At 53.1% G+C, this 115343-nt stretch carries 83 protein-coding genes (2 of these 83 running past the window's edge); 40 read left to right on the top strand and 43 right to left on the bottom strand.

Annotated features, from left to right (window positions below; translation table 11 throughout):
- Nucleotides 1-41, top strand: partial view of a 2,6-beta-D-fructofuranosidase gene (locus BMW93_RS29005; RefSeq protein ID WP_229240946.1) — the end only. 1642 nt of this gene lie to the left of the window's left edge; 41 of the gene's 1683 nt are visible here — the last part of the coding sequence; its start codon lies beyond the left edge, outside the window; the stop codon is at nucleotides 39-41.
- Between the two features lie 22 nt (nucleotides 42-63).
- Here BMW93_RS29005 and BMW93_RS29000 read toward each other — a convergent pair whose 3' ends face one another.
- From BMW93_RS29000 to BMW93_RS28985, 4 genes are all read right to left on the bottom strand, one after another.
- On the bottom strand, nucleotides 64-1224 hold the full coding sequence (locus tag BMW93_RS29000) for a dipeptidase (RefSeq protein ID WP_090384779.1): 1161 nt from the start codon (nucleotides 1222-1224) through the stop codon (nucleotides 64-66).
- A gap of 75 nt (nucleotides 1225-1299) precedes the next feature.
- Complete coding sequence (locus tag BMW93_RS28995) at nucleotides 1300-2628, bottom strand: DUF6055 domain-containing protein (protein WP_090384776.1); 1329 nt, start codon at nucleotides 2626-2628, stop codon at nucleotides 1300-1302.
- Nucleotides 2629-2963: 335 nt separating this feature from the next.
- A complete protein-coding gene (locus BMW93_RS28990; protein WP_090384774.1) occupies nucleotides 2964-4301 on the bottom strand; it encodes an amidohydrolase family protein in 1338 nt (445 codons plus the stop codon).
- Between the two features lie 82 nt (nucleotides 4302-4383).
- Nucleotides 4384-5232 carry a helix-turn-helix transcriptional regulator gene (locus BMW93_RS28985; RefSeq protein ID WP_090384772.1) on the bottom strand — a complete coding sequence of 283 codons (849 nt, stop codon included), beginning with the start codon at nucleotides 5230-5232 and terminating at the stop codon, nucleotides 4384-4386.
- A gap of 263 nt (nucleotides 5233-5495) precedes the next feature.
- Between BMW93_RS28985 and BMW93_RS28980 the strand changes: the two genes are divergently transcribed.
- The 11 genes from BMW93_RS28980 to BMW93_RS28930 all read left to right on the top strand — a co-directional run bounded on the left by BMW93_RS28980 (nucleotide 5496) and on the right by BMW93_RS28930 (nucleotide 21072).
- A complete protein-coding gene (locus BMW93_RS28980) occupies nucleotides 5496-6374 on the top strand; it encodes a DUF1684 domain-containing protein (protein ID WP_090384770.1) in 879 nt (292 codons plus the stop codon).
- 156 nt (nucleotides 6375-6530) lie between these two features.
- Complete coding sequence (locus BMW93_RS28975) at nucleotides 6531-9776, top strand: TonB-dependent receptor (RefSeq protein ID WP_090384768.1); 3246 nt, start codon at nucleotides 6531-6533, stop codon at nucleotides 9774-9776.
- 18 nt (nucleotides 9777-9794) lie between these two features.
- Nucleotides 9795-11252, top strand: a complete 1458-nt coding sequence (locus BMW93_RS28970; RefSeq protein WP_090384766.1) for a RagB/SusD family nutrient uptake outer membrane protein — start codon at nucleotides 9795-9797, stop codon at nucleotides 11250-11252.
- Nucleotides 11253-11399: 147 nt separating this feature from the next.
- Nucleotides 11400-11642 carry a hypothetical protein gene (locus tag BMW93_RS28965; RefSeq protein WP_090384765.1) on the top strand — a complete coding sequence of 81 codons (243 nt, stop codon included), beginning with the start codon at nucleotides 11400-11402 and terminating at the stop codon, nucleotides 11640-11642.
- Between the two features lie 113 nt (nucleotides 11643-11755).
- Nucleotides 11756-13153 carry a sulfatase gene (locus tag BMW93_RS28960; RefSeq protein WP_229240944.1) on the top strand — a complete coding sequence of 466 codons (1398 nt, stop codon included), beginning with the start codon at nucleotides 11756-11758 and terminating at the stop codon, nucleotides 13151-13153.
- The gene (locus tag BMW93_RS28955; protein ID WP_090384762.1) at nucleotides 13150-14904 is read left to right on the top strand and encodes an arylsulfatase; all 1755 of its coding nucleotides are present in this window, start codon (nucleotides 13150-13152) and stop codon (nucleotides 14902-14904) included. Before BMW93_RS28960 ends, BMW93_RS28955 begins: the two co-directional genes overlap by 4 nt.
- Nucleotides 14905-14908: 4 nt before the next feature.
- Nucleotides 14909-16330 carry a sulfatase gene (locus BMW93_RS28950; protein ID WP_090384760.1) on the top strand — a complete coding sequence of 474 codons (1422 nt, stop codon included), beginning with the start codon at nucleotides 14909-14911 and terminating at the stop codon, nucleotides 16328-16330.
- Nucleotides 16330-17814 carry a sulfatase gene (locus tag BMW93_RS28945; protein ID WP_090384758.1) on the top strand — a complete coding sequence of 495 codons (1485 nt, stop codon included), beginning with the start codon at nucleotides 16330-16332 and terminating at the stop codon, nucleotides 17812-17814. The genes BMW93_RS28950 and BMW93_RS28945 overlap by 1 nt, the downstream gene beginning before the upstream one ends.
- Nucleotides 17815-17888: 74 nt before the next feature.
- Entirely contained in the window at nucleotides 17889-19118 is a 1230-nt protein-coding gene (locus BMW93_RS28940; RefSeq protein WP_090384755.1) for a mandelate racemase/muconate lactonizing enzyme family protein, read from the top strand.
- 185 nt (nucleotides 19119-19303) lie between these two features.
- Entirely contained in the window at nucleotides 19304-19879 is a 576-nt protein-coding gene (locus BMW93_RS28935) for an RNA polymerase sigma factor (RefSeq protein ID WP_177194235.1), read from the top strand.
- Nucleotides 19880-19992: 113 nt separating this feature from the next.
- Nucleotides 19993-21072, top strand: coding sequence for a FecR family protein (locus BMW93_RS28930; protein WP_177194234.1), 1080 nt, complete (start codon nucleotides 19993-19995; stop codon nucleotides 21070-21072).
- 12 nt (nucleotides 21073-21084) lie between these two features.
- Here the strand turns inward: BMW93_RS28930 and BMW93_RS35600 are convergent, their stop codons facing one another.
- A complete protein-coding gene (locus tag BMW93_RS35600; protein ID WP_177194233.1) occupies nucleotides 21085-21258 on the bottom strand; it encodes a hypothetical protein in 174 nt (57 codons plus the stop codon).
- A gap of 77 nt (nucleotides 21259-21335) precedes the next feature.
- Between BMW93_RS35600 and BMW93_RS28925 the strand changes: the two genes are divergently transcribed.
- The 4 genes from BMW93_RS28925 (at nucleotide 21336) to BMW93_RS28910 (ending at nucleotide 30889) form a co-directional block, all read left to right on the top strand.
- Nucleotides 21336-24584: a TonB-dependent receptor gene (locus tag BMW93_RS28925; protein WP_229240942.1), complete on the top strand. Its 3249-nt coding sequence runs from the start codon at nucleotides 21336-21338 to the stop codon at nucleotides 24582-24584.
- 12 nt (nucleotides 24585-24596) lie between these two features.
- Complete coding sequence (locus BMW93_RS28920; protein ID WP_090384836.1) at nucleotides 24597-26294, top strand: RagB/SusD family nutrient uptake outer membrane protein; 1698 nt, start codon at nucleotides 24597-24599, stop codon at nucleotides 26292-26294.
- Between the two features lie 282 nt (nucleotides 26295-26576).
- Nucleotides 26577-27899: a glycoside hydrolase family 28 protein gene (locus BMW93_RS28915; RefSeq protein ID WP_229240940.1), complete on the top strand. Its 1323-nt coding sequence runs from the start codon at nucleotides 26577-26579 to the stop codon at nucleotides 27897-27899.
- 26 nt (nucleotides 27900-27925) lie between these two features.
- Nucleotides 27926-30889 (top strand): glycosyl hydrolase 115 family protein, encoded by a 2964-nt coding sequence (locus tag BMW93_RS28910; RefSeq protein ID WP_229240938.1) that lies wholly within the window; start codon nucleotides 27926-27928, stop codon nucleotides 30887-30889.
- A 13-nt stretch (nucleotides 30890-30902) separates the two neighbouring features.
- Here BMW93_RS28910 and BMW93_RS28905 read toward each other — a convergent pair whose 3' ends face one another.
- Together BMW93_RS28905 and BMW93_RS28900 are read right to left on the bottom strand one after the other, a co-directional pair.
- Entirely contained in the window at nucleotides 30903-31601 is a 699-nt protein-coding gene (locus tag BMW93_RS28905; protein WP_090384741.1) for a DUF421 domain-containing protein, read from the bottom strand.
- Nucleotides 31602-31647: 46 nt separating this feature from the next.
- Nucleotides 31648-32247 (bottom strand): RNA polymerase sigma-70 factor, encoded by a 600-nt coding sequence (locus BMW93_RS28900; protein ID WP_218147750.1) that lies wholly within the window; start codon nucleotides 32245-32247, stop codon nucleotides 31648-31650.
- Nucleotides 32248-32392: 145 nt separating this feature from the next.
- On the opposite strand from BMW93_RS28900, the gene BMW93_RS28895 reads away from it, so the two are divergent.
- From BMW93_RS28895 to BMW93_RS28875, 5 genes are all read left to right on the top strand, one after another.
- Nucleotides 32393-33421: a FecR family protein gene (locus tag BMW93_RS28895; protein ID WP_090384737.1), complete on the top strand. Its 1029-nt coding sequence runs from the start codon at nucleotides 32393-32395 to the stop codon at nucleotides 33419-33421.
- 202 nt (nucleotides 33422-33623) lie between these two features.
- Entirely contained in the window at nucleotides 33624-37076 is a 3453-nt protein-coding gene (locus tag BMW93_RS28890; protein ID WP_090384832.1) for a TonB-dependent receptor, read from the top strand.
- Between the two features lie 12 nt (nucleotides 37077-37088).
- Complete coding sequence (locus tag BMW93_RS28885) at nucleotides 37089-38747, top strand: RagB/SusD family nutrient uptake outer membrane protein (RefSeq protein WP_090384734.1); 1659 nt, start codon at nucleotides 37089-37091, stop codon at nucleotides 38745-38747.
- Between the two features lie 41 nt (nucleotides 38748-38788).
- Nucleotides 38789-41860: a CBM35 domain-containing protein gene (locus BMW93_RS28880; RefSeq protein ID WP_090384730.1), complete on the top strand. Its 3072-nt coding sequence runs from the start codon at nucleotides 38789-38791 to the stop codon at nucleotides 41858-41860.
- A gap of 223 nt (nucleotides 41861-42083) precedes the next feature.
- On the top strand, nucleotides 42084-45134 hold the full coding sequence (locus BMW93_RS28875) for an ATP-binding protein (protein WP_090384726.1): 3051 nt from the start codon (nucleotides 42084-42086) through the stop codon (nucleotides 45132-45134).
- Here the strand turns inward: BMW93_RS28875 and BMW93_RS28870 are convergent.
- From BMW93_RS28870 to BMW93_RS28850, 5 genes are all read right to left on the bottom strand, one after another.
- Nucleotides 45061-45780, bottom strand: coding sequence for a response regulator transcription factor (locus BMW93_RS28870; protein ID WP_229240935.1), 720 nt, complete (start codon nucleotides 45778-45780; stop codon nucleotides 45061-45063). The genes BMW93_RS28875 and BMW93_RS28870 overlap by 74 nt on opposite strands.
- Before the next feature lie 28 nt (nucleotides 45781-45808).
- Nucleotides 45809-46453: a response regulator transcription factor gene (locus BMW93_RS28865; RefSeq protein WP_090384720.1), complete on the bottom strand. Its 645-nt coding sequence runs from the start codon at nucleotides 46451-46453 to the stop codon at nucleotides 45809-45811.
- A gap of 54 nt (nucleotides 46454-46507) precedes the next feature.
- A complete protein-coding gene (locus tag BMW93_RS28860) occupies nucleotides 46508-47146 on the bottom strand; it encodes a response regulator transcription factor (protein ID WP_090384718.1) in 639 nt (212 codons plus the stop codon).
- A gap of 98 nt (nucleotides 47147-47244) precedes the next feature.
- On the bottom strand, nucleotides 47245-47988 hold the full coding sequence (locus BMW93_RS28855; RefSeq protein WP_090384715.1) for an NrtR DNA-binding winged helix domain-containing protein: 744 nt from the start codon (nucleotides 47986-47988) through the stop codon (nucleotides 47245-47247).
- Between the two features lie 118 nt (nucleotides 47989-48106).
- Complete coding sequence (locus BMW93_RS28850) at nucleotides 48107-50458, bottom strand: ABC transporter permease (protein ID WP_090384712.1); 2352 nt, start codon at nucleotides 50456-50458, stop codon at nucleotides 48107-48109.
- Between the two features lie 174 nt (nucleotides 50459-50632).
- Here BMW93_RS28850 and BMW93_RS28845 point away from each other — a divergent pair, with 174 nt between their 5' ends.
- Nucleotides 50633-52141 (top strand): glycosyltransferase family 39 protein, encoded by a 1509-nt coding sequence (locus BMW93_RS28845; protein ID WP_090384709.1) that lies wholly within the window; start codon nucleotides 50633-50635, stop codon nucleotides 52139-52141.
- 3 nt (nucleotides 52142-52144) lie between these two features.
- Here BMW93_RS28845 and BMW93_RS28840 read toward each other — a convergent pair whose 3' ends face one another.
- Nucleotides 52145-52483, bottom strand: a complete 339-nt coding sequence (locus BMW93_RS28840) for a helix-turn-helix domain-containing protein (RefSeq protein ID WP_090384706.1) — start codon at nucleotides 52481-52483, stop codon at nucleotides 52145-52147.
- Between the two features lie 123 nt (nucleotides 52484-52606).
- Here BMW93_RS28840 and BMW93_RS28835 point away from each other — a divergent pair, with 123 nt between their 5' ends.
- Nucleotides 52607-53005 (top strand): DoxX family protein, encoded by a 399-nt coding sequence (locus BMW93_RS28835; protein ID WP_090384704.1) that lies wholly within the window; start codon nucleotides 52607-52609, stop codon nucleotides 53003-53005.
- Nucleotide 53006: 1 nt separating this feature from the next.
- Here BMW93_RS28835 and hmpA read toward each other — a convergent pair whose 3' ends face one another.
- Nucleotides 53007-54209, bottom strand: a complete 1203-nt coding sequence (hmpA, locus tag BMW93_RS28830) for an NO-inducible flavohemoprotein (RefSeq protein WP_090384702.1) — start codon at nucleotides 54207-54209, stop codon at nucleotides 53007-53009.
- A gap of 55 nt (nucleotides 54210-54264) precedes the next feature.
- Nucleotides 54265-54702, bottom strand: a complete 438-nt coding sequence (locus BMW93_RS28825) for an Rrf2 family transcriptional regulator (RefSeq protein ID WP_090384829.1) — start codon at nucleotides 54700-54702, stop codon at nucleotides 54265-54267.
- Nucleotides 54703-54869: 167 nt separating this feature from the next.
- On the opposite strand from BMW93_RS28825, the gene BMW93_RS28820 reads away from it, so the two are divergent.
- The 8 genes from BMW93_RS28820 to BMW93_RS28785 all read left to right on the top strand — a co-directional run bounded on the left by BMW93_RS28820 (nucleotide 54870) and on the right by BMW93_RS28785 (nucleotide 62792).
- Complete coding sequence (locus BMW93_RS28820) at nucleotides 54870-56573, top strand: T9SS type A sorting domain-containing protein (protein WP_090384699.1); 1704 nt, start codon at nucleotides 54870-54872, stop codon at nucleotides 56571-56573.
- Between the two features lie 76 nt (nucleotides 56574-56649).
- Entirely contained in the window at nucleotides 56650-57102 is a 453-nt protein-coding gene (locus BMW93_RS28815; protein ID WP_090384696.1) for a carboxymuconolactone decarboxylase family protein, read from the top strand.
- A gap of 57 nt (nucleotides 57103-57159) precedes the next feature.
- The gene (locus BMW93_RS28810) at nucleotides 57160-57495 is read left to right on the top strand and encodes a YciI family protein (RefSeq protein WP_090384692.1); all 336 of its coding nucleotides are present in this window, start codon (nucleotides 57160-57162) and stop codon (nucleotides 57493-57495) included.
- A 66-nt stretch (nucleotides 57496-57561) separates the two neighbouring features.
- Nucleotides 57562-58803: an RNA polymerase sigma factor gene (locus tag BMW93_RS28805; protein ID WP_090384689.1), complete on the top strand. Its 1242-nt coding sequence runs from the start codon at nucleotides 57562-57564 to the stop codon at nucleotides 58801-58803.
- 94 nt (nucleotides 58804-58897) lie between these two features.
- A complete protein-coding gene (locus tag BMW93_RS28800) occupies nucleotides 58898-59962 on the top strand; it encodes an NADH:flavin oxidoreductase/NADH oxidase (protein ID WP_090384685.1) in 1065 nt (354 codons plus the stop codon).
- Between the two features lie 147 nt (nucleotides 59963-60109).
- Nucleotides 60110-60442, top strand: a complete 333-nt coding sequence (locus tag BMW93_RS28795; protein WP_090384683.1) for a hypothetical protein — start codon at nucleotides 60110-60112, stop codon at nucleotides 60440-60442.
- Between the two features lie 60 nt (nucleotides 60443-60502).
- Complete coding sequence (rpiA, locus tag BMW93_RS28790) at nucleotides 60503-61183, top strand: ribose-5-phosphate isomerase RpiA (protein WP_090384680.1); 681 nt, start codon at nucleotides 60503-60505, stop codon at nucleotides 61181-61183.
- Between the two features lie 142 nt (nucleotides 61184-61325).
- The gene (locus BMW93_RS28785; RefSeq protein WP_090384679.1) at nucleotides 61326-62792 is read left to right on the top strand and encodes a hypothetical protein; all 1467 of its coding nucleotides are present in this window, start codon (nucleotides 61326-61328) and stop codon (nucleotides 62790-62792) included.
- 114 nt (nucleotides 62793-62906) lie between these two features.
- On the opposite strand, the gene BMW93_RS28780 is transcribed toward BMW93_RS28785, so the two are convergent.
- The 6 genes from BMW93_RS28780 to BMW93_RS28755 all read right to left on the bottom strand — a co-directional run bounded on the left by BMW93_RS28780 (nucleotide 62907) and on the right by BMW93_RS28755 (nucleotide 72271).
- Nucleotides 62907-64328, bottom strand: coding sequence for an efflux transporter outer membrane subunit (locus BMW93_RS28780; protein WP_177194232.1), 1422 nt, complete (start codon nucleotides 64326-64328; stop codon nucleotides 62907-62909).
- 54 nt (nucleotides 64329-64382) lie between these two features.
- Complete coding sequence (locus tag BMW93_RS28775; protein WP_090384674.1) at nucleotides 64383-67541, bottom strand: efflux RND transporter permease subunit; 3159 nt, start codon at nucleotides 67539-67541, stop codon at nucleotides 64383-64385.
- Nucleotides 67542-67678: 137 nt separating this feature from the next.
- Nucleotides 67679-68860, bottom strand: coding sequence for an efflux RND transporter periplasmic adaptor subunit (locus BMW93_RS28770; protein ID WP_090384672.1), 1182 nt, complete (start codon nucleotides 68858-68860; stop codon nucleotides 67679-67681).
- 92 nt (nucleotides 68861-68952) lie between these two features.
- Nucleotides 68953-69552, bottom strand: coding sequence for a TetR/AcrR family transcriptional regulator (locus BMW93_RS28765; protein WP_090384669.1), 600 nt, complete (start codon nucleotides 69550-69552; stop codon nucleotides 68953-68955).
- Nucleotides 69553-69698: 146 nt separating this feature from the next.
- The gene (locus BMW93_RS28760; RefSeq protein WP_090384827.1) at nucleotides 69699-71321 is read right to left on the bottom strand and encodes a murein L,D-transpeptidase; all 1623 of its coding nucleotides are present in this window, start codon (nucleotides 71319-71321) and stop codon (nucleotides 69699-69701) included.
- A gap of 299 nt (nucleotides 71322-71620) precedes the next feature.
- Nucleotides 71621-72271, bottom strand: coding sequence for a response regulator transcription factor (locus BMW93_RS28755; protein ID WP_090384667.1), 651 nt, complete (start codon nucleotides 72269-72271; stop codon nucleotides 71621-71623).
- Between the two features lie 195 nt (nucleotides 72272-72466).
- Between BMW93_RS28755 and BMW93_RS35595 the strand changes: the two genes are divergently transcribed.
- The gene (locus BMW93_RS35595; protein ID WP_176885153.1) at nucleotides 72467-72631 is read left to right on the top strand and encodes a hypothetical protein; all 165 of its coding nucleotides are present in this window, start codon (nucleotides 72467-72469) and stop codon (nucleotides 72629-72631) included.
- 67 nt (nucleotides 72632-72698) lie between these two features.
- Here BMW93_RS35595 and BMW93_RS28750 read toward each other — a convergent pair whose 3' ends face one another.
- A complete protein-coding gene (locus BMW93_RS28750; RefSeq protein WP_090384664.1) occupies nucleotides 72699-73343 on the bottom strand; it encodes a hypothetical protein in 645 nt (214 codons plus the stop codon).
- A gap of 318 nt (nucleotides 73344-73661) precedes the next feature.
- Here BMW93_RS28750 and BMW93_RS28745 point away from each other — a divergent pair, with 318 nt between their 5' ends.
- Nucleotides 73662-74975, top strand: a complete 1314-nt coding sequence (locus BMW93_RS28745) for a Gfo/Idh/MocA family protein (RefSeq protein ID WP_090384662.1) — start codon at nucleotides 73662-73664, stop codon at nucleotides 74973-74975.
- 14 nt (nucleotides 74976-74989) lie between these two features.
- Nucleotides 74990-76108, top strand: coding sequence for a YncE family protein (locus tag BMW93_RS28740; RefSeq protein ID WP_090384659.1), 1119 nt, complete (start codon nucleotides 74990-74992; stop codon nucleotides 76106-76108).
- Here BMW93_RS28740 and BMW93_RS28735 read toward each other — a convergent pair.
- The 3 genes from BMW93_RS28735 to BMW93_RS28725 form a co-directional block, all read right to left on the bottom strand.
- Nucleotides 76036-76893 carry a sensor histidine kinase gene (locus BMW93_RS28735; protein ID WP_229240933.1) on the bottom strand — a complete coding sequence of 286 codons (858 nt, stop codon included), beginning with the start codon at nucleotides 76891-76893 and terminating at the stop codon, nucleotides 76036-76038. The two genes, BMW93_RS28740 and BMW93_RS28735, sit on opposite strands and share 73 nt — an antisense overlap.
- The gene (locus BMW93_RS28730) at nucleotides 76886-77359 is read right to left on the bottom strand and encodes a hypothetical protein (RefSeq protein WP_143061741.1); all 474 of its coding nucleotides are present in this window, start codon (nucleotides 77357-77359) and stop codon (nucleotides 76886-76888) included. Before BMW93_RS28730 ends, BMW93_RS28735 begins: the two co-directional genes overlap by 8 nt.
- Before the next feature lie 179 nt (nucleotides 77360-77538).
- Entirely contained in the window at nucleotides 77539-78075 is a 537-nt protein-coding gene (locus BMW93_RS28725) for a hypothetical protein (RefSeq protein ID WP_090384655.1), read from the bottom strand.
- Between the two features lie 200 nt (nucleotides 78076-78275).
- On the opposite strand from BMW93_RS28725, the gene BMW93_RS28720 reads away from it, so the two are divergent.
- The gene (locus tag BMW93_RS28720; protein WP_090384822.1) at nucleotides 78276-79193 is read left to right on the top strand and encodes a cation diffusion facilitator family transporter; all 918 of its coding nucleotides are present in this window, start codon (nucleotides 78276-78278) and stop codon (nucleotides 79191-79193) included.
- 2 nt (nucleotides 79194-79195) lie between these two features.
- Here BMW93_RS28720 and BMW93_RS28715 read toward each other — a convergent pair whose 3' ends face one another.
- Nucleotides 79196-80173 carry an AraC family transcriptional regulator gene (locus tag BMW93_RS28715; protein ID WP_090384652.1) on the bottom strand — a complete coding sequence of 326 codons (978 nt, stop codon included), beginning with the start codon at nucleotides 80171-80173 and terminating at the stop codon, nucleotides 79196-79198.
- Nucleotides 80174-80262: 89 nt separating this feature from the next.
- Between BMW93_RS28715 and BMW93_RS28710 the strand changes: the two genes are divergently transcribed.
- A complete protein-coding gene (locus BMW93_RS28710; RefSeq protein WP_090384650.1) occupies nucleotides 80263-81246 on the top strand; it encodes an NAD(P)-dependent oxidoreductase in 984 nt (327 codons plus the stop codon).
- A gap of 30 nt (nucleotides 81247-81276) precedes the next feature.
- Here BMW93_RS28710 and lpdA read toward each other — a convergent pair whose 3' ends face one another.
- Together lpdA and BMW93_RS28700 are read right to left on the bottom strand one after the other, a co-directional pair.
- Nucleotides 81277-82686 carry a dihydrolipoyl dehydrogenase gene (gene lpdA / locus BMW93_RS28705; protein WP_090384648.1) on the bottom strand — a complete coding sequence of 470 codons (1410 nt, stop codon included), beginning with the start codon at nucleotides 82684-82686 and terminating at the stop codon, nucleotides 81277-81279.
- 137 nt (nucleotides 82687-82823) lie between these two features.
- Complete coding sequence (locus BMW93_RS28700; RefSeq protein ID WP_090384644.1) at nucleotides 82824-84332, bottom strand: arylsulfatase; 1509 nt, start codon at nucleotides 84330-84332, stop codon at nucleotides 82824-82826.
- Nucleotides 84333-84450: 118 nt separating this feature from the next.
- Between BMW93_RS28700 and BMW93_RS28695 the strand changes: the two genes are divergently transcribed.
- Together BMW93_RS28695 and BMW93_RS28690 are read left to right on the top strand one after the other, a co-directional pair.
- Complete coding sequence (locus tag BMW93_RS28695; protein WP_090384641.1) at nucleotides 84451-86196, top strand: ABC transporter ATP-binding protein; 1746 nt, start codon at nucleotides 84451-84453, stop codon at nucleotides 86194-86196.
- Nucleotides 86180-87937, top strand: a complete 1758-nt coding sequence (locus BMW93_RS28690) for an ABC transporter ATP-binding protein (protein WP_090384639.1) — start codon at nucleotides 86180-86182, stop codon at nucleotides 87935-87937. The genes BMW93_RS28695 and BMW93_RS28690 overlap by 17 nt, the downstream gene beginning before the upstream one ends.
- On the opposite strand, the gene BMW93_RS28685 is transcribed toward BMW93_RS28690, so the two are convergent.
- The 13 genes from BMW93_RS28685 to BMW93_RS28625 all read right to left on the bottom strand — a co-directional run bounded on the left by BMW93_RS28685 (nucleotide 87934) and on the right by BMW93_RS28625 (nucleotide 111115).
- Nucleotides 87934-89205 carry a condensation domain-containing protein gene (locus tag BMW93_RS28685; protein WP_090384636.1) on the bottom strand — a complete coding sequence of 424 codons (1272 nt, stop codon included), beginning with the start codon at nucleotides 89203-89205 and terminating at the stop codon, nucleotides 87934-87936. The two genes, BMW93_RS28690 and BMW93_RS28685, sit on opposite strands and share 4 nt — an antisense overlap.
- The gene (locus BMW93_RS28680) at nucleotides 89202-90488 is read right to left on the bottom strand and encodes a condensation domain-containing protein (RefSeq protein WP_090384633.1); all 1287 of its coding nucleotides are present in this window, start codon (nucleotides 90486-90488) and stop codon (nucleotides 89202-89204) included. The genes BMW93_RS28685 and BMW93_RS28680 overlap by 4 nt, the downstream gene beginning before the upstream one ends.
- Complete coding sequence (locus BMW93_RS28675) at nucleotides 90485-91780, bottom strand: condensation domain-containing protein (RefSeq protein WP_090384630.1); 1296 nt, start codon at nucleotides 91778-91780, stop codon at nucleotides 90485-90487. The genes BMW93_RS28680 and BMW93_RS28675 overlap by 4 nt, the downstream gene beginning before the upstream one ends.
- Before the next feature lie 3 nt (nucleotides 91781-91783).
- A complete protein-coding gene (locus BMW93_RS35755; RefSeq protein ID WP_090384628.1) occupies nucleotides 91784-92986 on the bottom strand; it encodes a glycosyltransferase in 1203 nt (400 codons plus the stop codon).
- Nucleotides 92979-94175, bottom strand: coding sequence for a glycosyltransferase (locus tag BMW93_RS35750; protein WP_090384626.1), 1197 nt, complete (start codon nucleotides 94173-94175; stop codon nucleotides 92979-92981). Before BMW93_RS35750 ends, BMW93_RS35755 begins: the two co-directional genes overlap by 8 nt.
- A 767-nt stretch (nucleotides 94176-94942) precedes the next feature.
- Nucleotides 94943-95722: an alpha/beta fold hydrolase gene (locus BMW93_RS28660; protein ID WP_090384624.1), complete on the bottom strand. Its 780-nt coding sequence runs from the start codon at nucleotides 95720-95722 to the stop codon at nucleotides 94943-94945.
- The gene (locus tag BMW93_RS28655; RefSeq protein ID WP_090384621.1) at nucleotides 95713-96012 is read right to left on the bottom strand and encodes a hypothetical protein; all 300 of its coding nucleotides are present in this window, start codon (nucleotides 96010-96012) and stop codon (nucleotides 95713-95715) included. The genes BMW93_RS28660 and BMW93_RS28655 overlap by 10 nt, the downstream gene beginning before the upstream one ends.
- Entirely contained in the window at nucleotides 96000-100385 is a 4386-nt protein-coding gene (locus BMW93_RS28650; RefSeq protein ID WP_090384619.1) for a type I polyketide synthase, read from the bottom strand. The genes BMW93_RS28655 and BMW93_RS28650 overlap by 13 nt, the downstream gene beginning before the upstream one ends.
- A 25-nt stretch (nucleotides 100386-100410) precedes the next feature.
- Nucleotides 100411-107493, bottom strand: a complete 7083-nt coding sequence (locus BMW93_RS28645; RefSeq protein ID WP_090384617.1) for a type I polyketide synthase — start codon at nucleotides 107491-107493, stop codon at nucleotides 100411-100413.
- A gap of 592 nt (nucleotides 107494-108085) precedes the next feature.
- A complete protein-coding gene (locus BMW93_RS28640) occupies nucleotides 108086-108805 on the bottom strand; it encodes a hypothetical protein (protein ID WP_229240931.1) in 720 nt (239 codons plus the stop codon).
- Between the two features lie 16 nt (nucleotides 108806-108821).
- Nucleotides 108822-109070: a hypothetical protein gene (locus BMW93_RS28635; RefSeq protein ID WP_090384615.1), complete on the bottom strand. Its 249-nt coding sequence runs from the start codon at nucleotides 109068-109070 to the stop codon at nucleotides 108822-108824.
- Between the two features lie 11 nt (nucleotides 109071-109081).
- Nucleotides 109082-109855, bottom strand: a complete 774-nt coding sequence (gene xth, locus BMW93_RS28630; RefSeq protein WP_090384612.1) for an exodeoxyribonuclease III — start codon at nucleotides 109853-109855, stop codon at nucleotides 109082-109084.
- A gap of 15 nt (nucleotides 109856-109870) precedes the next feature.
- Nucleotides 109871-111115, bottom strand: coding sequence for an ATP-binding protein (locus BMW93_RS28625; RefSeq protein ID WP_090384609.1), 1245 nt, complete (start codon nucleotides 111113-111115; stop codon nucleotides 109871-109873).
- Between the two features lie 74 nt (nucleotides 111116-111189).
- On the opposite strand from BMW93_RS28625, the gene BMW93_RS28620 reads away from it, so the two are divergent.
- Nucleotides 111190-111393 carry a hypothetical protein gene (locus tag BMW93_RS28620; protein ID WP_090384607.1) on the top strand — a complete coding sequence of 68 codons (204 nt, stop codon included), beginning with the start codon at nucleotides 111190-111192 and terminating at the stop codon, nucleotides 111391-111393.
- Here the strand turns inward: BMW93_RS28620 and BMW93_RS28615 are convergent.
- Both BMW93_RS28615 and BMW93_RS28610 read right to left on the bottom strand, forming a co-directional pair.
- Nucleotides 111359-112384, bottom strand: coding sequence for an ankyrin repeat domain-containing protein (locus BMW93_RS28615; protein ID WP_090384604.1), 1026 nt, complete (start codon nucleotides 112382-112384; stop codon nucleotides 111359-111361). The two genes, BMW93_RS28620 and BMW93_RS28615, sit on opposite strands and share 35 nt — an antisense overlap.
- A gap of 115 nt (nucleotides 112385-112499) precedes the next feature.
- A complete protein-coding gene (locus BMW93_RS28610) occupies nucleotides 112500-112985 on the bottom strand; it encodes a hypothetical protein (protein ID WP_090384817.1) in 486 nt (161 codons plus the stop codon).
- 463 nt (nucleotides 112986-113448) lie between these two features.
- Here BMW93_RS28610 and BMW93_RS28605 point away from each other — a divergent pair, with 463 nt between their 5' ends.
- A protein-coding gene (locus BMW93_RS28605; RefSeq protein WP_090384602.1) for a SusC/RagA family TonB-linked outer membrane protein crosses the window boundary here: on the top strand, nucleotides 113449-115343 show its 5' portion. The gene runs 1234 nt beyond the window's last position; 1895 of the gene's 3129 nt are visible here — the first part of the coding sequence; it begins with the start codon at nucleotides 113449-113451; its stop codon lies off the right edge, out of view.

Here is a 115343-nt window from a genome sequence, read left to right as displayed (position 1 = left end):
AGAACCTGGAAATTTACACCTCGGAATCCATCTGGAAATAGGGCGCTTTATCACAAAGGGTACTCACGCAGTAGCCGCGTCGAACAGCCGGCAATAATTCCCGCCGCCGATTTTGCCTATTTCCTGTTCATTAAAACCCGCTTTGAGCAAAGCTTCCACAACGGTATAGTAAAAGCCTGTTTTCTGATCGGCCCAGGCGAAGTTCGTGCGCTCGCCCGCGCGGACGCCCTGCTGCGCTTGCCCGCCAGCACCGCGATTGGGTGCATTCGGCGACCGGTATGCCGGGGTCAGCTTGGTATCCGTGCCAATGGCGACGTGGTCCGCGCCGATAATCTCGACGAGCGCCCGCACATTGGCCGCAAATTCGATCGGAGTCTCCGCAAGATGCGTCCATACCCCTATCACTCCGCCTGCGTCGGCAACGATCTTCGACTGTTCTTTGCTGATCAGCCTCGGTTTCATCATTTGGGCCATTCGTTCATTTTGGCCGGGTTGGGTATCGAGGCCGGTGTGGGAAATGAGGACGGGTTTGGTCGCCACTTTGAGCGCCGCATCGATGGTGGCGTTACTTGCATGGGCAAGGTCTACAAGAATACCCTGCCTGTTGCATTCCCGGATCACATCGGCGCCGAAGGCCGTCAGGCCACCCCATTGCGGAGTTTTGGTATAAATATCGCCCAGCGGTACAGAGGCGTCGTTGTCGTGCAACAAACCCAGGTGGCGCAGCCCGCGCTCGTACGCGCCCGCAAGCCTGTCGAGTTTCCCTTCCAGGAAATGCGCTCCTTCTACCGACTGAATGACGGTCGGATGATGTTTTTGGCGTGCAATTTTAAGGTCCGAAAGGTTGAAAGCACGTTTGATTTTATTGTCCTTCAATGCCTTATCCATCGCGTCCAGGCCGCTGACAAACCGGTTGTAGGCATCACCGGGATTGACGAGTTTCTGGTAATCGACGGCAAATGTCATGCAAACGGCAGTCAGTCCCGAGTTCTTCAATTCACCGGCGAGGTCGATGGCCGGTCCCGGTAGCTCCGGGGCGTTAAGCGGTACATCGATGTGGTTATGAGTGTCGATACCGATGGTTTTTGCGACAATGGCCGCAATGCGCGGGTCAATGTCCTCTGTTTGTCTGGCAAAAAGGGGATGTAGCAGGAATGCGCCGCTTGCGCCGGCGGCTGTCGTGAGAAATTGTCTTCTGGAGTAGGACTGGAAAATGCTTTGCATATCGGGTATAGATATTGGCCGCGGCCTGATTATTCAAGGGCAGTACGTTTACCAATATCAATTCGTTGCAGGGCGCTACTTTTCAGCCAGCGTTGCACCCGTCAGCTTGATCCGGTACGGCCACTGCTCTTCCTTCTGCTGGGCCGCCTGCCGCCCGAATGCAACCGGCCAATGCTCGGCAGGCGCACCGCTCACCACGAACCAGAGGTATTGCGTGTCTTTGGGTAACTTGAATGTCGCCTTGCCCTTCGCTTCGCGCGAGACTTTCCCGTAAACGCGCTTACCATCTTTGGTATGCGCTACAAAACCATAACGCCAGCCTGCTTTGTCGGTTTTTACATCGCTGTATCCTTTCGCGCCCGCAATGCCTTCGAAATCGACGGTTACCGTTGCGCCCTTCGCCGGAACGGCGAGCTGAATGCCATTGTACCCGTAGTTTTGCGGCGCATTCGACGAATCGACCTGGTACCAGCCATTTCCAATGGCGGTGAGTTTGGTGGAATGTTTGTCGGCATAAGGCGCCGCCACTTTTTCGACCCTTTTCAGGTCCCAGGTCATAAATCGGCTGGCCGCTTCGAACATCTCGTCGTTGAATGCCTCCTGGCTGAGGTTATTGAGCCTTTTGTAGGTCGTTACGGGGTCTTCGCCTTCCTGTGTGGAGCGGCATAACGTGCCAAAAAACTCCTTGCCGTGTTTCTCCGACCAGTATTCGAGCACATACGGCGAGTGGTACATGTTCTGCGGATGCAGGAATGCAAAATGCGTCTTTTTGAGGTAGCTCACGAAGTGGTAGTTCTCGAAAGTCATCCACTCGGGATACACCTGCCACAGCATATACTGGGCCGACATTTCCATGACCGGCCCACGCGGGCCCGTCTTCGCGTCCGAGCGCGACATGTACTGGAACGCGTGCCCGAGCTCATGCGCGAGGGCCCCGTAAGGCGCTTTCGACATCCGCACCGCCGGCGTCCAAAGTATACCGATCTTGTTCTCGACGCCCCCGCCGAAAGCGGTCTGCTCCTTGCCGCCGATCACGTAGAGGATCATCTTGTATTGGTCGGTAAGCGACTTGCCTTTTTGAACAATTTTCAGATCATTGACATAATAATCATAAAACCGCTCACATTCGCGCAATGCCTTCTGCACGTCGAAACGCCGGGTGGAATCCGGGTTCGTCATCGGGTCTTGACCAAACTCTTTATGCCAAAAGATCGCGATATTGTCCGATTGCACCATCCGTTTGTAGCTGAACTCGCTTTCTTCGCTGTTGTAATCGTTGCCGTCCGGCACCCGCATGGCTTTGGCGGGAATGTAGAGTTCTTTGGTCTGCGCGACGCTGCGTGAATGTGTTAGGAACAGCAGTATTCCAATAAATGCAAATGTCAGGAGAAGGTGGCGTTTCATGACCGGTTTAGCTTGGGATTCAGGATGATATTGCAAAATATATCCTTTGAAATACACTTGCCCGATCTTGCGCCGATCCTGCTAAAAATGGTAACGGAGTGGTTAATATCCAGTAATGTCAGGTATGGTCAGGCGTAGTCAGGTTTGGTCAGGTATGGTCAGGAATAGTCAGGTATGGTCAGGAATAGTCAGATATGGTCAGGAATAGTCAGATATGGTCATTAAACTCCTTCACCACACTTGACAACACCTGACCATACCTGACCACTCTTGACCACTCTTGACCACGCCTGACCATACCTGACCACACTTGACCACACCTGACCACAAATGACCTAATTCCGATAAACGACATTCCCGCGATGCACGAGCGCCTTTACGGGCGAAATACGGGCAACAGCCTCGGCCGAGCAACTCGCCTCTACCAACACAACACTTGCCTCGTCACCGGCCTTGGGCCATTGCTGTTTTCCTTTGTCATCGAGCGGTACAATACCGCAGGTCGCCAGTTTGAGGCAACGCGATAAATCCAGTTCCGTCGACTGGCCGTAAAGCTGTGCCATCAGGTTTGCTTTCTGCAACACGCTTCCCGAGCCGAATGTATTCCAGTGATCCACAATGCTATCGTTCCCCGTCATGACGGTCACGCCGTGGCGGTAGAGGGTAGGAATAGGCATAATGGTACTGCCGAAAGGGACAGTCGAAATTACGCCTACCCGTGCGTGCGCGAGTTTTTCGGCGGTTTCTTCCAGTTTCGGTTTTTCCAGTTTTGCGAGTACGAAGCAATGGCTGAGGAATGTTTTGCCGGCCAGCGCCGGGTTTTCGACTACTTTTTGGGTCAGGTATTCCACCGTTTTCAAACCCGGCTCGCCGCCTTCGTGCAGGTGGATATCGATGCCTTTCCCATGATCGAGCGCGAGTTGGACGATAAAATCGATCTGTTTTTCCACGCTCCCGTCGATTGCATTGGGGTCCAGGCCGCCGATGAAGTCGATATCCATCGCGGCGGCTTCTTTCATCAATTGCTCGGAATGCGAATAGAAAACCCCGTGCTGCGGAAATGCTACCAGCTCCGTTCCGAAGGAATCTTTTTTGTTTTCAATCGCTTTTTGCAGGTTTTTCAGCGAATCCAGCCTCGACGTCGGCTCGATATTGACGTGGCTTCGCGCAAAATTGGTACCCTTCGATTGCAGCAGTTCAATGATCTTCTCAGCGCGGTAAGTCGATGTTTTCAGCAGTTCGGGCAAAGTTTTTTGCTCGAATGCGATCATATCCTTCACCGAACGGTTTTTTGCGAGCCGCGCTTTCCATGGCCCTCCGTAAAATGTTTTATCCAAATGAATGTGCATATCCCTGAACGCCGGGAGCATGAGCTGGCCTTTGGCGTCGGTTGCGTCGGCTTTCGGATCGTTGGGAAGCACGGCCTTGATTTTTCCATCCTCGATCTCCACGTTGAAAAGGCCTGTTTCGGTCGCGATTACCTCGCCGTCCTCATATACAAAACCCGTTTCCAGCCGCACATTTTTCAGTACCCATTTCTTTACCGGCTTGCGGCCTGTTTCAGTCTGTTGCGCCGCGCCGGTGGCGAACGCACCCGGTTTTTTGACCAGTATTTCGCCGGCCAGCAGCAAGCCTGAACTCTGAATGAATGTTTTGCGGGAAATGGATTCCATGTGCCTGGGATTAAGGTTTTTGCAAAATTAACCCCGATAGCCGTCTGAAACGATGCGCTATTTATGCTAAAACTTGCAGGATTTATAACGCATTACGAAATGCACGGGGCGACAGGCCTGTCTGGGCCTTGAAGAAGTTGGAAAAATGAGGAAGATCACTGAACCCGAGTTCGAAAGCGATCTCTTTCGCCGATTGCCCCGAAATCAGCAACAAACGCTTCGATTCCAGGCCGATGCGATTATGGATCAGGAATGTGGCCGGGACGTGCAAATGCCTTTTACAGAGAATATTAAGGTAATTGGGTGAAATGTTGAGCTGGTCGGCGTAGAATGCCACGGTTTTGTGGGATTTGAAATGCGTGTCCACCAGCGCATGGTATTTGAAAAGGATCGGATTGGCGCGATACGCACCGATATCCTCGTAAATGCGTTCGGCCTCGCGGCTCACCAGCTGCAAGGCCACCCGGCTCCGCAGTTGTACCATATCCCAATCCACCACCGCAGTGCCCAGCTCGCCTTCCAAAGCTTCGAGCTCGTAACACAATGCCTCGAAAACCGTATGTGGCAGATCGATCACCGGGTGGTTCCGGTAGGATATAAACGAAAGCCTTAAAAAGTTGGAAGAGGTCTCGAAAGCCCGCCGCCCGACCATCAGCTGAAACCCTGTCGTGCCCTCGTCGAGTTCCCAGCGATGCACCTGTCCGGGAAACAGCAAATGCACCTGACGATCAGCCACTTCGTAATCCACAAAGTCGATCGAATGCGTCCCGCGCCCTTTCCGCACGACAAAAAGCATGAAGAAATCATGCTTGTGCGGCTTCTCGATCCGGGCCTTCCCATCCAGCTCATGGCGCAAAAGCTTGTACCCCGACTCCGCCGAAGAGTCGAATGCATCGATGCCAAGAGTAGGGAACGCCGTTTTCGTATTCATAAGATGAAAGTACAAAAAATGCCGCAAGGGGGTTCCCGGTTCTTATTGTAAGGTCAAAGGCCGGATTTGCAGGCGGTACAGATCAGTGTGTATTTCAAAATAAAATTTTTTAAAATATTAAACTATTAAATTGGTAGACTAAATAGTTTAATTAATTTTGTGCACCAGCCACCACCAAATCGCGATTTCTCATGTACCTGAGCAGCATCAAGCTTGCACAGGGCGCGTGAACGAGCATGTATTCATTTAACTAACACCTGAATATGAAAAGGTACGTTTATCAACTACTGGGGCTGGCGGCGGCGTGGGTGCTGTCCGCATTTGCTGTAACCGACAATACTTACGAAGAGCAGATCCGCGACTGGCACGAGAAACGCGTCGAAAGCCTGAAAGCGGAGTCAGGCTGGCTGAACCTGGCCGGGCTGTTCTGGCTCAAAGAGGGGAGCAACACTTTTGGCAGTGACGAAAAGAATGACATTTTGTTCCCCGAAGGCAAAAGCAACCCGTTTTTAGGCGAGTTTTTGCTTGAAAAGGACAAAGTAACACTGAAAGCCAAGCCTGACGCGCAGATTTTCAATGGAGACGAGCCGGTGACGGAGCTCGCTATTTTTGATGACGGCAAGCCGGTTACCCTCAAACACGGACCATTGCGGTGGTTTGTGATCAAGCGCGGCGAGAAGTATGCGATCCGCCTGCGCGACCTGGAAGGCGAGTACCTGAAAGGTTTTTCAGGAATTGAAAGGTATCCCGTGCAGGAAAAATGGCGGGTAAAAGCACGTTTCGTGCCTACGCAGGGACGCAAAGTATCTATTACCGACATTACCGGCCGCACCGACGACCAGGTATCGCCCGGCAAGCTGGTTTTCACGGTCGATGGCAAGGAATATAACCTCGATGCCGTGGGCAAGCCCGAAAGCCTGTTTATCATCTTCGCCGACCAGACCAACAAGCACGAAACTTACGGCTCCGGCCGCTTCCTGTATTCGTCCGTCGAGGCCGACGGCACCGCATGGCTGGATTTCAACAAAGCCATCAATCCGCCCTGTGCATTCTCCCCTTATGCCACCTGTCCGCTGCCACCAAAGCAGAACAAGCTCACGCTTGCCGTCGTAGCAGGTGAGAAGCGCTACGGCGACCACTAATCCGCGATTCCGCTCCGAATTTTTCAGACTTTCCTGTCCCAATTCCTCTGTACTGACCTTCACCGGGCACCCTGCTTGACGCGGGGTACCCGGGCAGGTCGCTGCTGCCTATTCGTGCCTTTTTTCACTCCCAAACGCATTTAAACCTCATTAAACATGATAAAACCTTACTTTACGAATTTACGTATAGATCAATACGGTACTGCCGGCCGGATCGCATTGGCAGCGCTGATGCTCGGGCTGGCGACGCCGGAGCAGACTTATGCCGCCCGGTCATTGGCGTCGGTGCTGGTGCGTGCGGACAAGCCGGTCTCGGGTGTGATCCGCGACAGGGAATCGGGCCAGCCGTTGCCGGGCGTTTCGGTGATCGTGAAGGGCTCTTCGAATGGTACTATCACCGACCAGGATGGTAAATACCAGCTCATTGCCCCGGAAAATGCCACTTTGGTGATATCTTTCATTGGTTATGCGTCCATTGAAAAACCCGTGGGCGGGCAGACGCAGATCGCCGTGGAACTGAGCGCCGATACACGCCAGCTCAGCGAGCTCGTGGTGGTGGGTTATGGTACGCAGACGAAGTCGGAATTTACGGGTTCGGCGGTCCGTTTGAAGGGCGAGGCCATTAAGGAGCAGCCGATCCAGAGTTTCGACCAGGCGCTCGCGGGGCGTGCGGCGGGGGTGAGTATTTCCCAACCGAACGGCGTGCTCAATAACCCGCCGGTGATCCGTATACGGGGCATCAACTCCATTTCACTGAGTTCCTACCCGTTGGTGGTCGTGGATGGTATTCCGATCAACACAGGTAATGTTTCGACGAGCACGGCGGTACCGAATAATCCGTTGGGCGACATTAACCCGGCGGATATCGAGTCGATCGATGTGCTGAAAGATGCCGCTTCGACGTCCATTTACGGCTCCCGTGCGGCTGCGGGTGTGCTTTTAATTACCACTAAAAGAGGCAAGACCGGCAAGCCGAGGATCAACCTCGAATCCTGGGCGGGGGTGTCGGAAGTGACGCGACTTCCCGAGCTTCTGAATGCCGAGCAGTACATCGCCATCAAGAACGAGGCGGTGCTGAATGCCAAGATTTTAGGAGGAAACGAGCATAATGACAAAGTACCTTCCGCATTGTTTTTCCAAAATACCAACCCAGATGGCACTCCGATCGACACACGCTGGTACGACTACATTTACCGCACCGGCGTTTCACAGAACCATAACCTGAGCGTTTCGGGCGGTACGCAAAGCACTAATTATTATTTTTCAGCCAATTACAGTAAGCAGAACGGTTTCCTGCGTGCGAACGAGTTCGACCGGAAATCGGCGCGTTTTAATATTGATCAGGAGGTAAACCGCTGGTTAAAACTGAACGGAAGTGTTTCGTACAACTCTACCAACAATGCGTCGCCGTACGCCGGGTCGTTGCCGGGCTCGAACTTCTTTCTCGTGGGCCTGGCACGATTAGCCATTGCATTGCCGCCCAATGTGCCTGCCTATAATCCGGATGGTTCGTACAACATCAGTACGGCCAGCCCGAACACGATCGGAATGGGTAACAACCAGGTGGTGAGCAACTGGGGTAATCCGGTGGCGCAGTTGGACAAGAACCATTACACCTCGGCCAACGACCGCATTATCGGTAGCTTCGCCGCGACGGCGCAGCTCCTGAAAAACCTGCAATTCCGCACCAGCTATGCCATCGACAGGCTCCGTACCGAGACCAAAACCTTTGACAGCGCATTGCAAGGCAACGGCTATTCCACCAAAGGCAATGCCGTGAACGTGTCGGCGCTGCGCGACAACTGGAACTGGACCAACACCCTGACCTTCACGCCCACATTCGGCAAGCATTCGGTGTCGGTGCTTGCGGGATATGATGTGCAGAAATTCAATAACTCGGCCTGGGGCGCGTCGCGCTCGCAGGGTGCCGATCCGTTTTTCGAGAATTACCAGGGCAACTGGGGCTCGATTACCAGCTCGGGCAATGAGCTCGACGAGCGCGCTTATCTCTCCTATTTCTCGCGGGTGAGCTACGACCTCGCGAAGAAGTATTTTGTGACGGTCAATTTCCGCCGCGACGGTAACTCTGCATTGGGTTTTGATAAGAAATACGGGAATTTCGGCGGTATTTCCGGGGGCTGGGCGTTGTCGGAAGAAGCGTTTTACAAAAACCTGAAACTGGCCTCAGTACTGAGCTCGGTGAAGCTGCGCGCCAGCTGGGGACGTGTCGGAAATGGTAATATCAGCAATGCATTCGGTTCGCTGGAACTGTACAGCGGCGGATTGTACGGCAGCTCGCCCACCTGGGCGATCTCGCAAGCGGGTAACTCCGACCTGGGTTGGGAAACGAGCCGCCAGACCAACATCGGCGCGGACCTCGGCCTGCTCGACGACCGCATTCAGGTGGATGTGACGTATTTTGACAACAATGTCGACGGCCTTATCCTCAGCGCTCCGCAGGCTATTTCAAAAGGTATCCCGGGTAACTCGATCCTGCGCAATGTAGGTGCAATGTTCAACCGCGGCGTGGAACTGGGCATTTCGGCGAACATCATCCGCTCGGGCGAGTTTTCATGGAATGCGTCGGTCAATTTTACGAAGTTGAAGAACAAGGTAACGGGACTTTCGGACGGCAATACCGACATTGTAGGTACTACGCACGTAGCCTACGAAACCACCAACGTGACGCGCGTCGGGCATTCGGTGGGGAGCTTGTATGGGGCTAAAACAGCCGGTGTGAATCCTGAAAACGGTCGTCGGATATTTATCAATGCCAAAGGAGAGAAGGTACAATACAGCCAGATCGTCGGTCCGGGCGAGAGCAACTGGACGTACCTCGACGGCTCCAAAGCGGCCGCCATTACCGGTGCCGACTATTACCTCATCGGCGACGCGCTACCGAAATGGTACGGGGGATTTTCCAACACATTCAAATATGGCGCATTCGATGCTTCGGTGAACTTAACCTTCGCGGGCGGCAACTACGTCATGAACGGTACCCGCGCCACCTTGCTCGACCAGCGTGCCTACAACAACTCGACCGAAATCCTGAAACGCTGGCAGAAAACGGGCGACATTACCGACATTCCGAGGCTGGTTTACAACGATCAGCTTTCCAGCGGCTCGTCATTCCCGGTATCTACCAATGCCGAAAAAGCCGATTTCCTGCGTCTGCAAAATCTTTCGCTCGGCTACCGCCTGCCCGCGTCGGCATTTGGCAACTCCGGCATCGGGCCGGTGCGCATTTATGCGCAGGGATCGAACCTCTTCCTGCTGACGGGCTACAATGGTACCGACCCGGAATCGTCCGTGAACGGTAATTCCAACACCACGCCGGGTATTGAAAAGAACTCGGTAGGGCAGGCGCGGACTTTCACACTCGGTGTAAATCTTAGTTTCTAATTATCAGGTATTTCAATCATGAAGATATTCAATCAAACAGGCCGTAAATGGATCGGCTGGGGCTTTTCTATGGCATTTGCATGGGTGTTGCCGTCTTGCGATTCCGACACGCTGCTCCATCCCGTTCCCGAAACTTCTATTACCGGGGCGAATGCATTCGAAACGCCGGAACGCGTGCTCGGGTTGGTGAATGGTATTTATAAATCTGCTAAAGGGGGTAACTTCTACGGCGGCAACTATTACACCTACTCCGAAGTGCGGGGCGAGGAGTTCATCAACCGCACAAGCAACACATTTACCGCTTTCGAAGCGTGGAACCATACGCTGAATGCGAGCTCTAACTTCATCGCGGGCTTCTGGGCGTCCGGTTTTGAGACTATCAATAATGCCAATATCCTCACCAAAGGCATTGGCGAGCACCCGGGCGTCGTGAGCGACGCGCTCGCGAAGCAATATGCGGCCGAGGCGAAATTCGTACGGGCATTGAGCTACTTCGCGCTCGTGACCGCCTATGCGAGGCCTTACAACGAGGACCAGGGCGCATCCAAGGGCCTGCCGCTGCGCCTGCAAGCGGAAACGACGACCGACAATAACGACCTGAAACGCAGCACCGTCGCCGAGGTTTACGCACAGATCATCAAAGACCTGGACGAAGCCGAGGCCGACCTGCCTTTGAATTACACGACCGCATTACTCAACACCACCCGCGCGCACCGCAACACCGCCATCGCATTGAAAACGAGGGTGTACCTCAACAGCGGCAAGTATGACAAGGTGATCGAAGAAGCGAAAAAGATCGTTTCCACCGTACCACCGTTTGCGGCGACCGCCGGCGTGAAACATCAGCTAGGCAACATTATTGAAATTTTTACAACCAATTACACCAGCACCGAATCGATCCTCTCCGTCCCGATGACCGAACTCGATAACGTGACCGGGCAGACATCTTTCCCGTACGTGATCAATGCGAACTCGGAATACAACCTCAACCCGACGGGCATCTGGGGCGAACCCGAATGGCGCACAACCGACCTCCGGCGTACGTTCGCGCGCACGGCATCGGGTGTGCAGTTCCTCACCAAATATGCCAAACCATCGCCGTTCCTGGATTACCTGCCCATTCTCCGCTATTCGGAAATATTGCTGAACTACGCCGAAGCCGCAGCCCGTACCGGTGACCTCGCTACGGCCACCGCATTGCTCAAAGCCGTCCGCACCCGCTCGGATGCCAGCTACCAATTCCCGAAAGAAGCAACCGGCACGCAGCAAGCATTGGTAGCAACGATCCTGAAAGAACGCCGGATAGAACTGCTCGGCGAAGGCCTCCGCTCCATCGACATCCTGCGCAACCTGGCCCCATTCCCAGCCAAATCAGGCAACGGGTTAGTGGCGCCCGAAGTGGTTTCATCGCAAACCAACTATGTATTCCCGTTGCCCAACACTGAAATCATCACCAACAAGCTGTTGCTAGACTAAATTGGCTCCGACAGTCCCGCCCGGTGGTATAATTCCGAATCTTTCGGCATTTGTATCCGGGCGGGATTTTTACAGTATTATATTTGTATATCAATTCTATAAAATTAATAGACTAGATACTTTCACAAACGACCAAATACGAGGCGCATGAAAACCTATCAGCTCAAACTCACATACCCCGAAACACTTAGTGTACACCATATTACTTCATTGGTAGAATCGGTCAAAGGCGTAAGGATACAGCGGTTGAATATCATCGGGCGCGGGCGCGATTTTGTGGGCGTGCTGGTAGTGGAAACTGCCGGACTGCTGCATTACGATTCGCTCGTGGAGCGGCTGCGTTCGCGGCAGGAAGTTTTGCTCGACGAGCCGGAAATTGCACCGTTATGATGACGATGGCATTCCAATAGCATTTTCAATTTCGATTTTGCTGCTATAATACTTCTGCCTGACGGGAGTGTTATAGCAGCTTGCGTTTAGTAACAACGACAACCACCAAAAATATGCTTGGAAAACTCAAAATTGGCATTATTCTCAACGCGATCCTGTCGCTAAGCGGCATCACCTTTGATGCGGTCGCCGGTCCCGCAACGCCCAACATCGTCATCATCATGGCCGACGACCTCGATAGCCGGCAGCTGAGCTGCTATGGCGGGCAGAATTTGAAAACGACGCATATCGATGCATTGGCGAAGGACGGGTTGAAATTCCATAACCTTTTTACTTCGGAGGCGATGTGCGTGCCTACACGCGCATCGCTTTTTACCGGTTTGTACCCGGTGCGCCACGGCTCGTTCCAGAACCACAAGCCGGTTTATGATAACCTGAAAAGCGTGGGACATTACCTGGCCGACCTTGGTTACCGTGTTGGGCTTACTGGCAAGGACCATGTTACCAAGCCCAAAAGCGTTTTCCCATTCGACATTGTCAATGGTTTCGAACCCAATTGCGTGGCACCGACGGACGATTACCGGCTGGACGATGTGAAAAAGTACATTACCGCGAGCGACAAGCCCTATTGCCTTTTTGTCATGAGTATCAACCCGCACGCACCGTGGACGGTAGGCGATACCACCGAATTCGACGCCGCGAAATTGAAATTACCCGCCAACTGGGTGGATACGCCGGTTACCCGCAGGCAGTTTGTGAAATATCTCGCCGAAGTACGTCGGCTGGATGATCAGGTGGGGGATATTCAAAAATTACTGAAAGAGACGGGCCAGGACAAGAATACGATCCTGATCTTCCTCGGTGAGCAGGGCGCGCAGTTTCCCGGTGCTAAATGGAATCTGTACGATACTGGCCAGCGCAGCTCGATGCTCGTCAAATGGCCGGGAAAAGTCAAGCCGTCGACCGAGACGAATGCATTGGTACAATACGAAGACATTACCCCGACGCTGATCGACATTGCGGGTGGAAAACCGGTTGCCGGGCTCGACGGGCGAAGCTTTTTGCCGGTGATTACGGGTAAAAACAAAGAGGCGCGCAACTACGCTTACGGCATTCATAACAACATCCCCGAGGGCGATCCATACCCGATCCGCAGCATCCGCGACCACCGTTACAAGCTGATCCTGAACCTCACGCCCGACAAACGGTATTACAACCGCTTCATGATGAACCGTGAATCGACGACCCGTAATGCCGTGTGGTTCTCGTGGGTGGATGATACCAAAGATCCGAAGGCGAAAACGATTACCGACCGTTTCGAAAACAGGCCGGCCGTGGAATTTTATGATACGGAAAAAGATCCGTTCGAGCTGAAAAACCTCGCCGCCGACCCGCAATACGCCCAACGCATCGCAAGCCTGAAAACCGAACTCGAAGGCTGGATGAAACAGCAAGGCGACGAAGGCGCTTCCATCGATAAGGTTTATCCTAAAAAACAGGAAGCAAAATGAAGCAACGGCTCATCACATTCCTGGTACTGATAACCATCTACGGTCCATCGTCGATCGTCCATGGTCAACGCCCCAACATCCTCCTCATCATGACCGACGACCAGGGCTACGGCGATTTTGGCTTCACCGGCAATCCGCACGTGAAAACGCCGAATATCGACCAGCTCGCGGCACGTTCCACGCGGTTGACCAACTTCCATAACTCTCCCGTATGTGCGCCCACGCGTGCGAGCCTGCTCACGGGCCGCTATCACCAGCGCACGGGCGTGCACGACACCTACAACGGCGGTGCGATCATGGCCGCGGAGGAAACGACATTGGCCGAAATCCTTTCGAAAAATGGTTATAAAACGGGCATTGTAGGTAAATGGCATTTAGGCGATAACTATCCGTTCAGGCCTTCCGACCAGGGATTTCAATATAGCCTGATCCATGGCGGTGGCGGGGTAGGGCAGCCGGGGGATTTTTACGAAAACTTCATCCGCACCGACAGCAGCTATTTCAATACAACCCTGGCCGAAAACGACCGGAAAGTGCAGCGACAGGGCTATTGTTCGGACGTTTTTACCGACCAGGCCGTTGAATTCCTGCGCGAAAAGCGCTCTGCACCCTTCTTTTTGTATGTGTCCTACAATGCACCGCATACCCCGCTGCAACTGCCCAAAAAGTATGAGGATATGTACAAAGACCTCGCATTTGACACCGAAACCGACCGGCAGCAGGGCAAAGCCTGGGCGAAAATGACCGATAAGGACAAGGCCGATGCCCGCAAAGTGTACGGAATGGCGACGAACATCGACGACAATGTCGGCCGCATTCTCTCGGAACTCAAAAAGCAGGGTTTGGAAGAAAACACGATCGTTATCTTTCTCACCGACAATGGCAACCAGCAACTGCGCTTCAACGCCGGTTTCCGCGGGTTAAAGGGAAGCGCCTGGGAAGGCGGCACCCGCGTGCCATTTCTGATTTCGGGCGCAGGGCTTTTTGAAGCCAACAAAGAAGTGAATGCATTAACGGCCCACATCGACGTGTTGCCAACCTTGCTGGAAGCGGCGAAAGTCCCTTTGCCAGCAAATCTGAAAACGGATGGCCGGTCCGCATTGAAAACTATCCAGGGCAAGCTGGCACCTACGCCGCGTACTTTTTACAATGCCTGGAACCGCGGCTGGCCGGAACCTTACCGCAATGCGGCCTTTTACAGGAATAATTTCAAACTGGTCGCATTCAATGCCGACGGCGATGACCTGAACACATTCGGTTTGTTCGATGTGGACAAAGACCCTTTTGAACAAAACAACCTTGTGCAATCGCAACCCGCATTGGCCAAGCAATTAAAAAAAGGACTGGACAGCGTCTTTACCGATATTTCAAACAGTCCCAACCTGACACCCAGACACATTATCGTCGGCTCGCCACACGAACCGGTGTCCGTCCTCACGCGTCAGGACGCCAACGGAACCAATATGGGCGCCTGGCTCTCCGACAAAGCGACGGGCTACTGGAATATCACCATTGCGCAGGACGGTTATTACAACCTTCGCTCCATTCACACCGCGCCCATCGCGAAAGGCACAAGAAGCCTCGTGCGGGTAGGCCACGTGCAGCGGAGCGCCGTTGCGAAGGGAGATAGCAATGCTGTCACGATCCATAACGTGTGGTTAAAAAAAGGGGACTACCTCGTGGAGTCGTGGTTTGAAGGGCAGGGAGGGGTGACGGGGCCGTATTATGTGGAAGTTTCGATAAATAAATAGAAATATGATCAAAAAAGTAGTCCTTGCCTCTTTGCTTGTTACCGTGATATTCGGGCCTTCCTATGCTCAGAAAAAGAAGGCCCCCCAGCCCCCCAATATCGTCCTCATCGTCTCCGATGACCACAGCGCCCCGTTTTTGAGCAGTTACGGGTATCCGCAGATCAAGACACCCAATATCGACCGGCTCGCACGGGAGGGTATCCGCTTCACGCGGGCATATACTACCGCGCCGCAATGCGTGCTTTCGCGCGCGGCGATCATGACCGGGCGGAATACGCTCGATGTGCAAATGACCCGCTTCTCGGCCCCGCTGGATGCCTCGGTAACTTCCTATCCGGAATTGCTGCGGAAGGGAGGTTACCACACCGGCATTCTGGGCCGGAACTTTCACCTCGACGGCAACCGCCGCGTGCCCGAAACAGTGACCGTTTTGGAAAAATATGGCTTGGAAACATTCAAAAACCGCGTCGATTACCTGAATGTGACCGGCAACCGCGACAGTATTTTCCAGCAATACACCGAGTTTCTGGATAAGGCTCCCAAAAACAAGCCATTCTTCGTGCAGGTCGGTTACAGCGATCCGCACCGGATTTTTAATGCCAAAAACTTCGAACCCGATCCGCAAACGCTCACATTGCCGGCACATTGGCCAGATACCAAGGGAGTGCGTGCCGATTTTGCTTCTTATCTCGGCGAAATCCAGCGACTCGACAGCGACGTGGGCCGGGTTTTGGAGGATTTGAAAAAGCGCGGTTTGGAAGAGAACACGCTCATTGTGTTTATCGGCGATAATGGAGGCGCATTGCTGCGCGGCAAGGGTACATTATACGATCTGGGCATTCACGTGCCGCTTATTATCCGTCATCCTGGTTTGATCAAAGGCGGGGCGGTTAGTAATGCCCTCGTGTCGGGTATCGACATTGCTCCGACGTTCCTCTCTGTCGCTGGGCTGCCGGTTCCCAAAGATATTACCGGCAAAAGCCTCACGCCCGCATTCGCCGATCCACAGCAAGGTGGCCACGAGTACATTTTTGCCGTCCGCGGGGCACACGGGCAGGGGTTACCCACGAATTCTTCCAATTTCGACCTCGGCAGGACCATTTTCAACAAAAAATACAAGCTGATCTACAATGCGATCTGGCAGATTCCCTACCACCCGGTTGACTTCGCCGGTCAGCCTTTCTGGCTAGAATTGAAACAGCAGCACGCCGAAGGCAAACTCGATGAGAAATACGACAAGCTCCTCTTCGCCGACCGCCGCAAAATGTTCGAAATCTACGACCTCGAAGCCGATCCGGACGAGACCAACAACCTCTCCGGCAAAGCCGAAGTCGCCACCGTCGAGCACGATCTGAAAGCCCGTTTACAGGAATGGATGATAGTGAACCGTGATTATTTACCATTACCGATAGCGCCCGAAAACTAATGAAATCCCTACTGACAAACCTCCTGCTTCTCACCGCCGCCACGTTTGCGCAGCAGCCCAAGCTGACTTCCAAACCCAACATTATCCTCATTTATACTGATGATCAGCGCTTTGATGCATTGAGTGTCGTCCAGCAGGAGCAAGGCGATAAGGCGCGGTTCCCGTGGTTCACGACGCCCAATCTCGACCGCCTTGCCAACGAAGGCGTGCGGTTCCGGAATGCGTTTGTGATCAATTCGCTATGCTCGCCAAGCCGGTCGACAATGCTGAATGGGCGTTATAATCATTTGAATGGCATTGCCAACAACCACACCGGGTTGTCGGATACGACTGTTACGTATGCCACAGAGCTGCACAAGGCGGGCTACACCACGGCGTTCTTCGGCAAATGGCATATGGGTAAGGAAAGCGGCAAACGGCCGGGCTTCGATTACTCGGCGAGTTTCGTCGGTCAGGGGCAGTATTTTGACTGTCCTATTGAAATTAATGGTAAGCCCCAGCCCAGTAAAGGCTGGGTGGACGATGTTTCGACCACGAATGCCATTGAATATATCAAGCAGCACAAAAGCGAGACATTCCTCGTGACGCTGGCATTTAAATCCGGACACGGCCCGTTCCAGCCACCGGTGCGGCATAAGGATACTTTCGCGCATGTAAAACTGACGAAACCAGTCACGGAGAGCCTGACATCTCCTTACAAAGACCAGATCGAAACGCCGCGCAGGCCCAATGCCAATGGAGCGCAAAATGCCAATGCGGGACAGAACGCTGCAAACAGCGCTTCCTGGACAGAAAACAATGACCAGAAAATCCGCAACTATTTCGGGGCGATCAAAGGCGTGGACGAGAATGTCGGCCGTGTCCTGCAAGTACTTGATTCGCTGAAACTGGACCAGAATACGGTCGTCATTTTTTCAAGTGACAACGGCTTTTTCTTTGGCGAGCATGGCCTGGGCGATAAGCGCGCTGCTTACGAGGAATCGATCCGCATTCCGCTGCTGGTACGCTATCCCGCCCGTTTTCCCAAAGGCAAAAAGATAGACCAGATGGTGCTGAACCTGGACAACGCCCCGACGTTGCTCGATCTGGCAGGCGTTCCCGCGCCCGCGTCTTTCCAGGGTAAAAGCTGGGTGCCGCTGATCGAAGACAAAACCAAAGGCTGGCGGACGTCGTTCCTGTACGAATACTTTTACGAAACCCCATACAACACCCCGACAATCAAGGCCATCCGCACGGAAACCGGCAAACTGATCCAATATCCCGGTGAAGAAGGCTGGTCGGAGCTGTACGATCTCTCCAAAGACCCGACAGAAACGACGAACCTGTACCAATCGGCCAACGGCGAAAAGCTAAAAAAACAACTACTCGGCGAGCTGAGCAAGCAGGAAAAAGCCACCGGCTACATCAACCCCGACTACGCCGACGCGAAGCCGGTGGATGAGAAGGGGAGGTACAAGCGGCCGGTGAAGGAGGCGATTCCGTGAGGCGCGCGCCGCGCGCTGACCATTGACCACCGTCAAAATCCCCCAAACCGTTCACCATAACCCCCAATGCCCCCATGTTCCGCAGAAATTTCCTGAAAAACGCCGCCCTACTTCCCGCATTATCGCTTGACATCCCGCTGGCCGAAACCAAGCTCCTCGTTACCGATATTCGTATTCATGAAGTGAAAGTCAATCAGCGGGGCAACTGGCATTTTGTTGAACTTAGAACCAATAAGGGCCTAACCGGGCTCGGGGAGGCGTCGCACGGGTTTTCGGCGGCGGTGAAGGATGGGGGAAGCCAGCTGCGGACGGAGCTCAACAGTTTGTTCCAACTGGTGAAGGGAGAGTCGCCATTTGCGGTGGAACAGTACCGGCAGCGTGGTTTTCAGAAGGCCTTTGCGAGAGGGAAGATCGCCATTACGGCATTCAGCGCCATTGAACATGCACTTTGGGATTTGAAAGGAAAGGCCTTGGGTGTGCCGGTGTACGAGCTGCTGGGCGGAAAGCTGCGCAATGAATTGAAGGTGTATGCCAATATCAACCGCGCCACCAACGAACGCGACGCGAATGGCCGCCGGCTCATCAGCGCATTTCAGGCGAATGCGGAAAATGCATTGAAAAGCGGTTTCAAAGCCGTGAAACTCGCGCCATTTGACGATATGAAACCCTTGAAATCATCGGACGAAAAGCAGATTGCTTCCGATATCGATTATGCGGTGAGCTGCATCGAAGCCGTCAGGCAGACGATCGGACCGGATACCGACCTGCTGATCGACGTGCACAGCCATTTGAACCAGGAACTGGCCATCTCCACGGCGAAACGTTTGGAAAAATCCAACTTATATTGGTTTGAAGAGCCCGTCGACCCGCAGAAATTCCCCGCCGAAACCCGCGCCATTACCGATGCCACCAAACAACCTTCCGCGGCCGGTGAATCGATTTTCGGCCGGCAAGGTTTCGCGGAGCTCATCGCCACCCGGGCCCTCGACGTAATCATGCCCGACGTGAAGCATTGCGGTGGCATTCAGGAACTGCGCTTCATTGCCGCACTCGCAGAAACCGCAGGCAACATCGCCATCGCTCCCCATAACCCGAGCGGCCCCGTCTCCACAGCCGCCAGCGTGCAGGTATGCGCCTCGATCCCCAACTTTTCCATCCTCGAATATGCCTACGGCGAAGTCCCCTGGCGCGCCGAGTTGCTATCGCCCATTGAGCGGTTCGAAAACGGTTTCATCCGCGTGCCGGATGCGCCGGGGCTGGGGCATCGGCTGAATGAGGTGGTGCTGAACAAGTACCGCGTTTGACAGCCGACCACATCGTCGATGTAGCGGTCGACACTTTCGACCAGGTGATTGGCGGCGATAGGGAAATGGCGGGTAGGGAACTGCCTTTGCTGAAATATCGGTTTATAAAAATTGATAGAAAAAATATAGTAGTTAAGGGCTAAACCTCCTTTTGACCGTCAAACTCTCTGCTAGCGGAATTCAATTTGCAACGGGATACTGACATATGGAATGCCTTTCGGTCGGGCGACAAGGAGGCTTTTGCAACCATTTATGCGTTGCATTTCGATGCTTTGTATGCATATGGCAAGCGCTTCATTGCCGATGAAACCCGCGTGGAGGATGCTATTCAGGACCTTTTTATCAATCTCTGGCGGGGCCACGCCAATGTGTCGCCGGTGGATAATATCAAATTTTACCTCTTCCGCAGTCTTCGCCGGGACATTTACCGCATTACCGAAAAAGAGAAGGTTTTTCCAAAGGTAGAGCTGGATGCGTTTCTGCATGATTATGACCAGCCCGAGGATGAGCCAATGCATTATGACGAAAAAGAGCTGACAATAAAGCTTGTAACGGTACTCCAAAGCCTTCCCAAACGCCAGCTCGAAGCGATCACGCTGCGGTATTACGAGAATTTCAGCATCAGCGAGATCGCCGTCATCATGGAGGTTTCGGATAAAACCGTCCGCAATACCCTGCACAATTCCCTCACTTTGCTCCGCAAGCATTCGCGGCTTTTCTACACGGTTTTCAAGCTGGCATTGGCTTTTATCTGGCATTAATCCGTCAATTCGGCCTTTTAAGGCTATTTATCAGCTTTTTTGAAAAAAATATTAAAATTCTTTGGGTCAACCGGGATAAAGCCTCCTTTGTATATATATAATGCAAAATGGAGATGTCGAAAAATTATGGGGACTATAATGCAGAAGACTTTCTTCGGGACGAACGTTTCCGCCGCTGGGTCGCTTCCGACGGGCGGGAGGAGGCGGTTTTCTGGGAAGATTTCAAAATGCGGCATCCTGAAAAGTCGGGTGAACTGACGCTGGCGCGGTCGCTGTGGGCCTCGCTGAACAGCTTGCAGGAAATGCCCGCTCCGAATGTCCGCGAGCGGATTTGGCAGCATGTCGGGGAAGCCACGCAGGATGTTACTGATACCGACGACCAACGCCCGGCAAGGCCATTGTACCGCTGGTGGCTGGCGGCGGCGGCGATACTCATCATAGGCGGGCTGGCCTGGACTTTTTACACGACGTTTAGAGAGGAACCGTTAGTGTACCGTGACCAGGTGGCAGTGGCACCGGTTTCACTGGATGAAAAGATTAATACAACCCAAAAAGAACAGACGATCACCCTCGCAGATGGCTCCACGGTGCTGTTAAAGCCCGGCAGCAAGCTCAGTTATTCCGGCTTTTCCGACAGCGAACGGGTTGTTTACCTCGATGGCGAGGGCTATTTCGATGTAGCGAAAAATCCTTCCAAACCATTCATTGTGTATGCGGGCCGGATTGTGGTGCAAGTGGTAGGTACCAGTTTCCGGGTGTCGTCGAATACGGGGAATGTCAAGAGCCGGGTAGCGGTGAGTTCGGGGAAGGTGAAAGTGTTTGCGGCTGGCAAGAAAGGAAGGGCAGAAGAGCCGGTTTTCCTGACGCCCAACCAGCAGGTGGTGTTCGACGCTCAGGCCCATGTATTTGCGAAAAGCCTTGTAGCCCAGCCGGTCCAGGTGGGCGGTACCGGCGAGCCGAAGGAGTTTGATTTTACCAATACCTCCGTGAATGCGGTGCTCCATACCATTGAAACAGCTTATGGTGTGACCATCCGCCATGATAATGCGGCATTCGCGTCGTGCAACCTGACGGCCCCGCTGGGGGATATGCCGATGTTCCGCAAGCTGGATATTATCTGCCAGACGATCGGAGCTACTTATGAAGTATTCGGTACTGAAATCGTGATCTCGGGAGGCTCGTGTGACCTCTGAAAATTCTCTAACCTAAAATTCAACCAAAGAACCAAAGCACCATGACGAAACATTAACCTCCATTCCCCCAAAAAGAAGAACCGGAAGCGCTGTAACGCTGCCGGTCCTGAATGATTCCCAAAGCATCGCGAAATGACTTTCCTGCCAGGCATTGCCGACGGCAGGGGCGGGGATCCTATGTTCCATTTCAAAAGCATTTAAAACAAAACACGGGTAAAAATATGCAAAAGTTTTTCAAGACGGTTCCGAAACCGCTACTGATAATGAAAATACTAGGTGTTCCCATAATCATTATTCTGTCGCTGGCCACGCTGGGCTTCGCCAGGGACGGAAATGCCCAGGAGTTGATGAAAAGGACGGTAACGGCGCAGTTCAACAACCGGGAGATCACGAAGGTGCTGACGACGATCGGGCATAAGACGAATGTGAAATTCACTTACCTGCCCGGCATTTTCCCGGGCGAGGCCAGGGTTTCGATGAAAGTGAAGAACGAGTCGCTCGAAAACGTGCTCCGCGAACTGCTCGCTCCTTACAATATCGGTTACCAGACGAGCGGCGATTTTATTATCCTCAGAAAAAACAATTCCGGCGCGAAGCCCGATCCGAAGGACGAAGCCCGTGTGGACCAGGATATTACCATCAATGGCAAAGTGGTCGACGAGAAGGGCGAAACCCTGCCGGGCGTGAGCATTATCCTCAAAGGTACCCAGCGCGGGACGGTGACGGATGTGGACGGCAAGTTTTCATTTAATGTCCCGGACCAATCGGCCGTGCTCGTTTTCAGTTATGTAGGGTATTCTCAAAAGGAAATTACGGTAGGCACGCAAACGAACTTCGACGTGCAGCTTTCCAACGACAACAAAGTCCTGGAAGAGGTGGTGGTAGTCGGTTATGGGGCTATTAAGAAATCGGATGTGACGGGTGCGATCGCATCGGTGGACAATACGAAGATTGCGCGTGCAGCCACGCCCGACGCTACCGGCGCGTTGCAGGGCCAGATGCCGGGCGTAGTCGTGGTGAAAAATGTGGGCAAGCCAGGAAGCGGTTATAACATCAATATCCGCGGTACCAGCTCCATCGGCGGCTCCAACTCGCCGCTGTATGTGATCGACGGCATTCCGTCCACAGCGGGTATCAATGAGCTGAACCCGGCCGATATCGAAAAGATCGATATTCTGAAAGACGCTTCCGCTACCGCTATTTATGGTTCGCGCGGGGCGAAAGGGGTGGTGATCGTGACGACCAAGCGTGGGAAATCGGGCAAGACGACCATTTCGTACGACGCCTATGCGGGTGTACGCACGCCTACGCACCTGCCCGAGATGTTCGACGGCCCCGAATATGTAGCTTTCCGTACCGAGATGTTCAAAGCGCAGGGAAAGGACGTTTCCAGGAACAATGCGGCCTTCTTCACCCCCGATCAATGGAAGAATATCGATGAGGGTAAATTCACCGACTGGCCGAAACTGATCCTGAAAAACGGCTTGCAAATGAACCACAACATTACCGCCAGCGGAGGAGACGAGAAAACCCGCTTCGCGATCAGCGCGGGGCTTTTGCAGGAAGACGGTAATGTAAAGCCTGAAAGTTTCAAACGCTATACCCTGCGCGGCAATGTGGACAGGCAGATTACGGCCAAATGGAAGGCAGGTCTGAATATTTACTTTTCTCAAAACCTGCAAAACCTGGGAAGCTCCGAAGCATTGCGCTCGGCTTACCGCCTGCCGCCGATGACTTACCCGTACGACGAAACCGGCGCGCCCGCGTTCCGCGTATACACGACCAATTCCGTGACCAACCCGATGTTCGACCAGGACAACGAGATCCGCCAGGTTCGTAATGCCCGCACTTTCGGGAACATTTTTGTGCAGTTCGAGCCCTGGAAGAATGTGACGCTGAAATCCACGATTTCGCCGAATTACTCGACCGAAAGAAGCGGCTTTTACTTCGGCCCGCTCTCCAAGCAAAGCCTCGGCGGCTCCGTACCAACGCAGGCCAGCAACGCCAGCAAAGAGCAGCTAACCTGGGTTTGGGATAATCAGGCGACTTACGACAGGCAGTTCGGCGAGCATAAACTCACCGCGACCATCGTGCAAAGCATGCAAAAAGACCGCATAGAGACGAGTACCATTACCGTGGACGGCATTCCTTATAAATCGCTCTGGTATAATATCGCGACCGGCGGCCGGGTGCTCGGGTATGGTTCATCCTATGTCAAAACGACGCTGGCTTCGGCCATGGGGCGGGTGAATTATAGTTTCAAAGACAAATACTTGTTGACGGCGACGGGTCGCTGGGATGGCTCTTCCCGTTTGGCGGAAGGTAATCAATGGGGCTTCTTCCCGTCGGCGTCACTGGCCTGGCGATTGTCCGAAGAGCAGTTTATCAAACGGGTACGCCAGATTACCGACCTGAAATTGCGTGTGAGCTATGGTGTTACCGGTAACGACCGTGTGGACGCCTATTCGACACAGGCCGCACTGGGCCAGACATTCTACGACTTTGGAGGCAATTTTGCCCAGGGTTACGCGCCTAACCAGCTCCCCAACAAGAACCTGACCTGGGAAACGACCCGTGAGATCAATGTCGGTCTGGATTTCGGTTTTTTCAACAATCGCATTGTTGGTAGTGTAGATGTGTATAACAGGTTGATCAACAATATCCTGCTGAGCCGCCAATTGCCTGCGCCGTCGGGCTGGGGATCTATTATGGACAATGTAGGCAAGCTGCGCAACAGCGGTATCGAGCTGGGTATCAGTTCGATCAACGTGGTGGCTGGCAAATTCCAGTGGAAGACCGATATCGTGTTCGATTCCAACAAAAACCGTATCCTGGAATTGAATGGCGGAAAGAAAGACGATGTCGGAAACAGCCTCTTCATCGGCCAGCCGGTGCAGGTGAACTACAATTACGTGTTCGACGGCATCTGGCAGACGGCCGAAGCGGAAACCGCGAAAAAGTACAACCAGACACCCGGCCAGATTCGCGTGAAGGACCTGGACGGCAACGGCGTGATCAATGCGGCCGACCGGCAGATCATCGGCAAGCGCGTTCCGAGTTGGACCGGCTCCTTTTCGAACACGTTCCGTTACGGCAACCTCGATTTGTACGTGATGGTATACACCCGCCGCGGCGAGCAGTACCAGAGCTCTTTCGACGCGACGCTGATGAACTACAATTCGGATTACAACCAGGTGAAAGTCGATTACTGGACGCCGGAGAACCCTTCTCAGACCTGGTTCCGGCCCGGCAATCCCGGTCCGTACACCGTGATCCCTACATTCCGCAAGGTCGATTTTACCCGTGTGGGCAACATTACGCTCGGCTATAACGTGCCGAATAGCCTCGTGCAGCGCTGGAAGATCAGCAACCTGCGTATTTACGCGACGGCCACCAACCCGCTGCTTTTCACGAAATACGAAGGTTTCGATCCCGAATGGCCTGCTACCAACACTTACGGCACGGCGGTGAGCACCTCGTCCTACCTTTTCGGCGTCAATCTGGCCTTTTAATTCATGACATTTATGAAAAAGACAATCTATATAGCAATGCTGGCGGCCGGAATGACCCTCACGTCCTGCCAGGACTTCCTCACCGAAGAAAATATCAGTGGCGTCACCAGCGAAAACTTTTATACGGATGCCGCAGGCTTTGAAAAACTAGTCAATTCCTGCTATTCATCGATGCGCGATGTATACGAAACCGATCCGAAACTCTTCTGCTGGGGCACCGACATTATCACCCGGGGCGAGATCGAGCCGGTGAGCGGTACCGTGGGCGACCGTGTCGTACGGGCGACGCAACTGAACGAGTACAAGACGCTTTCTTCGGACAACTCGGCCGTGGAAGAGCTTTTTTCCAACCTTTACGCGGGTATTCAGCGCTGCAATACTGCTATTAACAAAGCGACCGGCATTCCCGATCTCAGCGAGGCTACGCGCAACAAGCGGATCGGCGAAGTGCGGTTTATCCGGGCTTATTACTACTATTTGCTGGTCGAAAATTTTGGAGGCATTCCCATTGTAAAAGAGGAGATTAACACAGCTGTAACGCATTTCGTACCGAACACCGAGCAGGAGGTTTATGATTTTATGCTGGAAGATTTGGGTGCATCTTTGGGCAGTGTAGACGCCACTACGGCGGAGTTCGGCCGGGTGACGCAGGGTGCGGTGAAGCATTTGCTGTCGCTCGTGCATCTTACGCGCGGGTACAAATCGTTTGGCGGGTCGGCCGATTTTACCAAGGCGGCCCAATATGCCGAGGAAGTGATCGCAGCAGGGACTTACAAGCTGGTGCCCTCATTCCCCGATGTTTTCAAATCCACCAATCAGCAGAACAGCGAGATCATCTTCTCGATCCAGTTTGACCCGGCGAGTTTGAAAAACAAAACCATTGGTCATGGTCAGAATATCGTTTTCGGCTGGCGCATTTTCCGCGAACCGGGCTTCTACGACGGCGAATACCAGACTTACAGCCGCCGCACGAGCGATTTCATGCCGACGCAGTTTTTATACACCCTTTACAACACGGCCAAAGACGGCCGTTATGACGGCACGTTCCTGAGCAAATTCTACGCCGTGAAGGATGACAAGATCGGTAATTCGCCTATCAAGAAAGGCGATTTACGGTTTTATTTCCCATATCCCGACCAGCCGTTTACCGCCGCCGACTCAGCCGCATTAAAACAGGCCAACCCGAATGTGGAAATCATCCGTTTCGACAAATGGAAGCAGGATTTTCAGGGAATAGGAGGGGTTTTGAAATTCCCGATGATCAACAAATTCTTCGATCCGCTCGCCAATTTTCCGGGCAACAATGAGAAGGCATATTCCTGCACCCGTGACATTTATTTGTTCCGGTTTGCGGAAACCTATTTGCTTGCTGCGGAAGCTTATTTTAAGTTAGGTCAAAAAGACAAAGCCGCTGAAAAACTGAATGTCGTACGGCAGCGTGCCGCGGTAACCGGCCAAAGCCTGAACATCACCGCCGCGAATGTAGACATCGATTTCATCCTCGACGAGCGCGCCCGCGAGCTCGCAGGCGAGTACAAGCGCTGGCTCGACCTGAAACGCACGCACCGCCTCGACCGGGCATTTGAACACAACCCGCTCACCAAACTGACCAACCCCGGCGGCGTGAGCGAGAAATATTATCTGCGGCCTATTCCGCAATCGGTCATCGACCGGGATACGGAAGGGTACCCGCAGAATTCTGAGTATTGACGATGTCGTGTCAGCCTGAGCGAACCGGGCCGCCGGGCGGTCGAAGGCGTGTCAGCCTGAGCATTGACGATGCCATGTCGGCGAAGTCGATGTCCTGTCAGCCTGAGCATTGACGATGGCATGTCAGCAAACTCGATATCCTGTCAGCCTGAGCGAAGTCGAAGGCCGGTACTGCAACGGCCTTCGACTCCGCTCAGGCTGACAGTGCCGCAGTCTAACATCTAAGCACAAACAATCATGTTGAGAGCATTTACAATTTGTACAATTCTTAACCTTATACCATTGCTGTATGCGGTTGGGAGTCAGACCTCCGATGTTCCTGTGAGGAAGCTGAAAGTGAAGGCCAGGTTTGCGATGCCGGACATTCTAGTGCCGGATTTCAGTAAATCGAAACGTTTCCGGATTACCGATTTTGGTGCGGTTGCCGGCGATAAGGAAAAAGTTTCCGGTGCGATCCGGCAGGCTATCGACGCTGCGAATAAAGCTGGCGGTGGCATTGTGGTGGTGCCTGCGGGCGAGTGGGTCACGGGTAAGGTGCATTTGAAGAGCAATGTGAATTTGCATTTGGAAAAGGGTGCCGTGCTGCTGTTTTCGGAGCGGCCGGAGGATTATTTGCCTGCCGTGCATTCGACCTGGGAGGGCATTGAATGTTACAATTACTCGCCGCTGATTTATGCCTATCGATGCAAAAATGTGGCGATTACCGGCGAGGGCGAGGTGCGGGCGAAAATGGAGGTTTGGAAGGAATGGTTTGCGCGGCCGCGGCCGCATATGGAAAGTATCAAGCGGCTCTACAACCTCGCGCAGGACTATACGCCTGTGCAGGAACGTCAGATGGTGAACGATACCGCCCATTTACGGCCGCAGTTTATCCAGTTCAACCGGTGCGAAAATGTGCTGCTGGAAGGCATCACGATCACCAACAGCCCGTTCTGGACGATCCATCCCTATCTATGCAGGAATGTCGTGATCCGCAAGCTGAAAGTATATGCACACGGGCATAACAACGACGGCGTTGACCCCGAAATGAGCCGGAATGTGCTCATTGAAGACTGCGTTTTCGACCAGGGCGACGATGCGATCGCCATCAAATCGGGACGGAACCCGGAGGGCTGGCGACTGAAAACGCCTTCGAAGAATATCGTGATCCGCAATCTGACGGTGAAAAACGGTCACCAGCTGGTAGCGATCGGCAGCGAGCTTTCGGGCGGGATCGAGAATGTGGATATCGACCATTGTGAGGTGGTCGACGGCGCGAAACTGAACCATCTGCTCTTCATCAAAACCAATGAGAGAATGGGCGGGTATGTCAAAAACATCTACGCCTCGAACCTGACCGCCGGGAAAATCGACCTGGGCGTGCTGGGCATCGAAACCGATGTGCTATACCAATGGCGCACCCTCGTACCGACCAAAATTCGTAAGCTGACGCCCATTTCGGATATTTACCTGAGCAATATTCTGGCGAAGGACGTGAAATTCGAGTCGCGCATTCTCGGACAGAAAGAGTTGCCGGTCAAAAATGTCTCGATGAAGAATATTACGACCGGCAAAGTGCAGGAAAAGAAGGAGATACACGAAAACGTCCTGAATTTTCAGCATTGAAAACAGGGCATACTATTTGAATTTCAATGAAGACTTTTACCTACCAATGGATGAGGACAATCGGTATTGCAGTAATCGCTATCGCGTGGGTAGCCGCAATGCCCATTCCAGGCTTTAATGCAGCATATGCAGCCCAATTCGACCTCGTGACAACCAAAACCAAAGTTTCGATCTACTACCAGAAAGGCGGCCCGAAACTCGATTCGATCGCGGCGCATCTGCTGGCTGCGGACATTGAGCGGGTAAGCGGCTATCTGCCGGAGGTCGGTACCAGTGTCGCCGGTGCGAGCGGGAATGTGATCGTACTCGGGCGGGTCGGTTCCGACATCGTCGGGCGGTTCGGAAAGCAAGCCGCCGACGATGCGCTGAAAGGGGAATGGGAGCGGTATTCGCTACGTGTTTTGGATAAACCGGTTAAAAATGTCAATCAGGCATTGATCATTGCCGGCAGCGACGTGCGCGGAACCGCCTATGGCGCATTTGCGATCTCGGAGAAGATTGGCGTCACGCCCTGGTACTGGTGGGCGGATGCCGTGCCCGCGACGCGTAAAGTGTTGTCCCTGAATATCAGCAACTTTACCTCCGATGTGCCTTCCGTCAAGTTCCGGGGAATATTTATCAATGACGAAGACTGGGGACTGCAACCATGGGCGGCCAGAACGTTCGAACCGGAAACGAAAGACATCGGCCCGAAGACCTATGCGAAGGTATTTGAACTCCTTTTACGACTGAAAGCCAACCTGATATGGCCGGCGATGCACCCGAGTACAAAGGCGTTTTACCATTACCCGGGTAACGTCAAAGCCGCCGGAGATTACCAGATCGTCGTGGGCTCCTCGCATGCGGAACCAATGCTGCGCAACAATGTGAGCGAATGGAACGAGAAGACCATGGGCCATTTCAATTTCGTAACCAACCGGAAGAAAGTGGAGGCTTACTGGGAATCGCGGATCAGGGAAAGCGCCGGTTTCAACGGCATTTACACCACGGGAATGCGCGGCGTGCATGACGGGGAAATCCAGGGTGTGAAAACGTTACCTGAAACCGTGACGTTGCTCGATACGATCATCCGCGTGGAACGTGAAATGCTTCAAAAGTATGTAAACAAGGACATTACCAAAGTACCGCAGGTTTTTACACCCTATAAAGAGGTTTTGGAAATCTACGATGCCGGTTTGAAAGTACCGGAAGACATTACCCTCGTCTGGCCGGATGATAACTATGGTTATATTCAAAGATTGAGCAACGAGGCGGAAAACAAGCGTCCCGGCGGTTCGGGCGTGTATTACCACGCGTCGTACTGGGGGCGCCCGCACGATTACCTGTGGCTCAATACGACGCATCCCGCGCACATACGTGAGGAAATGACCAAAGCATTTGCATTGAATGCGAGGCATTTGTGGGTGTTGAATATCGGCGATATCAAGCCCGGCGAATATGCGATGCAGGTATTTCTGGACATGGCTTACAACGCAAAACCATTTGAAAAGCCGGGCTATTCCAAAATGCATTTGAAGCAATGGCTGGCCGGGATTTTCGGCGATAAAAGCAGTGCTGCTATTTCGGAAGTGCTCTGGAAATACTATAACCTCGCATTCGAAAGAAAACCGGAATACATGGGTTGGAGCCAGACCGAACCGACTACCGGCATTCGCCATACGGCTTATAACCACCATTATTACGGCGACCAGGCGCAGCAGCGGATCGACGATTATAACAAACTGGTTTCCGAAACAGCCGCCATCCGGAAGCAAATAGCGAAAAAGGACGAGGCTGCATTCTACGAGCTGGTGGATTATCCCGTGAAAGGAGCAGCCATGATGAACCGGAAATTCCTGTATCGCGACAAAGCGTATCTGTATGCCCGGCAAGGTCGGGTAAGCGCGGCACATTATGCTTTGCTGTCAAAGCAGGCCTATGCCGAAATCGTCGTGGAAACGGGTATTTTCAATGAAAAACTGCTGAATGGCAAGTGGAAAGGCATGATGGACATGCAACCGCGCGAGCTGCCGGTATTTAAAATGCCGGATTTTAAACTCTCCGTCGCACCGAACCTCCCGGCATTCCGTGCATTGCCTGAGGGCCTGGATACCACCTATGCGGCATCGATCAAAAAGCGCCAATTCAAAATGCCCGCATTCGATCGCTGGAACAAGCAGAAGCGGTTTATAGATGTATTTTTAACCCAAAACACCCCAAAGAGTTTCCGTATCACAGCTTCCGAGCCGTGGATCAAGACAAGCGTTTCGCAAGGCGAGTTAAGCACCGGCGATCTGGCCAAAAGCGAGCAGCGGATCTGGGTGGAAATCGATTGGGCGAATGCGCGAATCGGCGAATTGAGCGGTAACATTAAAATCGAAGCGGGAGACGATAGCTATAATTTCAAAGTAACCGCCAACAATGCCGACGCTAACACGCTGCCCGGTTTCAAGGGCTACGTCGCCAACGACAAGTACATTTCAATCCATGCGGCAGGATATACCGGTTTGAAAAACACAGCCACGCGGAACTGGGGCGTCGTGGATGCATTGGCTGGCAACGGCAATGCATTGCAGGCACTTCCGCTCGCGTTCAAGGGCCAACCAGATACGACAAACGTAACGGGTAACCCGTCGGCCGAATATGATTTTTACACATTCGCCGACACCCCGGCCAGCATTACCGTAAGCACGCTGCCCACTTACCCGCTGAACAAGGATTTCGGAATGCGTTACGCGGTAAAAGTCGACGACGGGCCGGTTAAAATATTCAATTTCAAAACAATAGGCCGCAGCAACGAATGGAAGCAAAATGTGCTCGCCAACTCCGCGAAACGGACGCTGGAACTGCCCTCGCTGAGCGCTGGTATGCACAAGCTAACGATTTACATGATCGATCCGGGTGTGGTATTGCAGCACATTTTCATCGACCTGGGCTCGGAGCAGGCGTTTTATGGGACGCTGCCGCCCACGGTGCGGCTTGCGCCGCGGACGGTGGACGGTGGACGATAGACCATGGTCCACCTCACCCAACCCGCTTCGCATCCGACGCCACCACCCATTCGGAAACCTCGCATTCGGGGCAGGTCGGGAGCTTGGTCGCATCCTTGCCGCTCCGCACGCCGCCGCATTTGACGCAGGCGATGTAGCCGTAGTTTCCGTGGCTGTTCAGCTTTTCTTGCAGTTTGTCCGGGAAAATAGGCAGGCCGTATTTCACCTCTTCATCGGGGTAGAAAAGAATGCTGAATTCGCCGGAGGTTTCGATGAGCACGGTGCGTACCTGGCCCAGGTGTTCGACATGGCTCACTCGCAACGCGGCGAAAAATTCGTCCTGCGACAACCCCGAATCCTTGAAGGCGTCGGTGAGGAGCTTGCCTTCGCGGATCACGTAAAGGGGCTCGCCTTCCAGGACTTTTTCAACCTTCACAAAACGGTCGGAAAGCCGGGTGACGAGCGTGTAGAGGCTGATCACGACCAGAAATACGATAAATGCGGGCAAGATACCCACATCTTCATAAAACATCGGATCGCCCGCCGCGGAGCCTAATCCGATAATAAGTACCAGTTCGAAAATAGAAAGCTGCTTGATCCCCCGCTTCCCGGAAGCCCGGAGGGCAATGAGGATGATCACAAACATAATAATGGTCCTCACTACCACTTCCAGCAGGAAAGTGAAGGGATGGTCGTGCATGAGAATTTTTCTCCAATCGGCAAATTCGGGCATAGCTAAGCATTGTTTGCCCATATACGTGCAAAATGCGTGCCGCGGCCTACATCGCCCCCGCCAGCACCCACACCAGCACATTCACCACATAGCCGAACTTCGCCCGCAGTACCCGCAGGCATTTACTGATGTGGAACTCGACGGTCTTCTCGGAGAGGTCGAGCATTTGCGCGATCTCTTTGTTGGGAACGCCGTTGCGGCTCATTTCGAATACGTGCTTGCTTTTTTCGGGAAGGTTCGCGAGCTCGCGGGCGTATATTTCCTGCACTTCTTTCAGGGAAAGCCATTCCTGTACCAGGTTGGCCGATTGTGACGAAAGCGTTTCCAGGTCGATGTCGTTCAGCGAAACCGTGTGCTGTACGATCTGCTTCCGCAAATAGGAGATAATGCGGTTTTTAAGCGCCGAAAAAAGGTAAAGGTTGAATGCTTTTTCGATGGTAATGCCCGTCCGTTGCAGCCACAAATGCACAAACAGATCCTGAACAAGGTCTTCCGACGCCTCACTGTTGCCGGTCTTCCGCAATGCGAGCGCGTAAAGCCGGGACGAATACCTGCGATGCAGCTCGGCAAAGGCCAGCGAATCGTCCGAAACCTTCGCAAGCTGCCATAATTCGAGGTCGTCGTTGTCGCGGTAATCCTTACTCATTGGGTGCATTCTTCAACTTCGTTCAAAAGTAATAAGGATTCAAATAGTATTTGTTATAAAATTTCTTCAAAAGTCACTAGGGATAAAAGCGTGGCGTGCGTCCTGTTGATAGAGAACCGAAATAACAGGTCATTACAAACGGATTATGAATAAAGGGAATATTTCGCGGGGCGACCTCTCACCGGAGCTGTTGAAGCGCTATGTGGAAGGACAATGCACACCGGAGGAAGCATTTCAGGTAGACGAATGGTACGCGTCGCTATCCGAAGAAACCGGTACCGGTGCCGCATTCGATCAGCCCCGGCATTTGGGCAAGGTGCAGGAAGAGATTGGAAGACTGTCGTCCCGTGAGGATTCGCCGGGCGAGGTACCGACCGTGCCTTTGCGGCGCTCGGCGTTTGGCCAGTACGTGCGTTACGCTGCCGCGGCGGTTATCCTGCTGGTGGCCGGGGTGGGTATCAATTATTTTTTGTCCCGACATCAATCCGGTTTCACGCTCGGGAAGCACACCTATTCGACCATCAACAAGACCCGCCAGGTACGCAAGCACGTTTTTCCCGACGGGAGCGAAGCCTGGCTGAACCCCGGCACGCGCGTTACCTATGCGAAGGAAGACTTCAATGATGATTCCCGTGAGGTTTCCCTCGAAGGCGAGGCGTTTTTTGAGGTAACACACGATCCGTCGCGGCCGTTTTTCGTGCACGGCGAGTCGGTGCAGGTGAAAGTGCTCGGTACCAGTTTCAATGTGCGTGCGAACAAGGGTGAGGCGGAGTATGAAGTCTCCGTCGTAACGGGGAAAGTTTCCGTAACGGCCGACAAAGGCAGGGAAGTAATGCTCCTGCCGCACCAGCAGGCGGTTTTCAAAGTAGCCTCCGGCGAGCTGGTGAGTGAGGAAGTACCCGAAGCCGCCGAAAAAGCACCGTTATGGCAGCCTGTTTCGCTTACGTTCACAGATGCGAAGCTGGGGGAAGTGGTGAAAAGCCTGGAAGAAAAATTCGACGTAAAGATCCGCCTGGAAAACCCTAACCTTGAAAACTGCCGCGTCAAGGCGACGTTCGACCATAACCGGCTTTCGGAAATACTCGAAATGACGATGCAGATCGTGGACGCCCGCTATGTGATGCAAAATGATGAGATCGTGATCCGTGGCGAAGGATGTGCCGTTTCGGAATAGCAGAAAACCCAGTCAAACCAATCAAAACAGACACCTAACAATCCGCCCTATGACTAAATTCAACCAACCGAAATAATACCCGCTTCAAAAAAGAAAATCAGGAGTGTTGGAGCCACCCCTGATCCTGAACGAAGTCCTTGTTGGAACATCACTGGCCGGTGATGCAAGGCTTCCTATTGTTCATATTAACCATTTCAAACTTATGTATTTTTTCCTAAAAAGCAAGACGGCATACCATATTATGCGGTTATCCATTATACAGCTTTTCCTGATCGGAATGATTGCGGCGGGCGGTTATGCGAGGGATATCAATGCCCAGGACCTGCTGGCTAAAAACGTGAGCATCCAGGCGGAAAATATCCCGCTGGGCACCGCTTTGGACCGGTTGGAGAACCTTGCCGGCGTACGTTTCGCGTACAGCCGCAGTATTATCCCCGTCCGTACCCGCGTGAGCCTGAATGCCAGTAACGAGAAACTTTCAACCGTGCTCGACCGTCTGCTGATGCCCTTGCAGATCGAATACCAGCCCGGCGACGGGCAGATCATCCTCAAACGCAGCCGCAAAGTGTCGTTTTCGCAGGAACCGCTGGCCCCCGGCGAGACGCAGACAATCAGCGCAGCGAGTGCGGCCGACATCCGGCTCACCGGTACCGTCATCGACGACAAGGGCGACAAGCTCCCCGGCGTGAGCGTAGTGCTGAAAGGTACCCAGCGTGGCACGGTCACCAATGAGGAAGGTGCTTACGCGCTCGATATTCCGGATGATAAGTCGGCTGGTGGACCGGCAGTATTGATATTTTCTTTCGTTGGTTACCTCTCTCAGGAAGTGCCGGTAGGCGCGCAGGCCGTGGTAGACGTGACTTTGAAAGTGGATTCGAAGTCGCTGGAAGAGGTGGTGGTGGTAGGGTATGGTACGCAGTCCAAAAAGAATATCACGGGCTCGGTAGCGACCGTGCAGGGCTCTGAAATTACCCGCAGCCCGCAGGCGAATATTTCCAACTCGTTTGCAGGCCGCTTGCCGGGTCTGATCGCCAATAACCGCTCCGGGGAGCCGGGTTCGGATGGTTCGAGCATATTGATCCGCGGCCGGGCTACGACCGGCGACAGCAACCCGCTGATCGTGATCGACGGGATCGCGAATGCCATAGGAGGGCTCGACCGCCTGAATCCGAACGATATTGAAAGTATTTCGGTGTTGAAAGACGCCTCGGCCGCCATTTACGGCGCACAGGCTGCCAACGGGGTTATTTTGATTACTACTAAAAAAGGTATTTCAGGAAAGCCGCGCTTCGATTATTCCTTTAACCAGGGCTTCGTGCAGCCTACGCGCCTGCCCAGGTTCGTGGATGCGCCTACGTACGCAGGAATCCTGAATACGATCGACTATTACCGCAATCCATCGGGCGGCATGAACCAGCGGTACAGCGACGCCGAAATCCAGAAATTCCGGGATGGCTCCGATCCGGTTAATTATGCCAATACCAACTGGGTGAAAGAGTTGATGAAGCCGGTGGCGAAGCAGAACCAGCACAACCTCTCCGTTTCCGGCGGTACCGAGAAGATCAACTATTTTGTATCGGCAGGGACATTGTACCAGGACGGCCTTTACCGCGATGGTGTGAACAAATACCGCCAGTACAGCGTGCGTTCCAATGTGAATGTAAATGTGAATGACAAATTGAGCTTCGGCATTCAGCTGGCGACACGGCGTGAGAACCGCAGCTATATTGCCGGTTTCGGTGCGAGTAATGTGTTTGAGTTTTTGTACAGAACCTATCCGACATTACCTGCACGCTATCCCGACGGAAAGCTCGGGGCCGGTGTGGAACAAGGCAAAAACCCGATCGCCATGGCGACGCTGGCCGGTACCAACAACAGTCCCACCACGGTTTCGAACGGTATTCTCAGGGCAAGTTATCAGTTACCGATCGACGGTTTGTCGGTTGACGGCTTCTTCTCCGCCGACCAGAGTTTTGCATTTACCAAAGAAATGAAAACCAACTGGATCGTTTACCAGTATAATAAAACCACCCAGCAATACAGCACCGTGCTCGGCGGCCCCGCGCAGGCGCAGATGTACGAGAGCCAGACCAACCGTGCATTGCTGACAGGAAATATCAAATTAAACTACACCAAAAACTTCGGCGACCACGCATTATCCTCGTTCGTCGCTTACGAGCAGAGCCGCGAAACGCAGGAGTTTTTCAGTGCGTCACGGAACAATTTCATCACGACCCAACTGCCCGATCTGAGCCAGGGCGGTGCGCAGCCGGTGGATTATGGCAACAGCGGAAGCAGTTACCGCAAATCGCGCAGGAATGTGTTCGGGCGGGTGAACTACAACTACATGGGCCGGTACCTGGCTGAAATACAGTTGCGTTACGACGGATCGTCGGTGTTTCCGAAGGGCAATCGCTACGGTTTTTTTCCGGGGATTTCACTCGGTTGGCGGGTGTCGCAGGAGCCGTGGTTCCGGACAGGCGAAGCGGTTAACGACCTTAAGATCAGGGCTTCCTATGGTGAGCTGGGTAACGACCGCGTGAACCCCAACCAGTTCCGCGACAACTTCCAGGTGCGCAACGGCGCATTCTCGACCGGCAACAATGCCAACAATGTGCCGCTCATTCAGTACTCACTGCTTGCCAACCCGAACATTACCTGGGAAGTGGCCAAGAAATACAATGTGGGCCTCAACTCGACGCTCTTCAAAAAGCTGACCTTTGATCTCGACCTTTTCTTCGAGAACCGTACCAATATCCTCGCCAGCCGCAATGTGAGTATTCCTGCGCTGACGGGTATCAGCAGCTCTCAAATCCCGAAAGAGAACATTGCCGAGGTGCATAACCGCGGCCTGGAAACACAGATCCAGTATGCGGGCAGCCACAACAATTTTACTTACAACATCGGCGGTAATTTCGCATTTGCCAAAAGCGAAGTGATTTTCATCGACGAGGCCCCCAACACCCTCGATTACCAGCGTGCCACCGGCATGCCGCTCGGCTCCGACCTTGGTAATCCGAATGCCGACCTCATGTATCGCGCGATCGGTGTGTTCAAAACCCAGCAGGAACTCGACGCTTACCCGCACGTGTCGGGCGCGGGCATGGGCGATCTGAAATACGAGGATTACAATGGTGACGGCAAGATCGACGCTACCGACCGCATTCGCTCGCAGTATAGCAATGTGCCGCAGATTACCTACGGCGTGAATCTGGGCGGTGGTTGGAAAAACCTTACCCTGAATGTCCTTCTGCAAGGCCAGGCGCGTGTGGCGCAGTATGTGGTGGTGGAAGCCGGCGAGTTCAGCAGCGTGATGCAGTCGCGCGCCGAGGACGCGTGGAGCCCAACCAACCCGAACGGCAACTCGCCGCGCATAGACTCGCGCACGGGTACGGGTGTGAATGGCAGCTATAAAAACACGTTCTGGTTCCAGAACACCGCTTTCCTGCGCCTGAAAAACGTGGAGCTGGCTTACAATGTGCCGGCGAAAATTATTTCAAGGATTGGATTGGGCGGTTTGCGGATCTACACCAACGGGTTTAACCTGCTCACATTCACCAAAGTGAAGGATTTCGACCCGGAAGGCGACAATGGCAATGCGTTCTTCTATCCGCAGCAGAAAATCTACAATGTGGGCGTGAACGTGACATTCTAAACTGACAAAGACATGAGATTGAATAAACTGATACTTAGCTTGCTAACCGGCGTGACGGCCTGCCTTACCGCCTGCGACGACGCGTTCCTGGATACCAAACCGACCGACATTATTTCCGACCAGGCCATTTTCGCCGACTCCGCATTAGCCGATGCGTATGTGGTGGGCCGTTACGTGGGCACGCAACTCTCGACCGAGAGCGACAAGCCGGGTTTCGGACGGGGATTTGAAGATGCCTGGATGAGCTCCGTCACCGACGAGTCGATCTGTAATTTTGATAACGACACCTATTTCGTGCAGCAGGGCAATGCAGCGCCCGATCGCACCGGCTGGATTTCCAATACCTGGACCCGCAGCTATCGCAGCATCCGCGAATGCAACTATGGCCTCGCCAATCTCGACAAAGTGCCTATGAGCGAGTCGGGCAAGAAGCGCCTGAAAGCGGAACTGCGCTTCATTCGCGCCTACCGCTACCATGATCTGATCCGCAACTTCGGCGGTATTCCGATTATCGGCGACAAGGTTTATACATTGGAAGACCGCGATTATACCGAACTATACCAGCGTAAAAGCATCGAAGAAAGCCTTGCTTACGCCATTTCCGAGCTGGACGCTGCTGCTGCGGGCCTAGCCGGTTCGACGGTGATCCCTGGCCGTGGTTCGGAAAATGCGGCATTGTCATTGAAAGCGCGGTTGCTGCTTTACGCGGCCAGCCCGTTGTATAATAATGATCAGAGCGACGCGGCGAAATGGCAGAAAGCGGCCGACGCCGCCAAAGTGGTGATGGATAAGAATGCATTCTCGCTCCATAATGACTACCGAAAGCTTTTTATTACCAACAATACTTCGGAAGACATTTTCATCCGCCTGTATTCGCCTACCAACGAGCACACCAACCTCGAACTCGTGAACGGCCCGAACGGCTACGGCGGCTGGGCTGGCAATACGCCTTTGCAGAATCTCGTGGACGATTATGAAATGATGGACGGTACGAAAATCACCGATCCGAAGTCGGGCTATAATCCGAAAGAACCTTACAAAAACCGCGACCCACGTCTGACCATGAGTGTATTGTACAACGGCGCGGCTTACCGCGAGCGTAAAGTGGAGACATTCGTGCCCGGCGGCCAGGATAGCAAGGATGGTAACGAAAACTGGAATACCACCAAGACGGGTTACTATGTTTACAAGTTTATCAATGACCAGAACCCGATCCGCAATGCCAACCAGACGGCGACTCAGCCCTGGAAATACATCCGCTACGGTGAGATCCTCTTAAATTACGCCGAAGCGCGTAACGAAGCTACCGGCCCGGACGCGACCGTTTACAGCGCTCTGAATCAGCTCCGCAAACGTGTCGGAATGCCCGATTTGCCGACCGGCCTCACCCAGGCAGCCATGCGCGAGCGCATCCGCAACGAGCGCCGCGTGGAGCTGGCATTCGAAGAGCACCGGTTCTTCGACGTCCGCCGCTGGAAAATCGCCAATGTGACCGAAAACGTGCCTGCTTACGGCGTAAGGCCCGAAAAGAAAACAGACGGTTCCATCGAGTATGTGAAAATCATCGCATTGGAAGGCCGGAAGTTCCAGGACAAAAACTACTGGCAGCCGATCCCGCAAAGCGAGATCCAGGCATCGGGCGGTGCATTGAAGCAGAATGCCGGGTATTGACCTCCGTTTTTGAAAAATATTTAACCTGAAAATTATTCAGCATGAAAAAGACATTTTCAATGTTGAACGGGACGGCATTATGCCGCCCGTTCAGCAGCGGTGTGACGGTTCGCCGGCCGACGCCTCGCCGCGCGACGCTTCGCCGGGCGGCAAATTTTTGCCTGGGTATGTTAATGCTCGCACAAACAAATGTATTTGCGCAGAGTTTCGAAGCGGAAAGCGGCGTGCTTTCCAACGGCGCCGACATCCAGGGCTGTGGAAGCTGCTCGGGTGGGAGCCAGGTGGGTAACCTTGGCAATGGCGCGGTGGTGCTACCGGTGAATGTGGCTGCGGCAGGTACTTACAACCTGACCGTCACATACAGCACCGGGGACCCGCGCACCATTAATGCGACGGCCAATGGCGGTACGCCCGTCGTTGTTTCGTGCCCCGCATCGGGCGGATGGTCTACGCCAGCGGCCATTACAGTGAGCATGGTATTGAATGCGGGCAACAACAGCATCCGTCTCGATAACCCGGGCGGCTGGGGCCCAAACATCGACAAGATCGCATTCTCGCCGATCAATACGCCTAATATTCAGAGCATTGCATTCGGGACGAACAACCGGATTGATTACGACCTGGCGAACGGGCATTACTCGGTGTATTTCAACAATGTAAAAGTGATCGGAGAGGCTACTGCGAGTGCTAACTCGGACCAGGTGCACCAGAGTACCGGATTTACGGGCCGTACCTATTCGTCGGCACCCATTACCGACGCATTCGGCAGCGGTACGAAGCACGTGATCACGATGACCAAAAGCGGGGCGATCGGTATGCAGCAGGTATTTTACACCTATCCGGGCAAAGAGCATTTCTATACCGAACTGGTACTCACCGGCAATGGCTCGAACTGCTACAAAATGACGCCGCTTGTTTCCAATTACGTGGATATTCAATCGAATACCGACCGCCGCGCATTGTTCGTGCCGTTCGATAACGATGCCTGGGTGCGCTACGATGCCAAGGAAGTGCGGTATGCCAATTTTTTTAGTTCGGAAGCGGGGGCCATTTATGATAATGCCAACCGGAAGGGCCTTGTGATCGGATCGGTGGAGCATTCGGTATGGAAAACGGGGGTGAACCTCGTAGGCGAGGGCAGGGGCGCGACCAATTATGTGGCCGTGGTGGCAGGCTGGACGCAGGAAAGCGTCACCCGCGACAAACGCGGCCACGGATGGGTATCGGTAGGGCAAACCGCCTGCCGCTCGCCGCGCATTCTCGTGAGTTACGGCGCCGACTGGCGTGCAAGTTTTGATATTTTCGGGCAGGCAAATGCGCTGGCCGAGCCCCGGTACATTTTCAACTGGACGGCCGGAACACCTTTCGGATGGAACAGCTGGGGCGCCATTCAGTCGTCAATCAATTTGCCGAAGGCGAAGTCGGTCGTGGATTTCTTTTCAACCGGCGTCCCTGATTTCCGGAATAGCGACAATACGCTTTACATTGACCTGGATTCATATTGGGATAATATGTCGGGCGGCGGGTTGAATGGTAACTTCAATGAACTGACCGAGTTTGCCAACTACTGCAAAATCAAGGGTTTCAAACCGGGCATTTACTGGGCGCCATTTGTGGATTGGGGCAAGTCTGCACGGCAAATGGAAGGCAGTACTTACAACTACCAGGACGCCTGGACAAAAGTAAATGGCAACCCTGTGGAACTGGACGGCGCCTATGCATTGGACCCTACCCACCCGGGCACCAAAGCCCGCCTGCAAATGGTGATCGGGAAGTTCATTGCCTGTGGTTTTGAGATGATTAAAATCGATTTCCTCGGTCACGCATCGCTGGAAGCCGACAGCTATGCCGACAATACCATCCACACCGGCATGGAGGCCTATCGTAAGGGTATGGAGTACCTCATCGACCAGCTCGATGGTAAAATGCTCGTGTATGCCGCCATTTCGCCCAACCTCGCCACCGGGCGCTACGCACACATGCGCAGGATCGCGTGCGATGCTTACAAGGATATCAACGAAACCGCCTACACCCTGAACAGCACGACTTACGGCTGGTGGCAGAAGCATATTTATAATTACCTCGACGCCGACCACCTCGTGTTCGGGACGCAGACCGACGGTGAAAACCGCGCCCGCTTCGCATCGGGCATTGTGACCGGCACGCTCGTGACCGGCGACGATTTTTCCGCCACCGGTGCCTGGACTACCAAGGCGCAGGCGCTCCTGCAAAACGAAGACCTCCTCGGTCTGGCCGCCAGCGGTGCCGTGTTTACCCCCGTGGAGGGCAATACCGGTAACCAGGCCAATGAGGTATTTGTCAAAAATGCAGGCAACAAATCGTACCTCGCCATTTTCAACTATGGCGGTTCGTCCAAAACTTTCAATATCAATCTCGAACGGGCGGGCATGAGCGGCTCCGATAATTATTCGACGCGGGAGCTTTTCAGTGGCGCCCAGAACGTCCGCCAAATGGCAACGCAGGTGCAGGGCTCCTTTTCCATCACACTACCAGCCGCCGACGCCGCTATTGTCGAATTCAGCAATACCACATTGCCGGTGACGCTCATCGGTTTCACGGCGGAAAAGTCGAACACAGGCACATTGCTGCAATGGAAAACGTCCGACGAGACCAACAACAAGGAATTTGTCATCGAACGCAGCACCGATGGCAAGGATTTCAAGGCCATTGGGAAAGTGCCGGGTGCCGGGGATTCTTCCAAAGAGCAATCCTATGCCTACCACGACCTGGTGCCGGTTGCGGGGGCTATCAACTACTATCGTCTGAAACAGGTCGATTTCGACGGGCAAAGCGAGCGGTCGGCGATCAGGGCGGTGAGTTACCGGGATGCGGACGATGCCAAATCGCGCATTAACATTTACCCGAACCCCGGCGCGGACGAGCTGAATATCAAACTCGGCGAGTCGCTGGAAGGAAAGGTGCTGGTGCGGCTCGTGGATATGAATGGCAAATGCATGCTTTCGAGAAGCTATACCAATCCGGCGGAAGTGATTTCCTTGCCGGGTATCAGGCCGCTGCGCGCGGGAATGTATGTGGTGGAAGTGGAGTCGGCCGACGGCGTGGTACAAAACACGCGATTCAATAAGAATTAGTTAGCAGTAGGTTAAAATGGGTATTATAGGAAAGGTCTGCAAGCATTTTTGCAGACCTTTTTGGTTTTGAAACAACCGGGAAGACCTTGGTAAGTCACCAGGCGTGTAGACGAATGTCGGGTTTCGGTGTAGTACTTTTAATGAATTGGGTAGTAATTGTCATGTAAACATATATTTTAGTATTTTCATACGTAAATACCCCCGACCCACAATTATTTGAACTATGAGAATCCTCCTGGTCGCGTTGATTTCTCTTATTCTGCCTGGTTTTTCGGCCAGTGCGCAGCAGGAGCGCTATATTATCTCGCAATACAATACCGACAACGGCCTTCCCCAGAACAGCGTAAAGGACATAGAATTCGATGAATGGGGCTATTGCTGGCTGGCCACGGAAATGGGGATGGTGCGTTACGACGGGCAACGTTTTGTGACCTACGGTACCTCCGAGCTGACGGGTTTGAAATCGTCGCGCGTGGAGGGACTTACCAGGGACGCACGCGGTACGTTGTACGCGCGGGTGTACGGGGGACAGATCATTAAAGTGTCGGCTTCGGCGAAGCACGTGGCGCCCGCACCGGTGCTGTTGCCGGCGTGGTCGGTGCATGTCGGGCTACAAGGCGTGGCGGTGGATGACGAGGACATGCGCCGCAAGCTTGCCCATTTCTACAATAACCTCGGGCAGAAACTCTTTCCCTATTCGTCGAATATTTCAAATAATGAAATTTATCTCCGGAATGACGAAAGCCTGCTCTATTTATCGCCCGACCTGAAAGCCCCGGCAACCTTGCGGGACTATACCGGCCGGAAGCCTGAGTATGCGCTATTTGCCGGGCAGTTTCTGGCCTGCATTCTGCCGGGCAACCGTGTAGAAGCCTGGAAAAACGGTCTTCCGTTGCCCCGTTACACATCCATTGCCGGGCCGCTGGCTTCCAATGCCGGTTTTCTGGCGGGAAACTTTCTTACTTTTCCTTGCCCTGAAGGCTTTTACGCCTATGCGGGCGAAACGCTCTACAAAGTCACGCTCCGCAACGGGCGCCTCGATTCCGGCATCGAACTGGAAGGCATTCATGTGCCGTTTTTGAATTGCGTCCGCTATTTGCCCGAACAGCAGGCATATTACCTCGGTTCTACGACCGACGGGCTGTTTGTCGTGCAGAAAAAGATATTCGTCGCACCGCCATTTCCGGCACCCGTCCTCGATCAGAGCCTTTACGCGCAGGCGAAAGCGGGCGACGACGCCCTGATCGTGAGAAATACGCTGATTTCGATGAATCAGCCACCGCGGCAATTACCCATCGAACCCGGTATTACTGCCTGGCTTTTTGCGCCTGGCAACGGCCAGCTGTATTACGAGCAAAATTACAAGCTCCGCAAGCTGGACATAGCGAGCGGCCGGAGCCAGATCGTAGGGTCCGAAAGCGCGGTAATCCATATGAGTACGGCCGGCGAGGGGCAATATTTCTTCGCGTCGGCCAGGGGATTTGGGAAACTGGTGAATGACAAAGCCGTCGGGTTCAAGGAATTTCCCCAGAAGACCAACATCCTGTTCGCGAAGCAGATCCGGCCGTCCTATTTCCTGGTTTGCACCGAAAAAGGGCTGAAATGGTATGATTATGAACGCAACCGTGTCGACAAATCGGTGCTGGAAGCGATGCCGATACGGACCCTGCACGTGGAAGCAGCCAATAAGATATGGATTTCGACTTACGGGAAGGGGTTTTACCTCATGCATAACAAGAAGCTCTACCGCATGCCGGCCGGGCCGAGACAGGCGCTTACGACCGTCCATTCCTTTATCGAAGATGGGCGCGGGTTTTTCTGGCTACCGAGCAACAATGGGCTGTTCAAAGTGAAGAAATCCGAATTGCAGGCCTATGCGGAAAGGCGGCAGGACAAGGTCAATTTCTTCCGTTTCGACCGCACCGACGGTCTGCCAACCAACGAGTTCAACGGAGGCTGCGACCCTTCTTACCTGTGGTTGAAAGACAGCCTGTTATCACTCCCGTCGATGAAAGGGCTTGTGTGGCTTTACCCGCATAAACTCAAACTCTACTACCCCGATCGGGGTATTTTTGCCGATAGTCTGGCTGTGAAAGGCAGGCCGGTTACGCTTAATGCGAGCGGCATTACCCTTTCGCCCGATTTCAAGCGCTTATCCGTCCAGGTTTCGTCGCCCTATTTCGGCAATCCGGAAAATCTGGACCTCGAATACCAGGTCGCCGGGCTGGATGCCGACTGGCACAAAGTGGAGAAGAACGGGCTGGTAACGATCGCCAGTCTTCCGCCGGGGGATTACAAGCTTCTCGTGCGGCGGAATGGCGCGCATATTCCCGACAGCGCGGGCCAGTTTGTGTTGCCTGTCGAGGTGCGTCCGTGGTTCTATAACACGTGGTGGTTTTACGTGCTATGCATTTGCGTGTCGGTGGGGATTGGTTATTTGTTATTTAAAAGAAGGCTTACCAAGCTGCAAAAAGAGGCACAGGAGCTGGAAAACGTCATTTCGGCACGAACTCGGGAGCTGAAAAGCGCGGTGGACGACCTGGCCAAATCGGAAATGGCATTGCTGGAAAGCAACCGGTTCAAAGACCACGTGATCACGATGGTACTCCACGATATGCGCTCGCCGCTGCGGTTTATTTCGCTCATTAGTGGTAACCTCTTGAAAAACCACACACGTCTCACGCCCTCGGACCTGGATGCCTACCTGGGCGACCTGCATATGGGCACGCAAAACCTGCTGGGCTTTACCGAACAGTTTTTCATGTGGATCAGTACCCAGCAGCGGGGGTTCAAGATCAGCCAAAACCTGTTTCCGCTGAATGCATTGTTCGAAGAAATCGCGTCGCTGTACAAGGAGCTTTTTAAAGTAAACCATAACCGGCTCACGATCGTACACACCGACCTGGAATGTGTTTCGGATTATCAGATCCTTTCGGTCATCATCCGTAACTTGATCGACAATGCCAATAAAAACACGACCGACGGGGAAATCACGCTCTCATGCCGGGAGGAAGGCGGGCAGCTGCTGATCGCAATCACCGACACCGGCCAGGGGCTTACCGATGAGCAGATTGCCCTGTTTATGAGCCGCGACAGGCAGTCCGGCAACCGCGGTACTGGCAGCCTGCTGATCCATACCATGCTCGATTACATTCATGGCAGCATTGCTATTGCCAGCGAACCCGGGCGGGGCAGTACTTTTACGATTCACCTTCAAAATCTGCATCAATTTGATACATCCTGGCAAGATGGTTCAGTTCCAGCAGGTTCTTGATTTCCAGCTTGTCGAAAACCCTACAACGGAAACTGCTGGCCGTGGAGGCACTGATGGACAATGTATTGGCTACTTCCAGGGCTCCGTAACCTTTGAGCAGGAGCAGGGCTACTTCAAACTCCCGTTTCGAAAGCTTGTCGAAAGGCGTGTTGGCGACATTGCCGATCAATGCATTGGAAAAAATCTCGCTCTGCGACCTGGAAATGTACCGCCGACCCTGGCTTACGACCTGTATCGCCTCGGCAAGGACCTCGTCCGGCTCTGTTTTGTTTACGTACCCGAGTGCGCCTTCGCGGAAGAAGCGGGCCGCAAAAACCCTGTCGGGCTTCATGGTCACGACGAGGATTTTCAGCTTGGGACGGATGCGTAAAATATCGGGGATCAATGCGAGCTCGTTGGTTTCCGGCATATTCAGGTCGGTAATGAGCAGGTCGAAATCCTGTCCGGTGACCTTCTCGATCACGTCCCGGCCGGTTTCGGCAAATTCTACGGTCACATTGAATCCCAGGACTTCTTTGACGACCATCTGAAGTCCCTTGCGGACAAGCTGGTGATCGTCGGCTATTAGTATGGAGAGCGGCATATGGGCAACAGATCCTTTCAGGATTACGGTTTGATCGTAACGACTGAAATTAACGCATTTCAACCTGAATTACAAAACAAAAACAGGGCTATTAATTTGACAAAACGGAGGCCAGTTCGACGATGTTGATCACATTTTTCTTCAACATAACCGTCCGCTTGATCGTGCTGACCGTGCTGTGCCGGACATTCAGTGCCATGGCGATCTCCGACGTTTTCATGCCGGTGATCAGCAGGTTGGCCACTTGCTGCTCGCGGGGCGAGAGCTTGTTGGGTTTTCTATGCAGGTTGTATTTGAGGAAGTTACGGATTTGTGCCTGGTTGACAGGGTCGAAAAGGAACTCGTACCCAAACTTTTCCAGCGTGCTTTCGCAGAGGTACCTCCGCGAGGCCAGTACCTCCCGCAGGCATTTTTCTGTTTCCTTGTCGTGGCACCCCTTGGAAATGCACGCGCTCGCCCCGGAAAGTACCAGCGACAATGCTTTTTTGTAAAGATTGTCATTATACATGATCACCCACGGGATGGCACTGTGCTTCTGTATGATCCTGGTATCTATTCCCGTCTTTTCGTTCACACCGGCTACGACCAGGTCGATTTTATGGCTTGCAAGATACTTCGAAACACCGCTCACGGTATGGGTTTCAAAGAATGTAAACTCGTTTCCGAGGTTTTTGAAAAACTCTTTAAGCCCCCTGAGAATGATTGGATGGGAGTCGTACAAAATGACGTGGAGCATGGCTATGGGTAAGGTCTGCGAAATGCGTGCCGGTAATCCGGTATTTGGTATACGTTAGTCCAGGGTCTGAATGGCTTGCACGAGATTGGTCACCGAAAGTTTGCGGAATGCACGTGCTTTCAGCGTGCTCACAGTGCTGTGCTGAATATTGAGACGGTCGGCGATCTCGCCTGTTTTCAGGCCTGTTTTCAGCAATGACGCTACTTCCGACTCGCGGCTGGTGAGTTGGCGTACGCGCGGGCGATAGCTGCCTGCCCCGTTCCGGATCGCCCTGAACCGCCAGTACTCGGCATTGACGTGCGCCTGGGTAGTCGCGCACACGTAACGTCGCTGTTGCAGCACGGCCGAAATGCCTTCCCGTAATGCGGCGTCGGTACATTTCTTCGACATGCATGCGCCGCCGCCGAGGGCCATCAGGTCCATTGCGTTTTCAGCGCCTTCTTCGGTGTAAAGTACGGCCGTCTTTGGAAGGATATTGATAATCAGTTCGTTGTTTAGGCCTTCTACGTCATTCATGCTCAGCAATATGAGGTCGAAGCGCTGGGTAGTGGCCAATTTGTAGAACTGGCGCACGCGCCCGGCCTCGGTCACTTTCATGCGCAGGTCCATGGTGTCCAGCAGCAGCCGGATTCCTTTGCGGGAAATGGGGTGTAAATCGAATACTAATACTTTCAGGGTGCTCTCAGGTTTCATTTTCACGGGGCCATCTGTTATTGATGATGCAAATATCCCCTGCTTACCCGTGATTTACAGTGGCTCTCCGCCGACCTGTTTGTGGCTTTGCAGCCACATTACCCGGCGTCCACACCCTCGTTCCGGAACCGGTAGAGGAACGGCGCCTTGTTGGCGGCCCCGGTAAACTTCTTTTCCAGCCGTTCGAGCACATTCAGGTCGAGGATTTTTTTCTGGAAATTATTTCGCGCAAATGCCCGGTCGAAGATCGATTCGTAAAGCTCCTGCACCTCTCGCATGGTAAAAGTCTCGGGGAGGAGGTTGAATGCGATCAGTTTCTGGTCGAGATTCAGTTGCAGCGTTTCCAAAGCGGATTTCACTATTTCGTGATGATCCATGATCATCTGCGGCAAATCGCGGACCGGGTACCAGGCGATGGACTCGTCGAGCTCGGTCTTTTGCGGAACGACTTTATTAATGTCCACCAATGCGTAATAGCCGATCGAAACGAACCGCCGCGTAATCCAGTCGAACTCCTTGCGGTTGAACCGCTTGTCGCCCAGGGTATCCTCGTTCAGCTCGATGAGCCGTTCGAGAAAGCGTCTATTCGACCGCGACGCGTCACCGAAAACCCTGAACTGTTCGAGGTAAATGTCCTTTATGCCCGTGCGATCTTCCAGAATGCGTCTCGCTGCCTGGTCAATGCCTTCATTCTGATAAATAAAACCACTCGGCAAAGCCCAGAAATCGCCCCGGAAGTTCAGTTTCGGCACTAGCACGCTGAGCTGCGAATCCTGGTAGCCGAAAATGACGCAGTCGATGGAAAGCTGCTGTATGTAATCCTGTTCACTCGGTGAATGCATATCTGGTTTCTTATCCCGGTTTGCCCCAGGTCTCAGGCCCGGGTAAACTGGAAAGTCATTAATTCAAACAACCTAACCAAATGAAGAGAAAATTACAGCATTCCGTTGTTTTGTGCCGCTATTCCGTTTTGAGTGATTTGACCGGATCTGTCAATGCGGCTTTGATACTCTGAAAGCTTACCGTCAGCAATGCAATGCCTGTGGCGATCAGCCCGGCGAGCAGGAATATCTGCCAGGAAAGTTCGGTGTGATACACGAAGTCGCTCAGCCAGCGGTCCATGACATACCAGGCAGGCGGTGTGGCCAGCACGATGGCGAGCAACACCAGTTTGATAAAATCGCGTGATAAAAGCGTTACCACATTGGCGACGTTTGCGCCGAGCACCTTTCTGATACCGATTTCTTTCGTGCGCTGCTCCGCTGTGAACGCAGCCAGCCCGAGCAGCCCTAGGCAGGAAATCACAATGGCCATGATCCCGAAATAACGGATGAGAGTGCTGACGATCAGCTCCGAGCGGTACATTTGCTCAAAAGATTCGTCGAGAAAATGGTAAGTGAACGGGTAGTTCGGATTGAAAGAATGGGTGATCTGTTCGATATGCGCCAATGCCCGGGAGGTCTGGCCGGCCTTGATCCGGATCATCATATGCTCCGTATTGAGCCCTTTGTAGTGGACGAGTATCAGGGGCTTGATCGCACTGTGGAAAGAAGCGATGTGAAAGTCTTTCATCACGCCGACGATAGTACCTTTGCCCATCCAGAACTTCACTTGTTTTCCCACGGGATCTTCCATCTTCATCATCCGTGCGGCAGCCTCGTTGATGATGTAATTGGTGGTATCGGCAGCGAATTCTTTCGAGAAATCGCGGCCGCCGGCCATGCGGATATTCATCGTTTTGGTAAAATCATAGCCTACAAACGTTGCATACACGGTATTGTCCGTACCCGGGTCGCGGCCGGTCCAATCCAGGTCGCCCGAGTTGCCGTAAATATTGGTCGGTATCTCACCGACGGTCGTGGCTGCCGAGATAGTCGGCGATGCGAGGATTTCCTGGCGGAATGGTTCCAGGCGGTTGCCCAGTTCGCCTTCCAGTGGAATGTACACGACATTATCGTGGTCGAGACCAAGCCGTTTGCTCTGAATGTAATCCATCTGGTTGCCGATCACCAGCGTACCGACGATCAGGAAAATGGACAGCCCGAACTGGAACACCACCAGGCCTTTCCGTAAATGGAGGCTGCTGTTCGAAAAAGTAAGCTTGCCTTTCAGTATCCGGACAGGCTGCATGCCCGAGAGGTAAAGCGCCGGGTAGCTGCCTGCGACGATGCCGGTAATGACGGTCAGGGCGGCAATGGAACCCCACAGGTAGGGGTCGGTCCAGTCCAGTTCGATGTTTTTCACAACGATCTCATTAAATACCGGCAGGGCGATCACTACCAGCAATGACGCAAGCACCGAAGCGAGCGCGCTCACGATCAGCGATTCACCAAGGAATTGCATAATCAGGAATTTCTTTTCGGCACCTACTACCTTGCGAACACCCACTTCACGTGCGCGTTTGAGCGAGCGGGCGGTGGCGAGGTTCATAAAGTTCACGCAGGCGATCAGCAGTATGAAGACAGCCACCACGGAAAAGATATGTACATACTCGATCCGGCCGCCGGAAGGTTTCAGATTGGCATATTCGGTGTATAAGTAGGTGTCGGCCATTTTTTGCAGCAGCGGGAAGGACGTGAGCTGTTTCGGCGCCGCTTTTTTGATGACTTGCCGCATTATCTTTTCGGTCTTCACCGGATCAGCGCCGGGGGCCAGCAATGCATAGGTCTTGAAGCTGAAATTACCCCACCATTTCATCCAGTCGGCTTCCTGCGCTTTGAAATTGACGATCCAATTGAAGCGGACGGTCGAGTTATGAGGGATATCTTCGAACACGGCGCTGACGATCATGTTCGAGGCATTGTTCAGTTTCAGTGTTTTGCCGATCGCGCTGCTTTTCCCGAAGAATTTCTCCGCCATCTTGCGGGAGATCGCAATGGAAGTAGGCTGTTCGATTGCCTTACTTGCCGATCCTTCGATGAAGGGGGTTTGAAATACCTTGAAAAAGTCGTTGGTTGCATAAATACCCGTTTCTTTCGTCGATTTTTCCCCAACCTGGACGAGTAGCTCGCGCTCAAATGTAATTTTGGTAATGGCTTTGACGTCGGCGACGTTTTTTTCCAGCGTTTCCTGCCAGGGTCCCGGGGTAACGTCGCCCACGCCGGTCTGTCCGCGTTCGTCATAGGCGCCGCGTATATAGTAAATATCCGAAAGGCCGGGATAGAAGCGGTTGAACGACAATTCATCTTTGACCCAAAGCCAGATCAGCAGGCTGCAGGCCATACCCAGGGCAAGGCCGAAAATATTGATGAATGAGAATAGCTTGTTTTTCAGCAGGCTGCGGATGGCGATGTTGAAGTAGTTTTGAAGCATGTCAGGCCGGGTTATGACGATTAGCGCATTAGAATTGACTAAAAACACGTTCCATTTTGTATTATTAAATTAATTAGTTGTAAATCATCAACTTAACATTTGCCTGAACAAACTGCTATGTTCAATTTCGGACATACGCCGTAAGCGGGCGGACAAAAACCATCACTAGCCCCTATGAATCGGAGAACCGCCCTGCTGCTGACCTTTATCGTCCTGAAATTCCTGCTGCAATACTTCCTCATTATCCCCGGCTACGATCTCCACCGCGACGAATACCTGCATCTCGACCAGGCGAAACACCTGGCCTGGGGCTTCCTGTCGGTGCCGCCGGTAACTTCGTGGATCGCGTGGATTATCAGCTCATTGGGCAATGGAGAATGGGTAGTCCGGTTCTTTCCGGCGCTATTCGGGGCGCTTACGATCCTGGTCGTTTGGAAAAGCGTAGAAAGGTTGGGCGGGAGTCTGTATGCGTGCGTGTTGGCCGCTACGTGTACCTTATTTTCGGTTTTATTAAGGTTAAATCAGCTTTTTCAACCCAATTCGCTCGATGTACTTTGCTGGACGACGCTCTATTTTTTCCTGATCAGCTATATCCATTCCCGGAACCGGCGTTGGCTTTACGGTTTTGCAGCGGTATTGGCCGTTGGGTTTTTAAATAAATACAACATCGCATTCGCCGTGGTGGGCTTGCTGCCCGCTATTTTACTGACGCCGCAGCGCAGCCTGCTGCTGAACAAGCACGTTTATCTGGCCCTCTTGTTCGCATTGTTGCTCGTTTCGCCCAACCTGATCTGGCAGTACCAGAACAACTTCCCGGTTTTCCACCACATGAAACTGCTGGCCGAAACCCAGCTCGTGAACGTGAACCGCGTGGATTTTCTGAAAGAGCAAATCCTCTATTTCATGGGCGCATTGTTCGTGATCGTGGCGGGGCTCTACGGACTGCTCGTTTACAAGCCGTTTTCACCGTACAGGTTATTCTTTTTCTCCATCGTCATTACCCTGGCCGTCTTTACCTACCTGCGCGCGAAGGGCTATTATGCCATTGGCATTTACCCGGTTTACATCGCGTTCGGGGCTGTTTATGTGGGTGAAAAAGTCGGTGCGGCGTGGTTGCGGGCATTGTTTGTGCTAATTCCTGTCGTGTTGTTCATTCCGCTGTTTCAGGTTGCATTCCCCAACAAAACGCCGGAACAGATCATCGCCAACCCGGAGCCTTACCGAAAGCTGGGAATGCTGCGTTGGGAGGATGGCAAAGACCATCAGTTGCCCCAGGATTTCGCCGATATGCTCGGCTGGCGCGAATTGGCGGAAAAAGTGGATGCCGCCTATCTTTCGATGCCGGACAAAGCCGTCACCCTGGTACTTTGCGACAACTACGGCCAGGCCGGGGCCATTAATTATTATACCAAAACGGGCGTCCGCGCCGTGACTTTCAACGCGGATTACATCAACTGGTTTGACCTTTCAAAGCCATATAAGCACCTGATCCGCGTCAAAACGTGGGGCGATGAGGGGGACGAAATGCAGGAAACCGGGCCGCTGTTCTCCACCGGTTTCGCTGCGGATTCGGTAACGAACCGCTACGCGAGAGAATGGGGGACGACGGTTTTTGTGTTTCGAGACGCGCGGGTTGATATTAATGAGCGGATCAGGAAGGAGATTGTGGAGGAGCGGTGGTAGCTTCTACTCCCCAATAATCTTAGCCCGATGCGCCAGTCCCCAGTAATGCAGCTCTTCCAGCACCTTTTCGAGCGACGCACCATGCTCGGTGATGGAATATTCTACGGTCGGCGGAAAGGTATCGAATACCTGCCGGTTGATCAACTGGTTCATTTCCAGTGCTTTCAATTCTTTGGACAAAATTTTGTCGGTAATGCCGGTCACTTCGGCGGAGAGTTGCCTGAACCGCTTCGGGCCGGACGATAGCGCGAAAAGGATCAGCAATTTCCATCGCCCTTCCAGCGCTTCGAGCGCGTCGCGGATCGATAATGCGGTTTTGGGGCAGCCGTTTCCTGTCAGCATTTAAGGTTTGGATGAATGTCGGGTTCCGTTACTACCTATTCGGATAGTACTATCCAAACGGGAAAGTACTATCGGACGGATAGCGAAGGTAAATACTTTTGCTTTCTCACCAAACATCATCTTATGTCGATCAGGAAATCTTCGAAATGGCTGCACACGGCCTTGTGGGGCGTGCAGGCATTGTTGTCGGTCACGCTCGTGTGGGCGGCTTACATGAAATTGTTCCAAACGCCGGAAGCGCTTTCGGCGATGTGGCCCTGGACGGGGCAGGTGCCGCCGCTGCTGGTGAAATGCACCGGTGTTATTGATTTGCTTGCCGGATTAGGGCTCATGCTGCCGGGATTATTGAATATCCGTCCGGCATTAACGTTTTTCGCGGCTGCCGGTGTAGTCTTGCTGATGGTTTGTGCCATGGTTTTTCACCTTTCGAGAGGCGAATCACCTGCGTTCAACATGGTTTTTGCCGCATTGGGCGCATTTGTAGCGTGGGGGAGGCAAGAGGGGGCTGCCTCCCTCTGCTAATTCAATTTACCGACAAAGTCAGCGGCCCGAATTCCTCGAAATGGATATTCGACCGGTCGACACCGCGGTCGACGAGGTAGCGGTAATGCTGACGGATGAATGGCCCCGGGCCGCAAATGTAGTATTTCGCTTCGGGATGCAGGACTGCAGCGGGAAGTTGGGCGAGCGATACCCGGCCGAGGTATTCGTTGGCGGAAAGTTGGTCGGCGGAGTCGTAGAAAAAGTGCTTTTCTAGATGGGCTACCGCTTCGGAAATAGCATTCAAATCGGCCTTGAACGCGTGTACCTGCTCGTTGCGGCACCCGTGTACCCACGTGATAGGCGCGGTCGCGTCTGTGCGTACGAGGGCTTCGAGCATTGATAGGAGGGGCGTCTGGCCCACGCCGCCGCTGATAAACACCTGCGGCTTGCCTTCCTGTGCCTGCAACGTGAAATTACCGGATGGGGCGGAAAGGTCGACGACGTCGCCCGGTTCGACGAAATCGTGGAGACGGTTGCTGATCATCCCGTCGGGGTGCTGGCTGCCGGCTTCACGCTTCACCGAAATGCGGTAGTATTCGCCGTTCGGCGCGCTCGACAGGCTGTATTGCCGCGGCTGTTGCAGGTTGATTTCGGGCAGGAAGAGGCGGATGCTGATGTACTGGCCGGGTTGGAAATCGGCTACCGCACCGCCATCGACGGGGTATAGGTAAAAGGAGGTAATCTCTTCCGACTCTTTCACTTTCTTACGCACCACAAACGGCCGCCAGCCCGACCAGCCGCCGGGCAGGCTCACTTTGTCGTCGTAGAGTTTTTGCTCGTGGCCGCTCATCAATGCGGCGAGTTGGTTGTAAGCGATGGTCCACGCATCGAGGAGCTCGGGAGTGGCCCCTTCGCCGAGCACTTCGGCAATGGAGGCGATGAGGTGCCGGCCGACGATCGCATAATGCTCCGGACGGATATGCAGGCTCGCATGCTTGTGCCCGATGGTATCGACCACCGGCAGCAATACCGACGGGTCTTCGATATGCTCCGCGTATGCCAGCACGGCCATTGCAAGGGCGGTTTGCTGCCGTTGGTTTTGCTGGTTACCCATATTGAAAAGGTGTTTCAACTCGGGGTTATGCGTGAACATGCGGTTGTAAAAGTGGGTCGTCAGCAGCACGCCATGCTCTTTCAGGACTGGTACCGTGGCTTTTACGAGTTCTTTTTGTAGGGGGGACATGATTTGGAAGTTTAAAATAAAAGACATTTTTATCCTTTATTTAGGTAAAAAAATATTATTTGTTCAAAGTAAGCTGCCCGGCGATGAGGCCTTCGTTGAATTTGCCGATCAAAGTGTTTTGCAACATGACGACGATCTGGCCTCTCACCTTTTTGAAATCCTCGTGCAATGGACACGGATTGCTCTCCGAACAATAGCTGAGGCCCATTCCGCAGCCGGTAAAGATGCTGTCACCCTCGATGGCCCGGACAATGTCGGCCAGGGGACGTTGTAACCCGCCCGAATCGACGTAAAAACCTCCGTTAGGGCCTTTCGACGACAGGATGAGCCCGTCTTTGCTCAGCTTTTGCAGGATTTTCGCCAGGAACGGTTCGGGGGAATTGATATGCAAGGCGATTTCCCGGATGCCGACCTTCTGGCCTTCTTCCGACTTTTGAGCAATGTAAAACACCGCCCGCATCGCATATTCACATGTTTTTGAAAAGATTCCCATTGGCTCGTCCAGGTGCATTGCCGCTTACATGGTACAAAGATAAAAGGGTGATTTTAAATAAAAGAGTTTTTTATCTTTTATTTAAATAAAAATAAATGCAAACTAATTTTGGGTGTGTATAAATCGATTATATTCAGCCCATTACTCAACGTTAATCACTACTACTCATGAAAACAGCTCTATGCAGGTTTTTGCAGGCTTGTCTGCTCAATGCTTTCCTTTTTACGGCGCTCCAAGCTCAGACATGTAATTTCACCGACCTACGCCTCAATTCGCAATCCGCGGTCAATTCGTTCAATTCCACTTGCAAAACGGTTAATGGCGATATCACGCTCTCGGGTGCTGATATTACCGACCTCAGCCCCTTGCAGAACATCGAAACGATTAACGGCAAGCTGACGATCCAGAATAACCCGGCGCTTTCGAGCCTAAACGGATTGAAAAACCTGACCACGGCGCAGCATTTATTGATATACACCAATAATTTGCTGAATGACCTCACCGGCCTGGAAAAGCTGAAATATGTTTGGGGTGCCACGCATATCCGCTATAATATGGGACTGGTCAACCTGAAAGGGCTGGACAGCCTGACCAATGCGGGCACATTTTATATTATGAACAATGATTCGCTAACGAGTCTGACGGGCCTGGGGAAGCTGGAATCGGTGAGCGATATTCTGCTGGTAGGTGCGAACAAAAGCCTGGCGAGCCTGAACGGGTTGAGTAGTCTGAGCTCGGTCAGCCGGATCAATATCGGGGAAAACGACGCGTTGACAGACCTTTCGGGTTTGGAGGCACTGACGTCGGTGAGCTATCAGATGAATATCACTTCGAATAAGAACCTGAGGAGCCTGCACGGCCTTACCAGCCTCAATTATTTAAGCGAAGCATATATCAGCAATAACGACCTGATGCCCGACTTGTCCGGATTGGAGAACGTGCGGTCGGTGTATTGGCTGGTTGTGGGCGATAACGACGGTCTCACAAGTCTGACGGGATTGCACAACCTGACTTCGGCATCCAACTTTATCATACGCATTAATGCGCAACTGACCGACTTGTCGGGGTTGGAAAACCTGACCAACGTGGGATGGATACAGATCAGCGACAATGCGGGGCTGAAAAGCCTTTCGGGCCTGGGCACGGGTGCGAATGCCGGGCGCGCGGGCGCGAACGGAAGGGCGGCCGCGCTGACGATCGGCGGATTGGTGATCCGGAATAACGCCCAACTGACCAGCTGCGCGATTGCGGGCGTATGTGATTTTACCAGCACCGGCGAGGCGACCATCAGCGGGAACGGGAGTGGCTGCGAGAGCCAGGCCGCGGTAGAGATTTCCTGTTCGGCGCTGCCGGTGGTCCTTGCTCATTTTACGGCAAATGCGGAGGGTAGCAGTACTCTTTTACAATGGTCGACGGCAGAGGAACGCAACAGCGCTGTTTTTGACATTGAACACAGCCTCGATGCCGTAAACTGGTCCAAAGCGGGCGAAAAGGATGCAAAAGGTGAGAGTAATGCATTGCTGCGTTATCAATGGGTACACCTCGCACCTGCGGTTGGATTGAATTATTACCGTCTCAAAATGAAAGACCTCGACGGTTCCTATACTTACAGCCAGATTGCAAGTGTGAGATTTGAAGGCAAAATGTCCGTCGCTGTTTATCCAAATCCGGCTTCGGACGTGCTCTTCATTGAAAACAGCAAGGACATTGCCCGGCTGCGGGTTATTAATGTGGCTGGAAAAACGGTGTATGAGTCGGGTAAAGTTAACGAAGCGGTTCCTGTAAAGAATTTGGCTGCGGGTATTTATCAGGTTTACATTATCCGGGAAGGCGGTGCGGTGCAGAAAGAGCGCTTCGTGAAAATTTTCTGAAAATTTTTTTCAAGTCTTGTCCAGATCGGTAAAGTCGGTTGTCATTAGGTTTTTTAACTCAAAAAATTCTTAAAAAATGGAAGCCAGACTTAATTTCTTTGAAAAAGGACAAAATGCAGTAAAGCCGCTTTTCGCACTCGGTAGCTATATCAAAAAATCAACACTCGGCCGCCAGTTAGTGGAGCTGGTCGATTTCCGCATATCTCAGATTAACGGGTGCGCGTACTGCCTCGACATGCATTCGAAAGAGCTGCGTGCGATGGGTGAAACCGAGCAGCGCCTGTACGGCCTGAACGCATGGCGCGAGGCACCGTACTATACCGATCGTGAACGTGCTGCTTTGGCATGGGCCGAGGCCGTTAATGCATTGCATGTGACCGACGAGGTGTACAAAGCGGTATCCGCGCAATTGACGGAAGAGGAGATCGTCGACCTGACGATGGCTGTTTCGGCGATCAACGCCTGGAACCGCATCAATATCGCATTCCCGGCCGGCGTAGGAACCTACCGCGTAGGCCAGTTCGGTTGATTTTGACCAAAACTGATTAGCTTTCGCATTCAAAACATTCTAAAAAGTACCGCATTTATGGACGAGTTCTTATTGGTATTCCGGCGCGATTTCAAGGACAGGGAAAATCAGCCGTCGCCCGAGCAATTACAGGAGCATTTCGAGAAATGGCACGCCTGGTACGACAGGATGACCGCGGAAGACCGGATCGTGTTCCGGCGGAGGTGGGATGGGGAAGGCCTGGTCGTGAATGCGCAGAAAACCGTGCTCAATGGTCCTTTTGCTGAAATTAAAGAGACGATCGGCGGAGCGGTGATCATCCGCGCGGCGGATTATGAAGAGGCGGCCGAGTTGGCCAAAGCCGTGCCGATTCTCGAATTCGGCGGCACAGTGGAAATCCGGAAAGCGCTCTGATTGCAGTTTGCTGATCCTTTTTGATATTTTTATGGGGCCCGATCGCGAAAGTCGGGCCCTATTATCATGGAGGAAAAAGAATTGCTGCCCCACCTTTTCAGGACCGAATACCGCAAGCTGGTTGCCGTGCTTTGCTATCTTTTCGGTATCGAGCACGTTGAAACCGCGGAAGATATTGCGAGCGATACATTTTTGGCCGCGGCCGAAACCTGGGCCATCAAGGGCGTGCCCGAAAACCCGGTTGCGTGGCTTTATACCGTCGCCAAAAACCGCACAAAGAACCATTTAAAGCGTAACACGCTATTCGAACAGAAGGTAGCGTCGGAAATCCGCTATTCGTCGGACAAGGAGGAGGAAATAGAGATCGATATGTCGCCCCAAAACATCACAGACAGCCAGTTGGCGATGATTTTCGCGGTTTGCAACCCGCTGGTTCCGGCGGATTCGCAGGTGGCGCTCGCGCTGAACCTCCTTTGTGGTTTTGGTGTGCAGGAAATCGCGGATGCCTTTTTGCTGAACAAGGAGGTCGTGTACAAGCGCATCCAGCGCGCGAAGGAGAAACTGAAAGAGGGGAAGATCAGCATCGCGCAACCAAGCGTGACCGAGATCGGCGAGCGGCTGGAAACGGTGTTGACCACCATTTATTTACTCTATTCCGAAGGTTACTATTCCATTTCGCAGAATACGACTTTGCGCAAGGAGCTCTGCGCGGAGGCGATGCGGCTCAACTTCCTGTTGGTGGAAAGCGACCTGACCGACCGTCCCGAGGCTAGCGCATTGCTTTCGCTGATGTGCTTCCATTCGTCACGGTTCGAGGCGCGTACCAACCAGAACGGTGAGATGGTGCTCTACGAAGACCAGGACGAATCGCTTTGGAACCGGGAGCTCATCGAGCGCGGGACCTACTACCTCAGCCGTGCTTCCACCGGTGAAAAACTGAGCCGGTACCATTTGGAAGCCGGCATCGCTTATTGGCATACCCATAAGGAAGATTCGCGGGACAAGTGGGAAAGCATTCTGGATCTGTACGACCATCTGCTGGCCATCGAATACTCGCCCATTGCCGCATTGAACCGCATTTATGCCCTCGCCAAAGTGCGTGGTAAGGAAGCGGCAATCGCGGAGGCCGGACATCTGAACCTGACTAACAACCATTTTTACTATTCGCTGCTCGGCAATCTCTACACGGGCATCGATGACGCACAGGCCGTTACGCATTACCAGACGGCGATCAAACTCGCGCATTCGGCGTCCGACAAGGCCATCCTGTTCCGGAACATTGCCCGGTTGCAGGGTAATGTGGGTTGATTTATACGAGAATTGAATTGGAAAAGACATTTTGGCCGGGAACGGGCGGGCTGTGGGAATAGTTTCTATATTAGCCAAATCTAATGTTCCCGATATGTCAAAGCTGTTTTCACCGATTACCATCAGAAATATCCAGTTCAAAAACCGGATCGTCGTTTCGCCCATGTGCCAGTATTCGGCCATCGATGGTTTTGCGAACGACTGGCACCTCGTCCACCTCGGCAGTCGCGCCGTGGGCGGAGCGGGCCTGATCATCACGGAAGCGACCGGCGTATCGCCCGAAGGCCGCATTTCGGGCGAAGACCTGGGCATCTGGAAGGACGAACACATTGAAAAACTCTCTCAAATCACCGCGTTCATCAGCGCGCAGGGGTGCGTACCGGGCGTGCAGCTCGCACACGCGGGCAGGAAGGCCAGCACCGCCGTTCCGTGGAAAGGCCGCGCCGAAGTGCCTCAGGACCAGGGTGGCTGGCAAACGTTCTCAGCCTCGGCTATCCCGTTTTCGGATGCATACCCCAAACCGCTCGCGCTGGACGTGGCCGGCATCGATAAAATCGTTTCCGACTTTACCGCCGCTGCGCGTCGCGCATTGCAGGCCGGTTTCAAAGTGATCGAAATCCACGCCGCACACGGCTACCTCGTGCACCAGTTCCTGTCGCCCCTGAGCAACCACCGCACCGACGAATACGGCGGCAGTTTTGAAAATCGCACCCGCCTGTTGCTGCGCATTATCGAAGGCATCCGCACCGTATGGCCGGCCGAATTGCCACTATTCACCCGCATTTCCGCCACCGACTGGGCCGAAGGAGGCTGGACGGCCGACGACGCCGTAAAACTCGCACATCTGCTCAAAGAAAAGGGCATCGACCTGATCGACGTCTCCTCCGGCGGCCTCGCTGCGCACCAGCAGATCACCGTCGGCCCGGCTTACCAGCTCCCCTTCGCCTCGCGCATCAAGCGGGAAACCGGCATTCTGACAGGTACTGTGGGTATGATCACGAATTCCCTGCAAGCCGAGACCATTCTCGTGAATGAAGATGCGGATATGATCATTATGGCACGTGAGATTTTGCGGAATCCATACTTTCCGCTGGAAGCGGCGCATGATTTGAAGGCAAGCGTTGCGTGGCCGGTGCAGTATGAAAGGGCGAAGTGGTGAACTAAACCTGACCATGTAAATCCATCGATCTGTTCCGGGTGTTAGCGGGCATTGGTAGGCCTGTGCGGTTTGTGTTTAACGGGTCGAAAGCGGGGATTTCAACTGCTGTTCGATTTACCGAGGATTGAACTGGAAATCATATAGGCTATGAAAAGTCAATTTGCCAGGAATGTAGTCATTCGCGCGGGGGATTACATTGCTATGCATTTACTCATGCTGGTGGGCAACTTTTATCTCTGCCAGTGGATATATGCAAGATGGGAGTTCGAACATGTGTTAGATGCGATGGAGGCGTTGGTTGATCTTGTAGTATATTCTTATGCGATATGGGCTCTTGCATTCACTATTCCGCCAGCACTGATTTATCTTCGCTTATATAAAAGGCCCGGGAGTGTATTAAAGGCCGCCTCGCTCATATGCGTGATTTGGATGATTTTGTCCGATACAGCGTTGCTGATATTATTTTTTGTGAATCCATAAATAGTTTGAACAGGCCGGATATCGAATAGTCACACTATTTGAATTTATTAACTTGCTTTCATGAAAGACCTCAAACACGAAAAAACACTAGCCGCCAAAGAAGCGGTCAAATACCTTTCAAATGGCCAGATCGTCGGCCTTGGCTCCGGCAGCTCGGCCTATATTGCCATTGCTGAAATTGGTGAACTGGTGAAGAATGGGCTGGATATCAAAGGAGTACCTACTTCCGAAAAAACCCGCGAACTGGCTGAGTCACTGAATATCCCGTTGCTCAAAATCGAAGACGTAGATGCTATCGACATTACGATCGATGGCGCGGACGAGTTTACGACCGATTTGCAGCTTATTAAAGGCGGTGGGAGTTTTCTGTTAAAGGAGAAAGTAGTGGCTTCACTTTCGAAGCAGGAAATCATTATTACAGATTCAACCAAGAAGGTGGAGTTCCTGGGCAAGTTTACGGTGCCGGTTGAAGTGATTCCCTATGCGCAGAACTATGTTTTGGCTGAGATAAAAAAGTTGAATGGAACCGGCAAAATCCGTTTTGTCGAAGGCAAACCATTGATTACCGAGCAAGGGAATGTGCTGATCGACGGGGATTTCGGGTTAATACAAGACCCGGCCACATTAGCAGGGCAATTGACCAAAATTGTCGGCGTCGTTGAGCATGGATTGTTTATCAATATCGCGACGACCGTGATTATGGGTGTAGATGATGCGACGGTTACGTTTGAAAAGCGTTAGATTGATTGGCATTCTTTTTGATTAACATGACTTGAAGTTAGGAATTTTAAAATACCTGGCCTGATATATAAATAAATTATATATAAATATTGATTATATAAAATAAAGCGCTTATTCTTGGTAATACAAACCGGGCATTACCATGAAAACACGCTTTATTTTCGCTCTTCTGCTGGTCTCGCTTACCAGCCTCGCCCAGCGTTCGGAATTCAAACTCTCCGAAAACGGGCTGATCTACTCCAACGCGACGGTGGGTAAGTTGAAGCACATTGTCGATTCGCTCAATTTGAAATTCAAAGTCTGTGACCTGAGTAAGGTGTTTGTTTCGCAACCGCAGGCAAAGGCGCATTATGTCTTGATCGAAGGTCGGCAGGCGAAAGTGGCGCTTGCGGATATGCATGCAGGCTTGTCTTTCGATACGTTTCTGGCAAGGTACCCAACGGCCGTGGTCGACAACGAAATGCTCATTATCAAATATGGCGCTGTGGATTACAAAGATCGGTCGCCGGTCACGGCATTTTCCAATGTGAATGGTAAGGGCTATTATGCCATCACGCTGCCGCGGGATAGCGCCGCCGCGATCGGCAGCGTGCGCGGCAAGTGGGTAGCGCAGTACAACAAGTACGGGGAGGGTATGGTCGAGGCCTTTTACTTTATCGATGATTTTGCTCAAAAACCGATCCCGGAAAAGTACGCCCGCTGGATTCAGTACGTGGATTGCCTGGTGGATACCACGGGCCAGATTTTTACCAAACATGCGGTGCAAACAGGAAATACATTCAAATACAAAGTACATCCCAAAGACAATGCATTACAAAAATACATCTCCAATGTGACCAAAAGGCCGCGATGGAAGCAGGACATGACCGACAAGGAAATAGAAGTCTTTACAAAGGCAGCCGACGCCTGGGAGTCATTGAGAATTGCCCGTGTGGATAGCCTTCGGAAAACATCGGCACAATTCAATCAGTTGCTGGCGGAGGCCATTGAAGAAGCGAAGCAGATGGGTAACGATAACGACGTGCTGGAAGAATATATCGAGCGGTACTATTCGCCGGAACTCGCTTTACAATTGAAACGCGACCGGATCGTGATAGGCGGTTGCAGCATGGACGAAAGCCCGCGGTACCATGCGCTGAACATCGCCCGGTTGTCGGCCCACACGGTGAAATGGGAGGTTTTCCTTCGTGCGCACCTCGACATTATGAATGACAATTTCCAGAGAGTATCGGATGGCAGTTGGGCCTGGGCGGGACGGAAAACCTACATTAAGGAACTGGAAGTACTGGATATCAATGTGCCCGATCTGATGATGGGAACGTTGTTCCGGCTGGGTAATGCGAATGAAAACCATTACCTGGGATCGGTGGGAAGAATGGGGCGGTCGCTTTCCGAAAGCGCGAACAGGGTCGAAATGGAAGTCAGAATGCTGGAAATGATCTCCGACATCAGCCTCGACGACTACAACCGGGCATTGGCGTATTACCTTTTCAAAAGCTACAATTATCACTTGTCCGATAAGTCCGCGCAGGCAAGAAACAGCGTGGCGCTGGGCGCGGCGGTAAAAAACTGGCCGCATTACCTGACCGTGAACATCGATAGGGAATAACAATAATGGGTGCTTGATAATTACAAAAGCCGTCGGATCGTGTCCAACGGCTTTTTGTTCTTACTACACTTAACAAAGACGCTACTTATAGTGCATGCTTGGTCTGATTGGAATCTATTTCCAGCCGCCGCCGAGGCTGCGGTAGAGGTCTACGCGCGCTACGAGCGATTGGCTGCGGATGAATGCGAGGTTGAGCTCGGCCTGCAATGCATTGCCTTGCGCGGTGATCACTTCGAGGTAATTGGCCATGTCGCTTTGGTACAGCAGTTGTGCATTGGAAATCGCCTGTGTCAGGATGTTCACCTGGTTGCTCGCAATGGCTTCCTGCTCTTTCAGTTTCTGGGTCTGAACGAGTGAGTTCGAAACTTCGCCCACTGCATTCAATACCGATTGGCGGAATTCCAGTACGGATTGCTCGCGCTCGATTTTGGCTACTTCCAGATTGGTTTTCAGCTGACGTCTCGCAAAAATCGGACGGGCAATGGTACCGGCCGCAATGCCGAACAATGAACCGGGGATATTAAACCAGTTACTCGATTTGAACGATTCGATACCGCCGCTGGCCGAGATAATAAGCGACGGATACATGCTCGCCTGCGCCACGCCCAACTGCGCGTTTGCAACAAGCACCGACATTTCCGCCGCACGCACATCCGGACGACGGCTCACCAATGCTGCCGGTACGCCGGTAGCGAGGCTGTCGTTCGATTTAAAATCGGCAAGTTTCACTTTTCGATCAATGGCATTTGGCATTTGACCGGTCAGGATTTGTAATGCATTTTCCTGAATGGTAATGTCCTGTTCGAGCTGCGGGATGAGCAATGCAATGGCTTCGCGTTGCGCCTCCGATTGCTGAACCGAGAGCGACGTTACTTCACCGGCATCTTTGAGCAGGTTGGTCAGTTTCAAGGTATTATTGCTCAGTTCGAGGTTGTGTTTAGCCACTTCGAGCTGTTTGTCCAGCATTAATAAATTGAAAAACCCTTTTGCTATATCAGACACGAGACGGGTCTGAACCGCTTTGGTCGCCTCATAGGTTTGCAGATACTGGCCCATGGTCGCTTGCTGCTGGCGGCGGATCTTGCCCCAGATATCCGCTTCCCACGATAAATCCACCGAGGCAATATAATTCTCGATATGGCTCGATTTGAGGAAGCTGCTCGCGCTGAGCCCGTTCAAACTGTTGTTCGAAGGGCGGTTGTACGTGCCGGCCACGCGCAGGTCGAGGCGGGGGAGTTGCAGTAATCTGGCCTGTTTTACCTGCTGTTGCGCGATATCAATGCGTTTCAGCGCGATTTGCAGGTCGTAGTTGTAACTAATACCGCGCTCGATGAGGTGTTGCAGCGTGGTGTCGGGGAAGAACTGCTTCCAGCCCATGTCCGCAATGGTGGCGGTGTCGCCGTAAGGCACATTGCGGTATTCGGTGGGCAGTGCCAGTTCCGGGCGCTGGTAGTCCTTGCTCACCTTGCAAGAGGCGAGCAGGGTTACCAGCAGGATCAGAACGGGTATTTGCGTTAATCTGAATGTATTTTTCATGATGTTAATCTTAAATAAAATAGTCATCGCTTTTGGGTACGGAAGCGGGCGCCACTAATGCACCTCTGCCTCGGCCAATTCCGGTTTAACCGGTCTTTTGACGACTTTTTCCTGCAAATACTGGAAGATCACGTACAGTACCGGGATCACGAACACCCCGAAAATCACACCCGTGAGCATACCGCCAACCGCACCGGTACCGATCGAACGGTTCCCCAGCGCTGATCCACCGGTTGCGCGCATCAGCGGCAGCAGACCGACGATGAATGCAAACGAGGTCATCAGGATCGGACGCAGACGCAGGCGTGAGGCTTCCAGTGCCGATTCGACGATGCTCATACCCGCCTCGCGCCGCTGAACGGCGTATTCGATGATCAGGATCGCGTTTTTCGCGAGCAGACCGACAAGCATGATCAGACCGACCTGAACATAGATATTGTTCTCGATACCCATCCAGTTGATGAACACCATTGACCCGAACACACCGAGCGGGATCGTCAGGATCACGGCCAGCGGCAGGATGTAGCTTTCGTACTGTGCTGCGAGCAGGAAGTACACGAATACGAGACTCAATACGAAGATCAGAATGATCTGCGAGCCCGAGTTGATCTCTTCACGCGTCATACCCGTCCATTCCGTTTTGTAGTTGTTCGGCAGCACCTTTTCGGCAGTTTCCTGCACGGCGCGGATGGCGTCGCCGGTACTGTAACCCGGTTTCGGCGTTCCGTTGATCATCACGGCGTTGTACAGGTTGTTACGGGTCACGGTTTCAGGTCCGAACACACGTTTCAAAGTCACCAGCTGGTTGGCCGGTACCATTTCACCTTCGGTGTTTTTAACATAAATACCATCCAGCGACTGCGGGTTTTTGCGATACAGCGGATCGGCCTGCGCCATCACGCGGTAATATTTTCCAAACCGGTTGAAATCCGACACAAAGCTCGAACCGTAATAGATTTGCAGCGTTTGCAGCAATTCGTTCACCGGTACATTCAACTGTTTCGCTTTGGCATTGTCCACTTCCAGCTGGAATTGCGGGTTACCGGTCGCGAACGTAGTGAATGCATAGGCGATCTCCGGCCGTTGCATCAATGCGCCGATGAATGCATTGGTGGTAGTGCTGAGTTTTTCCAGAGAACCGTTTCCGCGGTCTTGCAACATAAACTCGAAACCACTGACGTTACCGAAACCATCCACGGTAGGGAAGGTGAAGAAGAACGCATTCGCGTCGTTCACCGACCGCACCTGCTGCGACATCATACCGACGATCTGGTTGAAATCCTGCACTTCACCGCGTTCTTCTTTCGGTTTCATACGGATAAATCCTACACCGTAAGGCGACGCGTTGGAGTTTGAAATGATGTTCATCCCTTCCACAATGTAACGGTGGTCGGCGATGGGGGACTTTTTCACAATGCTATCCACCTGTGCCATCGCTTTCGACGTACGGTCGAGCGAACTTCCCGGAGGCGTGTTGAGCGCGTACAGGAGGAAGCCCTGGTCTTCCGTAGGAATAAAGCCGGTTGGGGTAGTTTTAGTTAACCAAAGTGTTGTACCCGAGATTACGACCAATCCGACGATGGTCACCCATTTCTGGCGGATCAGGAATTGCAGGCTCTTCACGTAACGGCCGGTCATTGACTCGAAACCGGCATTGAATGCAGCAAAGAAACGTGCGCCGAAACCTTTGCGTTTACCATCATGGCCTTCTTCCGCATGCGGGTTTTTGAGGAACAAGGCGCAAAGCGCGGGGCTGAGCGTCAAGGCGTTCAATGCGGAAATCAGAATGGCTATGGCTAACGTAAATGCAAACTGCCGGTAGAATACCCCTGCCGGGCCCTGCATGAATCCGACCGGTACAAATACCGCGGCCATCACGAGGGTGATCGAAATGATCGCGCCCGAAATCTCGTTCATGGACTCGATCGTAGCTGGTTTTGCACCCAGGCTCGTTCGTTCCATCTTCGAATGGACGGCCTCGACGACGACAATAGCATCATCGACAACAATACCAATCGCGAGTACCAATGCGAAGAGTGTGAGGAAGTTGATCGTGAAGCCGAAAAGCTGCATGAAGAAGAACGTACCCACAATCGCCACCGGAACCGCAATGGCCGGAATCAATGTCGAGCGGAAATCCTGCAGGAAGATGAACACGACAATAAACACGAGGATGAATGCCTCCAAAAGCGTTGAACGTACCTGGTTGATCGACTCGTCCAGGAAGTCCTTGGAGTTGTACATGATGGTCGTTTTCAGGCCTTTGGGGAGTGTTTTGGAAAAGTCACCCACCAGTTTTTCGGCCTGGATCAGAATGTCGTTCGCATTGGTACCGGCAGTCTGGAACACCGCTACACCGGACGATGCATTGCCATCCAGTTTACCATTGGAAGAATAAGTGTAAGAACCAAACTCAACCCGCGCAACATCTTTGAGGCGGATCACCGAGCCATCACTGTTGGCTTTGATGATAATATCCTCATATTCTTTGTTTTGCGTGAGTTTTCCTTTGTATTTCAAAACATATTCAAAAACCTCTTTACTGGCTTCACCCAAACGGCCGGGAGCCGCTTCAAGGCTTTGCTCGCGAATAGCGCCTGTTACTTCCTGAGGAGAAAGTCCCAATGCTGCCAGACGGTCCGGTTTGAGCCAGATACGCATCGAGTAGTCGCGCGTACCGAACGGCTGAGCCTGACCGACCCCCGGTATACGTTGCAACTGAGGTACCAGGTTAATTTTAATGTAGTTCAAAAGGAACGTCTCGTCGTAAGTGCTGTCCTCGCTGGAAAGCGCCACGAACATGATGATCGAATTCTGTTGCTTTTGCGTGGAAATACCGGCTTGCACAACTTCCTGCGGAATCTGGCTTACTGCCTTTGAAACGCGGTTCTGTACGTTTACGGCGGCGATATCCGGGTCGGTACCCTGTTTGAAATACACGTTCAGGGCCATGGTGCCGTCGTTGTTGGACGATGAGGTCATGTAAGTCATGTTCTCAACCCCGTTCACGGCCTCTTCAATAGGCGTTGCCACTGCGCGGGCAACTACTTCGGCGTTCGCTCCGGGGTATACGGCGGTCACCTGAACCGTCGGCGGCGCGATGTCGGGGAATTTCGTTATCGGCAGGGTAGTGAGCGATATGATCCCCAAGAGTAATATCAGGATGGATATTACCGTCGAAAGGACGGGCCTTTCTATAAATTTCTGAAACATATTATTGGAATTTGTCCCCGTTCACGGGGCTCATGATCGAGTGTTTTGGCAAAGCGGGAGCGGTCCATCGCATTGGTTAATGCGATGGTGCCCTGCTAATTGGTGTGGAATTGGTAAACCTTTTACACCCTGGCCGGTCAGATCGGATTGGCGTGCAGCAGACTGTCCATCGACATTTTCTGCGGAGCAATGGCCATTCCGTCGCGCAACCTGTCAAGTCCGGCGTAAACGATCTTCTCGCCTGGTTTCAATCCTTTGGAGATCAGGTAGTAACGTCCGCTGCGATCGGCAATTGTCACAGGGCGGCCTTCCACCTTGTTGCTGTCGAGCACGGTGTAAACGAACACCTTGTCCTGCAACTCGAATGTGGCTTCCTGCGGGATCAGCACCGATTTCGCGAGCTGGCGTGGAATGCGGATCCTGCCCGTGTTACCCGAGCGCAGCAATCCGTTACCGTTCGGGAACGTCGCGCGGAAGTTGATCGCGCCCATAGTCTTATCGAATTGTCCTTCAACGACTTCCACCTTTCCCTTTTGTGGGAAAATGCTGTTGTCGGCCAATACGAGTTCAACTGCCGGGATATGCTTGATCTTCTGTTCGATGGTATTTCCTTCAAATTCCTGCTTGAAATCGAGGAAATCGAGCTCGCTCATCGAGAAGTATACGTGAATGTCTTTCGTTTCCGAGAGGACAGTCAACGCTTCCACGTTGTTCTTGCCTACGAGGCTACCGGTTTTGAAAGGAATAATACCGATATAACCATCAGCCGGCGCCGTTACCGAGGTGTAGCCTACGTTGATCTTCGCTGCATCCACGGCTGCCTGCGCCTGAGCTACATTGGCCTTGGCGGCGTCGTAACCCGCTTTCGCGGTTTTCAGCTGAACATCGGAGACTACTTTGTTGGCTACCAGCGGCGTAAGCTTCTCTACATTGATCGAAGCGCTTTCCAATGCGGCCTTCGCCGATTGCAGGCTGGCCTTTGCGGTATTGAGCTGCTCGGTATACGGGCGGGCGTCGATGTGGAACAGGACCTGGCCCTTGCGTACGTATGCGCCCTCGTCTACGGAGATGCGGTCGAGGTAACCATCCACTTGCGGACGGATTTCGATATCGCGGCTACCCTGAATGGAGGCGGTGAATTCACGATGGGTGGTCACTTCGTGATCGCTAACGGTGATAACTGGCAGCGCCTGGGCAGGCGCTGCCGAAGCGGGTGCGTTGGCGGTGGATGAACCACAGCTGTATAGGACTGCGGAGCCCGCGGCCAGCAGCAAGACTGCAGCCAGCCCTTTTGCTGTTTTTAGTTGAGCGGTTTTCATGGATGTGGACATTTTTGCGGTGATAATCAGTTGTTTGCGAATAGGTAGTGAAGTTATTAATACTAACGGTGTTAACCAAAAAGGAAAAAAAATTACAGGTTTTTGATGAAGGCGTTTACAGAGTCGTCCATTACTTTTTTGTTCATTTGAGAATCGTCGATATCCGAGCAGCGCATCATTACGATTGAAATCAGGCCGTGCAGTACCGACCAGAACGCATAAATTTTGAAGCAAGTTTCCTCATCTGAAGATTTATTATCCTTAACGATTCCTTCGATAGCCTCGGAAATGTGTTCGCGGAAGCTGTTGAACTCCGGCTTTGCCTTGCCCGGGCTTGAACAGGGCATTCCCAAACCGTACATGAGCTGATAGTATTCGGGATTTTTAAAAGCGAAGTTCCAGTAAGTTTCGGCGTGGGCCCTTAGCCGTTCTTCCGGATCCGCAAATTTGCGCTTGTCTTTTTCCAGCAATCTATCGAGTAACCGGAAACCGTCCATAGAAAGTTCAAAGAGGATCGCTTCTTTATTTTCGAAGTGATCGTAGATCACCGGTACGCTGTATTCGATGGCATCGGCTATCTTCCTGATTGACAGGGATTGCCAGCCTTCATCTTTGACCAATTGCATGGCTACGGCCAGGATATTGGTCCGCATATTTTCTTTCTGCCGTATTTTTCGTTCGAGGATTCCCATGGTAATACTAGATTTACCTAACGCTGTTAGCAAAGGTACGCTGGCTTTTTCAAAATATCAATCGCCGACCGGTAATATACAGGTTACCTTTGCATTGGTGGCGAAAGGACTAAAATCGTGCCCGGGGCGTGTGTCCACACGATGTGTCAGCGAATTACCGCCTGGGCAAGAGGCATTTCGTTGTTGCCGAACAACCTTTCTTCCATCTTGCGATCATGCCCGTACACATCCTTCCGGAATTGCAAATTGCCGTACTGGTCCACCCAGGACGTGAAATAGCCGATGAAAACAGGCACTTCATTCTTGCCTCGTAGCCGTACATATTTCTCTTTTCCTGCATTCATGGCCATGGTAATTTTCTCGCTCGTCCAGGTGCTGTCGCGCCGCAGGAGCCATTCCGCCATTTTCTTTGGTTCGGAAAGCCGGATGCAGCCGTGGCTGAATGCCCGCTGGCTTTCCTTGAAGAGGCTTTTGCTGGGCGTATCGTGGAAATAAATGCTGTAACTGTTTGGAAACAGGAATTTTACGAGCCCGAGCGAGTTGGATTTGCCCGGTTTCTGCCGCACGGAACCGCCATTCCATTCCATATTGTGGCGTGCCAGATAGTTCGCATTTTTCTTAATGCCAGGCAAAACTTCCTTTTTGAGAATGCTCGCAGGCACGTTCCAGTAAGGGCTGAACACGATTTGATTTAAAGTACCTGAAAAAATGACAGTACTATTGGCCTCCGAACCCACTACCACCACCATATCGAATGACAATTTGCCATCTTCATAAGCGTGCAACGTGAATTCCGGGATGTTTACGAGAATGTAATCGGTAGGTGGGGCGGCCGGCATCCAGCGAATGCGTTCCATGTTGATGAGCATCTGCCGGATGCGACTGGCCACGGGAACGTTCAGCTCTTTGAAGAATGCAGGGCCCGTAACGCCCGTCTGTTTTTGCCCCACGCGTTGTTGAAAATGCCTAACAGCGTTAGTCAGCGTCGTGTCGAAAACGGGTGTACTATCCGGCTCCGGCAGGTCGCCGAGCAAATGCAGCCGGGCTTTCAATGCTACGAGCAGCGTGTCTCGATCACCTTCACGGAATTTCTTCGAAGTAGCGACGGTGTCCGGCTCTCCGTTTTTTGTCAATGCGTAATATTGCAGGACTTTCTCTTTCAATTGATTATAATGCCTGTTCACGGGCTCGTAGGCTGCCACGTTCCGGCCCTTGTTTTTCAGAAGCGAATCGAGGAAAACCTCGGGATTCAGCTTTCGGCGGGGAATGAACCAGTTGAGTTCCTGGGTGTTGATTTTATGGTCCCCGGAATAGGCGAGGTCGGTGTAGCGGAAGAACTGCTCCGTCAATGCCAGCTCCGCTTCAACGGCCAGCACATTGTCCGGGCTGATCTTTTTCAGCTGCGAAAGCGAATCGATGGTCTTGTCGAGCGACGGGTTATACAGCGAGCTATCGCCCGAGTAATGGATGTAATCGTTCCGCAAGCTTTGAAAAATCGGAACAAACTCGGCCACGCCATCGGGGAAAAACCAGGCGTACTGGTAATTCCGGTGATTGTAAAAGCTCCGAAGTTTGGCATTCAGGCTGTCGCCCGGCGAATGGGCCGTAATATAGGAAGCCAGGGCCGTCGTATCGATAAATAGCTCTGTAAAAGAGTTTTCGACGGTAATGGTGGTATCGCGGACGGCGATCTCGGTTTTCTTTTCGGTAGTTTGGCGGCAAGCGGCCCAAATTAGGACCAGGCCAATGAACAGTGCGGTTTTCTTCATATGCATAACAAAGTCGCGGATCGCCCCAATATAGCGTCTTTGCCGTTAGAAATCCCATTCCCGCCGAAGGATTATAAAAATGGAATGGGCATTCTATACCTGTTACTTTCGAACAAGAGATTTGATTCTTGTTGTGATTTCTACCCGGATGCCAGGGTGCTGATACCTGGCTCCGGGTTTTTTGTTTTGGTTATTGCCCAAATGGATCGCGCGTCCAAAATTGCGCGGGTAATCAAAGTAGTAAATACTCGAAGGAGCACCTTATTGTTTCAATGGCTGCGCAAACCAGCAAACCGCATTCACCCCAACACCCCCATTCGCAGCGCCGCCTTCGTCAGCCCCACCACATTCTTCACCTGCAATTTTTGAAATAGGTTACGCCGGTGTGTCTCCACGGTTTTAATGCTGATAAAGAGCTCGGAGGCAATGCGCGATGTGGAGTATTCGCGGGCAACGAGCGCGAGAATTTCCTTTTCGCGGATGCTGAGTATGCGTTCGGTTTCGGCGATTTGGATTGAATTATGCCTGATAACAGGTAATCCGGCAAGATTTTGCATGATGTGCTGGTCGAAAAACACCTGCCCTTTTTCAATGGCACGGATGGCGCTGTACCATTCGTCGGTGTCTGAAGTGATGTCCAGTATGGCGTTGACACCCGCGTAAATCAGGTCACGAATGTCGGAAACCGACCGCCCGGCGCGGAAAATGATGAGCCGCAGATCTGGATGTGCTTTTCTGAGACAGGTAATCCTTGCCGGCAGCTTTTCAATCCCATGGTCGAACACAATCACCAGATCTGCTTTTTCGAAGGACGGACAATATCGCTCCGGCAGTTCACGCAGTTCGCCGGTAAGTTCGATCATCGATTGCTGCCTGAACCAGGCGCTCAAAGCTTCACGCTCGATCGGGTACGGGTGGATCAGGCGGGTTTTTAAGGATGTTTTTTGCATTGTCGAAAGCGGCTTTCCATGTTTTTTCAAACATAAACCACATACCCGCGGTGTGGCAAAACCTAATCGACGAGTGGCGTTTTAAATCGATGAAGGCGGATTAGATTTTTATTATAATCGCACTACCCCGTTACACAAGCGCCGGATTCGCATTTACTTTGTCAGCATATTCTGAAACACCAATTCAACGAACTCATGACGCTCCTCAGTTTTGCACTTCGGATCAAGGAAGTCAGGGATTTACAAAATTCCTATGCTGCCACGCGCGATATCGACGTTCTCGCTCGCCTGAAAGATATGGAGAAAGAGCTGGACCGCTTGATTCACAGCATTGTAACAACTCCGCGTAACCCCTTCTAATGCCTCTTGCCGGCGGCGTGAACACATAACGCTTAGCGTCGCCGGCGTTTTTCCCGGGTTGCTTCGTTTACCTGAGCATAAAAGTATAAGTATATTCTTCTACGGCCAGCGTGTCTGCCTGGGTAAGGGAATTGACGTATGTATAATCGAATTCATTGAGAACTTTCCCTGCATACTCGCCGCGGCTTCCAATCGAACCCGCGCCCAGGTTGTCAAAATCGTAGTAGTCGCCGCCGGGCGTTGCTTTGACGAGCTTGTAGTTGTAAACCGACATTTCAAATTTGGCGTAATTGCCATAACCGACCATCAGGTAGTCTGCGGGAAATTGACCATCGTAACGGGGCAGTCCGAGTTCGCTCCTTTGTTTGTTCATCTTGCCAAGAAGCCGGAAACCTCCCGAAGTCGTGTAGATTTTATCGATCGACCGGAAAAGAAACTGGTTACCAGTGCGTGTGACGACAAAGGGCTTCGAGCTGCTACCCTCTATATAAGCCGTGTCGGGGTGTAAAAAAGTGACTTTTTCATTGCTCTCGATATCCTGGCTCTCTATCCCAAAATTCCATGCCCCAGCGACGAACTGGTTGATAACTGCCTTGTTTTTTACCTCTATTTTGTTGATAAACAGCCGTATACCCGCTTTTTTATTGACTTTGACCAAATAAAGATCGCCGGGAAACCGGGGTTCTTTCTCCAATTCGGGTTCCTTGTCCACTCCTTTGTGTTTACAGGCAACTACGAAAACTGTGAACAGGATTACGATCGTACATTTGAGAAGGTTGGAGAATCCTGGTGTTGGGGAGGGTATATGCGTCATTAAATAGAAATTAAAGAAGGAGGTATCTTATGTGCCTTTATGAATACCAAAAATAGACTAAATGAATGGAATGCGCTAGGCTTGCTTCTACGAATTACGGTTCCAGCTGCGATTTATTTGCGGGAAACTGGCCAAACCCGGTTGTCTTCCAGTATAAAATCCATATCCGATTGTTTTTGATGGGTTACTAAGTGTTATCATATCCAGCGATACATTATGACCCATTCACGACGCGATTTCCTCAACACTGCTTCGGCATTAGCAGCCGGGGCCGGGCTTTCGGCCATTGTGCCTTCTTCCGTTTCCGCTTTCGCGCCGGGTTTGCCTGCTGATAAGGTCCGCATTGGCGCCATTGGTGTCAACGGGATGGGCTGGGCCGACCTGAATGCGATCCTCAAAAATCCGGGCACGGAATGCGTGGCGCTTTGCGATGTGGACAAAAATGTGCTGGACAAACGTGCTGCGGAATTGACCAAAGGAGGGGCCAAACTCAAAACTTATGGTGATTACCGGCAGTTGCTGGCCGATAAGGATGTCGACGCGGTGGTGATCGGCTCGCCGGACCATTGGCATTGCCTGATGATGGTCGAGGCTTGCCAGGCGGGGAAGGATATTTATGTAGAAAAACCCATCGGGAACTCCATTGCCGAATGCCGCGCGATGGTCGCTGCACAGCAACGCTATAACCGTGTGGTGCAGGTAGGACAATGGCAGCGCAGCCAGAAGCACTTCCGCGATGCCATCGATTTTGTGCATTCCGGCAAGTTGGGGAAAATAAGGCTGGTGAAAGTGTGGGGTTATTTCGCGTGGGTAAATCCGATCAGTAAACTTCCGGATGGTAACCCGCCTGCCGGGGTGGATTATAAAATGTGGCTTGGCCCGGCTCAAAACAGGCCATTCAATCCGAACCGCTTTCATTTCAATTTCAGGTGGTTCTGGGATTATGCGGGCGGATTGATGACCGACTGGGGCGTGCATTTGCTCGATTATGCATTACTCGGTATGAAATCCGCAACGCCTAACAGCATTATGGCTGCCGGGGGCAAATTTGCCAACCAGGATTCCGGCGCCGAAACCCCCGATACGCTCACGACCGTCTTCGAATTCGACGATTTCAATATTCAATGGGAGCACGCCATGGGCATCGACGGCGGTCCGTATGCGCGCGGGCACGGCATCGCTTTCATTGGCAACAATGGTACCCTCGTATTGAACCGCGACGGTTGGGAGGTCATTCCCGAAGGCAAGCGCATGGAAGCCGTCGCATTTCAGAAATCGGTGGATAACGGCCTCGACCTGCACGCACAGAATTTCATCGAGGTAATCAAATCCAGGAAAATGGCCGATTTGCATGCGCCTATTCAAGTTGGTTCCGACATTGCCGTGTTTTCGCAAATGGGTAATATCGCTTACCGTACGGGCAAGAAGATTTATTGGGATAAAGAAAAAGGGAAATTTACGGATGAGGAGGCCAATAAGCTGATCGCCAAGGAATACCATAATGGCTACAAGCTGCCGTCTGTTTCGTAAACTTTTAATTCAATATGAAAAGGATCTGTTTCTGGTTGATTTTTCTCCAAATCGCTTTCACGCACCCGGGTATCACGCAGCAGGCGCGCAAATCCGCAGGCGCGAAGCGTTACCTGTACGTAGCCACGCCCGGGATCAGGGATTACCTGGGTTATGGCGGGCACGGCTTGCTGGTTTTTGATATGGATAATCATCACAGGTTTGTCAAAAGGATCGCTACCCGAGGATTGCATCCGAACGGAAAGCCTTCGAATGTAAAAGGCATCGCCGTCAGCCTTCCGCTGAACAGCATTTACGTGAGTACCCTCGAAGGGCTTCAACGCATCGATCTCACGACAGAAAAAGTCGTTTGGGAAAAGGCATTCGAAGGGGGCTGCGACCGGATGGCGATCTCGCCCGATGGCCGCACCATGTACCTGCCGTCGCTGGAAAAAGGCTTCTGGAACGTTGTGAGCTGCGAAACGGGCGACATTATTAAAAAGATTAATGTGCACAAAAGGGCGCATAACACGATTTACGGCGCTTCGGGGAATGCCGTGTATATGGGCGACATCGCCAGCCCGTGGCTGCATATCGCCGATCCCAAAACGCATGAGCTGACCCGCAAGGTCGGCCCGTTTGCCAATTACGTACGGCCGTTCACCGTTACGGCCGACGAGTCACTGGCTTACATCACCGTCGACAGCCTGCTCGGTTTCGAGGTAGGCGATATTCAAAAAGGCACGAAAATAGCGCACATCGACGTGGAAGGGTGGGAGCGCGGCCCCGTGCGCAGGCACGGCAACCCGAGTCACGGGATAGGTCTCACGCCCGACGAAACGGAAATATGGCTTTGTGACGGGCACAATATGCGAATGCACGTTTTCAGCGCGAAACCGCCGTATCAGCAGCTGACCACGATTCCCGTGCAGGACATGCCCGGCTGGGTCACATTCAGTATGGATGGGCGGTATGCCTACCCGTCGAGCGGAGAGGTGATCGACGTGAAAAGCCGTAAGGTCGTCGGCACATTGACAGACGAATTTCACAACAACGTGGCCAGCGAGAAAATGGTGGAGGTTCAGTTTACGGGAGACAAACCGGTGCGCGCAGGCGACCAGTTTGGCGTCGGGCGTTCGGCTGGGTCGCGATAAAGCGGAATATCGATTTGAATGCAGGTGCTCGTATCGGGAACACTGGTGATTTTGAACGTTCCGCCGATCATCCCGACGCGGCGTTCCATGTTGCGAAGTCCCGCACCGGCACCCGTTAGCGGGCTGTTTTGGATCTGTTCCATATCGAAACCAATGCCATCGTCGACCAGGCGGAGGCGGAACAGATCCGGCTGATAATTCAGCTCTGCGGTAATGCAGGTCGCCGACGAGTGTTTCAAAATATTGTTCAATGCTTCCTGGCTGACCCTGAAAAGCACAATTTCTTTCTCATAACCCAGCGGGCACTGCTCGCCAACGATCAGCAGGGCTGTCTCGTACAGGCCGGTCTTACGTATACGAAGCAACTCGTACGAAAGGCCCTGTTCCAGTCCGAAATCCTTGACAAAATCGCCATCAAGGCTTTTGGTAAGCCCTCGCAAGTCGGTAATCGATTGATTAACAACCTCATTGGTTTGTTCGATGAATCCCCGCACTGCCTCGGTATGTGGCATTCCTTCAAGTATATTAAGGTTGATCCTCGCCACTGAAAGGAGTTGTCCGATATTATCGTGCAGCTCCTGCCCGATTTGCTGCAACGTAGCATTCTGCACCTCGATTTGCGCTTGCAGTATTTCCTGGGCGTATTGGGCGTGCAGGGCGGCTTTTTCCTGTTTATATCTGGCCTGGCGCTTTTGAAAAAGTAATGCGAACAGAACGAGGAACAACACCAAAAGGAGCATCAGAATAGATGCTCCAACGATGGTGAGTATGATTTCGCTATTCACGTCGGGAAGTTTGTAATGATTTTTGTTTGGTCAAAAATGCGATAATGAACATGGAATACAGCATGTAATTGCTGAGCGTCCGGATTACTTCCAGCATATATGCCAACCTGGAATCTGCCGACAAGTGATTAAATGCGCCAAGGCCTAAGATGTTGATACAATTATAGACCAGATACCCTACTGAAATCCAGAATAGCGGATATTGCGTGAAGGCATTGTCGGTATCTTGATTTAAAAGCCGGTATAAATAATACAAACATAAGCTGCTGACCAGAACGACATTCACATTAAACGAATAGGAGCAATATTCTTCAAAAAACGGTTGCCAGAAGATTGCATTCAAAATTGCGAATGCTACATATCCTATAATGGATAGTCTTATGATTTTTCCCTGTTTAATTTCCTGGTTGTAGGCTATCGCCATCAGCGTGTATTGAACAGGGTTATAGATGTGGAAGACCATCATGTTGTTTCGTAGAGCGACCCGGCATATTTCGCTGGTAATCTCACTCCCCAGCGTGAAAATACCGAGAGCGAGAATGATTTTGCCGGAAGCACTAAGCGCATTTATTCTGACAATGCCAGTCAGGCAAACGAAAATTAACAGGCAGAAATAAATGGTCTCTTTCAGTGGAAACGGAAATGTCACGAGTGAGGGGCGGGGTCTTTGCAGGGAAGCTTTTTGTCAAATGTCCCATAACGGCATGGATTGCATGGACGGTTATTGTCCTGCACAAGCGCTGTCTCCTTGCCATCGACAGTTACTTCTATCAGATCAGACAGATCACTTTTTGTTCCAATGAATATGGGAGTAAATATATCTCCTTTAAGTCCGGGATACATTCGCAGGCCAGCGATTTTACTCTGCTTAAAAATTTTCTTGAAGTCGCCTTTCGCGTTGTCGATGTCAATTGGATGCCTAAGCAACTCCACGAATTTTTCATACTCTGCAAGATCTTTCTTCGCTTTGAGCCAGTCCAGATGTTTCAAAAAAGCACAATGATATCCCCTGGCTATTTCAAGTTCGATAATTTGCTCCCTTCCTGCAAACGACTTATGCGGGTTTTTGCTTAGCACATCTTTTTCACCATCTTTTTCTTTTTTACCAAGAAAATAACCCGCAATTACAGCTGCGACAGTAGTAAAGCCAAATACGGCCTTTGAGATGCCTCTTTGTTTCATTTTGATCGATTTTAGAGTGGTTAAAACGTGGTTTCTTAAATCTACTGATTGAAAGTCAGTTACAAAAGCATTCTACGACAAATAGTTAGCGAGTGGAATCTTCACAAATTGATAACACCCTCCCCGGAACTTGCTTTCCTTCCTAGGTCTTTCTAACTTATTAAGGGTGATTGCGTGTTATCCTGCGGTTGCCTGGTTTTATGAATGAAAGACAAAAACGGCTCAGGGAGCGGCGGTTGATCAAGCTTTCGATCGTTACCGGGTCGGTATTTACGATCTGGGCCATTATCGTCGGGATACTCGGCGATTCCAAATCCATTATTTTCGACGCCCTTTTTTCGATGGTCGGGATCAGCCTGTCGGGCGTGTCGCTGCTGGTGAACAACTTCGTTCGCAAGCCAGATGACGACGACCTGCCGTTCGGGCGCGCGCAATTCGAGCCGTTTTCGATGACGCTGCAGTCGGCGGTGATTATTTTCCTTTGTTTGTACTCGCTCGCTACGTCGGTGATGGATATTATCAGTGGCGGCAAGCTGGTGGAGCTGGACATTGCATTACCTTATCTGATCGCCTCCATTATCGGCTGTTTTTTACTCTGGCTCTATTTCCGGAGAATGGCGCTGCAAATCCGGTCGGAATACGTGCGCATTGAGGCCACCGAATGGCAGCTCGACGCATTGCTGAGTACGGGTGTGCTTGTGGTATTGTCGCTGGGGTACTTTCTGCAAGGAACGTCGCTGGCCTATCTCATTCCGTACCTCGATCCCGGGATGGTCATCATTATTTCCATGCTTTTTCTGCGCATTCCCGTCCGGACGTTCTGGAAAAATATCCGCGAACTGCTCCAATTCGCGCCCGACGACGAGGTGGAGGAAAAGATTCATCAGGAAGCGGAAGCCATTTCAAAGCATTACGGTTTCATCGACGAGTACGTGCGCGTGGCTAAAACCGGTAGCAGCTACACCATCGAAATCGATTTTCTGTTACCCGAAGCGCTCGCGCATACGCAGGTGAAGGAACTCGACGCGATCAGGCAGGAACTGTACGAGCGGATCCGGGGAGATTACAAGATGTGGCTCAACATTTCCTTCACTACCGAGCGCAAATGGATGATTTGAGCCTAGCGCCGTCGGCCTAATTGCATTTGCTTGGGCGTAATGCCGAATTTTCTCTTAAACGCCTGGATAAAATTACTGCCCGTAGAATATCCGACGACCTCCGCCACTTCGTCGGCTGTCAAACCGGAATCGAGCAGCAACTCGCGTGCGTGCAGCATCCGTTTTTCATGGATCAGTTCGTACACGCTGGTATTGTATTTCCATTTAAAACCTTCGCGGATCTGACGTTCCGAAAGGCGCAAATTGGCTGCAACATCTTCCAGGGAATGCGTCGTCAGGAAATGCGTGTTGAGGTATTCATAAATTTCGGCAAGCTGGCGTTCGATGCCGGAATGCGTATTCGCGGCCTGTTGCTCCTGCCGGTATTGCTGCAATTGCAGCGCAAGCAGTTCGAGGATTTTACCATTTAAATACATTTCCGAAAGATCGTCGGCGACCGGTGCATGCAATATCCGGTGGAGTACCGAATGCATTTCGGCATTAACCGGCGCCGCTTTTCCGAAAAGCGCCAGCGGTTGCCCGTTTTCCAAAGCCTTTTCGAGCGACTTAACCGGGCTGCCGTTTTGTTGCAGGAATTGCAGCAGATGCTCTTTTTTGAGGATTAATGCCAGGTATTCAAAGCCTTTCTGGCGGTTGTAGTAAATGTCGGAATCAAAGTTTTCGGAATAATAGATATTGTACTCGGCCGGCCGCAGCGGGTGATCGCCGGGAATATCGCGGAAATGTGCATTGGAATGGCCCGTAAGCTGGAAATGCAGGCTGATATGCGGGTCGCTTTTCATGCCCCGGATTTGCATATCCTGTAAAAAATCGGCCTGGAAACAGATAATCCCGAAATTGCGGGCATAGATATTCTTCACACGGTGATTCACGAAAGGTATTCGCGGCGCGTCGTGCTCGAAGGTATCCACCGAAGGCTCCGAAATGAATTTTCTGCCCGCGATCTCCCTGTATGATTCATTATCAATGATATAGGCCATGCGCAAATTTCAATGTTTTTATCGGCTATCCCAATATTTTTCAAAACCGGCGGCACCTACCTTTGCCGGGAAATGGATTTGAAACAGTTATGAGTATTCTGGTAACAGGCAGTGCGGGGCATTTGGGCGAGGCCCTCATGCGTACGCTCCGCGCGCAGGGAGCACAGGCGACGGGTGTAGACATCAAACATTCGGCGTACACCGATCTGGTGGGTGATATTGCCGACAGGAATTTTGTCAAAACAGCCATACGCGGTATCCGTACCGTCATTCACACGGCTACCCTGCACAAGCCGCATGTGGCGACGCACAGCAAGCAGGATTTCGTCGATACGAATATCACCGGCACGCTCAACCTGCTGGAAGAAGCCGTTCTGAATGGAGTTTCGGCCTTTTTGTTTACCAGTACTACAAGCACTTTCGGCGCGGCGATGAACCCGGCCAAAGGCGAACCGGCCGCGTGGATTACCGAGGAAGTAATGCCGCAGCCCAAAAATATTTACAGCGTCACCAAACTGGCAGCGGAAAGCCTTTGCGAGCTGTTTCACCGGAAAGACAAACTGCCCGTGCTCATTCTCCGCACCTCGCGTTTCTTTCCCGAAGACGACGACAATGCGGAAACGCGACAGCGTTATGAAACGCCCAATGTGCAGGCCCTGGAACTGCTTTACCGCCGCGTGGACATTGCCGACGCCGTTTCGGCGCATTTGTTAGCCATGGAAAAAGCCGGAACGATCGGTTTCGGCAAATACATTATCTCGGCCACCACACCATTCGCCACTTCCCACCTGGGGCAGTTACATACTGATGCATCGGCCGTTATCCGTTCGCTGTACCCGGAAAGTGAGGGGTTATTCGAGGCAAAAGGATGGAAATTTTTCCCGGAATTCGATCGCGTGTATGTGAATGCGCGGGCGCGGCGCGAGCTGGGGTGGGAGCCGGAGTATGATTTCGCGCATGTACTAAGGTGCCTGCGGGAAGGCACAGATTTTCGGAGCCCGCTCGCGCGAGAAGTCGGCAGTAAGGGGTATCATGATGAGGAATTCGGGGAAGGGCCGTTTCCTGTTGAGTGATGGCGCGAAGCAGGGGCTTCGCGCCATTTCTCACATATTCAAAGCACCACGCCCCGAAGCCGCCAGGAACGCTTCTTTCAACGCCTCGGCATAAGTCGGGTGGGCGTAGGAAATGGTTGCTGACGCCAGATCCGTAATTTCATACTCCATGATCGTCACAGCCTGGGCAATAAGGTCTGCGGCGCGGGCGCCGATGATGTGCACGCCCAGTACTTCACCATATTTCGGATCGGAAAGCACTTTGGCAAAGCCGGAAGTGTCGCCCGCCGCGCGTCCGCGACCACTTGCGGAAAACGGGAATTTACCTTTGTTATAAGGAATGCCCTGTTCTTTGAGCTGTTCTTCGGTAAGCCCTACGCTTGCTACCTCCGGCCAGCTGTACACGACACCCGGAATGCGATCGTAATTGATCGTGTGCGGATGCCCATGGATACCTTCCACTGTCGCGATTGCTTCATCTTCGGCTTTGTGGGCGAGCATGGGTCCTTTAATGACGTCCCCGATGGCGTACACGTTCGGTACGGATGTCTGGAAGCCTGCATTGGTTACGATCCGGCCGCGGTCGTCTTTTTGAATCGAGGTGTTTTCAAGGCCCAGGCCTTCGGTATAAGGCTTCCTGCCCACTGCTACCATGCAATAATCGGTCGTGATTTCTTGCTGTTTTTCGTCGGCGCCGGTGTATTTGACGGTCACTTTTTTACCGTCGCTCACGGCCGAGTCGACGCGCTGGCTGAGCAGAATATCAATGCCCGATTTGGCAAGGATCTTTTTCAGTTCGGTGGTCAGTTCCTTGTCCATGGTCGGAACGAGGTTGGCCGCGTACTCGATGATCGTCACTTTGGTACCCAGGCGCGCATACACCGACGCCATTTCCACGCCGATCACCCCGCCGCCGATCACCGACATTGTGGCCGGGATTTCGTTCAGCGACAATGCCTCGGTGGAGGAAATAATGCGCTGCTTGTCGATCGCCGCATTCGGCAGTGAGATAGGTTTCGAGCCCGTCGCGATGATCGTGTATTTGCTTTGATACTCCTGCTCGGAGCCATCTGAGGCTTTCACGGCAATGCGGTCGTCGGATACGAACCGGGCGGTACCGTAAATGACAGCGATCTTGTTTTTCTTCATCAGGAAGTTGATGCCCGCCACATTTTGCGACACGACCTCACTTTTGCGCCCGAAAAACTGCTTTACATCCAGGGAAAGCCCTGTTACCTGGATACCAAAGTTCGCGAAACGCGTTTCGGCGTCGTGGTAATGCTCGGAGCCGTCGAGTAATGCCTTGGCGGGAATGCAGCCCACATTGGTACAGGTGCCGCCGAGGCTGTTGTACTTTTCGATAATGGCCGTTTTGTAGCCCAGTTGGGAGGCCCGGATGGCCGCCGTGTAACCGCCCGGCCCGGAGCCGATAACGATCAGATCATAGTCCTGGTTGATCATGGTAAATGGATATTCTTGGCAGTAATGAGTGATGATGTTTCAATTCGCGCCTAATGTAATGTTTCCGGGCGTTACTTTCAATGGTAGGGTGCGGGTTGATGTTGGACGAAACTCCCGCACAAGCATACTTTCGCCCGTCAGCGGTCGGCGGCCGGGTGTCGACTCGCCGCAATCACCGGCATTACAAACTGCCACGCCGCATTCGCAGGCTCCTGATGCTCCTTCCTCATAATGTCATCCAGCTTTTTCAAAATATCCGGGTGTTTCGCAGCGAGGTCGGTAGTTTCACTGCGGTCTTCTTTCAGGTTGAAGAGCTGCCAGGGGTTGCCGGGATTCTTGCGGAGGTCGGTTTTGACGGCCTTCCAGTCGCCCATGCGGATGGCGATCTGGCCGCCTTTTTCGGGGTATTCGAAATAGAGGTAGGGGTGCTTTTTCTGCCGGTTGGTTTGTCCTGATAGTTCCGGTAAAAAGGAAATGCCGTCGGTAGGAGGAACGGGCTGACCTGTCAGTTCCGCTAATGTGGCTAAAAGGTCATACTGGGCGGAAATGTGGTCGGTGACGCGTCCCGGCTTGATCTTTCCGGGCCAGCGGGCGATGAACGGCTCGCGGATACCTCCTTCGTAAACGTCCATTTTCAAGCCGCGCAAACCCGCCACGCTGTTAAAGAATTGCGCATTTACGCCACCATTGAAAGTGGCGCCATTATCGCTGCTGAACATGACTATGGTGTTTTCGTCCAAGCCCAGCGCACGCAGTTTATCCAAAATAATACCTACCTGATCATCCAGATAGGTGATCATCGCCGCGTAGGTCGACAGCGGATATTTCGTGGACGCGTAACCTTTCTCGCCGTAATAGGGCTTCTCGTCGAACTGCCCGATGTATTTCTTCACGTACGCGTCCGGCGCTTGCAATGACACGTGCGGGATCGTGTAAGGCATATACAGGAAAAACGGCCCGTCTTTGCTCCGTTCGATAAACGCCAGCGCCTTTTCAGTCATTTTTGCGGGGGCATATTCCTTGCCTTTGAATGCATTGAAATCGGCGTCGGTGGCTGTGGCGGGGTCGAGCTTGCGGTGTACGTCCTGCCAGGGCTGGGCCAGCGTATCCCAGCGGTCGTTTTCCCACAAATGCGACGGGTAGAGGTTATGGGCCTGTTTCTGGTCGAGGTAGCCGTAATAGTAATCGAAGCCTTGCTTGGAGGGCGTACCTTCGGTGTTGGCCATGCCCATGCCCCATTTGCCCGTGAGGGCGGTGGCATAACCTTTCCGTTTGAGGAGCTCGGCCACGGTGAGTTCGGAAGCGGGTAATGGCATTTGCCCGCGTTCCTCGTCGTCGCGGAATGTGCCCAGCTCGAAATTCCCGCGGATCGCCGAATGCCCCGCATGCTTGCCCGTCATGAGCATCGCACGTGCGGGCGCACACACGGGCGTACCGGTGTAATGCTGCGTGAAGCGGATACCCTCGCGGGCGAGGCGGTCGAGGTTGGGCGTCTGGATCTTTTGCTGACCGTAACAGCCCAGTTCACCGTAACCGAGGTCGTCGGCGTAGATGTAAATGATATTCGGCAGGGAGGATTTGGCTTTTTGGGCCGTGGCGGCGTGGGTAACCGATAATGCGAGTAAAAAAAGGCTCAGGAGTCTCATTAAGGTGTGGTTTGGGTTCGGATGGGCGGGAATTTAACCAAAATTTAACCATGGTAACGGGGAGTGATTCGAAAATATACCTTGCTATATTTGTCGGCGCATTTAATACTAAACCCATATGTCTGAAAAAGCCAATCCCGGAAAGCCCAAGCAGCCGGGCATATTCAGCTTACTGGCTCCATACAAGGGGTTGATCATCATGCTGTTGCTGTTCGCATTGCTGAGCAACGGCATTAACCTGTGGCTGCCCAAGCTGGTGGCCGACGGGATCGATGATTTCACCCTCAAACGGTTTGACCTGAACGCCATCCTGACCGAGTTCACCGGCGCGGTGATCTTTATATTCGTGTTTGCCTATCTGCAAAGCATTATCCAGACTTATGCGTCCGAAAAAGTAGCCCGCGATTTGCGGACGAGGCTTGCGGACAAGATATCGAAACAAAGTCATGCATTTATAGAGGAAACAACCGCCGCGAAGTTGCTCACCAATCTTACGGCCGACATTGATTCGATCAAAATGTTTGTGTCGCAAGCCATTGTAGCAATCGTTTCTTCCATATTCCTCATTATCGGCGCGAGTGTATTACTATTGACTATCAACTGGAAACTGGCATTGACGGTCCTGGCGATCATTCCCATTATCGGAGGAATGTTTGCCATTACTTTGAAGAAAGTCCGCACATTGTTTGTACAAAGCCGCGAAGTGATTGACTGGCTGAACAAGATTATCAACGAAAGCATCCTGGGCTCCGCATTGATACGCGTCGTCAACTCCCAGCAACTCGAATATGCCAAATTCCTGGAAGCGAATACCAAAGCAAAGGGCTTCGGACTGGCAATCCTGAGCCTGTTCGCCGGGCTTATTCCGGTCATAACGTTTACGGCCAACGTTTCGATGCTCACGATCCTGGTGCTCGGCGGCCATTTTGTGATCGAGGGCGACATGACTTTGGGAAGTTTCGCGGCATTCAACAGCTACCTGGGCATCCTCATTTTCCCGATCCTCGTCATTGGTTTTATGAGCAATGTGATCGTACAGGCCACCGCTTCCTACGAGCGCATTTCGACCGTTCTGAATATTGCCGACCCCGTGGAAGCGGGTGCTTCGACGGAAATTTTGCGTGGGAGTATCGCTTTGGAGCAGGTAACGGTCCGCTACGGCGAAAAACCGGCGTTGAAAGAGGTTAGTTTATCTATCGATGCAGGTTCGCGCATTGCCGTGATCGGCCCGACGGCTGCCGGGAAAACGCAGTTGCTATACCTGCTCACCGGCCTTATCCAGCCGCAGGAGGGCAGCATTACCTTCGACGGCCATCCGATCGATTACTACGATAGCGAGTCGTTCCACCGCCAGGTCGGCTTCGTTTTTCAGGATAGTATCATTTTTAATATGAGTATCCGCGAAAACATCGCATTCAGCACGACGGTGACGAACGAATCTTTACAAAAGGCCATCGACACCTCGGAGCTGGCCGCATTCATCGAAACCCTGCCCGACGGCCTGGATACCATAGTTTCCGAGCGCGGTGCGAGCCTTTCCGGCGGGCAGAAGCAGCGCATTATGCTTGCGCGGGCATTGGCCATGAACCCGAAAATACTCCTGCTCGACGATTTCACGGCGCGGGTGGACAATACGACCGAAAAGAAAATCCTCGCGAATGTAGCGCAGAACTACCCGGACATTACATTGATTTCCGTCACGCAGAAAATCGCGGCTATCGAGCATTATGACCAGATCGCGGTGCTCATGGAAGGGGAGCTGATCGGTTGCGGCACACATGACGAGCTGATGCTGACGAGCCCCGAGTACGTGCAGATTTTCAATTCGCAACAAAGCACCAGCAACTATGAACTACGATCTTAACAAACTTTCGGAGGAGCAGCAGAAAACCTCCACGTGGAAGGCGCTCAGGAAGTTGCTGAAACTGATCGCACACGAACGCGGCAACCTGGCCCTGGCGCTGGGGGCGATTACATTGAACACAGCCGTGAACCTGTTCGGTCCGTACCTGGTCGGGCATGCGATCGACCGGTACGTGGTGACGAAGCAGTTTCACGGGCTGCTCGTTTTCGGCGGTATTTTGCTGGCGATGTATTTGCTCGGCCTCGCTACGGCCTATACCCAGACGAAATTGATGGGTGGCGTAGGTCAGCGGCTGTTGTTTACGCTCAGAAATGCCATTTTCAACAAGTTACAACAGCTTCCGGTCGCGTTTTTTAATCAGAACAAAGCCGGTGACCTCATTTCGCGTGTCAATAATGATACCGACAAGCTGAACCAGTTCTTTTCGCAGTCGCTGATGCAGTTTGTGGGCAGTATTTTTACCATGCTCGGCGCGGGGATTTTTTTAATGGTGATTAACCTGAAACTGGGTTCCGCCGCATTGGCACCTGCCGTGCTGATCCTGATTTTTACGGTCGTACTTTCGCCCTGGGTGAAGGCTACTAATGCCAAAAACCTCAAAACTACCGGTGCGCTGAGCGCGGAAATACAGGAAAGCCTGAATAATTTCAAAGTCGTGATCGCATTCAACCGGCGCGACTATTTCAGGCAGCGTTTTCAGTTGGCTAATCTGGAAAACTACCGCACGGCCATCCGCGCAGGGCTTGCCAACAACATTTTCCTGCCCACCTATTCTTTCTTTTCCAATATCGCGCAGCTGATTGTGCTCACCTACGGCATCCACCTGATCAGCGCCGGCGAGTTCAGCGTGGGGTTACTAGTGAGTTACCTGGCCTATGCCGTCAATTTTTACAACCCTCTGCGGCAGCTGGCGGCATTGTGGACCAGTTTTCAGGTGGCGATGGCCGGCTGGGACCGTATTTCGCAGATCCTTGCATTGGAAACCGACCTTGTACCCGTGACCGAAACCTCCCGTGAGGCGGATGGCGCACTACTGGAATTCCGCGACGTGCGTTTCGGCTACGACAGCCGTGAAATCCTCCACCAGGTCAATTTCAAACTCGAACGCGGCAAGACCTATGCACTGATCGGCCCGACCGGCGGCGGCAAAACCACCACGGCCTCGCTCATCGCACGCCTGTACGACCCGCGCGAGGGTACCGTGCTGCTCGACGGCCGCGACATTCGTACCTACACGCCCGAGGAACGCAGCCGTAAAATCGGATTTATTTTGCAGGAACCATTCCTGTTTTCGGGCACGATCCGCGAAAATATTCTTTACGGCAACGAGCAGTTGAAGGAATACTCCAACGACAAACTGGAACAGGTGATCCGCAGCGCCAATCTTGGAGAAATACTTGCATTGTTTGAAGACCGGCTGGAAACGAAAGTCTCGGCCACCAGCGACAGCACGAGCCTGGGACAGAAACAACTCATCGCATTCATGCGCGCCGTCCTGCGCAGCCCCGAGCTCCTGATCCTCGACGAAGCCACCGCCAACATCGATACCGTCACCGAAAAGCTCCTCGGCGACATCCTGAAACAGCTCCCCGAATCGACCACGCAAGTCATCATCGCCCACCGCCTCAACACCATCGAAAGCGCCGACGAAATCTTCTTCGTCAACTCCGGCGAAGTCAACCGCGCCGGGTCATTAGGCGACGCAATGGGGATGTTGTTGAAGGGGAATAGGGTGAGTTAGGCGGTTACGGGGAATCCTTCCAACAAGACCCACATCGCTTCCCGGCAAATCTTCTCGGCATCGATAATGGATAAAAAGCTTTCATGCGAACAGAAGGAGAAATCCATTCTGCCGGCGAAGGTACTTACTACCAGGGTGTTAGGATTGCGCCAGGGGAACCCCACGGATGGGCTGTGTATGGCCCTGACGGTGAAGTTGTTGTGACTTGCCGGAATATCCAGCACACCCATATTGGAAATGGTAATGTCGTGACTGCCTTTGGTGGAGCGCATATGCCTGAGCAATGCGCCGGTGGAGCTGTGGAAATATTCGGTTATGAACATCATTTCGGCGGCGTTGACGTTTTCGGCCTTTTCGACGAGCGCTTCTTTCATTTTGCGGGTTTCCGGCCAGAAATCGGTTTGCTCGCCTTTCTTGCTCAGCGAGAGCTCCACAATAGGGGCGAATGCAAACAGGTGATCGCGGCCGATGGCAGGCAGGTAACGCCGGATGTCGACGGGGCTGATGACCTTGTTCCGGGACGCTTTTCCCTTTACAGATTGGTGCGCGAGCAACGAAGCCGTGCACAATGCCGCCTGAATGGTCGTTTTTTCAGCCTTGCATTTTTTGACCAGCGCCGTGGTTGATTCCTTGTCGAGCGTGTGCGTGAGCAGGTAGTAGCTGCCTTCGCGCGGAGCCGGTTTCGGGTTCAGAATAGCGAAAAGGCCCTTTGCCAGCGTCGAGAAGAGCTTTCCTTTCCAATGGATCGCGCGGCTGTTTCGGATCGAGGCCGGAACGAGGGAATCTACCGATTGGAAGCCCTCGTACGGTTCCAGTTCCATTTCGGGATCGTCGAGCAGGAGGAGCAACTCACGCATGAGCGTGACGAAACCGGAACCATCACACACGCAATGCGGACATACGAGCATCAGATCGGAAACCGTTTCGGATCTCAGCCATATCAGTCGGGCGGGGGGCTCTTTTTCAAGGTTAAACTGCCGCTCCCATTCCGAAAGACTTACTTCCTCCCAATGAATGTCGGATGTCCGCTCAATAATGTCGATTGGGATAGGGGAAATATCCGGATTGGTCACAAATACAGGGACATTTGTCTCATTTCTATTTACATTCGAGTGTAGTAATGGATGCCGGTTTTGGATTTTTGCAAGCGCATTTCCGATCTGTTGTTCGGAAAAATGTCCTTCAACAGTCGCATTAAAAACGCAATTAACCGGCGCGAGGCCATCGGCGTACATAATGCGCTCGCCGACAATCATAGGTCTGTTCATTTCAAATCCTGAGTAGTAACGGGTTTAGGTTCCATTAAATGCTTTCGGAGCAGTTGCATCGCCGTGCCGATGATGAAATCGGCGTCCTGGCGGGCAATGTATTTTTCTTCGGAGTGAAATGCGAAATCCATGCGGCCGCGAAATGTCGATACCGACACTTTCGAGGGGTTGCCCATCGGGAACCTTGACAGGGGGCAATACACCTCGGCAACCGCGATCGATCCGTAAGTTTCGTTCAGGGGAATGCGGCCGATGTTGGCGAATGCGAAGTCGTGGGCGCCTTTTCCGGCTTTGGCATATCGGATGCTGCGCGGATATAATGGTGTCAGGTATTCGCTGAAAAGCAGGAGCCTGGCGGCGTCGGTCCGGGCGATTTGTTTGTGCAAACGTTCCTTCAACGCATTGGCCTGCTCGCGGAAACCGGTCTTGTCCTTCGGCGTGTCAAGGCCTACCATCGACGGAAACGGGAACATTTGGTCTTTGTGTATTTCGGGCAAAAACCGGCGCATATCCACGGACGCAAACATTTTGCCGCTAGTGCGCACATTAGCTGCGCGCTCGAACGCACGCATGAAGACCAGGATCAGTGCGGTGTTGAGGTGAATGTCTTCTTGTTTGCAAACCGATAGCAAGGTAGCCGTTTCTTCCTCGCTCAGCTTCCAGCGAATGGTGTAAAAGCGATCCTTCACTACCTCTTTCATGCCGGAAACCGCCAACAGGAACAGCCGGGTAATGCCGGCGATCGACCGGGCGGCCAATCGGTTGAGGATATTTCGCCTGACGGCCGCGGGTACCAGGTTTTCGGGTGAATAGGACGGATAGGGCTGCAACTCGATGGCGGGATCGGCCAGGCATTCGAGCAATTCGCGCATAATGGCCATGCTGGACGTGGCGTCGCCGATGCAATGGTGGCATACCACGAGGAGTTCCGAAACGGTTTCGGAACGTACCCAGGTCAGGCGAGCCAGGGGAGCATTCGGTTGGTTAAATGGCGTGCCCCATTCGGTTTCCGCTTCATCGAGCCAGGTTTCTTCCGAGTGCCGGTCGGCGATCCGTAGCGGAATGGGCAAAATCGGGTCAGGTGTTACGTACCAGGGGATTCCGGCTCCATCGGTTTCCATGGTAACGTTCAGGAATGGGTGTTTTTGCTGGATTTTCTGCAATGCGTTGATCAAAGCAGTTTCCTCCAATTCTCCCTCGATTTTAACCGGAAACAAAACATTCACCGGCGTGTCCCTGCCCGCGTACATCGATGCTTCCAGAAAACCCGTCCTTCTTTTCATAAACGCACAGAATCTGGTATGGCCACGGTTTCAAAGAGGATTTCCATGGCTTTTTCGCGGATTTGCACAGCCGTTTCGCGGGGCATGAAATCCTCGTTGGAAACAAATGAAAAATCCATTTGGCCATTAAAAGTGGTGGTAATGATCGTATTAGGGTTCGCAAACGGGCCGATGACCGTCGGGCTGTAAATCGTTTCGACTGTGAAATTCCGGTAATGGGCAGGAATATCGAGTTTACCCATGTTCGAAAACATAAAATCGTTGCCCACTTTGGCATAGGTCAGGAACCGGCGCAACTTGTGTACCGAACCGTGCGAAGCCTCCATGATCATGGTAAATTCATAGGGGTCCAGCTTCGCCATTTGCTTGGAAACGTGCGTTTGCAGCGCTTTGGCTTTTTCCCAAAAACCGCTTCCGATCGATTGTGCCAGACTGATATTCAAAGCTAATCCATACGAAAAGAGCATATCGCGCTTCACCTCGGGCATATAGCGGCGGATATCCACCGGGCAAGTAGCTTTGCCGTGTGCCGCGCCGCTATTTACATACTTGAAAGCCTCCATTAATGCGAGCCCGATGGCCGTGTTGACCGTCACACCTTCCGTTTTACAATGGGCAAACAACGCCCTGGATGGTTCTGTGCCCAGTTTCCAGTTAATCAGGTAGTCGTTCGAACGAGGTGCCGGTTTCCTTTTTGTTGATATAAACAATGAACCTAATGCCAGTCCTGCATGCACCAGCGAGGCTGCAAACTTTGCCTTGAAGCGATTTCGGCCATTGTTCAATATTCCCGCCGGTATCAGCTCCCGAATGCTTTGAAATGCCGGAGCCTTACCGATTTCAGCCTGTGGATCATCGAGCAATGTCAGCAGGTCGGAAAGGAGCGCTACGCCCGATCCGCCGTCGCACATGCAGTGGTGAAATGCCATGATCATATCCGAAACGTCTGCCGAGCGTATCCAGGTAATGCGGAATAGCGGGCCGTTGGCGATGTTGAACGAGGTACCCAGCTCGTGCACGGTCTCGCGGTTCCAGTCGTCGTCGCCCGTTCGTTCCACGAGCCTGAGCGGAATTTGAGGTGTCGAGGGCGGCGTATGGAAATAGGGGCGTCCAAGCGTATCGGTAGCGATAGCCGTACGCAGCATCGCATACTTTTCCTGCAAGCGGGCGAGCGCGCGGACGAGCATGGCGTGGTCGATCGCACCGTTGATTTTCAGTGCGTAAACCCCGTGAAACGGTTCGGTACCGTCGCCGAAGAGCACCCTTTCGAGGAAAAGCAGGTTTCGTTTCATCGGTCAGGCGTTTTCGGTGATACGGTTGGCTACCGCAAAATCTTCGAGCAATGAAACGGCTTTCGCATTGCCGCCGGCTGCACTGAAGGTGTCGCGGATGTGCTGTGCTGCCGTCCGGTACTGCGGATTTTCCAGTAATTCCCGCATGGCGTTTTTTACATCGGCCACACGCAGCCTTTTATACCTTACTTTAATGCCGCAACCTGCATTTTCGATCAATGCGGCGGTATGGAAATGGTCGTAGGCAATAGGGGTAATAAGCATCGGCAGGCCGTTCATGAACGTGTCGTTCACGGTATTGAACCCGCCGTGGCAAATCACCGCATCCATTTTTGGAATAATATCTGCCTGAGGTACAAAGTCTTGTACGATAAAATTCTCCGGCCATTCGTCGATCACCGACGGGTCGGTTGCTGCTACGATCGTAATCGGCTCGTTACCGAATGCTTCGATCAGTTTCAAAAAGAATTCCTTACGTATATCGACCAGCAATGTGCCCAGCGACACAAATACTTTGGGTGTAGTGGCTTTGTCGAGACGCTCCCAATCGAACGGGGTGTCATTGGGACGACCCTTAACCGGCCCCACAAACTTCATATGCGGTTCCGGCTCCGGGAACCCGGCAAACTCTTTGGAAGTGAACACGATGTTCATCTGGTGCGAGTGGATCACAAACTCGTCGGCGTAAATGCCCAGCTCGCGTTGCAGCCCTTTGATCAGGTTCTGCTGCCATTCGAAAATCCTGGGCGCGGAGTTGGCCGTATCGCCCATCACATCGGGCGGTACGGGCGTCGTGGTTACGCAGGGGATGCCTTTGAGATGCGCCACCAATGCACCCGCAAAGGTAATGCAGTCGTTCACGATCACGTCGGGCTGGAAATCGTCTGCCACGCGCGATACGCCCGGCACCATGATGCGCGCGAAAGGGATATAGGTCTCTTCCAAAGCGAGTTTCATCACTTCGGGACCGGAGAGCGAAGGGCCGTCGTCCTGGCGTTTCAGGATGCGGGCGATCTCGTCCTGATGCGGCGCGAGTTCCGCTTCGGGCAGGATGTAGCGCCCGCCTTCGGGAATGTGCTTGTCGGCAAGGGGGATCAGGCCCGTCCACGCCACTTCATGACCATTGGCGATGAGGCTCGCGCCGACGCTGAGCGTAGGACTGATGTGTCCGAAAAAAGGGGGTACTACAAAAAGGAATTTAGCCATTCTGGAAGACATTAACGGGTATCTGGCCGAGCCACTGAGCCGCAGTTCGGGTGCCGCCAGCCTGCTCGAAAGAGGCCTGGATGCGTCGCGCCGCGAGCCGGTAACCCGGATCATTTAATATATCATTGACCGCATTTTTGAGGTGCGGCGCTTTGAAACGGTTGAAATTGAGCCGCACTCCGCACCCGTTAGCGACCACGCGCCCGGCTACGTGCGACTGGTCGTAGGCGATCGGGATCACCACGAGTGGTAACCCGTTCGATAATGCCTCGGAAATGGTATTATGGCCGGCATGGCACACTACGCCGTCGAGGTAGGGCAGGAGTTCGAGCTGCGGTACGCGTGGTTGTACCAAAAAATTCGCAGGCCAGGAATCGAATAACGTTTCGTCCGAAACCACTACTACAAACACCTCCTCGTCACCGAATGCCTCGATCACCTTGGCAAAGAAGTCCTTTTTGAACTGGTGATCGAATGTGGTGCCAATGGAAATCAGGATTCTGGGAACGGTTTGGGCCTTTAATTTTGCCCAATCGAAAGGAATATCGGCAATGCGGTTGCTGATCACCGGTCCCGGGAAGCGGTAATAAGCCGGCAACTCCATCTCCCCAAAAAATTCCCTGGAAGTGAAAACGAGTGTCAGCAATTCGGAAGTCGCGAGCGATTTTTCGCCTTCGATACCGAGTTCCTTTTGCAAGCCGATGATCTGTTTCAACTCCCATTCATGGATTTTGGGCAGATCTTCCATCATCTTCACGGCTGCCGGGGCGGTTACCGAAGTAGCGTAAGGAATATCGAGCAAATGCGCGGCCATACCGCCCGCAAAAACCTGGTGGTCGTTAATCACAACGTCGGGCTGCCAGCCTTGCAGGAGCTGCATCATGCCGTCGAACATGTAGCGGTTCAGCGGCACGAGCACTTCTTCGTACAGGAACTTGATGCTCTCGATGCCGTACACATTCTTTTTGGTAATGATATCGAGGTATTCGGCGTTGGCCTGCTTTTCGGAATCGTCCTGGTCGTAGCGGATCACCAGCAACTGGCCGCCGGTGGGCAGTTTGGACTGTAACTGTTCGTCCAGGCTGATCCACGCCACCTCGTGCCCCAATGCCAGTAACTCCGCGCCTACGCTGAGCGTCGGGTTGATATGGCCGGTGAGTGGCGGGACGATGAAGGCGTATTTGGGCATGTTGTCTGTCTTGTATGTTATGTGTCGTCGTGCTGTCTTGCATCGGCCCCCAGGCTGAAGCCTGGGGTTAGTGTATCGATCGGGACGAGTGTGCGTAGCGTCCTGGTGCTGTGCATCGTCGCCTCTGCCCACCCCCAGGCTGAAGCCTGGGGTTAAGTGTATCGATCGGGCTGAAGGTGCGTAGCGTCCTGGCGCTGTGCATCGTCGCTTCTGCCCAACCCCCAGGCTGAAGACTGGGTTAAGTGTATCGATCTGGACGAGTGTGCGTAGCGTCCTGGTGCTGTGCATCGTCGCCTCTGCCCGCCCCCAGGCTGAAGCCTGGGGTTAGTGTATCGATCTGGACGAGTGTGCGTAGCGTCCTGGTGCTATGCATCGTCGCATCTGCCCACCCCCAGGCTGAAGCTTGGGGTAGTGTATCGATCTGGCTGAGTGTGCGTAGCGTCCTGGTGCTATACATCGTCGCCTCTGCCCATCCCCAGGCTGAAGCCTTGGGTTAGTGTATCGATCGGGATGAGACTGCGTAGGATACTGGCACTGTGCACCGTCGCCTCTGCCCAACCCAGGCTGAAGCCTTGGGTTAGTGTATCGATCGGGATGAGACTGCGTAGCATACTGGCACTGTGCACCGTCGCCTCGACCCAACCCCAGGCTTCAGCCTGGGGCCACTCGTGCACCCCACACGCATGGCTTTAGCCAAAGCAGGCCAGCGCGTCAGCCACAATCACCTCCTCATAAACTCCCATCTCGCCTATCTATTACCGTCGGCTTCAGCCGACGGGTAAAGAAGCCGCTTCGAGAAACTTTTCGAGCTCCTTTCCAATTACCTCCGGTTGCTGTACCGGTATGTTGTGATCGCCCGGCGCCAGCACGAGCGTTGCATTCGGGATTCTCGAAGCCAGCGTGCGGCCCGAGGGCACGCAGTTGGATTCTTCTCCGTAGATCAGTAGCGTCTCGTGCGCAATAGCGGCCACCGCCGGATCATTGAAAAAGGCCTTTTCCGCCTCCATATCCGATCGGATGGAAGTTTCATTGAACAGAAACTCATACATCCGGTGGTTTTTCTCCAACTGCCGCTTGCCCGCGAGCAGGCGCGTCGTGTCCGCGAAGTTTTCGATGTAATGGATCAGAAACTCCCTGCTGTACGTGTCGATGATCGTGAGCGTTTCCTGCTCGCTGGGGTCGGGGCCTTCGATGATGGCCAGCTTGCCGACGCGATCCGGGAAACGGGTTGCCATTTTCAGCGCCACGAGACCGCCGTAGCTGTAACCCGCCAGGTGTGCCTGTCCGATGCCCAGCGCGTCCATCAGGTCGCGGAGGTCGTTGGTCATCGAAGTGAGGTCGTAGCCGGTGGGTACTTTTTCGCTCATGCCATGGCCCTTCATATCGAACAGCACTACGCGGAAATGCTTCGCGAGCAGGGGGGCGATATTAAAATAGTACACAGCCAGGTTGCTGAACATCCCGTGGACCATGATGATCGTTTCCTGGCCTTCGGGATTCAGTTCCTGTACGTGCAGGCGGACATTCGGCAGGTTGATTATTGGCATTCCTGAATGTAATTGATGATGTTTTCGAGTTTCAGCTGAATGATTTCGTCCAAATCCATATTCGACAGCCAGCCCGTGAAATCGATGTTGGAGCCGAAATGGTTTTTGACTTTTTCCGAGAATGCGACGATCTCAATGCTGTCCATTTCAAGGTCTTTGGTAAAAGAGCTGGCAGGGGTAATATCCATTTCCTCCACAAATTCCTCGCCGATCACCTCGGTGATGAATTGGTTCAGGGTTTCAAAAATCTCCTCTTTGCCCAGCTTGTAGTCCTGTATCAGTTGGTCCATCCGATGATGTAATTAAAATGTTTGATAGTATTGATCCATGTATCCTGAATGCGTAATGCATTCTCTTTAATCTCCTCAATTTGATAGACTTTCGGGTTGCCCATCAGTCCTTTTCCGAGCATTTTGCCGAATGCCTCCTTCGCCACCCAGCACCGCGTCATCCATTCGTCCTGGTCGCGGCCTGCCAGCAGCGCCAGTTCGGCAGGTGTGAACACGATCTCCGTAAAGCCCGCGCTCCGAGGCTGTATTTCTTCGATGTCGATCCCTACCGGGCCCTTTTCACTGGCAATCGCGACTGCTTCCAGGTTTTTGTGCGCAAGCGAAATATGGATGCCGCCCGTCATAGATCCGTCGAGGAACGGCTTGCCCACCTCATCCGACCGTATTTCAAATTCGATCGGGAAGTATGCCTCCTTACGTTCGCGCAGCAGGAGCATGCGCGTGGCGTCCTTCGCGGCCACCCGGCTGATCATCCATTCCTTCTTTTTGTTAGGCATTAACCCCCGTTGATACCGTTTTTCGGGCTGGTTGAAATATCTTTTTAATATAAAATCCCATGAAACAACGCGCTGATACGCATTGCGGAACAGGAACACCCCGGGCGCCACTTCGTCGGACAACACGTTTTGTAACGGGGCCATCGAGACGTTCCAGAGCTTGTCGTCGATTTCCAGGCGGCGGTTCTGCCAGCCGCGGATGATAGACCATACTTTTCCGTCGCGTTTGAGGATGAAATCGGCGGTAGCGGTATCTTCGGTAAGTTCGATAAGACGGCAGGTGCATTCGAAAATGCCTTCCTGATCTTCCATTTCGCCATAAAATTCCACCTCATTGATCTTCACCGGAAATGCGATACGGTCTTTGGTCAGCGTGAGTTGCAGCCAGAGGCCGAAGAGCTGTCCGGCATTATCGAGCAAGGAACCTTTGCCCGCGTCACCGGAAATGAGGCCTGTAATGCCGTTTTGAGAAACACTTACTACCTCCCGGATGCCCTGGTAAGCGGGGCCGTGGAACATATTTTCGCGGTAGATCTGCCCGGGTGTAATGTTGATACCGAGCGATTCACCGATGTCGTAGCCATTGGTTTCGGGCACGCCTTTCGTTTCCGAGAGCAACACTTCCGCATTGGCATATTTGTCAAGATCGAGGTAAACCCGGTCGGGGCTTTTCCACTCGCCGGTAACGGTTTCGCGGAACGGTTCTACCACATTCATCCATTGGAATACCTTGATCGCCATGATCTTCCGCACGCGTAGCCCGGGCGCCTGCTCGCGGGCAATGTCGCCGAAAACCTCGAAAATCATCGTCATCGGGATCACGGGGTCCATATCCTCCACGCAATGCCAGTTGGGCTTTTGTTTGAGGAGCGAATGGTCGATCAGCCACGGGCTGTTTTGCAGGGAAATGTCGAGCTGCTTTTTGAAAGGCAGGCGATCCTGCGGCGGGCGATCCTGCGGCAGGCGATCCTGCGGCGGCTGATGTTGTATTTGGTGCTTGAAACGATCCGGCTGAATCCCGTTTGGCACGCCCGGCTGAACTGTATTCCGGGCGGCAGGCGGCACCATAGGCCGATTGCGGATCAGCCCTGCTATTTCGGCCTGTACCCAAGCGATTTCATCTAGGTTCGAGCTTAATGCCCGCATGACCGGATTGGCCAGATCGTCCAGCGCAAGTTCTTTTTTCGGTTGGGAGAAGGTGATTTTCTTCAAAGCATCGAGCTGCGTCACGAATGGCGAGCCGAGTTGGAGCTTCATCGGTTTGCGCTGCGAAGCCTGCTGCGTTTCGATCCCCATGAATGCGAGGTCAATCACTTTTCCTTCCACAAACAATGCAGCCATCACACGCTGAATCTGCTGCAACCCGCCGCGGATTGGTACGTTCGAGGCGATGGCGCTGTACGGCTGGCCTTTTAATGTATCGTCCACAAAACCCACGAGCCCGCCCGAGCCTACCTGTACGAACATGCGTACGCCCTGGGTGTGAAGTTTGCCGATCAGCTCACGGAAGCGCACCGGTTTTACGAGATGCTCCACACTCAGCGAGCGGATTTCATCGAATGATTCCGGGTAAACATCCAGCGTTGTGGCCGACCATAGCGGAATAGTCGTGGGCTGGAACTCCATCGTTTCGAGCCCGTCCAGTATCCGGTCCAGCTTATCCTTCACAAAAGGTGAGTGGAAGCCGGACTGGAACGGGAGCTGCTGATGGAAGATTTGATGCGCACGCAGAATGGCCGAGAAGTCTTCGACCGCCTCAATCGTACCGCAGAGGATCACCTGCTGCGGACAGTTATCGATGGATAAGTAAATATCTTCCTTGCCTTCCAGCCATGGTTTCAACTGGTCATAACCGCAGCCTACCGCCAGGAATTTGGTGTTTTTTACTTCAAAAAGCTCCGGGTTGAGCCGTGTGAGCAGTTGTAGGACCGACGCCTCCGACGCCAGTCCGGATGAACGTCCCGCAAGCCATTCGCCAAGGCTGTGGCCGGCATTCATATCGGGTTTTATACCCAGTTTCTTGATGGCCGAGTCAAGTATCCTGCTCTTTTCCAGTAGCTTCATGGCCGTGTTGAAAACCGATTGCTCTTCGCTCGTTTCGCCGGCTTCGAAGCGTGGGAGGTTGAAATAATCCGCCACGCTGTCGATTTCCCCGCCCGCGAGACCATCGAGGCCGGGGAAGAGGAATGCGGTTTTGCCGCCGTTGGCAAGCAGGGGTTCGTTGGTATACCATATGTCCTGTTTGTTCCGCCAGATATTGTTTTTAGTAACTATTTTAATGGCCTTGGCAATGCGTTCGGGCGTCGGTTCGAAAACGGCCACGCGGTAGTTGCCGGCGCCGGTTTCTTTCTCGCCTGTTTGTAATGCCGTCAGTAACGCCTCGTGTGTCGGACGTGCGAGCAGTAAAACTTCATCGCGAGGTGGGACATTTGCGCTATTTTCAACTGCATTTTTGGTTTGATTGCGTGGGCTTTTGTCCCAGCCTTCCAGGACAACGTGCGCATTAATCCCGCCAAATCCGAATGCATTCACACCCGCATAGCGCGGCAAACCCGACTGCTGCCAGTCGGTAAGGCGTTTTACAGGTTCAAAACGTGTGTCGGCCAATGCTTCCACCGGCTCCTCGCAATGCAGGGTAGGGGGCAGCTGACCGTGGTATAATGCGAGTACGGTTTTAATTACCCCCGCAATGCCCGCCGCGGGCATTGCATGCCCGATCATCGATTTTACGGAACCAATACCCGCTTTCGTACCGCCATTTTGCGGCCCGAATACGCTCGCAAGCGTTTCGAGTTCGGTTTTATCGCCGAGCGGCGTGCCGGTACCGTGTGCTTCGAGGTAGCCGATCTGGTCGGTGCTGATACCGGCCATGTCCCAGGCCTGCCGGATGGCTTTCACCTGCCCGTGCACGGTGGGGCTCATCACGCTCGCGCCCGCGCCGTCGCTCGATACGCCTACGCCCTGGACCACGGCATAAATGCGGTCGCCGTTGGCCAGCGCGTCGGAAAGTCTTTTTAATACCACAAAACCACAACCTTCGCCGATGAGCAGGCCGTCGGCACGCTGGTCGAAGGGCCTGATTTGCTGATTTTTGGACAATGCGCCCAACTGGTGGAATATGCTCCAAAAAGGGGCATTCTGGCAGGCATGCACGCCGCCGGCGATCATCATATCGGCCCGGCCGGAGTTCAGTTCCTGCACCGCGTGGTCGATCGCGAGCAGCGAACTCGCGCAGGCTGCATCCAAAGTATAGGCGGTACCGCCCAGGTCGAGGCGGTTCGCTACGAGGGAGGCCGTAAGGTTAGGGATCAATCCCATGGCCGTATCCGCGGAGAAGCGCCCTTTTTTCTGCTGGAATTCAGCCTTAATCTTCTCTAAATCTTCGCTTTTGAGATCGGGGAGAATGCTTTGCAGTACTTCCACGATCTGCTGGCCCGTACGCACGATCTCGATCGCACGTGTAGCGCCCGGACCTGTGTAATTGCCTTTACCGATGATAATGCCCGTTTTAGCAAAATTGGCACCATTGCTGAATGCGCGGGCGTCTACCAACGCTTTATGCGCCAGGCTGAGCGTAAGCAGCTGCTCCGGCTCGGTACCTTCCACGGCCAGCGGCAGAATGCCGAACTGGATCGGGTCGAACTCGGCGTAGTCGTCAATAAACCCGCCGCGGCGGCAGTAAAACCGGTCCACAGCCTGGTGTGTGGCCGTTGCACTGCCGTTTTCTTCAAAAAACAGGCTGCCCATCCGGCTTTCGGGCACGGTTTCGATGGCATCCACGCCGGTACGGATATTTTCCCAGAAGGCGTTCAGGTCGCCCGCTCCCGGAAAAATACCCGACATACCGATAATGGCTATATCTGCATTTCTTTTCATGATGTTGTTCAATGCGTCGCGCTCCCTATTCGGCCATGATCAGTACCTGGCTTTCGGTACCGTATTTCAGTTCATTGACAAATGTCTCCATGCCGTCTCCCAGCGGGATCAGCGGGATGCCACGGCGTTCGTATTCCCTTTCGAGCGAAGGCGATACCATGCCGGTACCCTTCCACGGGCCCCAGTTGATGGCCGTTACCTTGCCTTTGATCTTCTTGCGCAATTCCCAGGCATATTTGTCGAGCACGCTGTTGGCGGCTGCGTAATCGGTTTGCCCGCGGCTGCCGTATACCGACGCTACGCTCGAAAACAGGGTCACAAATTGTACATCATCCTTCAAGTGTTCGGCGAGCACGCGCAACGGCGTTACTTTGGTGGACATTACCCGCTCGAACGACTCCGGCGTTTTCTGGTGGAACAGCTTGTCTTCCAGCAAGCCCGCACCGTGAATTACGCCGTCGATTCGGCCATATTGGTCGTATAAACCTTCCACCATCGCGATCAGCGCCTTCTCGTCGCGCAAATCCAGCGAGTGGTAAGTTACCGTCGAACCATTGGATTCGAGGGCCGAAATGGTCGCCAGGATCTGGTTCGCTTTATGAACTTCTTCCGTTCTCTTCTCGATCTCGGCCGGCGATTTGAACTCGCCGGAAGCGATGAGCCGTTTACGGATTTCTTCCTTGTTCGTCAATCCGGCCAACGACTGGTCGGCGCGTGTGCGCGGGTCGGCGGAGCGGCCTACGAGCACGTAGTTACAGGGGTAATCTTTCGAAAACCGCACGATCAGTTCCGCGGTAATGCCTTGTGCGCCGCCGAGCGCGAGTATCACCGATTTTTTGTCCAGGTGAATGTCCGGATCGGCACCGGTCTGGATTTCCGAGCGGATCATTTCCATGATCTGCCGTTTATCGCCCTCGTAAATCACCTCGCAAGGCTCGTCGGTATGCAGGATTTCCTTGAAGGTAATCTCAGCGATTTGATCCGCTGAAAGTTGCGAGGTAAAGCTCACAAGCCGGCATTTGGTTTCGTCGTATTCCTTATCAAGGCTTTTCAAAAGGCCCGCGTAACCCTGGAAGTGACGCAGCAGCTTCACGTCGGTGTCCTTTTCGAGCGCGCTTTGCGTGTCCGAAACGGTGTAAATCCATTTCACTTTGCTGAAATCCAGCTTTTTGATCAGCGAAAATGATTCGATGATGGTCGGTTTCAGGCGGGACGTAAAAATGTTGAGGATAATGAGGCCGTCGAAACCTTGCAGGGAATCATCGGGGGATATAATGCTCACCTCCGCGCCATTTCGCTCGAAAAGTGCTTTCACGGATGTTGCCACATCACCGGCATCGTCGGTTACCGCGAACCGTTTGCCTTTCAAAACCGCCGGGTTCAATGCCGGGATCGCCGATGGCGTCAGCTCGAACCGAAGGCGGGATAATTTTTCGTTCAATACTGCCTTTGGAGCCGGTGCTACATGCAGGCTTTCCGCTTTCTGAATAGAATCCTGCGCACTACCCAACGCTTCCGATAACCAGTCGATCAGCCCGTTCAGGGTTTTGATAGACGCCAGTTTTTCAACCAGTTCCTCGCCGCGTTCCTGGTAGATCCGGATCAGGCCGTCGATATTGTTTTTCAGCTCGCCGATGATCTCCATGCGCTTGATGGAGTCGATGCTCAGGTCGGCTTCGAGGTCCATATCCATGCCCAGCATTTCCTGCGGGTAGCCCGTCTTGGCACTCACCGCTTCCAGCAACACCGATTTGATGCGGCTTTCCGACCATTCTTCGATCACACCGTCCTGGGTGATCGAGAGTTTGCTCAATGGTACGTCGGCCGAAGTCTGCGCGGCAGCTACCGGAGCCGCCTGCTGCTGATGCCCGGTAATCCAGTTAATGAGCAGATTCAAGGTCTTAATGGCTGCCAGCTGTTCGATCACCGCCTCTTCACTTTGCTGGCCTGCTTCGAATCCGCCCAGCTGCTTGCGTAATTCGCCGATGATCTCCATGCGTTTGATGGAATCGATGCTCAGGTCGGCTTCGAGGTCCATATCCATGCCGAGCATTTCCTGCGGGTAACCCGTTTTATCACTGATCACCTGCATGACCAATGCTTTTACATCGATAACCGGTTTCGCGGCGGCCGGCTGGGTTGCTACCGGTGCTACTGCCTGTGCGGCGACGGCTTTCTCGATGACGATCGGCATCGGGGCGGGCGCATTACCGGCCAGCCCATTCAATGCAGGTTCGTGAATTTCAATGTTCCGCGAAGGCGGCACCGACTGGCCCAGGTAACCCAGTACCACGTCGCGCTGCGCCTGGATGAGGTATTTTACACTGTTCAGGTACTCGTGAACGACACGTTCGGCTTCGGTACCACCAACTGCTGCCGGTGCCGTAGCAGGCTGCTGGAATGCGGCCAGTTTCAGCGGCTCGGTTACCGGCAATGCGCCGTGGTCCGGCAGTTTGCCGTTCAGCGGGAGTGCCATCTGGCCGTCGACGAGCCAGGTAGTGAGGCTCTTGCGGTACTTTTCCGGCTTGTCGAGGTCCAGCACGCGGGCGTCGCGGTCTTCGAACAGTTTGTTAAAATCAATATTTCTGCCTGTGGCGACATAGCCAGCCAGGGTGTGCAGGAGCTGCACAATGCCCGGCTGGTCTTTGTCTTCGGTGTGGAGGCAGATTTCTTCTTTTCCTAAGATCGATTTGGTAAGGCCCGTGAGCACTTTGCCCGGTCCAACTTCCACAAAGATGCGGGCACCGTCCTCATACATTTGTGCCACTTCTTCCGAGAAACGGACCGGCCGCACGAGGTGATCGGCCAGGCGTTCCTTGATCGCTTCGGGCGACACGGGGTAGGGAGCCGCGGTGGTATTCGACCACACAGTCAATGCAGGTTCGCTGAACCCGACATCGCGAAGCACGGCCGCATAAAGGTCTCTCGAACCTGCCAGCAACGGGCTGTGGAATGCACAGGCAACTTCCAGCTGGCGGAAGGAAATTTTCAGTTCGGTCAGTTTCGCCGTCAGTTCCGCGATCGCGGGCGTAGTACCTGCGAGCACCCACTGGCGGGGAGAATTGTGGTTTACCGGGTAAATATGGTTGATCTCCGACACAATGCGGGTCAGCTCGTCTTCCGGGCAGTTCACGGCCACCATGGCGCCATTGTCGTCGCCAATCGCGTCGAGGATCGATTTTGCACGTTTTTCGCTCAGCGGAACGAGCTGGTTAGCCTCAAAAACACCTGCAAAACACAGCGCAGGCAGTTCGCCGTAACTATGGCCTGCTACCATATCAGGTTGTATGCCAAAATCTTTCAGCAATTCGGCAATCGCAAGGTCAACTACGCCCAATAATGGCTGGGCGACTCGGGTATCCTTGATTTTCTCCTTCTGAATCTTCGCCGATTGATCATTGAAAACGGCATCCGGGAAGATAATTTGTTGATATGAAGGATGTTTCTTCAATAGCTTCCGCATTGCCGGGAAAGCGACAAACAGATCGCGCGCCATATCCACGCGCTGGCTGCCCTGGCCAGGGAACATGAATGCTACTTTGCCGGAAATTGCATTTGTAAAGTAAATCCCTTTCGCCCCGGAACCGGCTGGTGCCAAGCTCTGATTCGCCTGCGACAGCACCAAATTCAGCTTCGCACGCGCATCCGCATGATTCTCAGCCACAATGCAAACCTGCACCGCCTTCTCGCTATACAAATTCAAACTATTAGCCACATCCCGCAACGAAACCGATTCATTTTCGAGAATATCATGTGCAGTCTTCAAAAGTTTTTGCGCTTCCGCAAGCGTTTCCCCTCTGAAAATCAGCAATTCGGCAGGCCACGCCTTCACCGATTTACCCGGATTTTTTGTGGAAGCGCTTTCGATCACCGCATGGAAGTTAGTCCCTCCAAAACCAAATGCGCTGATACCCGCCACGCGGCGGTTATCGGTCCATAGCGCAGGTTTGGTCTGGAATGCAAACGGACTTGTCTCCGGATTATAGTAAGTGTTTGGCGTTTTCAGATTGATGGTCGGCGGTTTGATACCGTGGTACACCGCCAATGCAGCCTTCATGAGGCCCGCAAGGCCCGCGGCGCATTTGGTATGACCTATTTGTGTTTTAACCGAGCCTAAATGCGTCTGGCTGGTCAATGCACCGGAGGCCAGCATCATTTCGGTCAATGCGCTGAGCTCGGTTTTGTCGCCCACTACCGTTCCGGTCCCGTGTGCTTCCACGAGGCCCAGTTCGGCCGGCGAAATGCCCGCCTGGTCGTAAGCGCGTTCCAACGCCTTCACCTGGCCCGATTTGCGCGGGGCGGTGAGGCCCAGGCTCTTGCCGTCGCTCGAACCCCCTACGCCTTTGATGACCGCGTAAATCGTGTCGCCATCGCGCAATGCGTCTTCCTCGCGTTTCAGCACCATCATCGCTACCCCTTCGCCCAATGCGATCCCATCGGCTTCGGAGTCGAATGTGGCGCAGCGCCCCTTGCGCGAGAGTGCATGGGTGCTGGAAAACATGAGGTAATCGTTAATGCCGTTGTGCAGGTCGGCGCCGCCGGCGAGCACCATTTCGGAACGTCCCAATATGAGCTCCTGGCAGGCCAGATCAATGGCCGCCAGCGACGACGCACAGGCCGCATCGACGGTATAGTTACGTCCGCCGAGGTTCAGGCGGTTGGTAATGCGGCCGGAAATCACGTTCGCCAGCACGCCGGGGAAGGAATCTTCGGTCAGTTTCGGTAACGCGTCGTCCAGTTCTTTGGGTATTTCTCCAAAAAACTGGGTGAAAAGCGAGCGGAAACCATAGTTATTGGCGAGGTCGTTGCCGCCTTCGGCACCGATGATCACCGATACGTTCTCGCGATTGTTATCCGCTCCGTACCCGGCATTTTCGAGTGCCTGCTTTGCCACCAGCAAGCTCAGCAGCTGAGTAGGGTCGATAGCCGCCAGCGATTGCGGCGGAATGCCGAATTCAACGGGGTCGAAATCGATTTTTGGAATAAAACCACCCCATTTCGAATGCGACTTGCTGCCGTCGGAAACGGTCGGGTCGTAGTACAATTCCTTGTTCCAGCGTTCGTCGGGGACTTCCGTCACCCAGTCTTTGCCAGCCAGGATATTGCCCCAAAACTCTTCGATATTGCGTGCGCCGGGGTAAATGCAAGCCATCCCGACGATCGCCACATTCAATGCTTTCTTCTTTCTTCTCGGTGCTTTCGGCAGGTTTGCCTGGCCGATATATGCATAGTTGCCGGTTGCGACGTCTTCGTGCAACTCGTTCATAGTCATGATTTTATCAAGCATAGCGGCCGCCTGTCCGATCATGTACATGCCGCGGCTCATTTGCTCTTCCTCGCCGATTTCCACCAGGTTATCGGCTTGTCGCTCGATTCCTTTGGCAGCAATGCGGAGCCGGCCGACATTGAGCTTTTCAAGCTCTGCCCAAATCTCCTTTTTATCCAGACCAGCCTCTTCCATTTTCGCTTTCTCCGCATTGAAATCAGCCGCGAAAGGCGATTCCAGGCAGCGCGTTTCATGGCCGGGAGCGGTTTCGAGCAGCACGGTTTCGGTATGTTCCAATGCCTGGGCCTGGAACTGCGGCAAAATGGCACCGGTAGCTACTGCTTCCTGCGTGTACAGGTAAGCGGTTCCCATCAGTACCCCGACTTTCACGCCCCGTGCGGCCAGTGGTGCCGCCATGACGGAGATCATCGCCGCCGAAAATGCGTCGTGGATTCCTCCTGCAAAAAATACTTCGAGCTGCTCGGTCTGCTCTTCCTGCAAAAGCCGGTTGATCTGTTTTTCCCAAAGCACGAAACTCGAAAGCGGGCCTACGTGGCCACCGCATTCTCTTCCTTCGAAAATGAACCTTCTGGCCCCTTCTTTCAGGAACATATCGAGCAATGGCGCCGACGGAACGTGCAGGAATGTCTTGATACCCAGCTTTTCCAGCGGTTTCGCCTGCGACGGGCGACCGCCTGCGATGAGTACGACCGGCGGCTTTTCTTCCATGATGTAGGAAAGTTGCTCTTCGCGCAACTCGGCGTCCGCAAAGCCGAGGATACCCACGCCCCAGGGCTTGTCGCCCACGAGTTCACGGGTTTCCCGGATGAGGTTACGCGCTTTTTCGCCTTTCAAAAGGGATAACGCCACAAAAGGCAATGCGCCCGCATCGGCGACGGCCGCGGCAAATGCAGGAACGTCGCTGACGCGCGTCATAGGGCCTTGTGCGATAGGGTAGTGTGTGCCGAGCGTATTTGCCAGCGCGTTGTGTGCCGCCAGCGGGTTAAGGTGTTTGGCCTGCCGCAAATGGCCGTACATGGCCTCCTTGAAGGCAAATACGAGCCGCGGAAGCTTTTTATATTGTTTGAAAAGGTCAGTACCGATGGCAATGTCCTGTCCCAGGGGAATGTAACCCTGGTCGAGATCGAGTGTGTGCAGGAACGGGCGCAGGTCCTCACGTACGGGTTGTGCGGGTAATGCGGGCGAGTTAGGTCGTACGAGTACGCGGAAGCCGTCGATTACGCGGGTTTCGTTTCCGTTCAGCTTTTCGCTGATGCTTTTGAGCGAAGTCGGCGCCGAGCATTCGGGGAAAGGAAGCAGCTGGCTGTCGAGCACCACGCCGCGACCGCCAAGGGCCGTGACCGCCGCAGCATTATGGACGCCGATCCCGCCTTGTACCCAAACCGGAATGTCGCTAACCTCCCTCATTATACGTTGAAACAGAATGAAGGAAGAATCGTTGCTCACGAGGCCGGTGCCTTCGTTGCCTTTGGCGATGACGCCCACCGCACCCGCTGCTTTCGCCTGTTTGGCTTCGGCTACGCTGCGAACCTGCATGATGGTTTGAACAGAAGTTACAGGTTTAGGAAAAGTCAGGCCATATGGTAGGATTGCTAAGGTAACTTGTTCAGGTAAAGGGATCGTACGCGGAGTGTTTTCGGAGAAGCATACGCCAAAGGGCTTTCTACTTTTGGCGACCATTTTTCCCAGCGCGTTCGTAGCGATTTGTTGATCTTGTCCGAGGTGGATCACTGGGAAAGCTCCGGCTTCCGAGAGCGCTAATGCCAGGCTCACATCCGGTCGCTCCATCGGGCCGATACCGATCATTTCCAGGTTTTTCATAACGTAGTTCTTTTTAGTAAGTCTCTATAAAACAGCTCAGTTTGAGGATGTTGGCTGGCGGGGTCAGGAGAATTACGGATGGTTTTAACTGATATCGTCCGGTTCATGGCGAAATATACGTAAATTATAATACGAGAAATTACTTCTAATGTCAAATTGAAATCTTACTACAAGAAATAGACACAGGTGTGGTATTTATTTGTGAAATAATTTCAACATTTTGACTACGCTGATTGACAACGAGATAAAAGCCAAAAGCCGTCCCGCTGGCAACAGGCAGCGGTGACGGCTTTTAATGAAGTCGGTTTGTGGCTACGGCCCGGTTTACCAATACTTTTTGAGGCCGGTCATGTAGAGATCGTACCCGCCTTTTCCACCCGGACGGTCGGAGGAGAAGATCATCAGCCCGTAGTTGAAATTCGACAACTTGGGAAGGATTGTGCGAGGCCACAATGCTTTCAATCGAAATCCTCTCCGATTCCTTGCCTGGGAGTTTTACCTTGTAAATATCGAAATTACCATCGCGGTCGGAGCAAAAATTCAGGCGGTCGTCCAACCAGGAGAAAGTGGGGTAGGCGTCGTTTGCGCAAAACTAATTTGTTAACACATCGCAATAGGCAAGCAGCCGCGCCAGGTCCTGCACTTTGCCAAAGTCGACCGGATTTTCCTTCAGGTAAAGTTCGATCTGCTTTTTATAAGCCGGGTAGAGTTTTTTTACGCTTCCGGCGGTAGGCATGTAGAAGCGGTTGTTGTTGTCGATCAGGTAATAGGCTGTCCGGTAGGAAAATACACCTTCCGCATTCGCATTGAGCTTTTTTGTCGTCGCAGCCTGGTCGCTTGAATAGGAGCGGTAGGTCGTGACGGACGAGGCGGTGTAGGAAATGCCGTACGGCCCGCCTTTCTCAGTGCCGATCCGGGCCAGTACTTCGCGCTTGCCCAGGCTGGCGCGACCATAGTTGCTTACCACCTCGCAGTACCCGAAACGCTTGTCGAAGCGGTACTGTTTATCGCCGACCGTAATGCTTTTCAAGATCGCCTTATCGATGAGTTCCAGGGTATCCAGTTTCAGATCGACAAAAAGGACATGGCCGCCGATGAAATTGTAATTGAAACGCGCCTGGGAAGAACGCCCGTCGAAAAACTCGGCCTTGCCGGTTGTGAACTGTGCGAACTGGTAGCGGTCGGCATAGGGAATGACCTTGTCGGGGTATTCGCCCGCTTTGATTTTGAATATTTTCCGGTCCTGTGCGAGCACCAAACAGGGCCAAGCGGCCAGCATGATCAGGAGGGTTCGGATTGTCAGGGCTTTCACGATGGCGTTTCGAGGGTTAGGTAAAACTAATGAATGCCAGATAAGCGATAATGATCACTGGAAACCCGCTTACTGTGAGCGCCCAGCCCGGATGCCCGGCGCCCAGGAGGAAATAGGCCCCGGCAGCGCAGGCGATAAGTGCCAGGATCGGGAGAAATACCATACCCTTTCCGGCGGAATCCTGCCCGCTACTGAACAGCGTGAAAAAGAGGAACAGCGCCGTTGCGGCGTCGATAAGCATGCATCCGTAAATGAGTGTTTTCATAGGCTAAATATTCAGTCTTTTAATTCGATCCAGACAGGCGCATGGTCGCTGGTTTTCTCCCACCCGCGTACCTGCCTGTCCACGCCCGCTGCGGCGAGCCTGGGCGCGAGTTGCGGGCTGAGGAGGAAATGGTCGATGCGGAGGCCGGCATTGCGGGCGAATGCGTTGCGGAAGTAATCCCAGAAGGTGTAGATCGTCTCGTCGGGATACAAGGTCCGGATGGCGTCGGTCCAGCCCTGGGCAACCAGTTGGGCGAATGCTGCACGGGTTTCGGGACGGAAAAGCGCGTCGTCGACCCAGCTTTCCGGCTTGTAAACGTCGAGCTCGGTAGGCATTACATTGAAATCGCCGGTAAGCAGCACGGGTTTTTCCGTTGCCAGCAGCCCTTCTGCATGGGCAATCAGGCGGTCGAACCAGCGGAGCTTGTAGTCAAATTTAGGGCCCGGAGCGGGGTTGCCGTTGGGAAGGTACAGGCCGCCGATGGTTAATCCGTTAATCTCGGCTTCGATGTAGCGGCTATGGGCGTCTTCCGGGTCGCCGGGCAGGATGCGGCGGATTTCGCGGGGAAGTTCGCCGCGCGAAAGGATCGCTACGCCGTTCCAGCTTTTTTGACCGTGCCAGATGGCCTTGTACCCGGCGTCCAGAATGGCCTGTTCCGGGAATTTCTCCTCGGGAGCCTTCAATTCCTGTAAACAAACAATGTCCGGGGCGGTTTCTTCCAGCCAGCGCAACAGCACCGGCAACCGGCCGTTTACCCCATTGACGTTATAAGTAGCTATTCTCATGTCTATCTGACTGTTTTAATAGGACAATGGCAGGATGACCACAAATGTCGTGCCCTTCCCGTGGTTGGCCTCCGCTTTGATAATACCCTTATGGTTCCGTACGATTTTTCGGCAATAGGCGAGCCCCACGCCCTCTCCCTGCTTGAAAGAGCCGGTCGGGAGGCGGGCGAAGATATCGAATACTTTTTCCAATTGGGAGTCGTCTATTCCAATGCCGTTGTCCTCGACCCTGATCTCGGCATAGGCCATTTGCAGCGGTTCGGGCAGCAGGTCGTCTATTTCGTGGAGCGCGAGTTCGCGGCTCGATATCCGGATGCGCGGCGGGTTCTCGTGGCCGGCGAACTTAACCGCATTGTCGAGCAGCTGGAAAAAAAGCTGCTCCATTTGCTCCGGCACGGCCGTTACCGATGGCAGGCGGTCGGTTTCCACGATAATGCTCCGCCGTTCGATCTGCGACATGAGCTGTGTAGTAACGTCGGCCACGACGTGGTCCAGGTGCACATGGGCAAATGCGCTACCGTTACTCAGTCCGGAGAAATCGGACAAATCCTTGATCATCATCGAAAATTGCTGGGCGCTGCTACGGATTTTCACAGCCAGCTCTTTGGCCTTTTCGGTTTCGTAGCGGTCCGTAGCGTTCACGAGCATATCGCTGAAAACGCGGAGCTTTCGGAGCGGTTCCTGCAAATTGTGGCTCGAAATATGGCGGTACTGCCTGTTTTCGTCGTTGGAAACCAGCAGTTGAGCCGCCAGGTCGTGCATGGCTGTGCGCGTGCGTTCCATAAGCGAAATGCTGTCGAGGTGGAAGGCGAGCAGCTCGGCAAAGAGGTGGAACATCCCGATCACACGCGGGTTCTGCAACTGGTTGGGCCTGGGATCGATGGCGCAGAGCGTGCCGAAAAATTCGCCGCTTTTTAATCTGATTGGCAGCGAAATGTAGCTTTTGAAACCATACATCCTGGGCGTGGGATGCCCGGCGTAAAATTCGTTTTCATCCACATGGTCGATCACCACGGCTTGTCCGCTGTCGCGGATTTCGTTGCAGATCGTCGTCCCGATTTCCAGCTCCCCGCCGGGCTTCAGCCCGAAGCCGATGTCGTCCTGCACACTGCACGCGATCCAGCGGTCTTCCGTCACGCGGGCTACGGCTGCAAACCCCATACCCGTTGAACGACAGATCACCTCCAACACAGTTCTTACAATAGGTATCTGATTTACCCTCTCAACATCGGCCAATAAAAAGTCGTCAGGTCGTACCATTTTTTCAAGGTGGGAATAGCGGGTAGATTAGTAAATTTAGGTGCCGGGTCCCGGATAACCTAAACTTACTTCTCATGAAAGTGTTCTTTCTTTCCCTGCTTATTGCCGTGGCGGCATATCTGATAGCGGCTGTGGGCGGTTATTATCTGATTACAAAATTATCTTCCAACTCCCATGACAAGTCGATGGAGGCCAGTATGACGCGCGCTTTTGTTTTGGGCCCCATTGCGGCAATTATTGTATTTATTGCGGCGTATCTGACGCTACGGGCAAATTGAAGCGTTTGGCGAGCCTGACAAGCTCCTCGGGCGTTGCCTGACCGAGCAGCGCATACTGTTGCAGGCCTTGTTTCACCTCGTCGGTAACGGTCCAGCCGCCCGCCGTGGCGTAATGCAGGTCGGCGCCGTGGTCCAGAAGCAGTTCGCAGATCTCCCACAGCTCGTAGTCGGCAGCCTGCGCCAGGATTGACGTTCCGCTGGTGACACCGTCCTGCGCGGGGACCTTGGCATTGGGGTCGGCGCCGCGTTCGAGCAGCATACGTACCCTTTCCATTTTCCCAGGCCTGGCAGGCTCCGAATTTTCACCGCATACAGCCATGTACAGGAGGGGGTAACGGGTACCGGCCTGCAATGCCCCGGGCGCGGCGCCGTGGTCGAGGAACCATTTCAGGAGCACAGGGGAATATTCGAGCGAGCGGAAATGCGTAGGCGTATGCGCAGGATCACCGTTGTCGATCTTCGCGCCGTTTTGAATGAGTATTTCAAATATTTCGATGAGCTTCGCGGGCTCGGCTTTCAGGCCCTGCATGACGGCAAAATCGAATAACGTGGTTTGCTCATGGCCGGTCTTGTTGAGATCGGGAACGTGCTGCGCCAGATCGGCACGCAGCTTTTCCGCATCGAGCGCCCCGATGTCCGCCGAAAGTTTTTGCAAGTCTGCGTCTTTGAAAAAGTAAGAACCATTTGCATATGCAGCATCGTCCTTTGCCCACATTGTTTTCTGCACTTTACTGACGATGGGGGACGCTATGAGCATGATCACACCTGTTACCACCGGTGCAACGCACATGACGAACACGAATATGTGCGTGAATTTGTAGGGAAGCAGGTTAATGCCTGCCAGAATGAAGAGCGGTACAAAAAGCATTATCAGGAAGCCTGCGGCCATGCGGTCGTCGGATGAGCCCGACCGGGAGAACAGCAGTAGTCCGAGGAGGATGGCAGTGTAGAGGCCCAGAAGGCACCAGCTCGCGAGTATAATTGTTTTCATGCCGCGAAATTAGGTACACGCGGTCACTCGCAGCGATTTGTAAATCAGCTTCTTATTTAATGGTAAGGCCGGCCGCCCGGTTGCCTGTCCCGCGATTACGGAGCTCCGGCCGGCATTACTGATGCCTGGCGATGAATTCGTCGAGCAACGCTTTTACGGGATGGTAGTAGATTTCCGCACGGCGGCTCGGGCGGATGTCCCAGCCGCGGTCGTAGTTGACGATGCATGCCCCGATAAAGTTGTTCGTCGCTTTCCGTACCGCAGGGTCCCAGATCGACAGTTTCGAAATGCGGCCCTTTTCCATGGCTGTTTTAGCCGGGGTTTTCAGGATCAATGCCGAAAACTCATATTGGTTCACAGTTCCCGAAAGCCACACGGCACCTTCGATCTGCGGATCGTTGCTTTGATCTTTTACTTTTGTACGTATCTGTGCCTGACCTTTCAGGGGCACGTCCGTTTTCTTGCTTTTGAGATAGGCGTCGATGGCACGCATCGCATGCTCCGCCGGGTCGACCCCGTCGAACTCGCTGAGTTCGTATAGTCTTTTGATTTGAAAATCAGTAAGTTGTATGTGTTTCCGATATGCTTTTTGCTTCACCATGTCCCTTCTAAGTAGCGCACCTTCAAACATACACAGCTTCCGGGACGGATTCAATGGCTTCTCCGCTTTTTGTGTCCAGGGGATAGAAATTTGGATTTATACCGATTCTTGATAAGGTTTTTGTAACCGTAAATTAATTTATGGTTATTTCAAACGTTTGTGATTGCCGGCATTAAGCTATCGGGTCGCGTATTTGAATAGTGCAATATATACTTCGATTGTTTTTTAATTTTTAGCCAAAAGTAAATAATCGAAAATGTGTCGTTTTTACACTAACATACCTTGGGGTAGAACTTGTACTACCCATTGCAAACGTTCCCGGTATCGTGTGCAGAAATAAATCTGGCAAAATGCTTGGCTGAAATGATGGGCTTAAATAGACTTGATCGTGGTTTCAATTGGACTTTATCAATGAAAACCGGCGACTGTCTTGAAATAGTTATATTCTAAATGACTCAATTACATGAGAAAACCACTTCTACTCATCTTCACCCTGCTGCTGGCGGCTTTGGCTGCTCAGGCGCAGAACCGCGTACTGAAAGGGGTTGTGATCGATGGCGTTTCTAGGGAGCCGATGCCAGGGGTTTCGATCCTGATTTCGGGTACCAGTTCGGGAACGGCTACCGACGCCGAGGGAAAGTTTACATTGAATGTGCCCGAAAAAGGTGCTAACGTGATCATCAGCTACGTCGGGTTTGTGAAACAGACGATCGACATCGCTAACCGGGGCTCGCTCACGGTGGTGCTCGAACCGGATGTGAAAGCACTCGAAGATGTAGTGGTGGTAGGTTATGGCGAACAAAAACGCTCGCACCTCACCGGGGCCGTCGCTACGGTCAAAATAAAGGATGTGGACGAGTTGCCTGTGGGGGATATTTCTTCCGCATTGGTGGGCAAGCTGCCGGGTGTGAATATTTCGGGTGGTACGGCACGGCCGGGTACGCCTGCGTCTATTGTGATCCGTAACCCTACGAAAGCTTCCAAAGACGGCGGCAGTAATTCGCCGCTGTACATTATCGACGACGTCATCCGTTCGGAAGCGGATTTCCAACTGCTGGATGCTTCCGAAATCGAAAACCTGTCGATCCTGAAAGACGGCGCGGCAGCCGTTTACGGCGCACGTGCCGCATTAGGGGTAGTGGTGGTGCGTACCAAACGCGGGAAAGCGGGCAAGCCTACCGTTAGTTACACGACTACCGTGGGCGTTTCGGATGCTTCGTATAAATCGAAAATGATGAACGGCGTCCAGCTGGCAACTTACTTGAACGATTTCAACCGCAGCCGGGGACTCGCGCCGAACGATCCGGAATATTACTCGGCCGACGAGCTTGAATATTTCAAAAACAACAATAATAACTGGTTCGACATGGCCTGGAAGCCTTCGCTGAACACCCGCCACGCGGTGAATATCAGCGGCGGTACGGAGCGGGCGACCTTTTTTGCAGGCGCTACCTATTTCGCGCAGAACGGGAATGTCGATAACATCAGCTACAAGAAATGGAACTTCCGCGCGAGCACGGATGTGAACGTGACCAAGCATATTAAAGTAGGGTTGGGCGTGAGCGGTAACCTGTCCGACAACAAGTTGTTTTACCTCAAACAAGGCGGAGAGAACGCTGAAAAGGACGTGACGAACCTGCTCAATACCCCGCAGTTCATCCCGCCTTACGTGGATGGCCTGCCGGTATTGCTGCCGGGCGGCTCGGGGACCACGGGTTTTCATTTTTTCGAAGCGCAAAAGCTGAACAACTACACCCGTGCCCGTAATGTGGTGCTGAATGTGAATGCTTATCTGGAGTATAATGTACCGTTTGTCCCCGGCCTGAAACTCCGCACGGTATACAACAAAAACCTGGGCAACGACTGGGGCAAGCAGTTCGGTACCTACTATAAGGTGTACGGCTTCTCGATGCTGGGTGAAAACAAACATATTTTCGGCGGCACGCCCAATGCGCCTACCCGCCTCAACAACGGCGACCGCCTGCGTTTCAATCCAGGCTACGCCGACGGTTACCAGCTGAACTTCAACCTGAGCTACGCCCGTGATTTCGGTCGGCATTCGGTGAGTGCGCTGGCACTGGTGGAGCAATCGGAGATTTATACCGAAAGCATTGCTACCATGAAGGAAGGCATTTTCGAAGGCGGTAACGATTACCTGATGTCGGCATTTGGCGCGAAAGACATCGGTCCGAATGCGGCCAACGAGAGCGGTATCCTTTCTTATGTGGGCCGTTTGAACTACTCCTTCGCCGACCGCTACCTGTTCGAGGTGTCATTCCGCCGCGATGCTTCCACGAAATTCGCACCGGAATACCGCTGGGGCACATTTCCGCAGCTGTCTGCCGGGTGGGTAATGTC

Origin of the sequence: Dyadobacter sp. SG02, from assembly GCF_900109045.1 — a bacterium.
Taxonomy (GTDB): domain Bacteria; phylum Bacteroidota; class Bacteroidia; order Cytophagales; family Spirosomataceae; genus Dyadobacter.
This window is presented reverse-complemented; position numbering and strand designations above follow the sequence as displayed.

Bases quoted from the DNA above. Each gene is read 5' to 3' on its own strand.
- BMW93_RS29000 (WP_090384779.1), bottom strand. From the start codon at position 1,224: ATGCAAAGCATTTTCCAGTCCTACTCCAGAAGACAATTTCTCACGACA.
- BMW93_RS28995 (WP_090384776.1), bottom strand. From the start codon at position 2,628: ATGAAACGCCACCTTCTCCTGACATTTGCATTTATTGGAATACTGCTG.
- BMW93_RS28990 (WP_090384774.1), bottom strand. From the start codon at position 4,301: ATGGAATCCATTTCCCGCAAAACATTCATTCAGAGTTCAGGCTTGCTG.
- BMW93_RS28985 (WP_090384772.1), bottom strand. From the start codon at position 5,232: ATGAATACGAAAACGGCGTTCCCTACTCTTGGCATCGATGCATTCGAC.
- BMW93_RS28980 (WP_090384770.1), top strand. From the start codon at position 5,496: ATGAAAAGGTACGTTTATCAACTACTGGGGCTGGCGGCGGCGTGGGTG.
- BMW93_RS28975 (WP_090384768.1), top strand. From the start codon at position 6,531: ATGATAAAACCTTACTTTACGAATTTACGTATAGATCAATACGGTACT.
- BMW93_RS28970 (WP_090384766.1), top strand. From the start codon at position 9,795: ATGAAGATATTCAATCAAACAGGCCGTAAATGGATCGGCTGGGGCTTT.
- BMW93_RS28965 (WP_090384765.1), top strand. From the start codon at position 11,400: ATGAAAACCTATCAGCTCAAACTCACATACCCCGAAACACTTAGTGTA.
- BMW93_RS28960 (WP_229240944.1), top strand. From the start codon at position 11,756: ATGCTTGGAAAACTCAAAATTGGCATTATTCTCAACGCGATCCTGTCG.
- BMW93_RS28955 (WP_090384762.1), top strand. From the start codon at position 13,150: ATGAAGCAACGGCTCATCACATTCCTGGTACTGATAACCATCTACGGT.
- BMW93_RS28950 (WP_090384760.1), top strand. From the start codon at position 14,909: ATGATCAAAAAAGTAGTCCTTGCCTCTTTGCTTGTTACCGTGATATTC.
- BMW93_RS28945 (WP_090384758.1), top strand. From the start codon at position 16,330: ATGAAATCCCTACTGACAAACCTCCTGCTTCTCACCGCCGCCACGTTT.
- BMW93_RS28940 (WP_090384755.1), top strand. From the start codon at position 17,889: ATGTTCCGCAGAAATTTCCTGAAAAACGCCGCCCTACTTCCCGCATTA.
- BMW93_RS28930 (WP_177194234.1), top strand. From the start codon at position 19,993: ATGTCGAAAAATTATGGGGACTATAATGCAGAAGACTTTCTTCGGGAC.
- BMW93_RS35600 (WP_177194233.1), bottom strand. From the start codon at position 21,258: ATGGAACATAGGATCCCCGCCCCTGCCGTCGGCAATGCCTGGCAGGAA.
- BMW93_RS28925 (WP_229240942.1), top strand. From the start codon at position 21,336: ATGAAAATACTAGGTGTTCCCATAATCATTATTCTGTCGCTGGCCACG.
- BMW93_RS28920 (WP_090384836.1), top strand. From the start codon at position 24,597: ATGAAAAAGACAATCTATATAGCAATGCTGGCGGCCGGAATGACCCTC.
- BMW93_RS28910 (WP_229240938.1), top strand. From the start codon at position 27,926: ATGAAGACTTTTACCTACCAATGGATGAGGACAATCGGTATTGCAGTA.
- BMW93_RS28905 (WP_090384741.1), bottom strand. From the start codon at position 31,601: ATGCCCGAATTTGCCGATTGGAGAAAAATTCTCATGCACGACCATCCC.
- BMW93_RS28900 (WP_218147750.1), bottom strand. From the start codon at position 32,247: ATGAGTAAGGATTACCGCGACAACGACGACCTCGAATTATGGCAGCTT.
- BMW93_RS28895 (WP_090384737.1), top strand. From the start codon at position 32,393: ATGAATAAAGGGAATATTTCGCGGGGCGACCTCTCACCGGAGCTGTTG.
- BMW93_RS28890 (WP_090384832.1), top strand. From the start codon at position 33,624: ATGTATTTTTTCCTAAAAAGCAAGACGGCATACCATATTATGCGGTTA.
- BMW93_RS28885 (WP_090384734.1), top strand. From the start codon at position 37,089: ATGAGATTGAATAAACTGATACTTAGCTTGCTAACCGGCGTGACGGCC.
- BMW93_RS28880 (WP_090384730.1), top strand. From the start codon at position 38,789: ATGAAAAAGACATTTTCAATGTTGAACGGGACGGCATTATGCCGCCCG.
- BMW93_RS28875 (WP_090384726.1), top strand. From the start codon at position 42,084: ATGAGAATCCTCCTGGTCGCGTTGATTTCTCTTATTCTGCCTGGTTTT.
- BMW93_RS28865 (WP_090384720.1), bottom strand. From the start codon at position 46,453: ATGCTCCACGTCATTTTGTACGACTCCCATCCAATCATTCTCAGGGGG.
- BMW93_RS28860 (WP_090384718.1), bottom strand. From the start codon at position 47,146: ATGAAACCTGAGAGCACCCTGAAAGTATTAGTATTCGATTTACACCCC.
- BMW93_RS28855 (WP_090384715.1), bottom strand. From the start codon at position 47,988: ATGCATTCACCGAGTGAACAGGATTACATACAGCAGCTTTCCATCGAC.
- BMW93_RS28850 (WP_090384712.1), bottom strand. From the start codon at position 50,458: ATGCTTCAAAACTACTTCAACATCGCCATCCGCAGCCTGCTGAAAAAC.
- BMW93_RS28845 (WP_090384709.1), top strand. From the start codon at position 50,633: ATGAATCGGAGAACCGCCCTGCTGCTGACCTTTATCGTCCTGAAATTC.
- BMW93_RS28840 (WP_090384706.1), bottom strand. From the start codon at position 52,483: ATGCTGACAGGAAACGGCTGCCCCAAAACCGCATTATCGATCCGCGAC.
- BMW93_RS28835 (WP_090384704.1), top strand. From the start codon at position 52,607: ATGTCGATCAGGAAATCTTCGAAATGGCTGCACACGGCCTTGTGGGGC.
- hmpA (WP_090384702.1), bottom strand. From the start codon at position 54,209: ATGTCCCCCCTACAAAAAGAACTCGTAAAAGCCACGGTACCAGTCCTG.
- BMW93_RS28825 (WP_090384829.1), bottom strand. From the start codon at position 54,702: ATGGGAATCTTTTCAAAAACATGTGAATATGCGATGCGGGCGGTGTTT.
- BMW93_RS28820 (WP_090384699.1), top strand. From the start codon at position 54,870: ATGAAAACAGCTCTATGCAGGTTTTTGCAGGCTTGTCTGCTCAATGCT.
- BMW93_RS28815 (WP_090384696.1), top strand. From the start codon at position 56,650: ATGGAAGCCAGACTTAATTTCTTTGAAAAAGGACAAAATGCAGTAAAG.
- BMW93_RS28810 (WP_090384692.1), top strand. From the start codon at position 57,160: ATGGACGAGTTCTTATTGGTATTCCGGCGCGATTTCAAGGACAGGGAA.
- BMW93_RS28805 (WP_090384689.1), top strand. From the start codon at position 57,562: ATGGAGGAAAAAGAATTGCTGCCCCACCTTTTCAGGACCGAATACCGC.
- BMW93_RS28800 (WP_090384685.1), top strand. From the start codon at position 58,898: ATGTCAAAGCTGTTTTCACCGATTACCATCAGAAATATCCAGTTCAAA.
- BMW93_RS28795 (WP_090384683.1), top strand. From the start codon at position 60,110: ATGAAAAGTCAATTTGCCAGGAATGTAGTCATTCGCGCGGGGGATTAC.
- rpiA (WP_090384680.1), top strand. From the start codon at position 60,503: ATGAAAGACCTCAAACACGAAAAAACACTAGCCGCCAAAGAAGCGGTC.
- BMW93_RS28785 (WP_090384679.1), top strand. From the start codon at position 61,326: ATGAAAACACGCTTTATTTTCGCTCTTCTGCTGGTCTCGCTTACCAGC.
- BMW93_RS28780 (WP_177194232.1), bottom strand. From the start codon at position 64,328: ATGAAAAATACATTCAGATTAACGCAAATACCCGTTCTGATCCTGCTG.
- BMW93_RS28775 (WP_090384674.1), bottom strand. From the start codon at position 67,541: ATGTTTCAGAAATTTATAGAAAGGCCCGTCCTTTCGACGGTAATATCC.
- BMW93_RS28770 (WP_090384672.1), bottom strand. From the start codon at position 68,860: ATGAAAACCGCTCAACTAAAAACAGCAAAAGGGCTGGCTGCAGTCTTG.
- BMW93_RS28765 (WP_090384669.1), bottom strand. From the start codon at position 69,552: ATGGGAATCCTCGAACGAAAAATACGGCAGAAAGAAAATATGCGGACC.
- BMW93_RS28760 (WP_090384827.1), bottom strand. From the start codon at position 71,321: ATGAAGAAAACCGCACTGTTCATTGGCCTGGTCCTAATTTGGGCCGCT.
- BMW93_RS28755 (WP_090384667.1), bottom strand. From the start codon at position 72,271: ATGCAAAAAACATCCTTAAAAACCCGCCTGATCCACCCGTACCCGATC.
- BMW93_RS35595 (WP_176885153.1), top strand. From the start codon at position 72,467: ATGACGCTCCTCAGTTTTGCACTTCGGATCAAGGAAGTCAGGGATTTA.
- BMW93_RS28745 (WP_090384662.1), top strand. From the start codon at position 73,662: ATGACCCATTCACGACGCGATTTCCTCAACACTGCTTCGGCATTAGCA.
- BMW93_RS28740 (WP_090384659.1), top strand. From the start codon at position 74,990: ATGAAAAGGATCTGTTTCTGGTTGATTTTTCTCCAAATCGCTTTCACG.
- BMW93_RS28730 (WP_143061741.1), bottom strand. From the start codon at position 77,359: ATGATGGTCTTCCACATCTATAACCCTGTTCAATACACGCTGATGGCG.
- BMW93_RS28725 (WP_090384655.1), bottom strand. From the start codon at position 78,075: ATGAAACAAAGAGGCATCTCAAAGGCCGTATTTGGCTTTACTACTGTC.
- BMW93_RS28720 (WP_090384822.1), top strand. From the start codon at position 78,276: ATGAATGAAAGACAAAAACGGCTCAGGGAGCGGCGGTTGATCAAGCTT.
- BMW93_RS28715 (WP_090384652.1), bottom strand. From the start codon at position 80,173: ATGGCCTATATCATTGATAATGAATCATACAGGGAGATCGCGGGCAGA.
- BMW93_RS28710 (WP_090384650.1), top strand. From the start codon at position 80,263: ATGAGTATTCTGGTAACAGGCAGTGCGGGGCATTTGGGCGAGGCCCTC.
- lpdA (WP_090384648.1), bottom strand. From the start codon at position 82,686: ATGATCAACCAGGACTATGATCTGATCGTTATCGGCTCCGGGCCGGGC.
- BMW93_RS28700 (WP_090384644.1), bottom strand. From the start codon at position 84,332: ATGAGACTCCTGAGCCTTTTTTTACTCGCATTATCGGTTACCCACGCC.
- BMW93_RS28695 (WP_090384641.1), top strand. From the start codon at position 84,451: ATGTCTGAAAAAGCCAATCCCGGAAAGCCCAAGCAGCCGGGCATATTC.
- BMW93_RS28690 (WP_090384639.1), top strand. From the start codon at position 86,180: ATGAACTACGATCTTAACAAACTTTCGGAGGAGCAGCAGAAAACCTCC.
- BMW93_RS28685 (WP_090384636.1), bottom strand. From the start codon at position 89,205: ATGAACAGACCTATGATTGTCGGCGAGCGCATTATGTACGCCGATGGC.
- BMW93_RS28680 (WP_090384633.1), bottom strand. From the start codon at position 90,488: ATGAAAAGAAGGACGGGTTTTCTGGAAGCATCGATGTACGCGGGCAGG.
- BMW93_RS28675 (WP_090384630.1), bottom strand. From the start codon at position 91,780: ATGAAACGAAACCTGCTTTTCCTCGAAAGGGTGCTCTTCGGCGACGGT.
- BMW93_RS35755 (WP_090384628.1), bottom strand. From the start codon at position 92,986: ATGGCTAAATTCCTTTTTGTAGTACCCCCTTTTTTCGGACACATCAGT.
- BMW93_RS35750 (WP_090384626.1), bottom strand. From the start codon at position 94,175: ATGCCCAAATACGCCTTCATCGTCCCGCCACTCACCGGCCATATCAAC.
- BMW93_RS28660 (WP_090384624.1), bottom strand. From the start codon at position 95,722: ATGCCAATAATCAACCTGCCGAATGTCCGCCTGCACGTACAGGAACTG.
- BMW93_RS28655 (WP_090384621.1), bottom strand. From the start codon at position 96,012: ATGGACCAACTGATACAGGACTACAAGCTGGGCAAAGAGGAGATTTTT.
- BMW93_RS28650 (WP_090384619.1), bottom strand. From the start codon at position 100,385: ATGAAAAGAAATGCAGATATAGCCATTATCGGTATGTCGGGTATTTTT.
- BMW93_RS28645 (WP_090384617.1), bottom strand. From the start codon at position 107,493: ATGAAAAACCTGGAAATGATCGGTATCGGCCCGATGGAGCGACCGGAT.
- BMW93_RS28635 (WP_090384615.1), bottom strand. From the start codon at position 109,070: ATGAAAACACTCATTTACGGATGCATGCTTATCGACGCCGCAACGGCG.
- xth (WP_090384612.1), bottom strand. From the start codon at position 109,855: ATGAGAATAGCTACTTATAACGTCAATGGGGTAAACGGCCGGTTGCCG.
- BMW93_RS28625 (WP_090384609.1), bottom strand. From the start codon at position 111,115: ATGGTACGACCTGACGACTTTTTATTGGCCGATGTTGAGAGGGTAAAT.
- BMW93_RS28620 (WP_090384607.1), top strand. From the start codon at position 111,190: ATGAAAGTGTTCTTTCTTTCCCTGCTTATTGCCGTGGCGGCATATCTG.
- BMW93_RS28615 (WP_090384604.1), bottom strand. From the start codon at position 112,384: ATGAAAACAATTATACTCGCGAGCTGGTGCCTTCTGGGCCTCTACACT.
- BMW93_RS28610 (WP_090384817.1), bottom strand. From the start codon at position 112,985: ATGGTGAAGCAAAAAGCATATCGGAAACACATACAACTTACTGATTTT.